Consider the following 113,600-nt stretch of genomic DNA (forward strand, 5'->3'; position numbering starts at 1 on the left):
ATCATCTGCGCCGGCGGCATGTGCGATGCCCGCTCCGGCGCGGCCGCCGTGGTGCTGGGCGCCGAGGGGCTGCAGATGGGCACCCGGATGCTGGCCAGCGTCGAGGCCGCCGTGCACGCCAACTTCAAGGACGCGATCGTCGCGGCCGACGACGCCGGGACGGTGCTGCTCGACGTCCCCGGCAATCCGACGATGCGGGTGCTGCGCACCGGGCTGGCGTCGCGGATCGACGAGCACCCCGCCGACGCGCAGCTGCTGGGCCGGATCACCGACCTGTACTTCGGCGGCGACCTGGAGGCAAGCGTGGCCAACACCGGCCAGGTGTCCTCGCGGATCACCGACCTGCAGCCTGTCGCCGACATCGTGCGGCACACCTGGGGCGACATCGAAGGGGTGCTCGACGGCGCCCGCGCCCGGCTCGGTTGAGCGCCCCGCCGACGGGGCACTCTCCCCGGTATGGATGGCGACTACGACGACCCGGGTCCTGACGACACGCTGAGCCCCAGTGAATCCCTGGACTCCGACGAGGTCCGCAACGACGACGGCGACATCGTCGTCGACCCGCCCGAGGAGTGGATCGACGCCGAGGTCGACGAAACCCTCGACGAGAAACTCGCCGCCGAAGTTCCCGATGTGACGCCCGCAGGCAGCCCGTCCGACGAACGGCCCACCCGCCACACAGGCGGCCAAATCGACGGAACCCCCGAAGACGGGGACTCGTTCTTCACCGTCGTCGACGACGACGAGAAGGAAGCGGTTCCCGGAGATGACGAGGCCGACCGCATCATCGAGGACTAACGTGGCCGAATGGCCCCGAAACGGATTCTGTGCTTTGGTGATTCGCTGACCTGGGGGTGGGTTCCCGTCGCCGACGGGATGCCCACCGAACGCTACCCGCGGGACAAGCGGTGGACCGGTGTGCTGGCCGACGGGCTGGGCCAGGACTATGAGGTGATCGAAGAGGGCCTTTCGGCACGCACCACCACCGCCGACGACCCGACCGATCCCCGGCTCAACGGCTCGAAGTACCTGCCTGCGTGTCTGGCGAGCCATCTCCCGCTGGACGTGGTGATCCTGATGCTGGGCACCAACGACACCAAGGCCTATCTGCACCGGACACCGCTCGACGTGGCGCTGGGCATGTCGGTGCTGGTGACTCAGGTGCTCACCAGCGCGGGCGGGGTCGGCACCGGCTATCCGGCACCCAAGGTGCTGGTGGTGGCCCCGCCGCCGCTGGCACCCATGCCGCACCCGTGGTTCCAGCAGATCTTCGAAGGCGCGCACGACAAGACCGCCCGACTGGCCGAGGTGTACGCCGCGATGGCGTCGTTCGTGAAAGTGCCGTTCTTCGACGCCGGTTCGGTGATCTCCACCGACGGCGAGGACGGCATCCACTTCACCGAGCAGAACAACCGGGCGCTCGGCGAGGCGCTGCGCGAACAGGTGCTCAGGCTCGGATGACCACTGGGCCGAGGGCTTCGTAGCGTCGCGCCTCCTCGGCGCCGAGCTCCTGGCCGGTCACGATCGCCTCGAAGTCACCGATGCGGGCGAACCGGCAGAAGCTGCTCTCGCCGAACTTCGAGTGCGCCGCCACCAGCACGGGCCTGCGGGCCACCCGCACCGCGGTGCTTTTCACCGCGGCGACCGCGGGATCCGGAGTGGTCAGTCCGTGCTCGAGGGAAATCCCGTTGGTGCCAAGGTAAGCCACGTCGATCACCAGGCTGTTCAGCATGTCGACCGCCCAGTGATCCACGGTGGCCAGCGTCCTGCCCCGCATCCGGCCGCCGAGCAGCAGCACCGTGACGGTGCGACTGTGTGCGAGGGCCTCGGCCGCCAGCAGCGAGGACGTCACCACCGTGAGCTCCTGCTCGGCCAACCGCTCGGCGATCAGCCGCGGCGTGAAACCTTCGTCCAGATAGACGGTTTCGGCGCCGTGCAGAAGCTCGGTGGCGGCCGCCGCGATGCGGTGCTTCTGGGCCAGGTCGACCTGGCTGCGGTATTCGACGCCGGACTCGAACGCGGCGGTCTCCAGCGGGACCGCGCCGCCGTGCACCCGCTTGAGCAGGCGACGACCCGCCAGTACCTTCAGGTCGCGACGGATCGTCTCGCTGGCGACGTCCAGTTCGGTCGCGAGGGAGACGACGTCCACCCGCCCACGGGTGCGGGCGAATTCGACGATCCGGCTCTGGCGGGTCTCGGAATCCACCTGCGTCAGGCTACTTGTCGGCGGTCATCAAGATCGCCTTGACCTCCTCCGCGGTCGTCGCCTGCCGCAGCCGGGCGACCTCGTCGGGCTTGAGGAACACCTGCGCGATCCTGGTCAGCAGCGCCATGTGGTCCTTGCCCGCCCCGGCGATGCCGACGACGAACTCGGCGGGCTTGCCGTTCCAGTCGATCGGTTCGGAGTAGCGCACGAAGGACAGTCCGGTGTGCCTGATCGTGTCCTTGGCCTCGTTGGTGCCGTGCGGGATCGCCAGCCCGTTGCCCATGAACGTGGAGACCGAGGACTCCCGCTCGTGCATCGCGTCGACGTAGGCCGGCTCCACCGCACCCGAGGTGACCAGCAGGTGCCCGGCCTCGTCGATCGCACCGGCGGACGACTTCGCCTTGCCAGACAACACGATCGACTCCAGTGGCAGCACATCCTCGTTCGGGGCCTCGGCGGTGTCCTCGACCTCGGCCGGCGCCGCACCGCCCTCGCCGTTGGTCTTCTTGAGCTGCTCGACGATCTCGTCGTAGCGCGGGCTGTTCATGAAGTCCTCGACCGAGACGTGCGCGGCCGAGCCGGTCCGCTGGCGGGCGCGCGGAGTCAGGTCACGGTGTGAGACGACCAGATCGTAGTTGTCGGTCAGATTCGAGATCGCCGAGTTGGTGACCTTGACGTCGTTGAAACCGGCCTGCTGAATCTTCCTGCGCAGCACCGACGCTCCCATCGCCGACGAGCCCATGCCGGCGTCGCAGGCGAACACGATGTTGCGGATCGGTCCGGTCCGGCCCGCGCCCGCTCCGGCCAGAGCACCTGCGACGCTGGACTTCTTGCCCTTGAGCGACTCCATCTCGGCGGTGGCCGCGGCCAGGTCCGGCTCGTCGGTGGCACGGTCGGTCTTGAGCAGCAACGCGGCCACCACGAACGACACCGCCGCCGCTCCGAACACCGACAGCGTGACGCCCAGGAAACTGCCGCTGGCGGTCTGGGCGTACACCGCGATGATCGACCCCGGCGCGGCCGGGGCACGCAGGCCCGAGCCGAACAGCACGTTGATGAACACCCCGGTCATGCCGCCGAGGATGGTGGCGATGATGAGCTTGGGCTTCATCAGCACGTACGGGAAGTAGATCTCGTGGATGCCGCCGAAGAACTGGATGATCGCCGCGCCCGGGGCCGACGCGCGGGCGGCGCCCTTGCCGAAGAACATGAACGCCAACAGAAGTCCGAGCCCGGGACCGGGGTTGGCCTCCAGCAGGAACAGGATCGACTTGCCGGTCTCCAGCGCCTGCGTGGTGCCCAGCGGGGTCAGTACGCCGTGGTTGATCGCGTTGTTGAGGAACAGCACCTTGGCCGGCTCGATCAGGATCGAGGTCAGCGGCAACAGGTCGTTCTCGACGAGGAAGTCCACAGCGCTGCCGGCTGCGCGGGTGAACGAGGACACGATCGGCCCGATGCCGAAGAAACCGAAGATGGCCAGGACCATCCCGAGGATGCCGGCAGAGAAGTTGTCGACCAGCATCTCGAAGCCGGGCCGGATCTTGCCCTCCCACAACGCATCGAGCTTCTTCATGCACCAGCCGCCGAGCGGGCCCATGATCATTGCGCCGAGGAACATCGGCACGTCCGCGCCGGTGACCACGCCGACCGTCGCGATCGCCCCGACCACCGCGCCGCGGTTGCCGTGGATCATCCGCCCGCCGGTGTAACCGATCAGGATCGGTAGCAGGTAGGTGATCATCGGGCCGACGATGCCTGCGCCGTCGTAGGCGCCCCAGCCGCCGATCTTGGCGACCCAGCCGTCGGGATCCCGCAGGTTTGCGAAGATTCCCTGTAGCCAGCCCTGCTCGATGAACAGAGCGGTGATCAGGCCCCACGCGATGAAAGCCGCGATGTTGGGCATGACCATGTTCGACAGCGCAGTGCCCAGCTTTTGCACCCGCACCCGCACCCCGGTCCGCGCGGGTGCGTCCTCGACAGTTGCTTGCGACATCCCAGGTCCTCCGATTCGGTTGGGCGCGGCCGGTGCGGTGATGCCGGTCACAATGGCTCTGAGCCCAGTACACCGCATAAACGGGCACTAGTGCAAGCACTCGGTCACAATCGGTCATAAATTCCGGTGGTTTTATGCCCGACTGCCGGATACAGTGTTGAAAAGCACACCCGTCGAGAGGACTGTCCCCATGAAGGCTCTGCGCTTCTACGCCCCCGAAGACGTCCGGCTCGAAGACGTCCCGGAACCGACCTGCGCGCCCGACGAGGTGAAGCTGCGCGTCCGCAACTGCTCGACCTGCGGCACCGACGTCAAGATCTTCTACAACGGCCATCAGAACCTGACCCCGCCGCGCACCATCGGCCACGAGATCGCCGGCGAGATCGTCGAGGTCGGCGCCGACGTCAACTCCACCTACGGCAGCAACTGGCAGCCGGGTGACCGCGTCCAGGTGATCGCCGCGGTGCCCTGCGGCGAGTGTCACGAGTGCCGCAAGGGCTGGATGGCGGTGTGCCAGAACCAGACCTCGATGGGCTACCAGTACGACGGCGGCTTCGCCGAGTTCATGATCGTGCCGCGGCAGGTGCTCAAAGTCGACGGACTGAACCGGATTCCGGACAACGTCGGCTACGACGAGGCCTCGGCCGCCGAGCCGTTCGCCTGCGCGATCAACGCGCAGGAACTGCTCGGCATCGAAGAGGGTGACACGGTGGTGGTGTTCGGCGCCGGCCCGATCGGCTGCATGCACATCCGCATCGCCCGCGGCGTGCACAAGTGCGGACCGGTGTACCTGGTGGACGTCAACGCCGCCCGGCTGCAGATGTCGGCCGACGCGGTGTCCCCCGACGAAACCATCAACGGCGCCGAGGTCGACGTGGTGGAACGGGTCATGGAACTGACCGCGGGCCGGGGCGCCGACGTGGTGATCACCGCGACGGCGGCCAACGTCGCCCAGGAGCAGGCGATCGCGATGGCCGCGCGCAACGGGCGGATCTCGTTCTTCGGCGGCCTGCCCAAGAACAACCCGACGATCACCTGCGACTCCAACGTCGTGCACTACCGCCAGTTGCACATCCACGGCGCCAACGGCTCGGCCCCCGAACACAACAAGCGGGCGCTCGAATACATCTCCACCGGGCAGGTGCCGGTCAAGGACCTGATCACGCGGCACATCCCGCTCGACGACGTGCTCGACGCGTTCCAGGTCGTCAAGAACGGCGAGGCGATCAAGGTGACGGTGGAACCGGCCCCGGCCGAACTGCCCGCCGGGGTCTGACGTCTGCTGCACAGTCGGCGCCCAGGGTTTGCGAGGTCGTTCACACCGTGGCGGTGTTTTGAAATCGGGGCGCGAAGGTACCCACCCTGCATGGCCCAAATCTGGGCCGTGATGCACGGCGGAAGGAACGCACATGGGTGCCGACGACAAGGCAAGCAACAAGATCGACGACCTCGGCGGTAAGGCCAAGGAAGGCATGGGCAAGCTCACCGGTGACAAGAGCACCGAGAACGAGGGCAAGCTCGACCAGGCCAAGTCCAGCCTCAAAGACGCCGGCGAGAAGGTCAAGGACGCGTTCAAGAAGTAATCCGCGACAGCAGCGGCCTGTCACCCACCCGGGTGGCAGGCCGCTGCTGTGGGCGACGGCTTGATCACGCGTGCTTCAAAGCGCGACCCTAATCCGACCGCGAGGGTTCTAATGGTCGGACGGCCGGGGCCTGCGCCCGGCACCGAAGGAAGAAGCCCGATGGTCGATACGCCCGACGAGTTGCCCTCGGCAGACGAGTTCCGCACGAAGATGGGCCACCTGGACCGAGAGTTCGCCGATGCCCGCCGGTACCTGTCGAGATTGCACGCCGGAGACAACGACGCGCTCAGTGCGCTGATGAGGGACATCCACCGCGACGGCCGGGCGATGAACGTCCTGGCAGCGATGGCGGTACAGGCCCTCGACTTCGCCGAACTGTCGGCGGACCGACTCGGCGGCGATGTACAGAAGTGGCTCGACGAATCGGCCATGACACAGGACACCGCCAAGAACGAGCGGGATCAGAGCGAACTCGGCGGCGAAGGCTGAGGTGGACCAACCTCGCCCGGATTCAAGGTGCACAACTCGCCGGGGCAGTGGAGCATGATCGGCCTCCGGAAAAGCGTGGCGAGCTGAGCATCCTGCGTATTTGGCATCCTGACGATGACGTCATCATTACCTGGCATCAGAGACAAGATCGGGCTGACCTGTCCGCACGTCTATCGAAACGATTCCGTCGCGAATTCGACATCCGCCAGCGGCGCCGTCGAAAACTCATTCCATCTGGATATGCGAAGTCACTTCCTATGAAGCTCAAATATGTAAAAAAATCGCGGATTTCTTTACATATAGCTGAGGATCTGGCATCTTGAACGCGTGAGCGCCTGGAAGCCCAACAAGCCGTACAACGACCTTCCTCCCCCTCCTGGCATCGACACCCTCGAAACCAGACTGGTTCTCAAGGCGGCCATCGGTGCCAATACCGCTCTCGCCCACCTAGACCAGGCTGTCGTATCGATTCCGAACCCAACCGTCTTAATTAACTCGATACCGATCTTGGAAGCGCAGGCCAGCTCGGAGATCGAGAACATTGTCACGACGACCGATGACCTGTTTCGGCATCTAGACGACGAGTCACATGCCGACCCGGCTACCCGCGAAACACTCAGATACCGCACAGCCCTTCGAGTCGGCTTCGAGCACACGGTCGAACGGGGCCTCACCACGACCACCGCGTCCGCCGTCTGCAGCATCATCAAGGGCCGGGAGATGAAGGTCCGCGCCCTGCCTGGCACACGGATCGCAAAGCCCGGAAGCGGCGAGGTGATCTACAGCCCACCAGAGGGACGCGACGTCATCGAGGCAAAATTGAACGACTGGGAACGCTTCGTCCACGCGGAAGATGGGCTGGACCCGCTCATCAAAATGGCTGTGGCGCACTACCAATTTGAGGCGATCCATCCGTTCACGGACGGCAATGGGCGCACCGGGCGCATCGTCAATGTGCTCATGCTCGTGGAGGCCGGACTTCTTCGTCTACCCGTCCTCTACCTGTCCCGGTACATCATCGACACGAAGAATGACTACTACCGCCTGCTGCTCGCCGTGACGGCTGACCACGCCTGGGAAGAGTGGGCGACGTACATACTCACCGGAATAGAGGTGACCTCGAGATACACGTTGCGCAAGATCGCGGCTATTCGCGACCTGCAGAACGACTTCTTCCAGCGTGCCCGTGCAGTCTCCAAAGGTGGCGCCGACGCCGAGTTTCAGTCAGTGCTTTTCGAGCAGCCGTACTGCCGCATCAACACAGTGGTGGATCGATGCGGAGTCTCGCGCCCCACAGCAACGGCGTGGCTCAACTCGCTCGCGGAACACGGGCTCCTCCAGTCGACCAAGATCGGACGGGACCGGCTATACGTCAATCGAGAGTTTCTGCAGCTTCTAGTTCGGCAGGAACCACTGATTTAGCGGGGATCCGGATGCAAAGAAATTTGATACGGCCGCAAAATGTGCGAAGAACACCCGCCGAAGTTGACACCAATATGTGATACGCATCACAAGGGGCAGTCGGGTGAAGGTCGCGGGCCCCGTTCACACGGAATCCAGAGCCCAATGTCCCCTGCGGAGGCAGTTCTGCGATTGCGGCCGCGCGCTGCGACTCCCCCTGTCGAATTCCGCAGCGCGGTTGGCGCCAGCCCGTTCCTCTATGGTTTCGGCGAGTGATTCAGCCAGGCTGGCTATAGGAACCAATCATGTGTTGATCAGACAATGGGCGCAACCCCCAATCTCGTCGGGGAACTCGTCGCGAGCGGCATCATTGTCCTCGGCATTTGCGAGGACGAGCCTGTGCCCCCGCACCTTTCCGTACGTCAACACTGCATCTGCTGGATAGTCCCAAGCGCACCCCGTGTGTTGCCATGCGCTCATTGCAGCACAGCCTCCCATGTAAGGGCGATCGGTCCCGGCGCAGGTGTCGCTCGGGCGAAAAGGGCTGCCGCCGTGGCGATCTTTGCCCGGCCGAGCTCGGCCCTAGTTCACGATAAGGACTTCGTCGACTGATCTCTCATAGTCGCACCGCCAGCAGGCGAAAGTGGCTTCGCCCTCGTCGATGTTCTGGGGCGCGGTGCAGCGCGGGCACCAAAGGGCGAGCATGCCGGCTGGCGCGTCGGGTAGCCCTCTCGACATCATGGCGACGATGGCCAGGCCAAACCCTCCCAGAAGGAAGCCGAGCAGAAATCCTTCGCCGCGCGGTCGTTCCTTATGCTCGGCGATTAATGCGCCAGCCGCCCCGAAAGTGCACCACACTGCCGCCGCAACGATCCATACCCATAGATCCCCCATAGGGGGTGAATGTACTCGCCAGGTGCCCCGGGAGCTCGAATTTCCGGTGCCGTCACCCGCATCACCACAGCCCTAAAAGAGGGCTACTCCGACCACCGGGTGTGGTCCCGCTCGCTGCATATGTCGCCTATCCCCGCAATTTTTTATTCGGCGTCCGCACATACGCCTATGCCATGTGAGGTGTGCTGAAGGTCGGGAGGATCCAGAAGCTCACTCCGCACGATCTGCGACACACGGCAGCGAGCCTCGCTGCGTCAGCGGGCGCCAAGGTTCTGGCGCTGCAACGGATGCTCGGACATAAGCCCGCGAAGGTCACTCTCGACACCTACGCACACCTCTTCGACACCGACCGATTTGGATGCAGCCGCGGTCACTCTTCATTCGCCTATTCAGTCGCGATGTGGCCAATGTGTGGCCACCACAGGACCTGACACAACCCCAGCAAACATAGAAATAACCCCTCACCTGCCTAAGCAGGATCGGGGCATTGGCGGTGGCGGAGGGATTTGAACCCTCGGACGGGGGTTACCCGTCACACGCTTTCGAGGCGTGCTCCTTAGGCCGCTCGGACACGCCACCGTGTGGCAGCTTACCGACGGAAAGCCTGCGGACCCAAATCGCCTCGAGAGTGCGGTGAGTGCGCAGATCCGCGGGAAATAGCGCGCTGTGCGCACTGTCGGCGTCCAGGCTCAGCGCTGGCGGGCGAAGAACTGCTCCAGCGGCGCCGCGCACTCGGTCTCCAGCACGCCGCCGCGCACCTGGGGCCGGTGCGTCAGCCGCCGGTCACGCACCACATCCCACAGCGAGCCGACGGCGCCGGTCTTGGGTTCCCACGCCCCGAACACCACCCGCGCGACCCGGGCCATCACCAGAGCGCCCGCGCACATCGTGCACGGCTCGACCGTCACCGCCAGCGTGGCGCCTTCCAGCCGCCAGCCGTCGCCCAGCGCACGCGCCGCATCCCGCAGCGCCAGGATCTCGGCGTGCGCGGTCGGATCACCGAGTGTTTCGCGCGCGTTGGCCGCGCGCGCCAGTTCGGTGCCGTCCGCGGCCATGACGACCGCGCCGATCGGTACGTCCCGCGGGCCCGCCAGCCGGGCGGCGTCGAGCGCAGCGCGGATCAGTTCCTCGTCGGTCACCTGTCCAGACGGTCCAGCAACGCCGACAGTTCGTCGGCGAACCCCATCTCCCGGGCGATCCGGCCCACCTGCTCGTCGGCGTACAGGTCGTCGCTCTCGTCGAGGATCACGCCCAGCACCGCCTCGGGCAGCCCGATGTCCGACAGCACCCCGAGGTCACCCTCCTCGAACGGGTCACAGCGTTCGAGTTCGTCGTCGTCGATCTCGGCGTCGAGCTTCTCCAGCACCTCGGCCGCGATGTCGTAGTCCAGCGCCGCCGTGGCGTCCGAGAGCAGCAGGCGGGTGCCCGACGGAGCGGGCCGCACGATCACGAAGAACTCGTCGTCGATGTCGAGGATCCCGAAAACAGCTCCGGCGCTGCGTAGTTCACGCAGCTCGGTCTCGGCGGCGGTCAGGCTGGTCAGCGCGGTGGGCCGCAGCGGCGTGCACCGCCACTTGCCGTCCTCCCGGACGACGGCCACAGCGAAGCCGTCCGGGACGTCGGTCGCCCGCTCCTGCTTCTGTGCACTCTGCGCTCCCATGAGGCCTGAGGGTAGTCCTCGGACAGGGCGTTGACCAGCGGCTCCGCACCGTCTGACGGTCCATGCCAGAACCATGCCGGGACCGTGCGATCAGCGGGATGTGCCAACCTAGGAACGTGACGAAGACACCGGTGTGCGTGATCGGTCTGGGGCTGATCGGCGGCTCGCTGATGCGGGCCGCGAAAGCGGCCGGACGCGAGGTGTTCGGCTACAACCGGTCCGTCGAAGGCGTCGAGGCGGCCAGGTCGGACGGATTCGACGTGAGCACCGATCTCCCCGCCACCCTGAACCGCGCCGCCGAACTCGGCGCGCTGGTCGTGCTCGCCGTGCCGATGCCCGCGCTGCCGCTGATGCTGCGCTACGTCCGGGAGAACGCCCCGCAATGTCCGCTGACCGACGTCACCAGCGTCAAGGGCGCCGTGCACGCCGAGGTGGAGAAGGCCGGACTCCTGACGCGGTTCGTCGGCGGGCACCCGATGACCGGCACCGCGCAGTCCGGCTGGGCTGCGGGCGACGCCGGCCTGTTCGTGGACGCGCCCTGGGTGCTCAGCGTCGACGACCACGTCGACCCGCAGGTGTGGGCGACGGTGATGCACCTGGCGCTGGACTGCGGCTCGTTCGTCGTGCCCGCCCGCTCCGAGGAACACGACGCCGCCGCGGCGACCATCTCGCACCTGCCCCACCTGTTGGCCGAGGCACTGGCCTCGACCGCCGGTGAGGTGCCGCTGGCGTTCGCGCTGGCCGCGGGGTCGTTCCGGGACGGCACCCGGGTTGCCGCGACCGCGCCCGACCTGGTCCGGGCGATGTGTGAGGCGAACTCCGCCCAGCTGTTACCGGTGCTCGACCGGGCGCTGCGCCAGCTCGTCGACGCCCGCAATCAGCTGGCCCAGCACCAGCCGGTCAGCGAGCTCGTCGAAACCGGCCACGCCGCCCGGATCCGCTACGAGAACTTCGACCGGCCCGAGATCGTCGCAACCGTCGTCGGCGGGGAGAACTGGCGCGACGAACTCGCCGCGGCAGGCCGAGCGGGCTGGGTGATCAGATCCGCTCTGCCAACCCGGGATAGTCGAGGATGAAGCCGTCCGAGTCGACGGTGACGGTGGTCTTCGCCACCGGTGACTGCAGCTTGATCCCGCCGTCGCCTGCGGTGTAGCTGATCGTCGCGACGTCCACCGACAGGTCGGGCACCCGCACGTAGGCCACCGGCACGGTGACCGACCCGCCGTCCCGGTACACCCCGGTGCGCCGGATCGGCAGCGTGTTGAAGAACGGGCTGAAGATCACGTCGACGTCCAGTGCCCCGTCGTAATGCGACCTGCGGGTCTGACCGGAGCGCTCCTGGACCAGCCACATGTTCTCCTCGTCGCGCGCGATCGAGAGCTGCCGCTCCCGTTCGGCCAGCGTGACGGTCAGCGACAGCCTCTTGGTGGCCCCGTTCTCGTCGGTGACGAGATCGTAGGACGCGCTGAAAGCGGGATGGTCGGAGGTGGCGGCCGCCACGATCCGGCCGTAGGCCTTGATGCGGTCACCCGAGAGTTGCACGCGCACCGATTCCATCCGCGGCACGTCGTGCGCACGCCAGGTCAGGATCGCAGGCCAGGAACCACCCTGCTCCTCACCTGCACGGGACTTCGCCTCCGAGCGATCGGCTTCACTCATGCCTCTACCGTAGGCGACGGGCCCGCCGCTCCGTGGCGGGCTCGGGAATCGTGCCTCGAACCGCCTTGCGGCCGTGATTCCAGCGCGACCTCGTCACCGAGGAACGGCTGCGGGATCGAGGACCGCCCGCGCAACCGGCCGGTGCCCGGCACCGACGCCCACACCGCGAACGCCAGTAGCGCGTCCAGGATCAGTGCCAGCGCGGTGACCATCAGCGCGCCGACCAGGGCGAGGTAGAACTCCCGGACCTTGATGCCGTCGATCAGGTAGCGGCCCAACCCGCCCAGGCTCGCGTACGCCGCGACGGTGGCGGTCGCCACGACCTGCAGGGTCGCCGTCCGCAGCCCGCCGAGGATCAGTGGCAATGCGTTCGGGGTCTCCACCCGCAGCAGGATCCGCGACTCGGTCATCCCCATCGACCGGGCGGCGTCGACGACGTCGCGGTCGACGTTCGCGATGCCCGAGTAGGTGCCGGCCAGCAGCGGCGGGATGCCCAGCAGCATCAGCGCGATCGTCGGCGGGACCAGCCCGAGCCCCCACAGCAGCACCCCGAGCAGCAGCACCCCGAGCGTGGGCAGCGCCCGCAGCGCGTTCACCCCGGTGACGACCAGGAACGTGCCGCGGCCCGTGTGCCCGATCAGCATCCCGAGCGGCACCGCGATCAGCGCCGAGAACACCACCGCGATCACGGTGTACTGCAGGTGCTCCAGAATGCGCGCGGTCAGCCCGGCGGGCCCGCCCCAGTTGGCCGCGGTGAAGATGAACGTCAGCGCTTCCTGCAGGAAGTTCATGCCGCCGCCCCCGCCTGGGCGCAGGCCGGCCTCTGCACCCGCGTCCACGGGGTGAGCGCCTTGCCGGCGAGCATGATCAGCGTGTCGATCACGATGGCCAGTACGAAGATCGCGATGATCCCCGCGATGATCTGGTCGCTCTTGTTGGCCTGGTAGCCCTCGGTGAACCAGGTGCCCAGCCCGCCGATCCCGATGACCGAGCCGACGGCGACCATCGAGATGTTGGTGACGGCCACCACCCGCAGACTGGCGATCAGCACCGGAAGCGCCAGGGGCAGCTCGATTTTCAGCATTCTGGTGAGCGGCCGGTAACCGACGGCGGTCGCCGCGTCGAGCACCGCGGGCGACACCGCGTCGAGCGCCTCCGGCACCGCCCGCACCAGCAACGCCACCGTGTACAGCGTCAGCGCGACGATCACGTTGGCCTCGTCGAGGATCCGGGTCGGGATGACCAGAGGCAGCACCACGAACAGCGCCAGCGACGGGACCGTGAAAATGATGCTGGCGGTCACCGTGGTCAGCCGGCGGAACACGGTGGTGCGCTGCACCAGTGCGCCCAGCGGCACCGCGATCAACAGTCCCAGCACGATCGGGATCAGCGACAGCCGCAGATGGATCAGCGTCAGCGTCCACAGATCGTCGAGGTGGGTGAACAGGTAGCGCATCGGCCTACCCCTGCCTGGCGGCGCGCTGCTCGTCCAGCGCGGCCAGCACGTCGTCGGCCTTCACGCCGCCGATCACCTGACCGTTGGCGTCGACGGCCACCCCGAGCCCGGACGGGGAGGACAGCGCCGCGTCCAGTGCCAGCCGCAGCGTGCCGTCGGGCCGGAACAGCGAACCGCCCGCGGTCGTGCTGTCGTACAGCGAGCTGCCCTTGCGGTGCAGTTCGACACCTTCGGCGTCGATCCACGCATACGGGGTGCCGTCGGGGCGGGTCACCAGCACCCACTCCCCCGGTCTCAGTGCCAGAGCGTCGATCTCGGGTTCGCCGACATGGTGGACGTCGTGCAGCGGAAGCCCGGTGGCGTGGAAGAACTGCAAAGCGCGGTAGCCACGGTCGGCGCCGACGAACCCGGCGACGTCGTCGTTGGCCGGATTGGACAACAGCCGAGCGGGCGCGTCGTACTGCTGCAGCACTCCGCCGCGGCCGAACACCGCGACCTTCTCGCCCAGCTTGATCGCCTCGTCGATGTCATGGGTGACGAACACGATCGTCTTGCGCAATTCGCTTTGCAGCCGCAGGATCTCGGCCTGCAGATCCTCCCGGACCACCGGATCCACCGCGCTGAACGGCTCGTCCATCAACAGGATCGGGGGATCCGCGGCCAGGGCCCGGGCCACCCCGACCCGCTGCTGCTGTCCGCCGGAGAGCTGCGCCGGGTAGCGGTCGGCCAGCTTCGGGTCCAGGCCGACCCGCTCCATCACCTCGATCGCCGATTTTCGTGCACTGCGCCGGGATTCACCGCGCAGCACCGGCACCGTGGCGACGTTGTCGACCACGCGCAGATGGGGCATCAGTCCCGCGCTCTGGATCACGTACCCGATGCCGAGTCGCAGCTTCACCGGGTCGGCCTCGGTGACATCTCTGCCGTCGACGGTCAGTGTGCCCGAGGCCGGTTCGATCATCCGGTTGATCATCCGCATCGAGGTGGTCTTGCCGCAGCCCGACGGACCCACGAACACCGCCAGTGTGCCCTCGGGGACGTCCAGGGTCAGGTCGTCGACCGCGACGGTGCCATCCGGGTACTCCTTGGTGACGTGCTCGAAGGTGATCACCGCAGTTCCTACTTCCCGAGGGGTTCGTCGAAGCCGTTGTCGGAGATCCAGCCGGCCGCCGCCTCATCCGGGTCGATCCCCCGGTTTCCCTCCACCGAGGTGTTCAACGCGATGAGCGCCTCGGTGGTCAACTTCGCGCTGACGGCGTCGAGCACGGTCTTGAGTTCGTCGGACATCTTCTGCGACGCGACCAGCGGCACCACGTTCGCGGCCAGGAACGCGTTTTCCGGGTCCTCCAGCACCACCAGATTGTTCTGCTCGATGGCCGGGGAGGTGCTGAAGATGTTGGCGGCGGTGACGGTTCCGTCGGTCAGCGCCTTGACCGTCGCGGGCCCTCCCCCGTCGCTGATGGCGACGAAGTTCACCGGCGCGATGTCCAGCCCGTACTTCTGCTTGAGGCCCACCAGCCCGGTCTGCCGGGTCTGAAACTCCGACGGCCCACCGACTTTCACCTCCGCCGAGTGCGCAGCGAGATCAGCGATCGACTTGAGGTTCCACCGTTGCGCCGTCGCCTCGGACACCGCGAGGGTGTCCTTGTCCTCCGCCGGCGACGGATAGAGGATCGACAGCGCACCCGGAAGCACCCGCAAGAGTTCCAGCAGCACCGAGTCCGGCGTCGTCGCGCCACTGTCCGGGTCGAAGTACTGCAGCAGGTTTCCCGTGTATTCGGGGATCAGGTCGATCGAATGGTCCTGCACCGCCGGAATGTAGGTCTCCCGGCTGCCGATCCCGAATTGGCGCGAGATCGTGAAACCATTGGCCTCCAGTGCCTGCGCATAGATCTCGGCGAGGATCTTCGACTCGGTGAAATCCGCGGACCCCACCTTGATCGATTTCAGGTCACCGGAGATCTCACCGCCCCCGAGGGGATTGGAGCTGCCACACGCCGCCACCACCACGGCGATCACGGTGAGGACGACCGCGATCGCGGCGCACCTGGGTCGTCGGGACCGGGCCATCCAAACGTCCTTTCACTCCCGCCGTGCCTGCGAGAAGGGCTGGGGCGACCTTACGCCAACTGGCGAAGTGGTTTCATTCAACGCGCTTCAGGGCAAAGATGAGGGAATGACCAGCGATCCTTTCGCGTCGTCCGACCAGCCCGCGGTCGGCGCACCGGGGCCCCCGCCGCCGGGGACCTCACCACCACCGCGCCAGTCCGCGGTGCACCGCACCCGAGCCGCAGCGCTCTGGGCAGCGCTGACCTTGGGATTCATCATCCTGATCATCCTGCTCATCTTCATCGCGCAGAACACCGACTCGGCGGAGTTCGCGTTCCTCGGCTGGCACTGGAGCCTGCCGTTGGGCGTCGCGATCCTGTTCGCCGCGGTGGCCGGCGGCCTGGTGACCGTCGCCGTGGGCGCGGTTCGGATGTTCCAGCTGCGCCGCGCGGCCAAGAGGAACCTCAAGGGCGGCGTGTAGCGGTCACCGGATCGAGACCAGCTGCTCGATCGAGTCGCGCGGCAGGTCCCCGTCGACGGTGGCGAAGATCGCCATGTTGTTGACGTTGATCGATCCCTTGTGGTTGTCCAGCCAGGCGGTGTCGGCCGCGTCGCGCCCGGTCGCGATGCGCACGAGCGACTGACGGGGCGCCAGGAGGGTGGCGTCCACGACGCGCCAGTGACCGTCGACGAACGCCTCGGCGACGGCGTGGAAATCCATCGGGTTGCAGCCCGGCGCGTACACCGACACGAGCCTCGCGGGCACGTTCACCGCCCGCAGCAGCGCGATGACCAGGTGCGCGTAGTCGCGGCACACCCCGGACCCGGCCAACAGCGTGTCGGCGGCACCGTCGATCGGATCGCTGGACCCCGGGACGTACCGCAGTCGCGCGCCGACCCAGGACGGCACCTCGGCCAGCAGCTTCACCGACTCGGCGATACTGCCGAATTCCGTGGCCGCGAACCCGAAGAACTTGTCGGCCTCGGCGTAGCGGCTGGGCCGCAGATAGGTGGACAGGTCGAGTTCGCGCACCGGCGCCGGATCCGCCTGACCGACCACGGTGGCGCGGTAGGAGACCTTGAGATTGCCGACCGGGGCGTCGAACTTGTGGATCCGGTTGCCGTGGTCGCCGGAGATCTCCCGGATCTCGGCGAGCGGAATCTCGTTGCCGTCCAACACGAACGACAACGATTCGGTGATCTGGGCACCGGGCTGGGGAGCGACCGCGATCTGGAATTCCAGTGTGGACGGCTCGGTGATCTGGACGTCCAGATCGGTACCGACGTCGCGTTTCATCGGCGTACGGGGCAGAGTTTGGGCACGCGACTCTCTACCACCTCCGACCTGCGGCGAAACCTCCGGGGGTCAGGAAAGCTCCGCCAGCCCCGCGGCGATCAGCGGGGCCACCGCCTCGGCCACCTTGTCGGTGTCGTCGACGACACCGGCCTCACGGGCGCGGTAGGCGATGCCCGCGCCGATGATCGCCAGCTTGAAATAGGCCAGCGCCATGTAGAAATCCCAGTGATCCAGCGGCCGGCCCGACGCCCGGGAGTACTTCTCGGCCAGCGCAGCCGCGTCCGGGATCAGGTCGTTGGCCCACGCGGCGTCGGCATGCACCAGGTGGAACGTCGGGTGCCGGTACACGCACATCAGCGCGGCGTCGCTCAGCGGGTCGCCGAGCGTGGACATCTCCCAGTCCAACACCGCGATCACCTTGGTGGGGTCCTCGTTGTCGAGGATCGTGTTGTCGATGCGGTAGTCGCCGTGCACGATCGAGGGCCGGCTCTGTGGCGGGATGGCCTCGGCGAGGCGCTGGTGCAGCTTCTTGACGTCGGCGTCGCACGGATCGTCGGCCTGTTTGACCAGATCCCACTGCGAACCCCACCGGCGAACCTGGCGTTCCAGATAGCCGCTGGGCTTGCCGAAGTCCGACAGGCCGACCGCGTCCGGGTCCACCGAGTGCAGGTCGGCGAGCACTTTGATCAGCGCGTCGACGCACTTCTCGATCGTCGCTCGGTCGCCGAGCGCCTGCAGTTGGTCGGTGTACCGCACCACCCGGCCGTCGACGTACTCGACCATCTGGAACGGTGCACCCAGCACCGAGTCGTCGTTGCGCATCGTCACGGCGCGCGCGACAGGCACCGCGGTGTCGGCCAGCGCGGCCACCACCCGGTACTCGCGGGCCATATCGTGGGCCGACGGGGTCAGACCGTGCAGGGGTGGACGGCGCAGCACCCACTGCGACGCGTCGTCGGCCACCAGGAACGTCAGGTTCGACCGACCGCCGGAGATCAACTCGGCGCGCAGGTCGCCGCTGCGCGGCACCCCGACCTCGCGCAGGTATCGGTCCAGGGCGGCGAGGTCGAGGCCTTCGAGGTCGGTCACGCAGACTTTCCTACCATCGCTGGTTCCTGGGCAGTAAGTCCCATACGTGTTCGGTGGCATTCACCCCGGCGACGCCGAACCGGCCGGTGCGCGAGGACAGCAGCCGGGTGACCGAGGCGTAGTCGACGTGGAAGGACAGCAGCCGCTCGGTGCGCAGCGCCCGGTGCAGCAGCACGTTGATGACCCCGCCGTGGCTGAACACCGCGACGGTCTCGTCGTGCCCGGCGGCGGCGACCAGGTCGTCCACCGCGCCGAAGACGCGTCCGAGGAACTCGTCCTCGTCCACGGCGCTGGGCAGGTGACCGTCGATGAGCCGCTGCAGCTCCTGCGGGTTCTCGGCGGCGATCTGCTCGATCGGGATGTAGTGCCCGAGGTCGCGGTCGTACTCGGCCAGCCGTTCGTCGACCTCGATGGGCAGGCCCAGTGCGTCGGCGACCGGTTGCCCGGTCTCGACGGCCCGGATCTGCGGGCTGCTCACCAGCCGGGTGATCGGGAACCGGGCCAGCGCGTCGGGCAGCCGCTTGGCCTGCTCGATGCCCTCCTCGGACAGGTGCGGATCTGAGCCCTCCCCGGGTTCGCTTCGCAGGGGCAGCGCATGTCGGACCAGAAGCAGTTGCACCGTGACACCATATGGCCCGTGACCGATACGGGTGGATTCGCCGACCGGCTGTTCGATCTGACCGACCGGGTGGTCCTGATCACCGGCGGCAGCCGCGGTCTGGGGCGGGAGATGGCCTTCGCGGCCGCCCGGTGCGGCGCGGACGTCATCATCGCCAGCCGCAAGTACGACGCGTGCGTGGCCACCGCCGACGCGATCGCCGCCGAGACAGGCCGGGCCACATTCCCCTATCAGGTGCACGTCGGGCGGTGGGACGAGCTCGACGGGTTGGTCGACGCGGCCTACGACCGGTTCGGCAAGGTCGACGTGCTGGTCAACAACGCCGGCATGTCACCGCTCTACGAATCGCTGTCGTCGGTCACCGAGAAGCTGTTCGACACGGTGGTGAACCTGAACCTCAAAGGTCCGTTCCGGCTGTCGGCGTTGATCGGTGAGCGCATGGTGGCCGACGGCGGCGGTTCGATCATCAATGTCAGTTCCAGTGGGTCGATCCGGCCGGCGCCCGACATGTTGCCCTACGCCGCGGCCAAGGCGGGGCTGAACACGCTCAGCGAGGGACTCGCCAAGGCGTACGGGCCGACGGTCCGGGTGAACACGCTGATGGCCGGTCCGTACCTGACCGACATCAGCAAGGCGTGGGACATGGAAGGGACCGACAATCCGTTCCGTGGGCTGCCGCTGCAGCGGGCCGGGGATCCGTCCGAGATCGTCGGCGCCGCCCTGTTTCTCATGTCGGATGCGTCGAGCTTCACGACGGGCTCGATCCTGCGCGCCGACGGCGGCGTGTAACCACGCACTTGCTGCCGCAGGTCAGGGGGTGACGATGTTGAAGTTCGGATCGGGTTTGTCCAGCACCGACACCAGCGAGGCGAGAACGTCTGCGTCCCCGACGATCTCGCAGCCCGGCGAGGTGTTGTCGCCGGCGGCCAGGGTGAGCAGGCGCAGCTCGCTCGCCAACCGGACGGTCGCCTGCGCGGTGGTCTCGTCGGCGGGCACCTGCCGGTGGACCAGCACGCCGTTGCGCAGCGTCAGCCGGTAGTTCGTCTGCACATCGAGGAAAGTCACGTCGACGGTGAGGTCGAAATCCCATGCGCGGGGCCCGTTCACGCTGATGGCCAGTACGTCGAACATCTGCTCAGGTGACAGCTGGCCCATCATCGCCGCCGAATTGGCCTGCACCGGCGTGCCGAAGTTCCCGTCGCGCAGTTCGGTGGCCCCGGCGAGGAAGAAGTTCCGCCACGTCGCGGTCTCGGCGCCGTAGGCGAGTTGTCCAGAGTGTCCGAATACAGTGCGCGAGCGCCGGCGTGGTTCTCGTCGGTGAAGATCGCGTGATCCAGCAGTGTCGCCGCCCAACGGAAATCTCCCTCCTCGAAAGCGCGCTGCGCAAGCTCGACGACACGGTCGATGCCGCCCATCGCCGCGACGTAGCGCGGACCGGCGGCCTCGGGCGGGTGCGGCCACAGCCGGGCCGGGTTGCCGTCGAACCAGCCCATGTAGCGCTGATAGACGGCTTTGACGTTGTGGCTGACCGATCCGTAGTAGCCGCGGGTATGCCAGGCGTTCTCCAGCGCCGGCGGCATCGGGAAGTTCTCCGCGATCTCGACGCCGGTGTAGCCCTGGTTGAGCAGACGCAGCGTCTGGTCGTGCAGATAGGCGTACAGATCCCGTTGCAGCGAAAGGAATTCGACGATCCGTTCCTTGCCCCAGGTGGGCCAGTGGTGTGAGGCGAACACCACGTCGGCGCGGTCGGCGAACGTGTCGATCGCCTCGGTCAGATAGCCGGCCCAGCCGTGCGGATCGCGCACCAGTGCACCGCGCAGCGTCAACAGGTTGTGCAGGTTGTGCGTCGCGTTCTCGGCCATGCACAGCGCGCGGAATCGCGGGAAATAGAAATGCATCTCGGCCGGGGCCTCGGTGCCCGGCGCCATCTGGAACTCGATCTCGACGCCGTCGAGGGTGTGCGTCTCGCCGGTCTCCCGGATGTCGACGGTCGGGACGATGATCGCCACCTCCCCCGTCGACGGGGTCTGGCCGAGCCCACAGCCGACCTGACCCTGCGGGCCGCGCTCCAGCACGGTGCCGTACATGTAGGCCGCCCGGCGGGTCATCGCCGTGCCTGCATAGACGTTCTCCTGGACCGCGTGCGCGGTGAAGCCCTCGGGCGCCAGCACCGCGACCTTGCCCGCATCGACGTCGGCCTGGGAGGTCACGCCGAGCACTCCGCCGAAATGGTCCACGTGGCTGTGGGTGTAAATGACAGCCCTGACCTCCCGGTCGCCGCGGTGTGCGCGGTACAGCGCCAGCGCCGCGGCCGCCACCTCGGTGGACACCAGCGGGTCGATCACGATGACGCCGGTGTCGCCCTCGACGAAGGTGATGTTGGACAGGTCGAAGCCGCGCACCTGGTAGATGCCCGCGACATCTTCCCCCGTCGCTCCGCTCGCCCTGACCACCTCGTAGAGCCCCTGCTTGGCCGCCAGGGTCGACTGTCGCCACAGGCTGGGGTGCACCGACGGCGGCGCGTCGCCGGTGAGGAACGCGTACACGTCGTTGTCCCACACCACCCGACCGTCGGCGGCGGCGATGACGCACGGCTGCTGCGCGGCGATGAAGCCGCGGTCGGCGTCGACGAAATCCCGGGTGTCGCCGAACGGGAGGGTCTGCAGCTGCTCCCGGTGGGCGGCCTCGATCGCCGCACTGGGCGCCTTACTGTCCATATCGTGAGACTGCCACCTCGGGTGGCACCCCGGTGCTTGACTGACGGAATGGACATCCGTCGAGTCGTCACCGGACATGATCCGTCCGGCAAGTCAGTGTTCGTCAGCGATGAGAAGGTCGCGCCCCGCGAGCCGGTGCTGCTCCCCGGCTCGGAGTTCACGCTGCTGTGGGGAGGTGACGAAGCACCCCGATTCCCCGACGACGGCGCAATGCCGAACTGGCACACGTACTTTCCGCCCGTCGGCGGCTTCCGGTTCTCGATGTTCACGTTGCCGCCGCATTCGACCGCGACCGGTGAGCCCGAGCAGCTCGACGCCGAGGAGGCCCTGGCCGACGCCGAGCAGAAGCTGCCCGGCCTGCTCGCCTACATGGATCCGACCGATCCGGGCATGCACACCACCGACACCATCGATTTCGAGGTGGTGCTCGAGGGCACGGTGATTCTCGAACTCGACGACGGCGCCGAGGTGACCCTGCACCCCGGTGACACCGTGGTACAGAACGGCACCCGGCACCGCTGGCGCAACCCCGGCGATACGCCGGCGCGGCTGGCGCTGTTCGTCGCCGGCGCCCACCACGCGAACGTCACACACGCATCGCCTCACCAAGGCGGCTGACCTCGGCGTCGCCATGGCCGGCCGCGACGCAGGCGTCGGCGTAACGCTTCATCGCCTTGAGCGTGCCTGCGTCCACCCCGCTGCCCTCCGACGTCGCGATCAGGTGCGCCAGCGACGCGGCAGCCGAGGAGACCGTCGCGTCTGCGTCGTCGTACCGGGCGGCAGCCACCCGCTCGGCGATCTCGCTGAACACCGGCGGCAGGATCGCCGCGATGCCTACGGCATGTGGCAACAGCTCTGCGGGGCTGATGCCATGCGCCCGAGCCGTTTCCAGCGCGTGCAGGAATCCGCCCGTCGCGGTCCAGAACACGTCGAGCAGCGCCATGTCGTACGCCGCGGCGCGCCCCGGGTCATCTCCCAGCCAGGTCGCCTGCCCGAGGGTCTCGAAGAGCCTGCGGTGCCGGTCGAACAGGTCGCGCGGTCCGGCGTAGAGCACGCTGGCCGCAGTGGTGCCCATGACGTCGGTCGGCGTCATGATCGCGCCGTCGAGGTAGCGCCCGCCGGCGTCGGCGACGAGTTTGGCGGTGCTTCGGGCACGGTCGGGTGTGTCGGAACTCAGACCCACCAGCACCCGGCCGGCGACGGCGTCCGCAGCGGCTTCGACCACCGCGTCGACGGCGTCGTGGTCGACGACGTTGACCAACGTGAGATCGCTTGCGCTGACAGCCTTCCCCGGTGTGGACGCCCAGCACGCCCCGCGCGAGAGTAGTTGCGCGGCCTTCGTTTCTGTGCGATTCCACACCGTGACGCGGTAGCCGGCGTCGATCAGCGCGGTGGTCAGGGCTCGGCCCATCGGCCCCAGCCCGAGTACGGCGACGGTGGTCACGCGGCGTTCTCCTTGATGCTCTCGAAGACCCGAGCGAACCCGTGCTCGGCGAATCCGGCCTCGATCTGGCGGCGGATGAGCTGTTGGAGCGCGTCGACGAGCGCGGTGCTGACGCCCACGCAACGGGCGGCGGTGACGATGTCGTTCAGGTCGCTGAACGACAGGCTCTGTTGTCCTGGCATTCCGTAGTTCCCGCTGTCGATCACCGCGGCATATTCGGTCACCGCCGGCGCCATCGCCTGCAGCCAGGGCATTGCCCGCGCGGCGAACTCGGTGGCCGTGACTCCGGCTCCGGCGACCATCGCGGCTCCCTGGAAGAACCCACCGAACATCAGGTACATCGCGGCCAGCAGGGCGAGGTCGTACAGCGAGGCCATTCCGGCGTCTGTCCCGAAGTACTCTGTCCCGCGCCAGGTTTCGAGTAGCGCACGATGGGCGTCGTACAACTCGCGAGAACCACTGTAGAACACCGTGGATGAGGAAGTGCCGATCATTTCCGGGGTCGCCATGATGGCACCGTCGAGGTATCCGGCGCCGGCACCCGCCGCCCACCGGGCGAGTTCCCGTGCGCCGTCGGGAGTCGTGGTGGTCAGGTTGATCACGTGCCGGCCGCGCAACAGGTGCGTCACGGGGTCGAGGACGTCGTGCACCGACGCGTGATCGAACAGACACACGACGAGGAGATCGGCGCCGACGACCGCGTCGCCGACCGACGTGGCGACGCGCGCCCCTGCCTCCCGAAGAGCGCAGGTCCGTGCGGTCGCGCGGTTCCACACGATGGTCCGGAAGCCGGCGGCCAGGGCTGCCCGCGCCAACGCCGAACCCATTTCACCGGTTCCGAGAAGAGTCACTGAGGTCATGACACCATCGTCGGTAGCACGCAAACCATGCGGCAAGTACCCACTAAAAAGTGCGGTACTTACCGAAACGAAACTGTTGGCTCCGAGCTGCAGGAAGTGACGCCGATGTCATCGCTGGGGAAGTACACGTGTGGGCTGGACGCGGCCATGGCCGTCGTCGACGGCAAATGGAAACCGCTGATCCTCTGGGAACTGCAGGGCGGCCCGAAACGCTTCAACGCACTGCACCGCAGCCTTGCCGGGATCTCGCAGAAGATGCTGACCCAGCACCTCAAAGAGCTCCGGGCGCACGGGGTGGTGCACCGCGAGAGCTACCACGAGGTTCCGCCACGGGTGGAGTACTCGATGACCCCGGCCGGCCGTGAGCTCCTCGAAGCCCTTGAACCGCTCAGCAACTGGGCCGAAAAGCACATCGCGCTGATCTGCGCTGCCGACGCGGGCTGAGTCAGCCTTCGTGCCCGGTGATCGTCCTGGTATCCGTGGTCGAACCGATCGTGCCCACGGTGCGGCGACCGAGCGCGTCGTCGAGCAGCGACGGCAGCCACCTGCTCGCGGGTGGCTGCACGGTCACGGAGTAGTCGGCCGTGTCACCGTCGGGTCCACTCCAAGGAGCGCTCCGGACACGACTCCACTGCTGCCAGCCCCGACGGGCGCCGGGATCGACAGGGCGCCATTGGTAGCCGGATTCAGGCTCACCGTCACGGTCACCGTTTTCGGGCGGGAAAGGCCGAACCAGCCGGCGAGTCCGTGGATGTGCCAGGGGTTGCCTACCGTGTCCTCGACGCCCACCGTGAACTTGTCGAATCCACCCGCGTGCGCGAACGCCGCCGTGGGTGTGTACCGGTAGGTCCCGTCGGCGAGGAACTCCACCTGTCCGTTGGCCGGCAGATCGACGAGCGTGTAGGTGATCTTGTCCCCGTCGCCGTCGGTCCCGTTCACCGATCCGATCACCACACCGGTGACGATGTCCTGCGAGAGCTGTTGGGGACGAGCCTGCGGCCGATGATTGAACAAGTGATACTCGATGCGCCGCAACCCCATCCAGAGCTGGTTCAGCGGCCACGGCACGACCACGGCCGGGATCCACGACGATTCCGAGAGCACCGGCAGACCGACCCACCGCAGAACGTCGCTGACCATCGACCGCCATGTCACCGGAGCGGTCACCGCGTCGGGGTACTGCGGCGAACCGGTCACCGGCGGCTCATCCACCGGCACCTCGACCACCGGAGTGTCATCCACCGGCACCTCGACCACCGGAGTGTCATCCACCGGTTCCTTGACGACCGGCGGCTCATCCACCGGCACCTCAACCACCGGAGTGTCATCCACCGGCACCTCGACCACCGGAGTGTCATCCACCGGCACCTCGACCACCGGAGTGTTATCCACCGGTTCCTTGACGACCGGCGGCTCATCCACCGGCACCTCAATCACCGGAGTCTCATCCACCGGCACCTCGACCACCGGACTGTCATCCACCGGCTCCTTGACGACCGGCGGCTCATCCACCGGCACCTCAACCACCGGAGTCTCATCCACTGGCACCTCGATCACCGGCACCTCGATCACCGGAGTGTCAGGCATTTCGGGGGCGACGATGACCACGTCCTTGTCCCCGGGATCCGTGATCACCACCTCCTTATCCCCGGGATCCGTGATCACGACCGACTCATCCGGGAGGATGTCGATCACGGTCACGGGATCCGGCTTGGCGTCGACCACACCGCTACCGAGGTCCCAATCCACATCGTCGACCACCGCGGCCGCGTCGTCGTCTGCTATTTCGATCCGCTCATGTCGACTTTCGTCCGCGTCCTTCACCGATGCGGTCTCGTCGGCGTCCTCGGATGCTTCGACGCGCGTACGCGTCGCCACGACAGCTTTGCCGTCGCCCAGGCTGGAGCTACCGCTCGACGCCGAGCGTGAACCGTTGTCGGCAGAGGAGGCGTCGCTGGTCGAACTGGCCGACGACGTCGCACCGGTGTCGGTGTCTGCCGACGCCTCACCGGCACCCATCGCCATCGCAGCGCCCATGCCGGCGGCGACAGCTCCTGCCCCGAGCCAGTGCGCCATCGATTCGGGCGCCCGGTGCGTCCTGCGGCCTCGCCGAGAGCGACGAGATTTCCGGTGACGCCCGTTCTCCGACATTTGCTTTGCTCCCTTGTCCGCCCCAATTCGACGCAAAGCATTGCACATCTTCTTGACGCGTACGCAAATTTCAATCGAACGCTGAAGTGTTCGCTCCGCACTCACACTGCAAAACCGCCACCTGGGCTGGCTATTCATATGCCCAGTACAAACGGACAGAGAGGGACCGCCAGAATGCCGATCCCGCAGCTAACGCGTTGCCAATCTGTTGCCGCAGCTTCTCCTATTGCTGTCGCTGCCGTCATGCGAATGTTTGCAAAGGCGAGCTATAACTAGCCGGATTGCGAAAGGTCGCAGTTTGCTGGGATGGCTGTCGCAAAAACCGGGAGCCGGTCAACCCTGCTCGGCGAGCCACCTCTCGGCGCGGCGCTTCGAGGCCCGCGACAGCCACGCGTCCTGGATCAACTCCCGCAGTTCGGTCACGCTGATCTCGCCGAGCCGGCAGGCGCGCACCAGCACCGACAGGTGTCCGTCGAAATGGTCCGTGGTGAAGAACGGCGAATCGGGGTCCTGGGTCAGGGCCAGCTTGTCGTCCTCGGACTCCACCCAGATCATGATCACGTCCGGGTAGCGCTGCCCGGTGTCGGGGTCGAACGCGTCGGGGCGCGGAGTCCGGAAGTACACGAACGACTTTCCGCCGACCTGATACACCGGATTGCCCGCCTTGGGGCCTTCGACGCGGGTGACGTGCGGCATCGACGACGCGATCTCGTGGACGTCGTCGACGGTCGCGGGGCGCTCACGCACGGCGCCGTCTGCTCTTCGCGCGAGCGCTCATCGCCGTTCCAGCCGGTGCAGCTCGACGTCCCGCAACTGCCCGTCCTGCACGGTCGCGGTCATGTACGTGCAGTACGGCTGGCGGCGCCGGTCGGTCGGCGATCCCGGGTTGAGCAGCCGCAGCCCGGTGTCGGCGGTGGCGTCCCACGGGATGTGGCTGTGCCCGAAGACCAGCACATCGGTGTCCGGGTACAACTTGGCCATCCGGGCGTCACGACCGGAGGACGCGCCCGTCTCATGGGTGACGGTGAACCTGACACCCTCCAGGACCACGTCGGCACGTTCGGGCAGCCGACGACGCAGCTCGGGCCCGTCGTTGTTGCCCCAGCAGGCCACTACGCGCTTGGCGCGCGTTTCGAGCTGGTCGAGAAGATCGGGCTCCACCCAGTCACCCGCGTGGATCACCACGTCGGCGGCGTCGACGGCGTCCCAGACTTCGCCGGGGAGGTCCTTTGCACGCTTGGGCAGGTGCGTGTCGGCGATCAACAGGAGGCGCACGGTCTCGACCTTAGAGCGCGAGTGTGGGCCTTATGTACCCGAAACCGGGGACATCCGTACACAAGCCCCACATTCGGCGAAAAGAGAGTGCGCCCGAAGGGATTCGAACCCCTAACCTTCTGATCCGTAGTCAGATGCTCTATCCGTTGAGCTACGGGCGCGTGGTCGTACATCTTCAGTTGTGTGTCGGCAAGCCGACGGTCCTGCACGCCGGCGAGCCGGCCATCCTGCGCGGAGGCGAGAGGATTTGAACCTCCGGTCCGCTTTAAGGCGGACAACTCATTAGCAGTGAGTCCCATTCGGCCGCTCTGGCACGCCTCCCGACGTTTACCGCCGCTGCGACAGAGTACACAGGCCTCGCGGCGGGAAGCAAAGCAGCTCTGGAGGGGCACTAAACTGTGGCAGTGTCCGTCCGTCTTCGCCCCGAACTCGCCGACCTTCCCGCCTATGCGCCGGGCAGGACGGTGCCCGGCGCCATCAAGATCGCCAGCAACGAAACCGTCCACGGCCCGCTGCCCAGCGTGCGGGCCGCGATCGAGCACGCGATCGACGGCATCAACCGCTACCCGGACAACGGGTACGTCGAGCTCAGGGAGCGTCTGGCCAAGTTCGTCGGCTTCGCGCCGGAGAACATCTCCGTCGGTTGCGGCTCGGTCAGCCTGTGCCAGCAGTTGATCCAGATCACCTCCACGGTCGGCGACGAGGTGCTGTACGGCTGGCGCAGCTTCGAGATCTACCCGCTGCAGGTCCGCACCGCCGGCGCGACGCCGGTCCAGGTCCCGCTGACCGACCACACCTTCGACCTCGACGCGATGCTGGCCGCAATCACCGATCGCACCCGGCTCATCTTCGTGTGCAACCCGAACAACCCGACCAGCACAGTCGTCGACCCCGAGGCGCTGGCCCGGTTCGTCGCGGCGGTGCCGCCGCACATCATGGTCGTGCTGGACGAGGCCTACATCGAGTACGTCCGCGACGACATGGTCCCCGACAGTTTCGAGCTGGTCCGCGCGCACAGCAATGTCGTTGTGCTGCGCACCTTTTCGAAGGCCTATGGCCTGGCCGGGCTGCGGGTCGGCTACGCCGTCGCCGACCCGGACATCGTCTCCGCGCTGTCTAAGGTGTACGTGCCGTTCACCGCCACCACGGTGTCGCAAGCCGCCGCGATCGCATGCCTGGACGCCGCCGACGAGCTGCTGGCACGCACCGACGCCGTCGTCGCCGAGCGCCGCCGCGTCAGCGCCGCACTGCGGGAAGCCGGCTATCAGCTGCCACCCTCGCAGGCGAACTTCGTGTGGCTGCCCCTGGTCGGCCGCGCCCAGCTGTTCGCCGCAGACGCCGCCAACAGCCGCGTGATCGTGCGCCCCTACGGGGAGGACGGCGTCCGGGTGACCGTCGCCGCACCCCACGAGAACGACGCCTTCCTCGACTTCGCCCGCAACTGGGACGGCCCGCGATGAGCGCAGACGCCCGCGCGACGTTCGACGAGCTCAAGAACCGCGTCGGCCGCCTCGACGACGCAGAACTCGACGAGTTCTGGGCCACCCTCACCCCGGCCACCGTCGACTTCATGATCGGCGAATGGCAGGGCGGCGAGTTCGACACCGGGCACAGGGCCAACGGCTTCATGCAGAAGCTGAACTGGTTCGGCAAGACCTTTCACTCGGCCACCGACGCGAAACCGCTGGTCTGCCTCGATGCGGCAGGCAACAAGTTCTCGAACACCGAGGCGATGAACGGCGAGGCCAGCCTGTGGATGGAAGAGTTCCGCGGCGAGCTCGTCGCGTCCATGGTCTACGACGGACGCCCCGTGCACGACCATTTCAAGGCCGTCGACGACAACGCCGTGATCGGCATCATGAACGGCAAAGGCGCCCTGGACACCCGCTCCGGCACGCCCCGCCACCTGTACTTCTACCTCGAACGCAACTAGCCGCATATCGTGGCCAGGATGAATACGCACGTGCGGTTCACGGCCGCGGCGATCGTCGGACTGGGCGTCGTCCTCGGCCTGACCACGGGGTGTCAGCGCACGACCGAGGGTGTCGTCGCGCAGACCACCCAGCCGGGGCCGCCGCTGTCGTCACCGACGACCACCAGCCGCTCGCCGGGCATCCCTGACATCCAGATCCCGAACCTGCCGCTGCCCACCCGCAGCACCAACGTGCCCGAGGTCCGGCCCCGGCCAATGCGCTGACGATGACGTGCGAGGAGTTCAGCGACCTCGACGAGCCCACCCGGGTGGCCGTGGTGCGCGAAATCCTGTCCCAGGAGGGCAATCCGCTCGGCCCCGACGGAGAGTTCGTCGGCCAGATCCTGGCCGACGCGGCCTGCCAGTTCCTGCCCCGCGCGGTCGTCGCCGACGTGCTACTGGGCGGCGGCTAACCTGTTACCCATGGGTAACTCCTTCGAATCGGTGACCGTCGACATCGCCGATCACATCGCGCAGGTGACGCTGATCGGTCCCGGCAAGGGCAACGCGATGGGACCGGCGTTCTGGGCCGAGCTGCCGGTGGTGTTCACCGAGCTCGACGCCGACCCGGACGTCCGGGCCATCGTGCTCACCGGTTCGGGCCGCAACTTCAGCTACGGCCTGGATCTGGCGGCGATGGGTGAGACCCTCGGCTCGATGATGGCCGGCGGTTCGTCGTCCAAGCCGCGCGCCGACTTCCACGCCCGCCTCAAGGCCATGCAGCACGCGATCACCGCGGTCGCCGACTGCCGCACCCCGACGATCGCGTCCGTGCACGGCTGGTGCATCGGCGGCGGCGTCGACCTGATCTCCGCCGTCGACATCCGGTACGCCAGCAGCGACGCGAAGTTCTCGGTGCGCGAGGTCAAGCTCGCGATCGTCGCCGACGTCGGATCCCTGGCCCGGCTGCCCTACATCCTGACCGACGGCCACCTGCGCGAACTGGCCTTGACGGGCAAGGACATCGATGCTGCGCGCGCCGAGAAGATCGGCCTCGTCAACGACGTCTACCCGGACGCCGACGCGTCGTTGGCCGCCGCCCGCGCCACCGCGGCCGAGATCGCCGCCAACCCGCCGCACACCGTGCACGGCGTCAAGGACGTGCTCGACGAGCAGCGCACCGCCCAGGTGTCAGCGAGCCTGCGCTACGTCGCGGCGTGGAACTCCGCGTTCCTGCCGTCGAAGGATCTCTCCGAGGGCATCACGGCGATGTTCGAGAAGCGGCCGCCGAACTTCACCGGCGAGTAGGCGCGGTTTCGGGCAGCGCGAGTACGCAGCAGAAGCTGACCAGCGCGAGCCCGCCCATCATCAGCGCGATGGCGCCACCACCGTGGGACGCCATCAGCATCGGTGAGATCACCGGCGGCAGCGCCCCGCCGAGCACGCCGCCGAGGGTGTGGGACAGCGCGGCCCCGGTGTAGCGGTACCGGGCGGCGAAGATCTCCGGCAGGAACGCCGCCAGCGGCCCCATGCAGACGCCGATCAGTGCATAGGTGACCACGATGGCCACGCCGAACACCACGTGGTTCATCGACTCGATGAGTGGGAAGACCGCGAACGCCCATGGCACCGCCAGCGCGTAGCCGCAGGCAGTCACCCGGCGCCGACCGTGCACGTCGGACAGCATCGCCGACGCGGCAGCGCAGCCGACCGCGCACAGCCCGCCGATCACGTTGACCAGCAGCACCAGGTTGGTCGAATAGTCCATGTGCTCGGCGGCGAAATGGGTGAAGAACGTCCGGCCTGGAACACCAGCATCGGCGCGCAGATCGCCGCACCTCCGGCCAGCAGCACCTGACGGCCCTGCTTGCGGATCAGCTCGGCCAGCGGTGCGCCGTCGTGCGTCTCCGGCGCGGCCAGTGCCGGCGAGTCCTTGACCCGTAGCCGGATGAACAGCGCCGTGCCGATCAGCACTGCGCTGAGGAGGAACGGGATCCGCCAGCCCCACTGCAGGAACGCCTCGTTGGCCTCGCCGAACCCCAGGTGCACGACCAGGAACACCAGATTGGACAGCACCAGCGCCGTCCCGAGCCCCAGCTGGGTGAACATGCCGTAGAAGCCGCGGCGCCCCTCGGGGGCGTGTTCGGCGGTCATCAGCACCGCGCCGGCCCACTCGCCGCCCACCGCGAAGCCCTGCACCAGGCGCAACGTGATCAGCAGCAGCGGCGCGGCGATACCGATGCTGGCCGTGCTCGGGATCAGCCCGACCCCGACCGTGGCGGCGCCCATCAGCAGCAGCGTGACGACCAGGGTCTGCTTGCGGCTGATGCGGTCACCGAAGTGCCCGAACACCGCCGCACCGACGGGCCGGGCCAGGAACGCGGCCGCGAATGCGCCCAGCGACGCCGTCGTGGCCATCACATGGCCCAGATCGGGGAAGAACACCGTCGGGAACACCAGCGCGGCAGCGGTGCCGTAGATGAAGAAGTCGTAGAACTCGATCGCCGAACCGACGTAACTCGCCGTCGCGACCTGCCGAAGCTCCCGCGCCGAGGCAGCCCCGGCACCCACTGTTGCCATGGCAAAGATATTCGCGGGTCGCCGGGGGTGTGTCTCGCCAATCAGCGAACCCGGCCCGCCCCAGAGCGGTGGCGGAGGGATTTGAACCCCCGGTCGGTGTTAGCCGACTCTCGCTTTCAAGGCGAGTGCATTAGGCCGCTCTGCCACGCCACCGCGGGACAGTCTAGACGCGGCCGATCTTGGCGGACGGTCCGCCGGTCTTGAGCCCCGCGCTGATCCGCCGGCAATTCTCCCCCATCGCCGTGACCTGCGGTCGGCTCAGCCGATCCAGGAAGTGCATACGCACCGCGGCGCCGTAGGTCTTCATCGCACCCGACAACGACTCCCGGCCTTCGGGTGTGATGCTCGCGAGCACCCCGCGCCCGTCGTCCGGACTGGCTCCGCGGCTGACGAGCCCCTGGACTTCCAGCCGGTGGATCTGCCGCGTCACCCGACTGGGCAACGACATCAGCGCCTCGGCGACGTCACCCATCCGCGCCGCCCCCGTCGGCGACTTCGCCAACATGTCGAGCAAACGGACATCGTTCAGCGTCAGCCCGTGTTGATCGTTCAGCGAGCGGTTCATCGTTGCGTACATTCGCAGCGCAGCATCCAGAAAGTTCTGCCACGCTCTTTGCTCAGCTATGTCGAGCCCCGGCGTGTCGCTTGCCGTGCGTCCCCCAATAATCCCCTCCATACGCACATACTATGTCGCCCAGCGCGTTGCCGGTGAAGAAATTTACCGGGGTTTTCCCAGCGTAGTAGGCTTATTTGAATGCAAGCCATCGTGGCGGATGCCTCCTCGCACAAGCTGACCTGGCAGTCCGTGCCAGACGTCCACCCTGGTCCCGGTGAAGTTCTCATCGAAGTAGTTGCCGCCGGCGTCAATCGCGCCGACCTCCTACAGGCGGCCGGTAAGTACCCGCCGCCTCCCGGAGCGAGCGAGATCATCGGGCTCGAGGTGTCCGGCACCATCGCCGCAGTGGGCGACGGGGTTGCGCAATGGTCGCCTGGGGAAACGGTTTGCGCTTTGCTGGCCGGCGGCGGCTACGCCGAGTACGTCGCCGTCCCCGCAGCACAGGTGATGCCGATACCCCACGGGGTTCCGCTACCTCACGCGGCCGCTCTGCCCGAGGTCGCCTGCACCGTCTGGTCGAACGTGGTGATGACCGGCCTGGCCGCGCCCGAACTCCTGCTGATCCACGGCGGCGCGAGCGGCATCGGCACCCACGCGATCCAAGTGGCCAAAGCGTTGAACTGCCGGGTGGCGGTGACCGCCGGGTCGGCGAACAAACTCGACCTGTGCGCAGAGCTCGGCGCGGACATCACGATCGACTACCACAACGACGACTTCGTCGAGATCGTCCGCCAGGCCGGGGGCGCCGACGTGATCCTCGACATCATCGGCGCGAAGTACCTCGACCGGAACATCGACGCGCTGGCCCCCGACGGACGCGTGGTGATCATCGGCATGCAGGGCGGCGCCAAAGGCGAGCTCAATATCGGCAAGCTGCTGGCCAAGCGCGGAAGCGTGACAGCGACCGCACTGCGGGCCCGGCCGGTCGAGGGCCGCGGCTCCAAAGCCGACATCGTCGCCGAGGTCACCGCCCAGGTGTGGCCGATGGTCGCCGAGGGTGTGGTCCGGCCGGTCATCGGCGCCGAATTCCCCATCGCCGAGGCGCAGGCCGCCCACGAGCTCCTGGAATCCGGCGATATCTCCGGCAAGGTGCTGCTACGGGCGGACGTGTAGCCGGGTCAGCCCAGCGAAGCCAGCGCTCGCACCAGCTGATCGATCTCCGCGGCGGTGTTGTAGTGCGCCAGCCCGATGGTGACCGCACCGCCGATGTCGTCGACGCCGATCAGGTCGAGGACCCGCGAGCTCGCGTTCGCGATCGCGAGGATGCCGTTGTCGGCCAGCCTCTGCACCACCCGCTCGGCGGGCACGCTGTCGAGGACGAAGCTGAGCACCGGGATCCGCTCCTCGGGACTGCCCAGCACGGTGACCGTCGGCAGCGACCTCAGCGATGTGAGCAGATAGTCGAACAGCGCGCTCATGTGCGCCGCAACCGACCGCATCGACACCGACAGCCGCTCACGCCGCGAGCCCTGCGCCGAATCCTCCAGCGAGGCCAGATATTCGATGCTGGCCACTACTCCGGCGAGCATCCCGAACTGGTGGGACCCGAGCTCCAGGCGGGCCGCACCCGACGCGTGAGGGTCCAATGACACCGATCCGAACGCGTCGATGACCGACGGGTCGCGGAACACCAGCGCCCCGATCGGCGGACCTCCCCAGGCCAGCGCGTTGACCGCCACCACGTCGGCGTCGGTCTCGTCGAAGTCGAACAAGCGGTAGGGGGCGGCCGCGGAGTGGTCCACGATCAACAGACCGCCGACCTCGTGCACCAGCTTGGCGACCTCGCGCAGTTCGGTGACCGTGCCCAGCGTCGAGGACGCCGAGGTGATCGCCACCAGCCGGGTCGGCCGGGTCACCAGGGCCTCCCACTGCCAGGTGGGCAGCTCGCCGGTTTCGATGTCGACCTCGGCCCACTTCACCTTGGCGCCGAACCGGTTGGCCGCACGAAGCCACGGCGCGACGTTGGCCTCGTCGTCGAGGCGGCTGACCACCAGCTCGTAGCCCAGCCCGACGCGGGCCGACGCGGCATCGGCCAGTGAGGTCAGCAGGACCGCGCGGTCGGCGCCGAGTACGACGCCGGCCGGATCCGCGTTGACGAGGTCTGCCACAGCCTGGCGGGCGGCGGCCAGCACGGCCGCGCTGCGCCGCGCGGCGGGATGCGCGCTGGACGTGGTGGGCATGGAACCGCGGAACGCCGTCGAGACCGCTCGGCCCACCGAGTCGGGCTGCAGCATGCCGTTCTGGGCGTCCATATGCACCCATCCATCGCCCAGAGAGGGGTGCAGTCCGCGCACCCGGGCGACGTCGTATGCCATGCCAGACCACCTTAGTGCGCCTTGGAACTTCGCCGTTCCGCCGAAATTTTGGCGTCCCCGCGTCTGCCCGACCTCGCTGTTACCGCCCACGTCCACACTGTCGCAAGCCATCTGCGGAGCCATACTAGTCGAGCCCACGACAAGCAAGGAGCGCTACCAGCTGTGCTGTTGCTGGCGACCGACGGCCACATCTGTGAACGTTTACTACCTTGGATGTGAGCATTTGCCAGGGGTGATGCGGCGACGAACCCGCCTTCGCGCGGTCGCGTTCGGCCGCCGGGCCGGGGGCAGACCCCCGCTGGACAATTCCGGCGCGTGGGAGAAGATCTACAACGACACTGGGGCCCGCGCCCACCGACGACGCGGAACCCGACCGCGTCAACCGAGAAAAGCTGGGGCACTCTTAGGGACATGGCTATCAATAGCGACGACGACAACATCGAGATCGTCGGCGAAAGCGACGGGGGCGCGGAGCGCTCCGACGGCAAGTCGTTGAGCGACCTCGTCGAGCAGCCCGCCAAGGTGATGCGGATCGGCACGATGATCAAGCAGCTGCTGGAGGAGGTGCGCGCGGCCCCGCTGGATGACGCCAGCCGGGAACGGCTGCGCGACGTCCACCGCACCAGCATCCATGAGCTCGAGCAGGGGTTGGCCCCCGAGCTCCGCGACGAACTGGAGCGGCTGACCCTGCCCTTCACCGAGGACGCCGTGCCGTCCGATGCCGAACTGCGCATCGCCCAGGCCCAGCTGGTCGGCTGGCTGGAAGGGCTGTTCCACGGGATCCAGACCGCGCTGTTCGCCCAGCAGATGGCCGCTCGTCAGCAGCTGGAGCAGATGCGCCAGGGCGCTCTGCCGCCGGGCGTGGTCGTCCCCGGCCACCGCGGCGGGGCGGGACAGGGCACCGGTCAGTACCTGTGAGATTCGCGTGACGATTCCATCCTCGGTGGAGCCCTGCATCGAGACCCGCAACGCGTGGGTCGAGTTCCCCATCTTCGACGCCAAGACCCGCTCCCTGAAGAAGGCGTTCCTCGGCAAGGCCGGCGGCGCGATCGGACGCAACGATTCCAACGTCGTCGTCATCGAGGCACTGCGCGACATCACGATGACGCTGAAGATGGGCGACCGGGTCGGCCTGGTCGGTCACAACGGCGCCGGCAAGTCCACGCTGCTGCGCCTGCTGTCGGGCATCTACGAACCCACCCGGGGTGTGGCCACGGTGCGGGGCCGGGTGGCCCCGGTGTTCGACCTGGGCGTCGGGATGGACCCGGAGATCTCCGGGTTCGAGAACATCATCATCCGTGGGCTGTTCCTCGGCCAGACCCGTAAACAGATGATGAGCAAGGTCGACGAGATCGCCGAGTTCACCGAATTGGGCGACTACCTGAACATGCCGCTGCGCACGTACTCGACGGGCATGCGGGTGCGGCTGGCCATGGGTGTGGTGACCAGCATCGACCCCGAGATCCTATTGCTCGACGAGGGCATCGGCGCGGTCGACGCCGAGTTCCTCAAGAAGGCGCAGTCGCGGCTGGCCGACCTTGTCGAACGCTCCGGGATCCTGGTGTTCGCCAGCCACTCCAACGAATTCCTGGCCCGGCTGTGCAACACCGCGATGTGGATCGACCACGGCACCATCAGGATGGAGGGCGGCATCGAGGACGTCGTCCGCGCCTACGAGGGTGAGGACGCCGCGCGGCACGTGCGCGAGGTACTCGAGGAGACGGCACACACGCATGAGCGTTGAGCGCGCGCGCGACGGCCGGACCGGCGGCGACGCGCTCGTCGTCGCGGTCGTCGTCACCCACCGCCGCCCCGACGAGTTGGCCAAGTCGCTGGACGCGGTCTGCGCGCAGAGCAGGCGGCCCGACCATCTGATCGTCGTCGACAACGACGACGACGACCATGTCCGTGATCTCGTTGTCGGACAACCTGTTCCGACCACCTACCTGGGCTCGCGGCGCAACCTCGGCGGAGCGGGCGGTTTCGCGCTGGGCATGCTGCACGCGCTGAGCCTCGGCGCGGACTGGCTCTGGCTGGCCGACGACGACGGCCGCCCGCAGGACACCGAGGTGCTGGCCACCCTGCTGGCGTGCGCCGAGCAGCACGGGCTGGCGGAGGTTTCGCCGATGGTGTGCAACCTCGACGACCCCGGTCGGCTGGCGTTCCCGCTGCGGCGCGGCCTGAAGTGGCGCCGACTGGTCAGCGAGCTGCGGGTCGACGGTGACGACGGTCTGCTGCCCGGTATCGCGTCGCTGTTCAACGGCGCGCTGTTCCGCGCCTCGACGGTGGAGGCCGTCGGCGTGCCCGATCTGCGGCTGTTCATCCGCGGCGACGAGGTGGAACTGCACCGCAGGCTGGTGCGCTCCGGACTGCCCTTCGGCACCTGCCTACAGGCCAGCTATTTACACCCCTGCGGCACAGAGGAATTCAAGCCGATCCTCGGGGGCCGCATGCATACCCAGTACCCCGACAACGAGACCAAGCGGTACTACACCTACCGCAACCGCGGGTACGTACTGTCCCAACCCGGGTTGCGCAAGCTGCTGCCCCAGGAACTGGTCCGCTTCGGCTGGTACTTCCTGGTGTCCCGGCGCGACCCGGCCGGGTTCCGCGACTGGATCCGCCTGCAGCAGTTGGGACGCCGCGAGAAGTTCTTCCGTGGCGAGGGAAGTGACGGGATGGAAAGACGACGATGACGATCATGGATGCCGCCGCGCGGTCCCGGACGTTCGGCCGGGCGTGGGGCGACCTGGTCGCCGGCTTCAGCAAGCGCGAACTGTGGCTACACCTGGGCTGGCAGGACATCAAGCAGCGCTACCGGCGTTCGGTGCTCGGCCCGTTCTGGATCACCATCGCCACCGGCACCACCGCGGTGGCCATGGGCGGGCTGTACTCGATGCTGTTCAAACTCGAACTGTCCGAACATCTCCCGTACGTCACGCTCGGCCTGATCGTGTGGAACCTGATCAACGCTTCCATCTTGGAGGGCGCGGACGTCTTCGTGGCCAACGAGGGCCTGATCAAACAACTGCCGACCCCGTTGTCGGTGCACGTCTACCGGCTGGTGTGGCGGCAGATGCTGCTGTTCGCGCACAACATCATCATCTTCGTCATCATCGCGATCATCTATCCGAAGCCGTGGTCGTGGGCGGACCTGTCCGTGATCCCGGCGCTACTGCTGCTCGCGCTCAACTGTGTCTGGGTGGCACTGTGTTTCGGCATTCTGGCCACCCGCTACCGCGACATCAGCCCGCTGCTGGGCAGCCTGGTGCAGCTGCTGTTCTTCATGACGCCGATCATCTGGAACGAGTCCACGCTGCAGGCCCAAGGCGCGGGCGGCTGGGCCAAGATCGTCGAACTCAATCCGCTGCTGCACTATCTCGACATCGTGCGTGCACCGCTGCTGGGCGCCGAGCAGGAACTGCGGCACTGGGTGGTGGTGCTGGTGCTCACCGTCGTCGGCTGGGGCTTCGCGGCGCTGGCGATGCGCCAGTACCGCGCCCGCGTGCCGTATTGGGTGTGACGGTCAGCTGGACAATCCGGTGACCTCGGGTTCGGGCCCGAACACGAAGCGCCGGCCCGTCACCGATTGCGGTGTGATGCGCACGAATCGCTCTTTCTGAGTAGCGATCCACGGGTAGAGCCCGGCGCGCCGCGCCTCGGCAATCTCGTTGGAGGTCGCCAGCAGACGCGCCTTGCCGCGGACGATCACGCTCCAGCCCTCGGCGACGTTGTGCTCGTCGGCCTCGAACACCACGTACTCGTTGAGTGCCGCGGTCAGCAATTTCGTCCCCTCCGCGGTGCGGAACAGCACCGTGTTGTTCTGCACGACGAAGTTGACGGGGAAGATCTCGGTCCAGCCGTTCACCGTCGTCACCAGCCGGCCCAGGGACACGCTGCCGAGCCGCTCCCAGCTCTCGGTGTCGGTGAGCTCGGTGACCGGTGCGTCCGATGTGGTTGTCGCGTCCATGATTTTGATCGTGGTCGCGGCGGGCCGAGTCTCCTAGGGTCCAAAGACACTTCCGCCCCGCATCGCCGAGATTGCATCTGGTCCGCGAAAGTGCGTGTGCGGACCGCGTGGAATGCGATTTCGGCGAGCGGGGCGGCAGGGGTTACTTGACGTCGACGTAGTAGATGCTCGCGCCGGTCTTGCTGTTCTGGTAGGTCCGGTCGTAACGGAAGTCCCGGACCGTGCCGCGGATGTCGCCGCCCTTGTTGATCCCGACCACGCTGGCCTGGCTCAGCGCCGCGTCCGACAGCCGGTTCACGACCACCCGGTGGCCCTGGGCCTCCAGCTGGCTGATGACCGCGTCGGCGTTGCCTCCGGTCGGGGCGGCAGCGGTGGGAGCGGCCAGCCCGAGGACTGCGGCGCCCAGGCCGGCGGCGAAAGCGGTGGCGATGGTGAGGTTCTTCATGGTGATGCCCTTCCCGGTCGGGTCGGAGCCGTGGAGCGTGTCACGCGGTCTCGACTGGTGGTGGTGATCTTGATGATCTGAACTGTTGAACCGGCTGGTCAGAGGATTAATTCCACTGGCAGAATTTGTTCGCCGGTTGGCCGGAACCAGACCATCGGGGCGGGTGGTTCAGCGGCGGCGCGGGACGGGCGTGCGCACGGCGACGTTGATGCGGTTCCACGCGTTGATCGTCACGGCCATCGCGATGACCTGTCCGAGTTCACGTTCGGAGAACACCCGCGCCGCCTCGTCGTACACCGCGTCGGGGACGCCGTGCCCGCCGAGTTCGGTGACGGCCTCGGTCAGGGCCAGAGCGGCCCGCTCTCGTTCGTCGAACAGCTCGCCGGCCTCGGCCCACGCGGCGAGCACGTCGACCTTCTGCTCGCTGACGCCGTGCTTGCGGGCGTCGCGGGTGTGCATGTCGAGGCAGAACGCGCACCGGTTGAGCTGCGAGGCGCGGATCTTGATCAACTCGCCGAGCGCAGGGTCGACGTCTTTGGCCGCAGCCGAGGACAGCGTCATCATCGCGTCGTAGAGCTCCGGCGAGCTCTTGTGCAGGAGGAGGCGGTTCCGGGTGGTCAGTGTCTGTGTCATGGGCTCGACGCTAGACCCGAATGGACCGCGAAGATGGTTCAATTCAGTGGTGACATCATGGGCCAATCCGGGTGCGCGGGATCTGCATCTGGATCTGCGTGCGGCGCTTGTGCCGGGCGCGCGCGGCACCAAAGACGCGCTGATCGCTGCGTTGCGCGACGCGGCGCGCTCGGGCCGACTGGCCGCCGGCACCAAGCTGCCGCCGTCGCGGACCCTGGCCACCGACCTGGGGCTGGCCCGCAACACCGTCGCCGACGCGTACGCCGAACTGGTCGGCGAGGGCTGGCTGGCCTCGCGCCAGGGCGCGGGGACCTGGGTCGTCGACCACACCGCCGACGTCATCGCGCCGCCCCTCCCCCGCGGCATGAGCGTCACCGCCACCCACAACCTGATGCCGGGTTCACCCGACGTCGCGGAGTTCCCCCGCAGTCAGTGGCTGGCCAGCACACGCCGGGCGCTGACCGGCGCCCCCACCGAGGCGCTGCGCATGGGAGACCCACGCGGTCGGCCCGAATTGCGTTCAGCGCTGGCTGATTACCTGGCTCGGGTGCGCGGGGTGCGGACCTCCCCGGAGTCCGTCGTGATCTGCGCCGGAGTCCGCCACGGCGTCGAATTGCTGGCACGGGTGCTGGGCGGACCGATCGCGGTGGAGGGCTACGGGCTGCACCTGTTCCGCGACGCGCTCGAGGCCGCCGGCGTGCCGACGGTGCCCGTGAGCGTCGACGAGAAGGGCGCCGTCGTCGGCGATCTCGACGCCCTCGACGTGTCCTCGGTGCTGCTGACGCCGGCCCACCACAATCCGCTCGGCATGTCGCTGCACCCCTCGCGGCGCACCGCCGTCGTCGAGTGGGCCACGCGCACAGGTGGATTCGTCCTCGACGACGACTACGACGGTGAGTTCCGTTACGACCGGCAGCCGGTCGGCGCGCTGCAGGCCCTGCGGCCGGACCGCGTCGTCTATCTGGGCTCGACGAGCAAGAGCCTGTCCCAGGCTCTTCGGCTGGGCTGGATGGTGTTGCCGGACAACCTCGTCGACGCGGTGGTGGCGGCCGCCGGTGGTCAGCAGTACTACGTCGACGCGATCAGCCAACTCACCCTGGCGGACTTCATCGACAGCGGCTCCTACGACCGGCACATCCGTCGCATGCGGATGAGATACCGGCGGCGGCGTGACGTGCTGGTCTCGGCACTGGCGCCGTTCGACGTCGGCATCGCCGGCCTCGCCGCCGGGGTGAACCTGCTCGTCACACTGCCCGACGGCGCCGAACCGGAAGTCCTACGCCGGGTCGGCGAGGCCGGAATCGCGCTGACCGGGCTGTCGCTGATGCGCCATCCGCTGGCCGGCCCCGACACCGGCGCGCGCGACGGGCTGGTGGTCGGCTTCGCGGCACCGGCCGAACACGCCTTTCCGGCCGCGATCGCGGCGCTGTGCGACGTACTGCGGGCGAGCGGTCTCTAGCGGTACCTGGCGCCGAGATTGCGTCCAGTGCGGGAAACCGCGCGTGCGGACCGCGTGGAATGCGATTTCGGCGGGCAGGGACCGTAAGCTGCCCGGGTGGCCGAGCCCCCCATGTCACCGCAGCTGAGCCTCAAGACACAGATCTGGCGGTTCCTGGTGACCGGCGGGCTGGCCGCGGTGGTGGACTTCGGCCTGTACGTCGCGCTGCTGGCGGCCGGGCTGCACGTCAACCTCGCCAAGACTCTCAGCTTCGTCGCCGGCACCACCACCGCGTACCTGATCAACCGGCGATGGACGTTCCAGGCCCCGCCCAGCAGGGCCAGGTTCGTCGCGGTCTGCGCGCTGTACGCGTTGACCTACGCCGTGCAGGTGGGCATCAATTACGCGTTCTACATGGAGTTCGAGGACCAGCCCTGGCGGGTGCCGGTGGCATTCGTGATCGCGCAGGGCACCGCGACGATCATCAACTTCATCGTCCAGCGAGTGGTGATCTTCCGGGTCGCGTGAACGCGGCGACCGGAAAAGCACTCACGCCGCACCGACGACCGCGGCCGTCGCGGTACCCTCTGTGGCGATGCTGAGCACGGATTTCTCGACCACTCTCAAGCCGTTGACCGGCTGGGGCCGCACCGCACCGTCGGTGGCCCGGGTGTTGTCGACGCCCGACCCCGAGGTGATCGCCGAGGCGGTGCGGCAGACCGCCGAGCACCCCGGACGGGGAGTGCTCGCCCGCGGGCTGGGCCGCTCCTACGGCGACAACGCCCAGAACGGCGGCGGGCTCGTCATCGACATGCACGCCCTCAACCGCATCCACTCGATCCAGGCCGACGACGCGCTCGTCGACGTCGACGCCGGGGTCAACCTCGACCAGCTGATGCGCGCGGCGCTGCCACTCGGTCTGTGGGTCCCGGTGCTGCCCGGCACCCGGCAGGTCACCATCGGCGGCGCCATCGCCTGCGACATCCACGGCAAGAACCACCACAGCGCCGGCAGCTTCGGCAACCACGTGCGCTCGATGGACCTGCTCACCGCCGACGGCCAGGTGCGCACCATCACCCCCGACGGGCCGGATGCCGACCTGTTCTGGGCCACGGTGGGCGGCAACGGGCTGACCGGCATCATCCTGCGTGCCACCATCGAGATGACACCGACCGAGACGGCGTACTTCATCGCCGACGGTGACGTCACCTCCAGTCTCGACGAGACCATCGCGTTCCACACCGACGGCACCGAGGCCAACTACACGTACTCCAGCGCGTGGTTCGACGCGATCAGCCCGCCCCCCAAGCTGGGCCGCGCCGCGATCTCCCGCGGTTCGCTGGCCACGCTCGACCAGCTGCCGAAGAAGCTGCGCAAGAACCCGCTGAAATTCGATGCGCCGCAACTGCTCACGCTGCCCGACGTGTTCCCGAACGGCCTGGCCAACAAGTACACGTTCATGCCGATCGGCGAGCTGTGGTACCGCAAGTCCGGGACCTACCGCGGCAAGGTGCAGAACCTGACGCAGTTCTACCACCCGCTCGACATGTTCGGAGAGTGGAACCGGGCCTACGGGGTGGCGGGTTTCGCCCAGTACCAGTTCGTGGTGCCCACCTCCGCCGTCGAGGAGTTCAAGGCGATCCTGGTCGACATCCAGCGCTCCGGGTTCTACTCGTTCCTCAATGTGTTCAAGCTCTTCGGCCCGGGAAACCAAGCGCCGCTGAGCTTTCCGATTCCCGGCTGGAACGTGTGCGTCGACTTCCCGATCACCACCGGCCTTAACGAGTTCCTCAACGGGCTCGACAAGCGGGTGCTCGAGTTCGGCGGACGGCTCTACACCGCCAAGGACTCCCGCACCACCGCTGAGACCTTCCATGCCATGTATCCCCGAATCGACGAGTGGATCGCCGTGCGCCGCAGGGTCGATCCCGACGGGGTGTTCGCTTCCGACATGGCCCGACGACTGGAGTTGCTCTAGATGGTGTTCGATGCGACCGGCAATCCGCAGGGGATCCTGCTTCTCGGCGGTACCTCCGAGATCGCGCTGGCGATCGCCGAGCGCTTCCTGCGCAACGCCAACGCCCGGGTCGTGCTCGCCGATCTGCCCAACCATCCGCGCAAGGACGCTGCCATCGAGCAGATGCGCGCCGCAGGCGCCAAGTCCGTCGAGTGGATCGACTTCGACGCCCTCGACACCGACAGCCACCCGAAGGTGATAGACGCCGCGTGGCACGAAGGCGACGCCGAGAAGGACATCGACGTGGCGGTCGTCGCGTTCGGGCTGCTCGGTGACGCCGAGGAGCTGTGGCAGAACCAGCGCAAAGCCGTGCAGATCGCCGAGATCAACTACACCGCAGCGGTTTCGGTCGGTGTGCTGCTGGGCGAGAAGATGCGAGCACAGGGCTCGGGACGCATCATCGCGATGAGCTCGGCGGCCGGCGAACGGGTCCGCCGGTCCAACTTCGTCTACGGCTCCACCAAGGCCGGGCTCGACGGCTTCTACCTCGGCCTCGGAGAGGCGTTGCGCGAGTACGGGGTTCACGTGCTGGTCATCCGGCCCGGCCAGGTCCGCACCACCACGACGATGGAGCACTGGAAGGCCACCGGCGCCAAGGAAGCCCCGTTCACCGTCGACAAGGAAGACGTCGCCGAGCTGGCGGTCACCGCGTCGGCCAAGGGCAAGGACCTGATCTGGGCGCCCGGGGTCTTCCGCTACGTGATGATGGTGTTGCGCCACATCCCCCGCGCAATCTTCCGCAAGCTCCCCATCTGATCCGGTGGGCAGGAGCGAAACGACCCGGGACACCACCGCAGCGGCCCGGTTGGCCGTGCCGCTGCGAACTCTCGGCCAGATGCTCCTCGCGACGGTCATCGCCGTCGCGGTCGGCGTCGTCAGCCTGTACGCGATCGCCCGCGTCGAGTGGCCCGCCTACAACTCGTCGAACCAACTGCACGCGCTGACCACCGTCGGGCAGGTCGGCTGCCTGGTCGGGCTGTTCGCCGCCGGAATGCTGTGGCGCCGGGGACGGCAGACCCTGGCCCGCCTCGCGGCGCTGGTGTTCCTGGCCGCGTTCTCGGTGGTCACGCTGGCGATGCCGCTGGGCGCCACCCGCCTCTACCTGTTCGGCATCAGCGTCGACCAACAGTTCCGCACCGAATACCTGACCCGGTTCGCCGACACCGCCGCACTGCACGACATGACCTACATCGGGCTGCCGCCGTTCTATCCCCCCGGCTGGTTCTGGATCGGGGGCCGGCTGGCGGCGCTGACCGACACCCCGGCCTGGGAGATGTTCAAACCGTGGTCGATCATCTCGATCACCATCGCGATCGTGCTGGCGCTGGTGCTGTGGGGGGCGATGCTGCGCTTCGAATACGCGCTGATCGTGTCCACCGCGACCGCCGCTGCGGCGCTGGCCTACTCGCCTGCCGAGCCCTACGCGGCCATCGTCGCGGTGCTGCTGCCACCGGTGTTCGTGCTGGCCTGGTCGGGACTGACTGCGCGGGAACGCGCCGGCGGACCGGGAACCCGGCCGAGCGGCGGCTGGGCGGCGATCGTCGGCACCGGCGTGTTCCTCGGCATCACCGGGCTGTTCTACACACTGCTGCTGGCCTACGCCGCGTTCACGTTGACCGTGATGGCCGTGCTGCTGGCCGTGACGCGCAGGCACTGGGACCCGCTGCTGCGGCTGCTCACCATCGCGGTGATCTCCGGGCTGATCGCGCTGATCGGCTGGGGCCCGTACCTGCTGGCCGCGGCGCGCGGCACCCCCGCCGAGTCCGGCACCGCGCAGCACTACCTGCCCAAGGACGGCGCCGAGCTGTCCTTCCCGATGCTGCAGTTCACCTTGCTGGGCGCGCTGTGCCTGCTCGGCACCGTCTGGCTGGTGATCCACGCGCGCAGTTCCACCCGAGCTGGCGATGAGCGCTCGCGCGAAGAGCAGATAGCTGGCGATGAGCGCTCGCGCGAAGAGCAGATTGCAGGTGCGCTGGCGCTGGCCGTGCTGACGGTCTACGCGTGGTCGCTGCTGTCCATGCTGACCACCCTGCTGGGCACCACGCTGCTGTCCTTCCGGCTGCAGCCAACCCTGACGATCCTGCTGGCCGCGGCGGGCGCGTTCGGGTTCATCGACGTGACGCGCGCCGCCGCGCGCCGGGTGCGGGCGGTCAACGCGCCCAAGCTGGTGGCGGTCGCCACCGCCGTCGGCGCGCTCGGCGCGGTGACCTTCAGCCAGGACATCCCCGACGTGCTGCGCCCGGACATCGTGGTCGCCTACACCGACACCGACGGGTACGGCGAGCGCGCCGACCGCAGGCCGCCCGGCGCCGAGCAGTACTACCGCGAGGTCGACACCCGGATCCTGGAAGTGACGGGCCGGCCGCGCAACGAGACCGTCGTGCTGACCGCCGACTACAGCTTCCTGTCGTACTACCCCTACTACGGTTTCCAGGGGCTGACCTCGCACTACGCGAACCCGCTCGCGCAGTTCGACCAGCGCGCCGGGGCCATCGAGGGCTGGTCGATGCTCACCGACGCCGACCAGTTCATCGAGGAGCTCGACAGCATGCCGTGGGAGCCGCCGCAGGTGTTCCTGATGCGCCGCGGCGCCAACGACACCTACACGCTGCGCCTGGCCGAGGACGTCTATCCCAACCAGCCGAACGTGCGGCGCTACCACGTCGCCCTCGACGACGCGCTGTTCGACGACCCGCGTTTCGACGTGTCCACCGTCGGGCCGTTCGTGCTGGCCATCCGCAAGCCATCTACCATCTAGCCCCGTGGTCCAGCAGCCGGCACCGGCCGAGTCGACAGACGTGTCGTCGACGAAGCTGACAGATGTGTCGGGCCGTAATCACCGCACGGCGCGGCTCATCGCGATCGTGGCGGGACTGCTGGGCACCCTGCTGGCCATCGCCACCCCGCTGCTGCCGGTCAACCAGACCACCGCGCAGCTGAACTGGCCGCAGAACGGTGTGCTGCAGAGCGTCGACGCCGCACTGATCGGCTACGTCGCCACCGACCTGGAGATCACCGTCCCGTGCAGCGCCGCGGCGGGGCTGGACCGGCCCGGCCGCACCGTGCTGCTGTCCACGGTGCCCAAGCAGGCGCCCAACGCCGTCGACCGCGGCCTGCTCATCGAGCGGGTCAACAACGACGTGCTCGTCATCGTCCGCAACACGCCGGTGGTCAGTGCCCCGCTGAACCAGGTGCTCAGCCCGGCCTGCGAGGAGCTGCGGTTCACCGCGCACGCCGACAAGGTGACGGGCGAGTTCGTCGGCCTGCAGACCCAGCCCGACCCCGCCGACCCGGACCGGTCCGAGGAACCGCTGCGCGGCGAACGCGGCGGCTACGACTTCCGCCCGCAGATCGTCGGCGTGTTCACCGACCTGTCCGGGCCTGCCCCGCCGGGCCTGGAGTTCTCCGCGACCGTCGACACCCGCTACTCCACCTCGCCGACGCTGTTGAAGCTGCTCGCGATGATCATCGGCGTCGCGATGACCGTGGTGTCCCTGGGTGCGCTGCACGTGCTGGACCGCGCCGACGGGCGCAGGCACAAGCGTTTCCTGCCGCCGCGCTGGTGGTCGATGACGCCGCTGGACGGGCTGGTCACCGCCGTGCTGGTGTGGTGGCACTTCGTCGGCGCGAACACCGCCGACGACGGCTACATCCTCACCATGGCCCGCGTCTCGGAGAACGCCGGCTACATGGCCAACTACTACCGCTGGTTCGGCACGCCCGAGGCGCCGTTCGGCTGGTACTACGACCTGCTCGCCCTGTGGTCGCATGTGAGCACCGCCAGCGTGTGGATGCGACTGCCGACCCTGCTGATGGGCCTGGCCTGCTGGTGGGTGATCAGCCGGGAGGTACTGCCGCGCCTGGGCACGGCGGTCAAGCACAGCCGGGCCGCGGCCTGGACCGCCGCCGGGCTGTTCCTGGCGTTCTGGCTGCCGCTGAACAACGGCCTGCGCCCCGAGCCGATCATCGCGCTGGGCATCCTGCTGACCTGGTGCTCGGTCGAGCGCGGCGTGGCCACCAGCCGGCTGCTGCCGGTGGCCGTGGCGATCATCATCGGTGCGCTGACCCTGTTCTCCGGACCCACCGGCATCGCCGCGGTGGGCGCGCTGCTGGTTGCCATCGGCCCACTGAAAACCATTGTCGCCGCGCATGTCTCGCGGTTCGGCTACTGGGCGCTGCTGGCCCCGATCGCCGCGGCGGGCACCGTCGCGATCTTCCTGATCTTCCGGGACCAGACCCTGGCCTCCGAGCTGCAGGCCAGCAGCTTCAAATCCGCCGTCGGCCCCAGCCTGGCCTGGTTCGACGAGCACATCCGCTACTCCCGGTTGTTCACCACCAGCCCCGACGGCTCGGTCGCACGCCGGTTCGCGGTCCTGACACTGCTGCTCGCGCTGGTGGTGGCGGTCGCGATGACGTTGCGCAAGGGCCGGATCCCTGGCACCGCCGCCGGTCCCAGCCTGCGCATCATCGGCATCACCGTGATCTCGTTCCTGGCGATGATGTTCACCCCCACCAAGTGGACCCACCACTTCGGGGTGTTCGCCGGGCTGGCCGGTTCGCTCGGCGCGCTTGCCGCGGTCGCGATCTCCGCGGCCGCGATGCGCTCCCCCCGCAACCGCGCGATCTTCACCGCCGCAGTGTTGTTCCTGACCGCGTTGTCGTTCGCGACGGTCAACGGCTGGTGGTACGTCTCCAATTTCGGGGTGCCGTGGTCGAACGCGTTCCCGGAGTACAAGTTCGGGTTCACCACGATGCTGCTCGGGCTGTCGCTGGTGGCCCTGCTGGTGGCGGCCTGGCTGCACTTCTCCGGGCGCGACGTGCCCCCACCGGAGGGCGCCCTGCCGCGCTGGAAGCGAATCACCCAGGCGCCGTTGGCGATCGCCACCTGGGCGCTGGTCACCTTCGAGGTGGTGTCACTGACCGTCGCGATGGTGGGCCAGTACCCGGCGTGGACGGTGGGCCGGTCCAACCTGCAGGCGCTCACCGGCAAGACCTGCGGCATGGCCGAAGACGTGATGGTCGAACAGGACACCAACGCCGGCATGCTCACCCCGATCGGGGTCCCGGTCGGCGACGCGCTCGGCGAGGTCACCGCGGAAGGGTTCAGTCCCAACGGTGTGCCGTCGGACCTGTCGGCCGACCCGGTGATGGAGCAGCCCGGATCCGACAACTTCGCCGACACCGACAACACCAGCGACACCGGCAGCGAGCCCGGCACCGAGGGCGGCACCACCGTCGCCGCCGGCGTCAACGGCTCGCGGGCCCGGCTGCCTTTCGGCCTGGATCCGGCCACCACCCCGGTGCTGGGCAGCTGGCGCAGCGGGACCCAGCAGCCGGCGTCGCTGCGCTCGGCGTGGTACCGGCTGCCGGACGGCTGGAGCGAACGCGACCGGTCGGACTCGCTGCTGGTCGTGGCCGCCGCCGGCCGGTTCGATTCGGGCGAGGTCGCGGTGCAGTGGGCCGGCGCGGACGGCCAGCCCGGGGGAAGCATCGGGTTCGGCGACGTCGGCGCCGCACCGGCCTGGCGCAATCTGCGCGCCCCGCTGTCGGCCATCCCCTCCGAGGCCACCCAGATCCGGCTGGTCGCCGGCGACGACGACCTGAGCCCCGAGCACTGGATCGCCCTGACCCCGCCGCGCATCCCCGAGCTGCGCACCCTGCAGGAGGTGGTCGGCTCCAGCGACCCGGTGCTGCTCGACTGGCTGGTGGGCCTGGCGTTCCCGTGCCAGCGCCCGTTCGGGCACCGCAACGGCGTCATCGAGGTGCCGCAGTGGCGGATCCTGCCCGACCGGTTCGGCGCAGAGGCCAACTCGCCGGTCATGGACTACCTCGGCGGCGGCCCGCTGGGCATCACCGAGCTGCTGACGCGCCCGGTGACGGTGCCGACGTATCTGGAGAACGACTGGTTCCGCGACTGGGGCGCGCTGCAGCGGTTGGTGCCGTTCTACCCGGACGCCGAACCGGCCCGGCTGGATCTGGGCAGCACCGAGCGCAGCGGGCTGTGGAGCCCGGCGCCGCTGCGGCTGAGCTGACCCGTCGGCGTCCCGGCGGCACGCCGAAGTCTCTGCCATAGGAACGTCGCCTACCATCGACCCTCGTGCCTGCCCCGTCCGCCCGCCTCGTCGCCGTCCTCGCGGGGCTGCTCGGAATGGTCCTGTGCGGGCTGACTCCGCTCCTGCCCGTTCAGCAGTCCACCGCGACGATCCTGTGGCCGCAGACCGTCGACGACCGGGGCTTCGTCAGTGACGTCACCGCCCCGCTCGTCTCGGGCGCCCCGCGCGAGCTGGACGTCACCATCCCGTGCGCGGCCGTGGCCTCCCTGCCCGAGGACGACGGTGTGGTGTTCTCCACCATCCCGGCCGGCGGTATCGACGCCGGCCGCAACGGGCTGTTCGTGCGGGCCAACGCCGACGTCGTCTACGTCGCGTTCCGCGACACCGTCGCCGCGGTGGCCCCGCGCGGCGACGTGGCCTCCGGAGCGTGCAGCGAGCTGCGCATCTGGGCCGACGTCGGCGCGGTCGGCGCCGACTTCGTCGGCATCCCCGGTGCTGCGGGCACGCTCGAGCCGGACAAGCGGCCGCAGGTCGCCGGAATCTTCACCGACCTCGAGGTCGGCCCCGACGCCGGGCTGACCGCCCGCGTCGACGTCGACACCCGGTTCATCACCACCCCGACGCTTCTCAAGCTCGCCGTCATGGTGCTCGGCGGGCTGTGCGTGATCGCGGCGTTCGTCGCGCTCGTCATGCTGGACCGCACCGCGGGCCGACGCGTGCCGCGCGCACGCGGCCGCCGCAGGCCGCCGGCCGGGCTGTGGACCTGGCTCACCGACGCCGCGGTGATCGGCGGTCTGCTGATCTGGCACGTGGTCGGGGCGTTGACCTCCGACGACGGCTACAACACCACGATCGCCCGGGTCGCGGGCGAAGCCGGCTACATCACCAACTACTACCGCTACTTCGGCGCCTCCGAGGCACCGTTCGACTGGTACCAGAGCGTGCTGGCCCAGATGGCGACGATCAGCACCGCCAGCGTGTGGCTGCGGCTGCCCGCCACCGCCGCCGCGATCGGCACCTGGCTGATCGTCAGCCGCTGTGTGCTGCCGCGGCTGGGCCGCCGGGTGGCGGCCAACCGGGTCGCGGTGCTGACCGCCGGTGCGGTTTTCCTGGCCGCGTGGCTGCCGTTCAACAACGGCCTGCGGCCCGAGCCGCTGATCGCGTTCGGCGTGGTCGCGGTGTGGATGCTCACCGAGACCACGCTGGCCACCCGCCGCCTGTCCCCCTACGCGCTGGCGATCGTGGTCGCGGTCTTCTCGGTCACGCTCGCCCCGCAGGGCCTGGTCGCGCTCGCGCCGCTGCTGGTCGGTGCCCGCGGCGTCACCCGCATCGTCTCCGCCCGCCGTCCCGTCGACGGCCTGGCCGCCCAGCTGTCGCCGCTGGCGGCGGCCGCGTCGCTGGCGTTCGTCGTCGTGTTCCGGGACCAGACCCTGGCCACCGTCGCCGAGTCGGTGCGCATCAAGTACGTCGTCGGCCCCACGATCTCCTGGTACCAGGAGTTCCTGCGCTACTACTTCCTGACCGTCGAGGAGAGCGTCGACGGCTCGCTGACCCGACGCTTCGCGGTGCTGATCCTGCTGCTGTGCGTGGTCGGCCTGATCGTCGTGCTGCTGCGCCGCGGAAGCCTGCCCGGCGCCGTCAACGGACCCGTGTGGCGGCTGGTCGGCTCGACCGCGATCGGTCTGCTGCTGCTGACGCTGACCCCCACCAAGTGGGTGGTGCAGTTCGGGGCGTTCGCCGGTCTGGCCGGCGCGCTCGGCGCGCTGAGCGCGTTCGCGTTCGCCCGCGTCGGCCTGCACAGCCGCCGCAACCTTGCGCTGTATGTGACCGCGCTGCTGTTCGTGCTGGCCTGGGCCACCTCCGGGATCAACGGCTGGTTCTACGTCGGCAATTACGGCGTCCCGTGGTTCGACAAGCAGCCGGTGATCGTCGGCTTCCCGGTCACCACGATCTTCCTGGTCCTGGCGATCGCGTGTGGTCTGCTCGCGGGCTGGCTGCACTTCCGGATGGACTACGCCGGGCACACCCAGGTCGCCGACACCGGGCGCAACCGGGCGCTGGCGTCCTCGCCGCTGCTGGTGGTCGCGATCATCATGGTGGTGCTGGAACTCGGCTCGATGGTCAAGGCCACGGTCGGCCGCTACCCCGTCTACACCACCGGAGCCGCCAACCTCGCGGCGCTGCGGTCCGGGCTCGGCGACGCGTCCTGCGCGATGGCCGACGACGTCCTGGTCGAGGCCGACACCAACGCGGGCATGCTCGAACCGGTGCCGGGCCAAAGCTGGGGCGAGTACGGCCCGCTGGGCGGCGAGGACCCCGTCGGGTTCACCCCCAACGGCGTCAGCGACACCCTGGAGCCCGCCAAACCGGTGGCCGCCAACCCCGGCACCCCGAACTCCGACGGCCCGGTCGACAAGCCGAACATCGGCGTCGGCTACGCGGCGGGCACCGGCGGCGGCTACGGCCCCGAGGGCGTCAACGGATCCCGGGTGTTCCTGCCGTTCGGCCTGGACCCCGACACCACCCCGGTGATGGGCAGCTTCGACGAGAACACCGTCGCGGCCAAGGCCACCTCGGCCTGGTACCAGCTGCCGCCCCGCACCCCGGACCGGCCGCTGGTCACCGTCGCCGCGGCGGGTGCGATCTGGTACTACAACGAGGACGGCTCGTTCAACTACGGGCAGTCGCTCAAGCTGCAGTGGGGCGTGCACCGGCCCGACGGCTCCTACCAGGCGCTCGGCGAGGTGCAGCCGATCGACATCTTCCAGCAGAAGGCCTGGCGCAATCTGCGGTTCCCGCTGGAGTGGGCGCCGCCGGAGGCCAACGTGGCCCGCATCGTCGCCGACGACCCGAACCTGTCCGAGGACCAGTGGTTCGCGTTCACCCCGCCCCGGGTCCCGGTGCTGCAGACCGCGCAGGGCTTCCTGGGCCGGGAGACGCCGGTGCTGATGGACATCGCCACCGCGTCCCACTTCCCATGCCAGCGGCCGTTCGCCGAGCGTCTCGGGATCGCCGAGCTGCCCCAGTACCGGATCATGCCGAACTTCAAGCAGATCGTGGTGTCGTCCAATCAGTGGCAGGCCGCCCAGGACGGCGGACCCTTCCTGTTCATCCAGGCGCTGCTGCGCACCGAGTCCATCCCGACCTACCTGCGTGGCGACTGGTACCGCGACTGGGGGTCCCTGGAGCGCTACCTGCGGGTGGTGCCATCCGACGAGGCGCCTGACGCCGAGATCGAGGAGGGGTCGACGCGAGTGTTCGGCTGGAGCAGGGGCGGACCGATCAGGGCACTGCCGTGAGAGACGATGTGAAGATCGCCCGCTGGGTGGCGATGATCGCGGGTCTGCTCGGCTTCGTGCTGGCCGTGTCGGTGCCGCTGCTGCCGGTCACCCAGACCACCGCGACGCTCAACTGGCCGCAGAACGGTCAGCTCGCCAACGTCACCGCCCCGTTGATCTCGCAGGCGCCGGTGAGCATGACCGCGACCGTGCCGTGCGAGATGATCCGGGACATGCCCGCCGACGGCGGTCTGTTGTTCGGCACCGCGCCCGCCGAAGGTCGTGACGCCGCGCTGAACGCGATGCTGGTCAACGTCACCGAGGACCGGGTCGACGTGATCGTGCGAAACGTCGTGGTCGCCAGCGTGGACCGGGACCGGGCCGCCGGCACCGGCGGGGCGCCCGGCTGTTCCCGCATCGAGATCACCTCCAACCTGGACGGCACGTACGCCGACTTCGTCGGCCTGACCCAGGTGTCCGGCGAGGACGCCGGTCAGCCGCAGCGCACCGGCTACCCGGACCCCAACCTGCGGCCCGCGATCGTCGGCGTGTTCACCGACCTGACCGGACCGGCCCCGCCGGGCCTGTCGGTCTCGGCAGTCATCGACACCCGGTTCACCACGCATCCGACCGCGCTGAAGCTGACCGCGATCCTGCTCGCCGTCGCCTGCACGGTGATCGCGCTGCTGGCGCTGTGGCGGCTGGACCGGCTCGACGGCCGGCGCATGCACCGGTTGATCCCGACCCGCTGGCGCACGGTCACCGCGGTCGACGCCGTCATCGTCGGCTTGTTCGCGATCTGGTACGTGATCGGTGCGAACTCCTCCGATGACGGCTACATCCTGCAGATGGCGCGGGTGGCCGACCATGCCGGCTACATGTCGAACTACTTCCGCTGGTTCGGCAGCCCGGAGGATCCGTTCGGCTGGTACTACAACCTGTTGGCGCTGATGACTCAGGTCAGCACCGCCAGCATCTGGATGCGGCTGCCGGACCTGATCTGCTCGCTGATCTGCTGGCTGCTGCTCTCCCGGGAGGTGCTGCCCCGCCTCGGGCCCGCCGTGTCCGCGCCGGCCCGCGCTGTGGGCCGCCGGTCTGGTGCTGCTGGCCGCATGGATGCCGTTCAACAACGGTCTGCGCCCCGAGGGCCAGATCGCCACCGGCGCGCTGATCACCTACGTGCTGATCGAACGGGCCATCACGTCGGGCCGGCTCACCCCGGCCGCGCTGGCCATCACCACCGCCGCGTTCACCCTCGGCATCCAGCCCACCGGCCTGATCGCGGTCGCCGCGCTGGTCGCCGGCGGTCGCCCGATCCTGCGGATCCTGATGCGCAGGCGCCAGACGGTCGGCTTGTGGCCGCTGCTGGCACCGCTGCTGGCCGCGGGCACCGTGGTGCTGGCAGTGGTGTTCGCCGATCAGACCCTGGCCACGGTGATGGAGGCCACCAAGGTCCGCACCGCGATCGGCCCCAGCCAGGAGTGGTACACCGAGAACCTGCGGTACTACTACCTGGTCCTGCCGACCGTCGACGCGGCGATCGCGCGCCGGGTGGCGTTCCTGTTCACCGCGCTGTGCCTGTTCTCGTCGCTGTTCATCATGTTGCGGCGCAAGCGGGTTCCCGGGGTGGCGCGCGGTCCGGCCTGGCGGCTGATGGGCGTCATCTTCGCCACGATCTTCTTCCTGATGTTCACCCCCACCAAGTGGATCCACCACTTCGGCCTGTTCGCCGCGGTGGGTGGCGCGATGGCGGCGCTGGCCACGGTGCTGGTGTCGCCTGTGGTGCTGCGCTCGGCCCGCAACCGGATGGCGTTCCTGGCCGGTGTGCTGTTCATCCTGGCGCTGTGCTTCGCGTCCACCAACGGGTGGTGGTACGTCTCGAATTTCGGTGTGCCGTACAACACCTCGGTACCGCAGCTGGGCGGCGTGAGCCTCAGCACGGTGTTCTTCGTGCTGTTCGGCATCGCCGCGCTGTGGGCCTTCCGGCTGCACCTGAACGACAAACGGGATTCGAAGGTGGTCAACGTGCTGACCGCCGCGCCGATCCCGGTCGCCGCCGGCCTGATGGTCGTGTTCATGGTGGCCTCCCTGACGGTCGGCGTGGTGCGCCAGTACCCGACGTACTCCAACGGCTGGGCCAACATCCGCGCCCTCGCCGGGGGCTGCGGGCTGGCCGACGACGTGCTCGTCGAACCGGATTCGAACGACGGTTTCCTGCAACCACTTCCGACTGCGCCCGGCCAGCCGTCGTACGGCGCGCTGGGCCCGCTGGGCGGCACCGATCCGACCGGCTTCTCCCCCGACGGTGTGCCGGACCGGATCATCGCCGAGGCGATCAGGCTGAACAATCCGCAGCCCGGCACCGACTACGACTGGAACCGGCCGATCCAGCTGTCCCGGCCGGGTGTCAACGGCTCCCGGGTGCCGCTGCCCTACGGCCTGGACCCGGCCCGGGTGCCGGTCGCCGGCTCGTATTCGACCGGGCCGCAACAGGAGAGCCGCCTCAATTCGGCGTGGTACGCACTGCCTGCCCCCGACGACGCGCACCCGCTGGTGGTGGTCACCGCCGCAGGCACGATCGAGGGCACCAGCGTCGCGAACGCGTTCACCCCCGGTCAGACCGTCGAACTGGAGTACGCCACCCGCGGACCCGACGGCGCGCCGGTGCCCGCCGGACGCGTCAGCCCCTACGACATCGGGCCGACCCCGTCGTGGCGCAACCTGCGCTACCCGCGCGCCCAGATCCCCGATGACGCCGTCGCCGTGCGGGTGGTCGCCGAGGATCTGTCCCTGGGGCAGGGCGATTGGGTCGCGGTGACCCCGCCGCGGGTTCCCGAGGTGCGTTCGGTCCAGGAGTACATCGGCTCCCAGCAGCCCGTGCTGATGGACTGGGCGGTCGGGCTGGCGTTCCCGTGCCAGCAGCCCATGCTGCACGCCAACGGCGTCACCGAGATCCCCAAGTTCCGCATCTCACCGGACTACTTCGCGAAGCTGCAGAGCACCGACACCTGGCAGGACGGCCTCAACGGCGGCCTGCTCGGCATCACCGACCTGCTGCTGCGGGCCTCGGTGATGTCGACCTACCTGTCCAAGGACTGGGGCCAGGACTGGGGCTCACTGCGCCGCTTCGACACCATCGTCGACGCCGAGCCCGCCACCCTCGATCTGGGCGAGACGACCCACTCCGGGCTGTGGTCACCGGGATCGATGCGCTTCCAGCCCTGACCCGGATCACGGGATGACGGGCTAGCTCTGGCCGTCGTTGGCGGCGGGGTCGGCGTTCTCCTGGAGGATGTCGTTGTGGCAGTCGACCTGGCTCTGCCCGGTCTGCTGCATGCACACCAGCACCGGGGTGCCGGCGTCCTGCGTGGGCGCTCCGGGCGCGGAAGTGGCGCTGGGATGCGGGATCTCACCCGGGTACAGCGACCACAGCGCGGCGCCCGAGGACGCCAGACGCGCGCAGTAGGCCGGATCGCCGGTCTCGGTGACGCCCGCGGCGCCCAGCGTCGCGCAGTCCGCGCCGACCACGATCACCGGCAGCGCGACGGCACCGGCGCCGGTCTGCGGCACCGCGGCCGACGTCGTCGCACCCGCCTGGCGGCGTCCTTCGTCGCGTTCGTGCTGGGCCAGCACCACCGCCGCGGCGGCGGCGAGACCGACCAGCACCACGCCCACCCCCGCCATCGCCAGGCGCCGCCGTGACGTCGGTGCGGCAACGGATCTGGCGTGCCGCGGCCCGGCCTGCGCGGCGGCATACATCGTCGCGTCCGGGTCGAGCGCCACGCCGGGCTGGACCGCCGCGTGGCGCGCGGCCAGCGCACGGGCGAAGTCGACGCACCGGTCGAACCGGTCGGCCGGCGACTTGGCCAGCGCCTTCTCGAAAGCGCCTCCGAGCGAGGACAGTTCGGGACGTTGCACCGAGATCGACGGCGGCTGCGCAGTCAGATGCCTGCTGATCACGATTGCGGGATTGGTGTGCCGGAACGGCGGTTGGCCGGTCAGCAGCTGAAAGGCCGTGGCCGCCAGCGCGTACTGATCGGCCCGGCCGTCGATGCGTTCGTCGGCGGTCAACTGTTCGGGCGCCGAGTAGGCCACCGTCCCGACGGTCATGTTGGTCCCGGTCAGCGTGCTGACCTCACCGACCCTGCGCGCGATCCCGAAGTCGGCGAGCAGGATGCGCTCGTTGTCGGTCTCCGGATCGGCGATCAGGATGTTGGCGGGCTTCACGTCGCGGTGCAGCAGGCCGCGCTGGTGGGCGTAGTCGAGGGCCTCGCCGACCGCGGTGACGATCCGGATCACCAGATCCGGCGGCATGCCGTGGGGATACCGTTCGGCCTGCAGCGCGGCGGCGTCGGTGCCCTCGACGTGGTCCATCGAGATCCACAGCCGGCCTTCGAACTCGCCGCGGTCGTGCACCTGCACGATGTGCGGATGCCACAGCGTCGCGGCGATGTCGGCCTCGCGGTGGAAGCGCTCCCGGTACTCGCTGTCGGCACATACCGACGCCGACAACACCTTCAGCGCGTCGTAGCGCGGCAGCCGGGGGTGCGCAGCCAGATACACCTCGCCCATACCGCCGGCACCCAACAGCCGCGCGACCGTGTACCCCGAGATCACCTCGCCGGCGCTTAGCGGCATGCGCGGAATCCTATGCTGAATCGACCTGCGGCGTCAGGAACGATCACGGAAACGCTGCCGGCGGCCGCGCATCCGGTCCACGAGCCCGGCCACTGCTTCCGGGTCCACCGTCGGGATGGCGGTCGATTCCCGGATGATCGCGCGCAAGTCCACGCCGTCGATCACCTTGTTGGTCAGCGCGATCAGATCGATCCGGCCGATGATCGCATCGACCGCCTCGGCCGTGACCCGCTCCCGGACCAGTTCGTCGAGGTCGAGTTCCTCGACCACCGCGGCGACCACCACCGACAGCACCGCCTGCGCCTCCCGCTTGCCCCGGGTGAACAACCCGCCCACCAGAGGCAACGTCTCGCACGTGCGGTAGGCGGAGATCAGCAGGGACGACGGGGCGCCGACGCCCTCGTCCTTCGGGTCAGCGGGGGGCACCGAGGTATGGGAAGTCGGGAAGCAGGTCGGTCGGGGCGGTCATTCCGGTGAAGCCCTTCTGCCCCTTGGTGAGGAACTTCGACCGGTAGTCGGCGACGTCGTCGGTCAGCCTGCGCCCGTTCGGATATCGGGCCGGGCCGGTCGGCTTGTAGGTCAGCACGTCGGGCAGCGTCCCCTCGGCCTCGATCGCGTCGACGGCCTCCTCCCGGCTGTATCCGCCGGTGTCGGCCATCAATTCGATCAGTTGGCCCATCCAGCGGGCTCGGTCGCCGTTGGGCTCGCCTGCGCTGTACTCGGCGAGATCCTCGTCCGTGGAGAAGAATCCGCTCACCCACGGGTGCCCGACGCGGTCGGCGTGCACCCAGCCGTCCTCACCGAGCACGCTGCAGCGCGCCCAGACCCGCACGTCGGGGTCCGCGCCCAGATAGGCGGTGGGCAGCTCCACGGCCATCGCGATCACGTTCGAGTCGGCGAAGAACGCGTCACCTCGGGCGCCGGCGAAGAACACGAACCCGCCGCCACGCGAACGCCAGATGTGCGGCTCGTCGAACGACACATCGACGTTGCCGAAGATCTCCGACCCGCATGCGGCCTCCACCCGCGCATCGGCCTGCAGCGCCAGTCGGACGTCGACGAGCTGTCGCGGGCGGTCGCCGTCGAAGCGCGGTTCGGAGAAGACGAAGTTGAACGCGATGTCGGTGCGCAGATCTCCGTCGTTGTCGATCCCGATGCGGTACACCGCATCGGGATGCAGTGGGCCCGCTTCCGGGTTCGCGGTCAGGATCAGCACGGTGCGCTCGGGATCCCTCGGCGACGGGAACACATACAGGTCGCACAGGTCCAGCCGGGGATCGCCCAGTGGCGCGCCCCTCCTCAGCCCGGTGAAGTCAGTCGACACAGCCTCCATCCAACCGCACCCGCCGGTCTAGATCGGAGTCAGGCCATGTTTGCGCTGCACGCGGTTGATCTGCTTGTCGCGCAGCAGATGCATGCACTTGCGCAGCAACAGCCTGGTTTCGTGGGGTTCGATCACCCCGTCGATGAAGCCGCGCTCGGCCGCGATCCACGGTGTGGCCAGGCTGGTGTTGTAGCCCTCGATGAAGTCGGCACGGATCTTCTGCACCTCGGGTGCGGTCGGATCGGGGAACCGCTTGACCAGCAGCTGAGCAGCACCTTCGGCGCCGATCACCGCGATGCGGGCGGTCGGCCAGGCGAAGTTGAAGTCCGACGTCAGCTGCTTGGATCCCATCACCGCGTACGCGCCGCCGTAGGACTTGCGAATGGTGATGGTGACCTTCGGGATATCGGCCTCGACGACCGCGTTGAGGAAGCGGCCACCACGCTTGATGATGCCGCCCTTCTCCTGCTCCACACCGGGCATGAACCCGGGCGTGTCGACCACGAACACCAGCGGCGTGTTGAACGAGTCGCAGAAGCGGACGAACCTTGCCGCCTTGTCGGAGGCCTCGTTGTCGATCGCGCCGGACATGTACATGGGCTGGTTGGCGATCACGCCCACCGGGCGGCCGTCGATCCGCGCGAACGCGGTGATGATCGCCGGACCGGACTGCTCACCCACCTGGAACACGTCGCCGTCGTCGAAGATCCGCAGCAGGATCTCCATCATGTCGTAGGCCTGGTTGTCGAGATCCGGCACGAGGGTGTCCAGCTCGAGGTCGTGCGGCGTCACCTCCGGCTCCAGCCCCGGGTTGACGATGGGTGCGTCGTCGAAGGTGTTGGCGGGCAGGAAACTCAGGTAGTCGCGGACGTACTGGAACGCCGCGGCCTCGGACTCCACGACCTGGTGGATGTTGCCGTACCGGGCCTGGGCGTCGGCGCCGCCGAGCTCGTCGAGGCTGACGTCCTCGCCGGTGACGTCCTTGATGACGTCGGGACCGGTGACGAACATGTAGCCCTGGTCGCGCACCGCGACGATGAGGTCGGTCTGGATCGGCGAGTACACCGCGCCGCCTGCGCACTTGCCGAAGATCAGCGAGATCTCGGGCACCAGCCCGCGCAGAAGTTCGTGGCGGCGGCCGAGTTCGGCGTACCAGGCCAGCGACGTCGCGGTGTCCTGGATGCGGGCGCCGGCCGAGTCGTTGATGCCGATGATCGGGCAGCCGACCATCGCCACCCACTCCATCAGCCGGGCGACCTTGCGGCCGAACATCTCTCCGACCGAACCCTGGAACACCGTCTGGTCATGGCTGAACACGCCGACCGGGCGGCCGTTGATGGTGCCGTGGCCGGTGACGACGCCGTCGCCGTACAGCGCGTCGGGGTCGCCGGGCGTCTTGGCCAGCGCACCGATCTCCAGGAAGCTGCCCGGATCGAGCAACGAGTGGATGCGGGCCCGCGCGCTCGGGATGCCCTTCCTCTCCCGTTTCGCGACGGCCTTCTCACCACCGGGTTCCTTGGCCAGCTCCAGCTTCTCGCGGAGTTCGGCCAGCAGTTCCGCGGTCGTTCGTGCCGGGTGGTGGGTAGGAGATGCCGCCGGGTGGGGGGTGGGAGAAACCTCAGTCACTTGCTCTCGCTCTCGGCCTGAATAGCGTTGATCGCCTGGCTCATATGGGCGCCTACCTTTGCAATGTAGGGCTCGTCGATCGCCTGGATGTGCTCGCCCCCGATCGGCACGACCTCGAGGTCGTCGACGAACTCGCCCCAGCCGCCGTCGGGTTGGCGGGTCGCATAGCGCGGCTCGAACATGATCGCGTCGTCGTGGTACCGGTCGGCCATGTAGAGCGTGACGTGTCCGTCGTACTTCTCGATCACCGCGGTGTCGAGTGCGCGGTTGTCCAGGTAGGACGTGCGCTGGTGCTCGATGATGCCGCCGGGGATGTCGACGCCGCTGTCCTTGACCGCGTCGAGGATGAACTTCACCTGACCTTCGTCGTCGAGTTCCTCGAGCTGCTCGTACGGGATCTCCGGGATCTCGACGTTGAAGGTGCGCTGAGCGAACAGTGCGTAGCGGTCCCAGCGGGCGCGGATCTCCTCCTTGGTCTGCGGCACCTCCTCGCCGGCGCGCACGGTGTCGATCAGGCCGACGAACCGCACGTCCGCACCCTGGCTCTTGAGCCCGACCGCGCACGCGTAGGCCAGCGCACCGCCCAGTGACCAGCCGGCCAGGATGTAGGGGCCCTTGCCCTGGATCTCCATCAGCTTCGGCACGTACTCGCGGGCACGCTCCTCGATCGAGCCCTCCACCCGTTCGATGCCGTACACCGGGGTGTCGGCAGGCAGCCGCTTCATCAGTGGCTCGTAGACGACCGTGCTGCCGCCGGCCGGGTGGAACACGAACACCGGGACGCGGGTGGACCCTTCGGGCCTGGCACGCAGGGTGCGGACGAACCCGTCGAGCTCACCGGAGTCCATCTCCTCGCGCACGGCCGAGGACAGGTCCTGGATCGTGCGGGCGGCCTTGACCTGCTCGGCGGTGATGGTGCCTTCGGCGCGTTCGGACAGCCGCTGGGCGATCTTCTCGGCCACGTCGTCGGCGATGGACGGCAGCTCGTTGAAGATGCCGCCCGGCGACTTGCCGGTGACGATCGCCCACGTGGCGAACGTGACCCGCTCGGCCGCGTCGCGGGGTGGCACGTCGGCGCCCAGCGCCTCGGTGACGGCCTCTTGGGTGAGGACCTTGGCGGCCGCGCCGGCCGCTGACGAGCGCTCGCGCGAGGAACCATCAGACACTGACGAGCGCTCGCGCGAGGAACCATCAGACACTGACGAGCGCTCTGCGGCGGCCCCGCCGGATTACTCGGCGGTGCCGGGATCGCCGGCCCTGACGGGTCGGTCGGCGGTGCCGGGATGTCCGTGCCGGGAGCCTGCTGGGCCTCGACGGCGTCGGTGGCGATCGCGCCGGCGTCGGCCGCGATCGGGTGGCCCGCCTCAGCCAGCTTGGCCTCCAGCTCGGCGACCGTGCTGGCCCCGCCCATCAGTTCGGCCTGAGCCGCGGCGATCTCCTCGGCCGTCTTGCCCTTCTGGTCCTCGGCGATCTGGCCGACCTCGTCGCGGTGTTCGACCGCGTAGGCGATCAGCTTCTCGACCGCGTACAGGTTCGCGTCCCGAACCGCGGTCAGCTGGATCGGCGGCAGATCGAAGTCGTACTCGACGCGGTTCTTGATGCGCACCGCCATCAACGAGTCCAGGCCGAGTTCGATCAGCGGCACCTCCCACGGCAGGTCCTCAGGCTCGTAGCCCATGGCCGCACCGACGATGGCGCCGAGGCGCTCGCCGATGGTCTCCCCGGAGTCCGGCGACCACTTCGCGAAGCCGGCCGCCAGGCCCGCGCCCGCGGTGAGGTTGTCCTGCAGGATGGCCGCGTCTTCTTCGGGCTCGGGTTCTGATGCGGCCACGGACGTCTCGGCGACAGTGCCCGCACCGACCGCGGTCGGCAGCGCCGACTGCGCACCGGCGCGGGTCACGATCGCGTCGTAGACGAGCGTGAACGACTCGTCTATACGCGCGTGCACCTGCACACCGGCCCCGCCCGGGTGCCGGGTCAGGGTGGTCACCAGTCGTGCACCCTCGGCCGGCACCGCGCGCTGCTCCGACGCCGTCAGCTTGGCATCCGGAATCACCACTGCCGCAGCGGCTTTCACCAGCGCGGACAGCATGGAGGCGTCCACCGCGCCGCGTGCGCGGTACTCCCAGACGTGCCTGCCGTCCGGGGTGGCGACGTGGTTGCCCGGCATGACCGTCGAGCTGTCGCCGGTGAAGTTGACCTCCAGCCAGTGCGGCTTGCGCTTGAACCGGGTCGGTGGGATCTCGGCGAAATCGGTGGCCGGATCCACCGGCCGGTCCGACGGCAGCGGGAACAGCGTCCGGAAGTCCAGGTCGTGACCGTGCACGTACAGGTGCGCCATGGCCGTGGTCATCGAGTCGACCTCGTCCTGCTTACGCGCCAGTGTCGGGATCAGTTGTGCGTCATGCAGACCCGCCGTGGCAGTGGTCAGACCGACCTGCATCAGCGCCACCGGGTTGGGCGCCAGTTCCAGGAACGTGGTGTGCCCGTTGTCGACGGCGTTGCGGATGCCGTGCGTGAAGTACACGCTGTGGCGCAGGCCCTTCTTCCAGTAGTCCACATCGTGGATCGGGTCGGACCCTGCGCGGATCAGCTTGCCCTCGTGCACCGTCGAGTAATACGGCACCTGGATCGGATTCGCTTCGATGCCTTGCAGTTCGGCGGCGAGCTCACCGAGCAACGGATCCATCTGCGAGGTGTGACTGGCGCCCTTGGTCTGGAACTTGCGGGCGAACCTACCCTCGGATTCGGCGCGCTCGATGATCGCGTCGACCTGGTCGGGCGGACCGCCGATGACTGTCTGGGTCGGCGCGGCGTACACGCACACCTCGAGGTCCTTGAAGTCCGAGAACACCGTCTCGATCTCCTCGGCCGAGTACTCAACCAGCGCCATCAGCCGGATGTACTCGCCGAACAGCATCGCCTCGCCCTCACCCATCAGGTGCGAGCGCGAGCAGATGGCGCGGGTGGCGTCCTCCAGCGACAGACCGCCCGAGAAGTAGGCGGCCGCCGCCTCGCCGAGCGACTGGCCGATCAGCGCACCGGGTTTCGCGCCGTGCGCCTTGAGCAGTTCACCGAGGGCGACCTGGATCGCGAAGATGACGAGCTGCACCTTCTCGATCGGAAGCTCGGTGGTCTCGTCGGTGTAGTCGATCGCGTCGTCGAGGATGAGCTCCAGGATCGAATGCCCGCGCTCGTCCTGGATGAGTGCGTCGACCTTGTCGATCCACTCGGCGAACGTGGCATCGCGCAGGTACAGGCTCTTGCCCATCTTGCGGTGCTGGGCGCCGAAACCGGCCAGCACCCAGACCGGGCCGTTCGTGACCGGACCGTCGGCGCTGATCACGATCGGGTTCGGTTTGCCCTCGGCGATCGAGCGCAGCCCCTTGACCGCCTCGTCGTGGTTGTGGGCCAGCACCACCGCGCGCGAGCGGCCGTGGTTGCGGCGCGACAGCGAACGACCGATCGACTCCAGCGAAGCGGCACGGCCCTCGGGGCTGTCGATCCAGTCCGCCAGCTCGGCGGCCGTCGCCCGCTTGCGGGAGGTCAGGAAGCCCGAAACTGCAACCGGCACAACGGGTTTGTTCGACTCCGCCGCTGGATCATTTTCGGAGGCGGCCAGCTCCTCGCGGGCGATCTCCAGCAGGCGCAGCGCCTCGTCGGTGAGACCGGGGAGCTCGGGCTCGTCGTCGTAGGCCGCGGCGGGGCGGTCCAGCCCGTCGTCGTCCGCGTCGTCGTCCACGTCGTCGGCCATGAACTCGCCGTACTCGTCCATCCGCACACCGCCGACGTACACGGCCTGGGCGTCGTCGGTGGCCGGGGTGACCACCGCGACCTCGGGTTCCGGTGCGGGCTCGACGAGATCGGTGGGCAGCACCTCGCGCACCACCAGATGCGCGTTCGCACCGCCGAATCCGAAGCCCGACACCCCGGCCACGGCGTGCCCGCTGTAGCGCGGCCACTCGGTGGCGGTGTCGGTGACCTTGAGGTGTTCCTTGTCGAAGTCGATGTAGGGGTTGGGACCTGCGTAGTTGATCGACGGCGGGATCGTGCCGTGGTACAGCGACAACGCGACCTTGGCCAGGCTGGCCGCACCCGCGGCCGACTCCAGGTGGCCGATGTTGGATTTCACCGCGCCCAGCAGCGCGGGCTTGTCGGCGGCGCGGCCGCGGCCGATGACCCGGCCCAGCGCGTCGGCCTCGATCGGGTCGCCGAGGATGGTGCCGGTGCCGTGCGCCTCGACGTAGTCGACGCTGCGCGGGTCGATGCCGGCGTCCTTGTAGGCCTTGCGCAGCACCGCTTCCTGCGCGTCCGGGTTCGGCGCGAGCATGCCGTTGGACCGGCCGTCGTGGTTGACCGCGCCGCCGGCGATGACCGCCAGGATCTGGTCGCCGTCGCGGCGGGCGTCCTCGAGTCGCTTGAGCACCACCATGCCGCCACCCTCGGAACGGGCGTAGCCGTCGGCGTCCTTGGAGAAGGACTTGATCCGGCCGTCCGGGGCCAGTACCCCGCCGACCTCGTCGAAACCGATGGTCACCAGCGGCGTGATCAGCGCGTTGACGCCACCGGCCAGCACCACGTCGGCGTCACCGGCGCGCAGCGCCTTGACGCCCTCGTGCACGGCCACCAGCGACGACGAGCACGCCGTGTCGATGGCCATGGACGGGCCGCGGAAGTCGTAGAAGTAGGACACCCGGTTGGCGATGACCGCGCTGGAGTTGCCGGTGATCGCGTAGGGGTGCGCCACCGCGGGATCGGCGACCGACATGAACATGTAGTCGTTGGTGGAGCTGCCGATGAACACACCGACGTTCTCCCCGCGCAGGCTCGATGCGGGAATTCGCGCGTGCTCCAACGCTTCCCACGTCAGCTCCAGGGCCATCCGCTGCTGCGGATCGATGTTGTCGGCCTCCATCTTCGACAGCGCGAAGAACTCGGAGTCGAAGCCTTTGATGTCGCTCAGGTAGCCGCCGCGGGTGCGCGCCTTGGCAACCCGCTCGGCGACGCGGGGCTCGCTGAGGAACTCCGACCACCGGCCGTCCGGGAGGTCGGTGATCGCGTCGCGGCCCTCCATCAGGGCCTGCCACATCTCGCCGGGGGTGTTCATGTCGCCCGGGAACCGGGTCCCTACCCCGACGATGGCGATGTTGGCCCGGCCTTCGTCGACGTCGCGGGACCAGCTCTCGGCGTCCAGCGCCGCGGTGTCCTGTTCGGGCTCGCCCTCGATGATCACCGTCGCCAGTGACTCGATCGTCGGGTGCCGGAACGCCACGGTGGCGGTCAGCGTGACACCGGTCAGGTCCTCGATGTCGCTGGCCATCGCGACCGCGTCGCGGGACGACAGCCCGAGCTCGACCAGCGGCGCCGACTCGTTGATCGAGTCGGGCGACTGACCGGTGGCGTTGCCGACCCAGTTGCGCAGCCATTCGCGCATCTCGGTCACTGTCATGTCCGGACCGGACTTACCCGGATCCTGTTGCTCTTGCGCCATGTCTACTCAACCTCACGATCGCGGTGCGACCGGCACGGCCGCCGAAAAATGTATGTGGGCGTCAGTCCGACTCGTCCGGGAACGCGTTGGCCACCCGGCCGCTGCGCAGACTGCCGTCAAGATAGGCCGACCGGCAGGCGCGGCGGCCGATCTTGCCGCTCGAGGTCCGCGGGATCGCACCGGCTGCGGTCAGCAGCACGTCGCGCACCGTCACCCCGTGGCGGACCGCGATGGCCGCGCGGATGTCGTCGATGATCGGGCCCACGTCGAGCTTGTGCGCCCCGGGCGCCCGCTCCCCGACGATCACCAGCTGCTCGGAGGTGTCGTCGGGATCGCGCTTCAGGCCGGCGTGGGTGTTGTCGAACACCTCGTCGGGCAGCTGATTGGCCGGACCGAGAACGCCGCGACGAAGCCGGTCCGCAGCGCCTTGGTGGCCTCCTGCGCGGAATACTCCAGGTCCTGCGGGTAATGATTGCGGCCGTCGATGATCACCAGATCCTTGACTCGTCCGGTGATGTACAGCTCGCCGTCGTGGTAGGCGCCGTAGTCGCCGGTGCGCACCCAGGTCGCGTCGTCGGTCGCGCCCTGGGCGTGCGACGGCGTGGTGCGCGACTTCAGCGTGTTGTGGAAGGTGGCGACGGTTTCTTCGGGCTTGTTCCAGTACCCGGTGCCCATGTTCTGGCCGCTGATCCAGATCTCGCCGATCTGACCGTCGGGCAGTTCCGATGCGGTCTCGGCGTCGACGATGACCGCCCACTCCGCGACACCGACCTTGCCTGCGCCCGCCTGGGCGACCGCCTTCGGCGAATCGTCGGGCACCTCGACGAAGCGGTGCGCGTTGAGCTCGTCGCGGTCGACGGAGATGATCTTCGGCGATTCGTTGGACGGTGTCGTCGACACGAACAGCGTCGCCTCGGCCAGGCCGTAGGACGGCTTGATGGCCTGCGGATGGAAGCCGTACGGGCCGAACGCCTCGTTGAACCGGCGCACGGTCGCCGCCGAGATCGGCTCGCTGCCGTTGAGGATCGCCTTGACGTTGGACAGGTCCAGCGGCTCCTCGCCGTCCTTGGGCAGGCCACGGGCCGCGGCGTGATCGAACGCGAAGTTCGGCGCGACCGAGATGGTGCCGCCGGTGTCGCCTTCCTTGCGGGCCATCGCCCGGATCCAGCGGCTCGGCCGGCGGACGAACGCCGCAGGCGTCATGAACTCCACGTAGTGCCCGATCACCGTGGGCAGGAGCACGGTGATCAGCCCCATGTCGTGGAAGAACGGCAGCCAGGACACGCCCCGGTCGCCCTCCTCGCCCTGCAGCGCCTCGATCACCTGCACCACGTTGGTGGCCAGGTTCAGGTGGGTGATCTGCACGCCGGTCGGGATGCGGGTCGACCCGGAGGTGTACTGCAGGTACGCGATCGTCTCGTAGCTGACGTCGACCGGTTCCCACGTGGCGCCGACCTCGGTGGGCACCGCGTCCACGGCGATGACCCGCGGACGCTGGTTGGCGGGCCGGGTGCGGAAGAACTTGCGCACCCCTTCGGCCGCCTCGGTGGTGGTCAGGATCGCCGACGGGGTGCAGTTGTCCAGCACCGCGTGCAGGCGGCCGACGTGGCCGGGCTCGTTCGGGTCGAACAGCGGCACCGCGATGCGGCCCGAGTACAAAGTGCCGAAGAACGCGACGAGGTACTCCAGGTTCTGCGGGCACAGGATCGCGACCCGGTCCCCGGGCTGGGTCACCTGCTGCAGCCGCGCGCCGACGGCCCGGTTGCGGGCGCCGAAGTCGGCCCAGGTCAGGTCGCGGGCCACCCCGTCACGCTCGGTGGAGAAGTCGAGGAACCGGTAGGCCACCTTGTCCCCACGCACCCGGGCCCATCGTTCGACGTGTTTGACCAAGCTCCCGTTGTCGGGGAATTTGATCAATCCGTCCTTGATGAACGGGTTGTGGAAGGCCATTCGTTACTCCAATCAAGCGGGATCATTGTCCCGAAAAACCCCGGGCATTCTACCGGGAAAGAGGCTGCCCACCCATCAGCCACCAGCATTCGCTCTTAGATTTTCCTTAAACTCCCATAATGCTAGGCGACCTAGCCGGTCCGGCCAAATTCGGCCCGGGTCGTTCGGGTCACAGGTCAGCCATGTTTCGGCTGCGGAGCGTTACTCACCAGATCCCGGGCCCAGCTCAGCGTCCAGCCGGTCGCCGGAAGGCCGTCGAGACTCCAGAACTGCGGCGTGGCATACATCGCGTGCACCGGTTGCCCCGCCCCGCCGGCGAGCACCTCCAGCGTCTTGGGCAACTGGGTGATGTTGAACGCCGACTCCGGCGCCGCGCAGATCAGATCACCGCGGGCGCAGATCTCGTTGGTCCGGTCGTTGAGCGCGCCGAATCCGCCGGGCCGCGGCCCCGTCATCGACAGGCCCAGCGCCGACAGCGTCGGCACCTCGTGCAGCGTGATCTCCGCGCCCTGCCCCGGCGCATTCGGGCCGACGTCCAGACCCACCCCGGCCTGCCTGCGGCCGTCGGCGATCAGCGTCACCCCGAGCACCAGATCCTGGTCCACCGGCCCGCGGCCGTTGCCGATGTCGGACGCGATGTCCCCGGCGATCACCGCGCCCTGCGAGAACCCGACCAGCACGTAGCTGGTCAGCGGGCACCGCTCGTTCATGGCGGTCATCGCCTGCACGGTGGCACGCATGCCCTCGGCGCGGCTGTCGTTGTACGACATCTGGCGATCGGCCGACAACGGATTGTGGAACTGCGCGGTGTAGGGAACCGTGAACACCTCCAACCGGTCCGCGCCGAACTCGGCCCGGATCGGGTTGGTGACGTTGAGCAGCAGCGCGGCCGGGAACTGCACCGGGTTGAACGGGTCCATCTGCACCGAGGACTCCCAGGTGCCCGGGATCGAGACCAGCTGCACGTCGGGGCAGCTCGCATCCTGGAATTCGGGGCGCGGCTTCGAGGTCGGGGGCACCGCCCCGGGCGGCACGGCGGACGGGGGTACCGCCGACGGCGGGGCGTCCGGCCTGCGCAGCACCACGACCACGATCGCCACGATCAGCACCACGACGAGGCCCACCGCCCCTGCGGCGAACAGCGCCAGAAGGCGGTGGCGTTTCCGCCGGTCGGTCGGCCGATTGGTCCGCCGATTGGTTTTGGCCATGCTTCAGGTACTCCTGTGCTCCATGCGTGCGCGGGTGGTGCTCGTGCTCAGCAGAGTCGCTCGGTCGCGATCCGAATGTAGTCGGCGGTAGCGGTGTCGACGTCATCTGCCGACGGCTTCTGCGGCGCGGAGGTGTCGTTGCCGTCGGAATCATCGACGTCGTCGCGCACCAGCGGGACGATGAAGTCCCAGACCGCGTGGTCGTCCTGCCCCGCCGCCCTGGCCTGGCACACGTAGGAGCCGATGCTCAGCGCCGACAGGTCGCTCGACGGGGTGACCCCCGCGCCGTGCAGCGCCTCCAGATACTCCCGCTGGCGCGGCGTGACGACGAGCGCGTTGGAACCGGTGGCCGCGTGGGGTCCGGGCTCGGCGGCGGTGGACCGGCCGTGCGGCGGCGCGGTCTCGACCTCCGAACCCATCCCGGCGATCATGTCGGTATTCAGCGAGCAGCCGGTCAGCCAGGCCGCCGGGAGAGCCAGCAGCGCAGAAAGCCCTGCCATTCCCGTCCTCGCCGAGCGTGAGCCGTGTTGCACGTTCTCCAAGGTACCGGGCTCGCGGCCCGCTCCCCGTTAGCGAACCGTCGCGACGAGTTCGCCGGTCATCGCGGCGAGCTGGCCGCTCCACGAACCCCAGTCATGGTTTCCCGAGGTCGGGAAGTCGAAGTGACCGTTGCCGCCGCCGGTGGCGCGGTAGTGCTGATAGAACACGCGGTTGCTGCCTTGAGCCTGGTCGCAGTAGCCGATCATCGCGGGCACATCGGTGCACGTCGTCGTTGCCGGGCTGTAGACCCACAGCCGGGTGTTGTTGTTCGTCAGCAGCTGCACGTGGACGTCGGGGTCGTGCCACTTCCAGCGTCCGAGCTGTGGCAAGCCCCACATGTTCCGGGTGTCCACGCCGCCGAACCGGGCCAGGCCGGCGGTGATGGCGCCGTTCATCGCGGTCGAGGACGGGGTCAGGAACCCGGACAGGGAGCCGGCGAAGCGGTAGCGGTCGGGATGGAACGCGGCCAGCGTCAGCGCCGCGGTGCCACCCTGGGCGGCGCCGACGACGGCGTGCCCGTTCGGTGCGATCCCCTTGTTCGCGGCCAGCCAGTTGGGCAGCTCGTCGGCCAGGAAGGTCTCCCACTGCTTGCTGCCGTCCTGCTCCCAGTTGGTGTACATGCTCCACGCCCCGCCCGCCGGCGCGGCCACCGACAAGCCGAGCCCGGACAGCGTGTTCATCGCGTTACCCGCGGTGACCCAGTTGCTGACGTCGGGCGCGGCGTTGAATGCATCGAGCAGCACCACCGCGTGCGGTCCGCCGCCCTGGAATGCGACCGGGATCGCGCGGCCCATCGCCGCCGAAGGCACCATGAGCATCTCGACGCCCTGGGCATTGGCCGCCGGTGCGGTCACCCCGCCGAAGATCGCCACCGCAGCCAGCACCGCCGCTGCGAGCGCCCGAAACATCCCCTGCATCTGCCACCTCATCTTTTCGCGCGCCTCGCGGGTCCGGTCCCGCTTCCGCAGTAGTGAATCACATCACCCACCGCGGTCGACGGCCAAAACGAGCGACGGCGGTGACCCTCGTCAGAGGATCACCGCCGTCGTCCGATGAGTTGCTAGCCGCCCGAGACCGGGGCCACGACCGGTTCAGCCGGAGCCGACGGCTGCGGCACGGCGCCGAGCACCCGCTGGATGTCGGGCTTCATCTGCTGCAGCTGCTGTCCCCAGTAGGGCCAGTCGTGCGTGCCGCCGGAAGGAAAGTTGAACACGCCGTTCTTGCCGCCTGCGGCGATGTACTCCTCCTGGAAGGTCTTGTTGGTGCGCAGCGTGAGGCTCTCCAGGAACTTCGCGGGCAGGTTGTCGCCCGCCACGCTGCCGTTGACCTCGGCGGGCTTGCCGTTGCCGCAGAACACCCAGATGCGGGTGTTGTTGGCGACCAGCTTGCCCATGTTGACCATCGGGTCGTTGCGCTTCCAGGCGCTGTTCGGGTCTTCGGTGCGACCCCACATGTCGTTGGCCTTGTAGCCGCCCGCGTCACCCATCGAGATGTTGATGAGCATCGGCCACCACCCTTCGGACGGGTTCAGGTAGCCCGACAGCGACCCGGCGTACTGGAACTGCTGCGGGTGGTAGATCGCCAGCGTCAGCGCCGCCGAACCGGCCATGGACAGACCGACGGCCGCGTTGCGGTTCGGGTCGACGCCATGGTTGGCCGCCAGGTACGCGGGCAGCTCCTGGGTCAGGAACGTCTCCCACTTGTAGGTCTGGCAGCCGGCCTTACCGCAGGCCGGGCTGTACCAGTCGCTGTAGAAGCTGGACTGCCCGCCGACGGGCATGACCACCGCGAGACCCGAGTCGACGTACCACTCGAAGGCGGCGGTGTTGATGTCCCAGCCGTTGAAGTCGTCCTGGGCACGCAGGCCGTCGAGCAGGTACACGCCGGGGGCGTTCGGGCCACCGCTCTGGAACTGGACCTTGATGTCGCGGCCCATCCCTGCGGACGGCACCATCAGGTACTCCACCGGCAGGCCCGGACGTGAGAAAGCGCCTGCGGTGGCGGAGCCGCCCACGGCGCTGATCAGGCCGGGCAGCAGGACCGCCGCCAGCGCGGCCACCGTGAGCCTGCGGCTCAGGCTACGGATAACTCTGGGGAACGCCCCAACGAGTTTCATGCTTGTGAATTTCCCATCTGTCGTAAGCAGCAGCAGGCCCCCGCCCTGACGGACGGTTCCCGTGAACGGCCGCTTTGCCCGTGTAGTCAACCACACCTTTGTGGCGATCTCTCTTCCGCGAGCGCGGGCGCTGCGGACGTGTGAGGCCCGCACGGGACCTCCTCACATGCCTTATCTGACCGACATGGCTGCAGTGTTACGTAAGCAGAAAACCCGCTCCACCAACAAATCGGCTGCAGTCACGGCCCGGTGGGAGGCAATCCGGCGTACGGCGGGTTCACCGGCTCGGGCAGCGGCAGTCCGCACCGCCGCAACTCGTACAACGGCACCCGGTCGATGCGGTAGCGGGTGAACTCCGCGGCGTGCACCAGGTTGGACAGAAAACGTCTGGGCCCCATCGGGGCCCGGATCGCGTCCAGCAGTGACACGGTCTCGGGGCACTGCAGCGCGGCCTCGGCCTGGCGGATCCAGTCCTCGTCGAGATATGCGGGGATGTAGGGCTCTTCCTTGAAGAACGGCCCCTCGGCCACCGCCCAGTCCGGGAACAGGTTCTTGTCGTGCCCGATCCGGCCGTCCTCGAGCCGGGCGGTATGTGCCGCAAGGGGATTGGCCAGACCGATCTGGTCGATCACCCGGACGTCGAGACCGACGTTCATGCTGACCATCCCGAGGTTGGTGAAGAACACCGTCTGCGGACCGCGGTAGTCGGGCGGTGCGTCCGGCGGCGGCGGGTAGGCCGGCACGACGTCCCAGGCGTCGTAGTTTCCCGACGGCAGCCACAGGGCACCGTCGGGGGTGTTCTGGATCGCGACCAGCACCGCGCGCATCCGCGGATAGTCGAGATAGTCCGCAGCGGTGAGCGGATGGGCGTGGCCGGTCGCCTGCGCGTAGAAGCGGCGTTCGTCGACGATGCCGGTGTAAGTGACGCGGGTGGCGTCGGCGCCCATGCCGTTGCTGTTGGCCGCCCACAGCGACCAGCCCACCACCCCGAGCCACAGCAGGCTGGTGGCACCGGCATACAGATAGCTTGCGCCCCGCGCCATCCGGCGACGGTCGGGAAGCATCAGCGGAATCACCGCCACCGGGGCCAGCAGACAGAACAGCGGCGTCAGCAGCACCCGGCCGTGCATGAAGTCGCCGCCCTGCCGGATCCAGTACACCGCCTGCAGGAACCCGCTCACCAGCATGAAAATCACGACCGCAGAAGGGCTTTGCACCATCCGGGCCAGCCATCCGGCGTCGGCGGTGCGCGGCCGCTCGATCCGAACGGGCCTGCCGCACAACAACCGCACCATGACCGCCAGGCCGATCAGCAGCACCGCGGGCGCCCACAGCAGATACGGCTGGTTGAAGTTGGCGAGGTACACGAAGCCCTGCTCCCACTTCGCGCCCGAGGCCTCCTTGGCCAGCGCCGTGCTCGGGAACAGCAGGCCGTAATAGCCCATCCGGAAGATCTGGTAGGCGACCGGCAGCAGGCCGCCCGCGGCGACGATCAGCGCGCGCGCGGGCCAGCCCTTGGCGACGATCAGCATCATCACCAGCGCCAGGCCGCCGATCAGCGCGAGTTCGGGGCGCACCAGCACCGACAGGCCGGCGACGAAGGCCAGCGTCAGGTCGAAGGCACGCGAGGTGGGCGTGCCCCGGCGGGACTGGGCCCAGACCACCATCATCCACCACAGCAGGCCGAGATAGGCCAGCACCAAACCGTTTTCGAGGCCCGAGGTGGCGAAGTCGCGGGCCGGCGGCACCGCGATGTAGACCAGCACGCCGGCGGGCAGCAGCACGGCCTGGCGGCCCTTGAGCGTCGGCGCGTACAGCCGGGCGGTGCCCAGCATCACCAGCACGACGCCGAGCACGCTGAGCACCAGGGCCAGCGTCAGCGCCACGTATTCCAGGCGCGCCGCACCGGAGACGAGGCCGCCGAGGTACATCAGGTACGACCACGCCGTCGAGGTGTTGGCCTCCACCCGCTCCCCGGCGTTGAACACGGGACCGTTGCCTGCCAACAGGTTGCGCACCGTGCGCAGCACGATCAGGCCGTCGTCGGCGATCCAGCGACGCTGCCACGCGCCCCACCCGAACAGCGCCGCCACCAGCGTGACCGACAGCCACAGGCTCACCCGCATCCACACGTCGGATGCGATCGGGGCCCGGCGCGCAGGCGCCGGGGCGGTCAGCGTGTCAGCTGAGGATGACTGCGGCACCGACGGTCCCAATCCACGCCAGCGCCATGAGCTGGAGCACCCGGTCCTTCAACGCGATCTCCTCGGGCTCACCTGCCAGGCCGCCGTCGACATCGACGGCGTACCGCAGGATGGCGATCGTGAACGGGATCATCGAGACCACGAACCACGAGGTGCCGCCGGTGGCGTCGCGCTCGAAGGCCCACAGCCCGTAACACAGCACCAGCGCGGTGGCCGACAGCGTCCACACGAACCGCAGATACGAGCTGGTGTAGCTCTCCAGCGACTTGCGGATCTTGGCGCCGGTGCGTTCTGCCAATTGGAGCTCGGCATAACGCTTTCCGGCCGCCATGAACAGCGACCCGAAGGCCATGGTGAGCAGGAACCACTGGGACAGCGGCACCCCGGCGGCGACGCCGCCGGCGATGGCCCGGATCAGGAAACCCGACGAGACGATGCAGATGTCGATGACGGCCTGGTGTTTGAGGCCGAAGCAGTACGCCAGCTGGACGGCGATGTAGACCGCCATGACCAGGGCCAGGTTCGGGGTGACGACCACCCAGGAGATCGCCAGGGACAGCACGCCGAGCACGACGGCCAGCACGTAGGCCAGCGGCTGGGACACCACGCCCGCGGCGATCGGGCGGAACCGCTTGGTCGGATGGGCGCGGTCGGCCTCGACGTCGCGCGCGTCGTTGACCAGGTACACGCTGGAGGCGGCCAGGCTGAAGACCACGAACGCGACGGCGACGTTCAGCAGCAGCGCCGGCCAGTCGTCGCGCATCCGGTCGACGAAGCTGGCGTCGGCCAGCGCGGCGATCGGCGCCGCGAACACCAGCACGTTCTTGACCCACTGCCGCGGACGGAGGGCCTTGACGATGCCGGCGGCCAGGTTCTTCGGCGGCCCCGCCGTCGGACCCGTCTGCTGATCCACCTCGGACGTGCTCATCGCGGTGTCCTCCTACGATCCCGGGCGGCAACCTTGTCGCCCAGCCTGCCGACTGCTTTTCCGACGACCGCTCCGACCGCCACTCCGGTGAGCACGTCGCTGGGGTAGTGCACGCCGACGACCAGACGGGACAGCGCCATCGGCGGCACCAGGAGCGCGGCCAGCGGCAGCCCGGTCGGGCGCGACAGCAGCACGGCGGCCGCGGTCGTCGAGGTCGCGTGCGCGGACGGGAAACTCAGCCGGCTCGGGGTGGCGACGTTGACCGCGATGGCCGGGTGGTGCGGCCGCTGCCTGCGGACCACCCGTTTGATGACGACGGCCGCGGCGTGGGCGAGGAAGGCCCCGGCCCCGGCGGCGAGGTACTCGCGGCGGCGCCGCGGCGCCAGCAGCGCCCCGAGTCCGGCGAGGGCGAGCCAGCCGAGGCTGTGCTCGCCGAAGTGCGACATGCCGCGGGCGGCCGGCAGCACGCCGGGTCGTTCGGCCAGCGCGCGCTGCACGGCCACCAGCACGGCGTCTTCGCCGTGCGGAGCGTCAGGCATCACCGGATCCGTTGCTGACCCCCCGGTCGCTGCGCTGCCCGGCCGGAATCAGCACGTCCTCCCACCTCTGCGTGCTGGTCAGCGTGGGCAGGGCGGCGCGGTAGGCCTTGCGCAGCCGGTTGAACCTGCGGGCCAGCAGCGCCTGCCGCTTCAGCGATTCGCGCAGCAGCTCGAACATCTTGTCCCGGTCCCGCTGCCGGTAGACCACGCCGCGGCCGTCGGCGGTCGTCACGGTGACACCGTCGACACGGCACAGCGAGAACCAGCGGGCGTCCTGCGTGGCGACGTTGACCTGCGGCCTGCGATGGTGCTCGGGGTCGTGCGGCTTGAGCTGGTGGGCGATGCCCCGGCCCAGCCGCAGCGAGATCGCCACCGCGTTGGTCGGGATCTCGACCTTCCTGCGCCACCTCTTGTCCGACGGCGCAGGCAGCGTGGTCGCGCTCGGCAGCACGACCGCGTCGGGGTACTCCTGGCGCATGCTGCGCACCTCGGGCAGCGCGGACTCCAGAATCGAGAAGATGTGTTCGGGGCCGGCGAGGAAGTCGTCCATCGCCTTGTTCTGGATCGCCACCGTCGAATACTCAAGACAGAGAAGGTGCTTCAAGGTCGCCTTGAGGTGGCTGGCGAGCAGTCCGCGCACGTTGCCGTCCCAGTGCAGGGCCGCGACCACCAGGCGGTTGCGCAGGTGGAAGTACGCCTGCCAGTCGATCGCGTCGTCCTTGTCGCTCCACGCCATGTGCCAGATCGCGGCACCGGGAAGCGTCACGGTCGGGTAGCCGTGTTCACCGGCGCGCAGGCCGTAGTCGGCGTCGTCCCACTTGATGAACAGCGGCAGCGGCTGGCCCAGCTCCTCAGCCACCTGCCGCGGGATCATGCACATCCACCAGCCGTTGTAGTCGACGTCGACGCGCCGGTGCAGCATCCGGCTGCGCTCCTGGTCCTCGTCGGCCAGGGGGTACTTGGCGAAGTTGTGGTCGTATTCGGTGTTGACCGCGTTGGTCCACATGAAGTTCTCGGGGTCGACCATCTCGCCCATGACGTGCAGGTGGCTCGGCTCCTGCAGGTTGAGCATCTGCCCGCCCACCAGGGTCGGGACCTTCGCGAACCGGTTCATCGCCAGCGCCCGCAGGATCGAGTCCGGTTCGATGCGGATGTCGTCGTCCATGAACAGGATCTGCTCACAGTCGGTGTTCTTCAGCGCCTCGTACATCACCCGGCTGTAGCCGCCGGAGCCACCGAGGTTGGGCTGGTTGTGCAGCGACAGCCGGTTGCCGAGCGCGGCGGCCGCGGCCTCGAAGCCCGGATGGTCCTTGGCCTTGCTGGTGCCCTGGTCGGTCACGATGACCGCGCCGATCACCTCGTCGACCTTCGGGTCGGACGTCAGCGCGGCCAGCGCGTTGACGCAGTCCGAGGGCCGGTTGAAGGTCGGGATCCCGACCGCGACGTTGGCCCGGCCCGGCGCCGGGATGGGCGCGTACCAGCCCGCGTGGTGCAGCGTGGACTTGGCGTTGGTGGTGATGTCGAACCAGATCCAGCCACCGTCCTCGAACGGGGCCAGCTCGATCTCGAACTCGACCACGGCGGGCGGTCCGTCCTCGGGGCCGGCCACCGGGGCGCCACCGACGGTGATCCGGGCACCGGTCGCCTTGGACCGGTAGACGTCGACGCGGGCGCTGCCGGTCAGCTCCACCCGCAGCACCACCGACTCCAGGACCGACCAGCGCCGCCAATAGCTGGCCGGGAACGCGTTGAAGTACGTGGCGAAGGACACCTCGGACTCCGCGCCGATCTCCAGCGTGGTGCGGGTGGGCGCGTGCGCGCGCTTGGCGTTGGTCTCGGATTCCTCTATATAGAGTTTGCGGACGTCGAGCGGTTCGCCCGGCCGGGGCAGGATCACCCGGGCCAGCGGGCTGACCGCTCGTGACTGTTCGGCCTCGAGCGCGCCGGACGGGGTGTCAGTCATGCTCCACTGCTTTCTGTCTCGGGATCGCCCAGCGGCACACCGTCGCGCAGGTGGGGCGCGAGGGTGTTGTCGTAGATGTTCAGCGCGCTGGCGATCGCCATGTGCATGTCCAGGTATTGGTAGGTGCCGAGGCGGCCGCCGAACAGGACCTTCGACGACGCCGTCTCCGCTTTGGCCCGCGCCCGGTAGGCGGCGAGCACCGCGCGGTCGGCCTCGGTGTTGATCGGATAGTAGGGCTCGTCGTCGTTTTCGGCGAACCGCGAGTACTCACGCATGATCACGGTCTTGTCCGTCGGGTAGGACCGCTCCGGGTGGAAGTGCCGGAACTCGTGGATGCGGGTGAACGGCACGTCGGGGTCGTTGTAGTTCATCACCGGTGTGCCCTGGTAGTCACCGCAGTCGGTGAGCACTTCGAGTTCGAAGTCCAGGGTGCGCCAGCCGAGCTTGCCCTCGGAGTAGTCGAAGTACCGGTCCAGCGGGCCGGTGTAGACCACCGGGGCGTCCGGATTCTGCGCGCGCAACTCGTCGCGGACGTCGAACCAGTCGGTGTTCAGCCGCACCTCGATGCGGTCGTCGGCGGCCATGTTCTCCAGCCACCTGGTGTAACCGTCGACGGGCAGGCCCTCGTAGGTGTCGTTGAAGTAGCGGTTGTCGAAGGTGTAGCGGACCGGCAGCCGGGTGATGTTGCTCGCGGGCAGCTGCCGGGGATCGGTCTGCCACTGTTTGGCGGTGTAGTGCTTGACGAACGCCTCGTACAGCGGCCGGCCGATCAGCGAGATGGCCTTCTCTTCGAGGTTCTGCGCGTCGGCGGTGTCGATCTCGCTGGCCTGTTCGGCGATCAGCGCCCTGGCCTCGTCCGGGGAGAAATACCGCCCGAAGAACTGGCTGACCAGGCCCAGCCCCATCGGGAACTGGTAGGCCTGCCCGTTGTGCAGCGCGTAGACGCGGTGTTGGTAGCCGGTGAACTCGGTGAACTGCCCTACGTAGTCCCACACCCGCTTGTTACTGGTGTGGAACAGGTGCGCGCCGTACTTGTGCACCTCGATGCCGGTTTCGGGCTCGGCTTCGGAGTAGGCGTTGCCGCCCAGGTGTGGGCGGCGTTCGATCACGAGCACCCGCTTGCCCAGCTGGGTGGCTGCTCGTTCGGCAACGGTGAGACCGAAGAAGCCGGAACCGACGACGAACAGGTCGAAACCGTCGGTCTGAGGGCGCACTGCGGCCCGGGGATCAGGAGAGATCATCGGCAGCAAGGGTATCCGACAGGCGCTGTCGGACCCGAAACGACTGAGCTGCGCAGGTCGCAATTAGCTCACGATTCAATCTCGTCACTCTAGACACACCAGTCACGTCAGTAACATCGAGCGCGTACGCCAGTACGTATTCGAGCTTTATCCGTATTTGAGGAGACTTTCCGTGCCGAACCGACGTCGCCGCCGGCTCTCGACAGCCTTGAGCACAGTCGCCGCTCTGGCCGTCGCGAGTCCAGTTGCAGTAGTAGCCGTTTCCGAATTGTCCACCCCAGCCGGGCGCGACGGTGCGCCCGAACACCGCGAGTTCGTCCAGGCCGCGTCCATCGCCGACCTTCCGGGTGAATTGATCTCCGCCCTGTCCCAGGGCCTGTCCCAGTTCGGCATCAATCTCCCGCCGATGCCGACGAGCCTGCTCACCGGAACCGGGGCCGCGCCGGCGGCCACGCTGTCCCCCGGCCTGGGCGTGCCCGGCCTGGCCTCCCCGGGTCTGACGGGGCCGTCGCTGACCGACCCGAGCCTGGCCAATCCGGCCCTGACCGATCCGGCGCTGACCAGCCCCGCAGGGCTGACCACGCCCGGTCTGACCACGCCTGGCCTGACCACGCCCGGTCTGACCGATCCCGCGCTGGCCTCCCCCGGTTTGACCACGCCGTCCTTGACCGACCCCGGCCTGGGACTGACCACTCCGGGCCTGTCGACGCCGCCGGCGCTGACCGACCCGGCGCTGGGCGCGCTGCCCATCTCCACCTCGGGACTGCCCGCCACCGGTGAGGTGCCGATCTCGGCGCCGATCGGCCTGGATCCGGCCCTCGGCACCTATCCGATCCTGGGTGACCCGTCGCTGGCCGTGACCCAACCGGTCGCCTCGACCAGCGGCGGCCTGCTCGGCGATCTGACCAGCGCGGCCAACTCACTGGGCGCCGGCGAGGCGATCGACCTGCTCAAGGGCGTGTTGATGCCGGCCATCATGTCGGCGGTCAAACCGCCGGTCGCCCCGCCCGCCGCACCGGTCGCCCAGGCCGGCGCGGAGGCCGCCGAAGCCGCCGAGGCACCTCTCGGGGCCGCGGAGGCCGCGATCGAACCGGGCGCGTAGCACCGCCCGCCGCACAGTCCTGCCACGGAACGGCACCGCAGAAGCGCGACACGCTCTGCGGTGCCGTTGCGTGCGCGTGTCGTAACACGTGCAACATGCGGCACATAAGTAACATCAGTCCGTGCTGTATCGGCGCCCCGCACCCTCGATACTGATCTCCGCGCTCGCGGCGACAGTGGTGCTGTTGCCGTGGGCGATTTCCGGGATCCCCGATGGTGACGACACCTCGGCGATGGCCGCGCCGCAGATGGCCCAGCAGCCGCTGACCGATCTCGGGGGTGGCGAGACGATCCGCGAGCTGCGCCAGGACACCCCGTTCTCGATGGTCGCGCTGACCTCGCAGGACCTCACCGGGACGTCGGCCCGGGTTCGCGCCAAGAAGGACGACGGCTCGTGGGGCCCGTGGTACGAGGCCGAACCTCTCGAAGGTGTCGGCGCCGACGAGCCCGGCCCCGTGCACGGAACCGACCCGGTCTTCGTCGGACGCACCACCGCCGTACAGATCGCGGTGCGCCGTCCCGCGGACGCGCCGACGACCGGCACAGCCGTGCCCGCGCCGAAGCCCGACGGCCCCGAGCTCGGCTACATCCCCGCCAACGTCGAGCAACCGCTGCCGCAGAACATCACCGCGGTGCTGATCAGCCCGCCCGAGGCGCCGTCGGACCTGTTGCCGATGCCGAATGCAGCCACGCCCGCCGGTCAGCCGCCACGCATCATCAACCGCGCCGAGTGGGGCGCCGACGAGGGCATGCGGTGCGGTGAACCCCGCTACGACACCAGGATCCGCGCCGGCGTCGTGCACCACACGGCCGGCAGCAACGAGTACACCCCGCACGACTCGCCCGGCATCGTCAGATCGATCTACGAGTACCACACCCGGACCCTGGGCTGGTGCGACATCGCCTACAACGCGATGGTCGACAAGTACGGCCAGGTCTTCGAGGGCCGTGCGGGCGGAATGACCCGGCCCGTCGAAGGCGCGCACACCGGTGGCTTCAACCACAACACCTGGGGTGTGGCCATGCTCGGCAACTTCGACGCGGTCCCCCCGACACCGATCCAGTTGCGCCACACCGCAAGACTTCTGGGCTGGGTACTGGGGCAGTCCGGCGTCGACCCGCTCGGCACCGTGGTGCTTCCCTCCGAGGGCGGCTCGTTCACCAAGTTCCCGTTCGGCGCGTCACCGACACTGCCGACGATCTTCACCCACCGCGACGTGGGCAACACCGAGTGCCCCGGAAACGCGGCCTACGCCCTGATGGGCCAGATCCGCGACATCGCCGCCCGGTTCAACGACCCGCCCGGACCCGAACAGCTCGCCGAGACCCTGCGCGGTGGAGCGATCTTCGCGAAATGGGAGTCGATGGGCGGTGTGGACAGCTTCCTCGGCCGGCCGACCTCCCCCGAAGCCTCCGGCGAGGGCGCGACCCGCTATGTGACGTTCGAGCGGGGCGCGATGTACTGGTCCCCGGAAAGCGGCGCCGAGCCCGTCACCGGTGAGCTCTACAAAGCCTGGGGCGCACTCGGATTCGAGCGGGGCGCACTCGGCCTGCCGACGAGCGCCGAGATCCCCGAACCGCTGTGGATCGTGCAGAACTTCCAGCACGGCACGCTGAACTTCGACCGGGAGAAGGGCACCGTCACCCGGGTGATCGACGGTGTCCCCGTCGAATTGCCGCCCGACACCGCCGATTCGGAGCCCGTCCAGCTGGAACGGTTCACCCCGCCGAGCAACCCGGTTTAACCCTCGAGCGGACCCGGTTCAGCCCTCGGGCGGCGCGCCGAGCCGCGCGCCCAGCTGGGACCTGGAGCGGATACCCAGTTTCCGGTACACCCGGGTCAGGTTGGTCTCCACGGTCTTGACGCTGACGTACAGAGTCTCGGCGACCTCTTTGTTGGTCATCCCGGACGCGACGAGCTCGGCGATCCGCTGCTCGGAATCGGTCAGCGCGGCACCGCCGGACCGGTCGGCGACGTTGATGCGCGCCAACTCCTTCCGCGCCCGATCGGCCCACACGGGCACCCCGAGCTCCTCGAACTGTGCCAGTGCCGCGCGCACCGACCGCGCGGCGGCGTCGCGGCGGCGCAGCCTGCGCTGCACGTCGCCCATCACCAGCCGGCTGCGCGCCTGCTCGAACGGCATGGCCAGCCGGCCGTGCTGGGCCATCGCCCGCTCGACGGCCGCAAGCGCCCCTTCGAGGTCGCCTCCCGCGGCTGAATGCAGTGCCCGGCAACGGTTTCCGACGGCCAGCTGCCACGGCCGGTCCAGCCGCGCCCCGTTGCGCTCGAATGCCTCGATCATCGGTTCGGCCTCGCCGTGGCGACCCAGCGCGATCAGCGCCTCCACCGCGTCGGGAAGGAACCAGCACCACATCAGCTCCGTCCCGGCGAACGGCCGGTGCACCGGCAACAGCGGCGCGAGAACGTCGGCCGCTCGGGCGTGCTCCCCGCAGGCCACGTCCAGGAACGCCAGCGCCGAGCGTGCCCACGCGGTGGGCGGCACCTGGCCGGCGCCGAGTTCGAGTGCGCGGTGGGCCAGTTCCCGCGCGTGCGTGTCCCGGCCCCGGTACGCGGCCACCGCGGCGGACACGCCTGTCGCGACGACCAACGAACCGCCCACCTGCCCGGCCCGCTCCAGCAGGTCGGCGGCGTGGCGGTCGGCCTCCTCGTAACGGCCGCGCCAGATCGCCACCTGGGCGCGCAACCCCGCCATCGCCATCACGTCGTGCTCGGCGCCCCGTTGCAGACAGCGCTCGGCGATCTCGGTCAACTGCCCGTCGGCCTCCGGCAGGCGGCCCGCCACGGCGAGCGTGACCCCGTTGATCGTGCCCCCGCGGAACGGGATCGGCACGTCTTCGTGGACCGCCTCCAACTCGATCGCCCGGCCGAGGGCGTCCCCGTCGACGCCGCGGCCCGCCCGACAGTTCACGTACACCGACATCGCCAGCGCCTGGCTGATCAACGACGGCACGCCGGTGCCCTCGGCGACCTCGACCGCCCGGGCCACCACGGTGAGCTGATCGGCGAAGGCGCCCATCATCCCCTGGGCGAACGCCAGCATCAACAGCGACGAGACGTGTACGGCGCCGTGGCCGACGACGTCCGCGCAGGCCTGCTCCAGCAGGGTGACCGCGCCGGCGTAGTCGTCGTCGAAGATCAGCACCCCTGCGCGCAGGTCGAGGGCGAGGGCCCGCAGCACGCCGGGCGGCAGGTCGTCGAGCACGCTGTCGAGCAGCACGGCGGCCCGCGTCGTTTCGCCTGCGGCGTGGTGATGTTCGGCCGCGCGGATCCGCCGCGACACCTTGTCGCCGCCGAGCCGGATGGCCAGCTCCATGAATTCGGCGGCTGCCGCGGGCGCCCCGCGGCTGCGGGCCGAATCTGCGGCCGCGTCCAGCGCCGCCAGCGTGGCGTCATCGGCGACGGTGGCCGACATGGCCAGGTGCCGGGCGCGCAGTTCGGGTTGCGTGTTGCGTTCGGCCAGCCGGCGGTGGAACTCGCGCCTGCGGGCCGGCGGCGCGCTGTCGTAGATCCCGCCGGCCAACAGCGGATGGGTGAACCGGACCCGGTTGCCCTCGATGACCACGACACCCTCGACTTCGGCGGCCTCGAGGTGGCGGGTCACCTGCTCGGCGCTCAGCCCGACGGTGGCCGCGACCACATCGACCGTCGGCAGGGTCTCCGACGCGGCGGCCAGCAGCACGTCGCGCACGTCGTCGTCGAGTCCGCCGACCCGCAGCCGGACCAGCTCCGCCAGCGTGGACGGGAGCCGCAGTCCCGGCCGGGACGGGTCGCCGTCGGTCACCCGCGCCAGTTCCAGCGCGTAAAGCGGATTGCCGCCGGACAACTCGGCGATGCGCACGATCGCCGGCCTGGAGAATCTCCGGCCGGTCCGCGCCGCGAGCATGCTGTGCAACGCGCCGAGGCTCATCGGGTCCACCTGTACCCGAGTCAGCCCGCCGGTGCCGACCTGCAGCCAGGACGCGGCCCGCTCACCGGTCGACGGACCGGTCCGTTCGGTGACGACGACGCCGACCGGCCCCTTGAGCCGACGCGCCACGAAGCCGAGAACCATGCGGCTGGACGGGTCGAGCCACTGCACGTCGTCGACGGCGATCAGCACCGGCGTCTGCGCACAGACAGCCTGGACAGCGGCCAATACCGCTGCGGCGGTGACTCTTTCATCGGTGGGTCGGCCGGCGCCGGGTGCCCGCTGCAGGACGCGGTCGGCGGCCAGCCGCTGCATGTCGGGCAACGCCGAGACGATGTCCGGGTCGACCGCACCGAGCAGGTCCGCGGTCGCCGAGTGCGCCAGTCCGGCCTCGCCCGCGGTGGTGTGTGCGGTCAGCACCGCGAAGCCGGCCCCGGCGGCGCGCTCGACCAGCCCGGCCAGCAGCGTCGTCTTACCGATGCCGGCCTCGCCCTCGATCAGCAGCCCGACCGGCTGCCGGCGGGCCGCTGCGAGAAACTCGTCGACCGCGCCCGTTCTCGCCGCCGCCACGGGCGCATCCCCACCCCCCACACGCGACATCATGCCAGGAGCAAACGACGCAGCAGGCCGCCGAGTCAGTCTTTACTGCGCAAAATCGATGGCTGCGCTGCTACAGCCACCAGCGCTCGAGGACCCGCGCGACTCCGTCCTCGGTGTTGGTGGTGGTCACCTCGTCGGCGGCAGCGACCGCGTCGGGGTGCGCATTGCCCATCGCGACGCCGAGCCCGGCCCAGCCGAGCATCGGCACATCGTTGGGCATGTCGCCGAAGGTGACGACGTCGGCGGCCTCGACGCCGAGCGGACGCGCCAACTCCTCGATGCCGGTGGCCTTGCTGATGCCCAGCGGCACGATCTCGATGAGGCCGTTGTTGGTGGAGTAGGTGATGTCCCCCTGGGCTCCGATGTGGGGAGCCAGCGCCGCCGCCATGTCGGCGCTGCGCGCCCCGGCCTTGCGGATCAACAGCTTGACCGCCGGGGCGCTCAGCAGATCCTCCACCGACACCTCGGTGTTGTCCGGGTTCAGCCAGGCGTGTTCGTACCCGGGCGAGCTGACGAACTGTGGGGTGGCGGCGTCGTGGGCGCTGTGGCCGACCCGTTCCACCGCCAGCCCGGAACCCGGGATGACCCGGGTCGCGATCTCGGCGAGCTGCCGCAGCGCGTCGGTGGACAGCGTGCGCGCCGAGACGATGCGGTCGGTGGACGGGTCGTAGATCACCGCACCGTTGGCGCACACCGCCATCGGCGCGAAGCCCAGCTGGTCCACGATCGGTTGCACCCACCGCGGCGGCCGCCCCGTGGCGAGCACGAACTGCGCACCGGCATCCACCGCGGCGCGCACCACGGAGCGGGTCCGCGGGCTGAGGTTCTCGTCGTCGTCGATCAGCGTGCCGTCCACGTCGGTGGCGATCAGCAAGGGCTTCACCGGTTCTCGCTCCGTCTACGCGCACGCTCGGCCAATTCGGTCTCCTCCACACGTCGGGCTTCTTCTGGCGTCGGCGCCCCGCCACCCAGGCGGTGGGGCACCCAGAACGCACCGCGCGGGCGCGGATAGCCGTCCTGCGCGTCGTGCAGCAGCGCCGTCATCCGCGTCCGCAGCTCTTGATTGAGTCCGGCGGCCTCACCGTCGGGTCCGATCGCCGAACCGACAGCGACGGTGACCGGGATCTTGTTGCGGCCCAACGCTCTCGGGTGATCCTTGGTCCACAGTCGGTGGGCGCCCCAGACGATCAGCGGCACGATCGGCACCTTCGCCTCCTGCGCCATGCGCACCGCGCCGGACTTGAACTCCTTGAGCTCGAAACTGCGGCTGATGGTGGCCTCCGGGTATACCCCGACGATCTCGCCGCTGCGCAGCGCGTCCACGGCGGCGGCGTAGGCGCCCGCACCCGCGCGGCGGTCCACCGGGATGGCCTTCGTGTGGCGGATCAGGTACGCGATGAACCTGACGTCCTGCATCTCGGCCTTGATCATGAACCGCATCCGCCGCCTGCGCCTTTTGGCCGCCAGCGCGGCCGGAAGCCAGTCCAGGTACCCGGTGTGGTTGATGGCCACCACGGAGCCGCCGGTGGCCGGCAGATGCTCCACCCCGCGGAAGGTGATCTGCGTCCCGGTAGCAGTGACCGCCACCTGAGCCGTCAGCTCCAGCGCGCGGAAGACCGGTTCCATGTGGGCTTACCCCGGCGCCTCGGCGGGGCCGGCGTCCAGTCCCGGCGTGCCGCGCCCGGCGGCCTTGGCGGCCGCCTCCTCGGCGTCCATCCGGTTGGCCTCGGCCAGGGTCGGGGCTCCGCCGCCCAGGCGGTGCGGCACCCAGAACTCGCCGGCCGGGTGCGGGCCGTAGTCGTCCTGCACCTGCTCGAGCAGGTGCTGCATCCGCGAATGCAGCACCGTGGTCAGCTCCGCGGCCGGCAGGGTGGGCTCGATGGGCTTGCCGACCGCGATGGAGATCGGCACCTTGGGGCGCTTCAGGTTCTTGGGATGGCCCTTCGTCCAGATGCGCTGGGCGCCCCAGACGATGTGGGGCACGATCGGCACGTTCGCCGCGATCGCCATCCGCGCGGCACCGGACTTGAAGTCCTTGATCTCGAAGCTGCGGCTGATGGTCGCCTCGGGGTAGACGCCGACGAACTCGCCGGCGGCGAGCCTGCGGCAGGCCTCTTCGAAGGAGGCCGCGCCGCTGCTGCGGTCCACCGGGATGTGGCGCATCCCGCGCATCAGCGGTCCGCCGATCTTGTTGTCGAAGACTTCCTTCTTCGCCATGAACCGGACCTTGCGGCCGAGGTGCTGCTTGTAGGCGGGAAGGCCGGCGAACGTGAAATCGATGTAGCTCGTGTGGTTGATCGCGATGACCGCGCCGCCGGTCCGGGGCAGATTCTCGACCCCGGTGATGGTGAACTTCAGCCCCTGCGCCCGCCAGGCGAGGCGCGCGAGCTGGATGACAGTGCCATATACCGGTTCCACAGCCGACAGCGTAGTGCGCTGTGGGGCCCGCGACACAGACAGCTGGTCCCGGGTATCCCCCGCTAAGCTTCATGGTGGACGACACGCGCCCGAACCGGGCGCAGAAGGGGTATCTGTGCAGGTCACGAGCGTCGGGCACGCCGGCTTCCGTATCGACACCAAGGCCGGGAGCATCTTGTGCGATCCGTGGGTGAACCCCGCGTACTTCGCATCGTGGTTCCCGTTCCCCGACAACAGCGAGCTGGACTGGGCCGCACTCGGCGACGTCGACTACCTCTACGTGTCGCACCTGCACAAAGACCACTTCGACCCGAAGAACCTGCGCGAGCACGTGAACAAGGACGCCGTCGTGCTGCTGCCGGACTTCCCCGTGCCGGATCTGCGCCGCGAGCTGGAAAACCTGGGCTTCCACCGGTTCTTCGAGACCACCGACTCGGTCAAGCACCGGGTCAGCGGCCCCAAGGGCGACCTCGACGTGATGATCATCGCGCTGCGCGCCCCCGCCGACGGCCCGATCGGTGATTCCGGTCTCGTCGTCGACGACGGCGACACCGTCGCGTTCAACATGAACGACGCCCGCCCCGTCGATCTCGAAGTCCTCGACGCCGACTTCGGCCAGATCGACGTCCACATGCTGCAGTATTCGGGGGCCATCTGGTACCCGATGGTCTACGACATGCCCGCCCGCGCCAAGGAGGCGTTCGGCACCCAGAAACGTCAGCGCCAGATGGACCGGTGCCGCCAGTACATCGCCCAGGTCGGCGCGACGTGGGTGATCCCGTCGGCCGGCCCGCGTTTCCTGGATCCCGACCTGCGCGACCTCAACGACGACCACGGGGATCCGGCCAACATCTTCCCCGACCAGGTGGTCTTCCTGGATCAGATGCGCAGCCACGGACACGACGGCGGCCTGCTGATGATCCCCGGGTCGACCGCCGATTTCACTGGATCGCAACTGAATTCGCTGACCCACCCGGTTCCCGAGGACGACGTGTTGTCGATCTTCACCACCGGCAAGGCCGAATACATCGCCGACTACGCCGAGCGGATGGCGCCGGTGCTTGCCGCCGAGAAGGCCGCCTGGGCGCCGGCGGAGGGTGAACCGCTGCTCGAGCCGCTGCGCGCGCTGTTCGAACCCATCATGCTGCAGTCCGACCAGATCTGCGACGGCATCGGCTACCCGGTCGAACTGCGCCTGGGCCCAGAAGTCGTCGTCATCGACTTCCCGAAACGTGCTGTGCGGGAAGCCATCCCCGACGAGAAGTTCCGCTACGGCTTCGGCATCGCCCCCGAGTTGGTGCGCACGGTGCTGCGCGACAACGAGCCCGACTGGGTCAACACCATCTTCTTGTCCACCCGCTTCTCGGCATGGCGCGTCGGCGGCTACAACGAGTACCTCTACACGTTCTTCAAGTGCCTGACCGACGAGCGGATCGCCTACGCCGACGGCTGGTTCGCCGAGGCGCACGACGACAGCTCCTCGATCACGATGGAGGGCTGGGAGATACAGCGACGCTGCCCGCACCTGAAGGCGGATCTGTCGAAGTTCGGCGTCGTCGAGGGCGAGACCCTGACGTGCAACCTGCACGGGTGGCAATGGAATCTGGCCAACGGCCGGTGCCTGACCACCAAGGGCCACGAGCTGCGGTCGGCGAAGTTGTGACCGCCACCGACCGCTTCTACGACGACGGCCGGATCCAGCTGGATCGGGAGGCGATCACGTTGCGCCGGTACCACTTTCCGTCGGGCACGTCGAAGATCATCCCGCTGCGCGACATCCGCGGGTACCGCGCCGAGCCGCTCGGGGGGTTCATCCACCGTTTCCGGCTGTGGGGCACCTCGGATTTCCGGCGCTGGCTGCCGCTGGACCTGGACCGGTTGCGGCGCTCCACGCTGGTGACCTTCGACGTCGACAACACGCGGCTGGATCCGGCGTGCACTCCGGCACGCCCCGACGAGTTCATCGAGGTGCTCGACGAACTCCTGGAGAGCCGTTAGCTTTTCGGCCTCAGCACGTCGGTGCCGAGGTAGGGCACCAGTGCTTCGGGAATGCGCACGCTGCCGTCGGGCTGCTGGTGGTTCTCCAGGATGGCGACGAGCCAGCGGGTGGTGGCCAGCGTGCCGTTGAGCGTCGCGGCGGTCTGCGGCCTGCCGTTCTCGTCGCGGTAGCGCACCGACAGCCGGCGCGCCTGGAACGTCGTGCAGTTCGACGTCGAGGTGAGTTCGCGGTAGGTCTGCTGGGTGGGCACCCAGGCCTCGCAGTCGTACTTGCGCGCCGCCGAGGACCCCAGATCGCCCGCGGCGATGTCGATCACCCGGTAGGGCACCTCGATCAGGCCCAGCATGTGCCGCTGCCAGCCGAGCAGCCGCTGGTGTTCGGCCTCGGCGTCCTCGGGGCGGCAGTAGACGAAGCCTTCGACCTTGTCGAACTGGTGCACTCGGATGATGCCCCGGGTGTCCTTGCCGTAACTGCCCGCCTCCCGGCGGAAACACGACGACCAGCCGGCGTAGCGCAGCGGCCCGCCCGACAGGTCGAGGATCTCGCCGGAGTGGTAGCCGGCCAGCGGCACCTCGGATGTCCCGACCAGGTACAGGTCGTCGCCCTCCACCCGGTAGACCTCGTCGGCGTGGGCGCCGAGGAAGCCGGTCCCGGCCATGATCTCGGGTCGCACCAGCACCGGCGGCACCATCAGGGTGAAACCGTTCTCGGTGGCGGTGCGCACCGCGAGCTGGAACAGCCCCAGCTGCAGCAGCGCCCCGAACCCGGTGAGGAAGTAGAACCGCGAGCCCGACACCTTGGCCCCGCGCTCCATGTCGATCAGCCCGAGCGATTCGCCGAGCTCGAGGTGGTCCTTCGGATCCGCAAGGGCCGGCGGTTCGCCGACGGTGTCCAGCACGACGAAGTCGTCCTCGCCGCCGGACGGCACGCCGTCGATGATGACGTTCGAGATCGCCATGTGGGCGGCGGTGTAGGCCTGCTCGGCCTCGGACTGCGCCACCTCGGCGGCCTTGACCTTCTCGGCGAGTTCCTTGGCCGCGGCCAGCAGTGCGGGACGTTCCTCCGGGGAGGCCTTCCCGACGAGTTTGCTGGCCGCCTTCTGCTCGGCCCGCAGATTGTCGGCCGCCGAGATCGCGGACCGCCTCGCGACGTCGGCCTCGGCGAGCGCGTCGACGAGACCGGGGTCCTCGCCCCTGGCCAGCTGTGAAGCGCGTACGGCGTCCGGGTTCTCTCGCAGCACCTTCAGGTCGATCACAGGCGCAACCCTACGGGGTCCGCCGACCTACCGGCACAACCACATAACGTTACAACTGCATCACTTGTCACAGCACCTGACACGCCTGTCACAATGGAGCGGATGTCAGACACACCCGGACCCTGGTGGAGGAGCCTGCAGGCCGCGTCGACCCGGCGTGCGCTGCTGCTGACCGCCCTCGGCGGCCTCCTGATCGCCGGTGTGATCACCGCCCTGCCCCAGACCGATCCGTCCGGCGGGCTGACCGCGAACTCGATCTCGCTGGGCCCCCGCGGAAACGACACCTTCGACCACGCCAAGAGCGGCGACTGCCTGAACTGGCCCGACCGCACCCCGGACGCCGCGGAGATCGTCGACTGCGCCGCCGAGCACCGCTTCGAGGTGGCCGAGTCAGTCGACATGCGGACGTTCCCGGGCAGCGAGTACGGCCCCGACGCCGCACCCCCGTCGGCCGCGCGCATCCAGCAGATCAGCCAGGAGCAGTGCTCGGCGGCCGTGAAGCGCTATCTCGGCCCGCGCTTCGACCCGAACTCCCGGTTCACGGTCAGCATGCTGTGGTCGGGCGACAAGGCGTGGCGGCAGTCCGGCGAACGCCGGATGCTGTGCGGCCTGCAACTGCCCGGCCCGAACAACCAGCAGCTGCCGTTCCAGGGCCGGGTCGCCGAGATCGACCAGTCCAAGGTCTGGCCTGCGGGCACCTGCCTGGGCATCGACCCGGCGACCAACCAGCCCACCGACATCCCGGTCGACTGCGCGGCGCCGCACGCGATGGAGGTCACCGGCGCGGTCAACCTCGCCGCGAAGTTCCCGCAGGCGCTTCCGCCGGAACCCGAGCAGGACACGTTCATCAAGGACGAGTGCACCAAGCTGACCGATGCCTACCTGGCGCCGATCAAGCTGCGCGACACCACGCTGACCCTGGTCTACAGCACGGTGTCGCTGCCCAGCTGGGCCGCGGGCAGCCGTCAGGTGTCCTGCAGCATCGGCGCCACCCTCGGCAACGGGGGCTGGTCGACGCTGTTGAACAGCGCCAAAGGCCCGTTGATGATCAACGGCCAGCCGCCGGTCCCGCCGCCGGACATCCCCGAGGAGCGCCTGAGCCTGCCGCCGATCCCGCTGCCCGAGTCGTCCTCCAGCGGGTCGTCGAGCTCGTCCGGATCGTCGGGTTCGTCGTCCGGATCGTCTTCCTCCGGGTCGTCGGGTTCGTCGGACTCGTCGTCGTCGGAGTCGTCGGAGTCGGAGTCGTCGTCGGACGACAGCCAGCACGGACCGCCGGCCCCGGCGCCTCCGGAGCAGGGCAACACGTTCCTCAACACCCCGCCGCCCGCGCCGCCGGCCGACCAGCTCCCGCCGCCGGCGCCCCCGGCCGACCAGCTGCCGCCGCCCGCTCCGCCGGTCGACCCGCTGCTGCCGCCCGCGGCGGTCCCGCCGGTCCCGGGCCCGCCGGCCGTGCCGCCTCCGCCGGGGGTGTAGCCCGGTGGCCGTGCGGATGAGCCCGCAACGGTTCGAGGAGCTCGTCGGCGACGCACTGGACCTGATCCCGCCGCGGTTGGCCGCGGCGATCGACAACGTGGTCGTCCTCGTGGCCGACCGCAACGAGGACGAACCCGACCTGCTCGGCCTCTACGAGGGCGTCGCGCTGACCGAACGCGACTCCTGGTACGCCGCGGGATCGCTGCCCGACGCCATCACGATCTACCGTGAGGCGCTGCTCGACATCTGCGACACCGAGGCACAGGTCGTCGACGAGGTGGCCATCACGGTGATCCACGAGATCGCGCACCACTTCGGCATCGACGACGAGCGCCTGCACGAACTCGGCTGGGCCTGACGCGTCGGCGAAAGGCCGCGCGGCAACCGGGATACGTCACCGCCGGGTGCTATGAACGGGACATGACCATTCAGTGCCGCGCCTGCCGTCTGGGGCTGGAGCACTGCCACGGGGCGCTCATCCATCACGCCTTCCGCCGTGCCGAATGCACCGAGGACGACTGCTTCGTCGCCGACAGCCTCCACGACATCCATCTGGACTGCACCACCGTCGGGTGCGTGTGCGACGTGCCGGTCTCAGCCCATCGGGTCGGTTGAGCCGGTCGGGTCGACGCCGCTCGTGACCGTGGCGCCGGGACCGAACGGCGGGGTCAACTTGCCCCACTGCACGCAGGTCCAGCGGCCGTCGGTGACCGGGGCCAGCACCACCGATTCGGTGTTGGCCAGGTGGTGGTCGACCGCGAAGCTGCTGTCCACGCCGGCCAGTACCGCCGAGACCAGCCGGATCGCCGCGCCGTGGCTGACGACGACGATGTCGCCGTGCCAGGCTGCGTCGTCGAGGTAGCGCATGCGCAGCTGCTCGAGCACCGGCACGTAGCGGTCGAGCACCTGTCGCGCGGTCTCCCCGCCGGGCAGCGCGAGATCGAACTCGCCCTGGTGCCAGCGCCGGTAGACGGCGTTGAACTCGTCGTGGGCGGCCTCGTCGGTGCGGTCCTCCAACTCGCCCACCTGGACCTCGTGCAGACCCTCGAACTCGTGCCTGTTCCGGGCCGTGGCGGCCTCGGCGGCGATGTGGTCGGCCGTCTGGACCGCCCGGACGGCGATCGAGTGCGCGACCATCGCCGGCGGGCGGGTCAGCCCCCGGGCGAACGACCGCGCCTGCTCGCGGCCCAGGTCGGTCAGTTCGGCTCCCGGTGGCCTGGTGTCCAGTCGGCGCGCTACGTTGCTGTGCGACTGGCCGTGCCGCACCAGCACCAGACGCCCGCTCACGGGCGGCCCTCCCGGAGTCGGTTCAACCACGCCGTCGCCTCGTCCATCGGCGGCGGCGGCGCACCGACCGCGTCCCCGGTGGGCCACGACCCGAGATATCGCACGTCGTCGCAGCGGCGGTGCAACGCCCGCAGCGCCTCGGCGACCGGGACGTCGTCGATGTGCCCGACGAAGTCCAGGTAGAACTTGTAGGTGCCGAGCTCGGTGCGGGTCGGCCTGGACTCGATGTTGGTCAGATCGATGTCGCGCATCGCGAGTTCCGTCATCGCCGAGACCAGCGCGCCGGGGACGTTGGCCAACTGCAGCACCACCGAGGTCCGGTCGGCGCCGGTGCGTTTCGGGGGCGGGCCCGGTCGCCCGGCCAGCACGAACCGGGTGCGGGCGTTCGGCTCGTCGACGACGTCGGCGGCCAGCGGCGCCAGCCCGTACCGCTCGGTGGCCAGCGCGGTACTCACCGCGGCGTCCGCCCGCCCGGCGGCCACGTCCTGCGCCGCCGCGGCGTTCGAATTGGCAGGCACCAGTTCGGCTTTCGGCAGATGCTCGGCGAGCCAGTGCTTGACCTGCGCAGCGGCCACCGGGTAGGCCGCGACGGTGCGCACGTCGGCGGCGACCGAGCCCGGACGTACCGCGATGGTGAACGACACGTCCAGGGTCAGTTCCGCGTAGATCTGCAGCGGGGACCCGACGGCCAGACTGTCCAGGCTGGGGATCACCGACCCGTCGATCGAGTTCTCGATCGGCACGCACGCATAGTCCGCGTCGCCGGACCGCACCGCGGCCAGCGCGGCCGAGGTGCTCTCGGCGGGGATCCGGGTGACGGGCTCGGGCCCGGCGTCCGGCAGTGTCGAAGGAATCAGCCCGTTGGCCTCGATGGCGCGCAACGCCGCGTCGGTGAACGTCCCCTCCGGGCCGAGATAAGCGATGCCGGGCACTTCACCACCCTATCCGCTGGTCCGGTAATCCCGTTCCGCTGCGCGAAGGCCTTGCGCCCCGGACTCGGCCGTAGTTAAGTTAGGCTCACCTTACCAACTTCTGAGGAGGCGGCGATGACAGCACCGGCAGCGACTTCGGCCCCCACCACCGCGGAGCGCATCCGCAGCGCCTGCGCGCGGGGCGGCGGGGCGATGCTCGCGGTCGAAGGCATCGACCCGGCCGCCACTCCCGTGCACCACCTGCTCGACGACGGCTCGTTCGCGATCACCCTGCCCGCCGACGGACTGCTGGCCGCCGCGGTGGTCTCGGCGGGCAACGCGGGCATCCAGGCCGTGCTGGAGATGACCGACTACGCGCCACTGCCGTTGCGCGAACCGGTGCGCTCCCTGGTCTGGATCCAGGGCAGGCTGCGCGACGTCCCGCTCGGCGAGGTGTCCGCACTGCTGGACCTGATCGCCGAAGCTGACCCCAACCCCGCTCTGCTGCAGGTCAATTCGGGACAGCATGAGCACGCAGGCAGCGCTCCGGAGGCCACCCGCTACGCGCTGATGCGCTTGGAGATCGAATCGGTCGTGGTCGCCGACTCGACCGGCGCCGAGTCCGTCGCGGTCGGCGCCCTGCTCGGCGCCCGGCCGGACCCGTTCTGCGCGATGGAGTCCAGCTGGTTGCAGCACATGGAGTCCGCGCACCGCGACGTGGTCACCCGGCTCGCGTCGCGGCTGCCCGCCTCCCTGCGCCGGGGCCGGGTGCGGCCGCTGGGCCTGGACCGCTACGGCGTGCAACTGCGGGTGGAGAACTCCGAGGGCGACCACGACGTGCGGCTGCCGTTCGCCCGGCCCGTCGACGACGTGACCGGCCTCAGCCAGGCCATCCGGGTGCTGATGGGCTGCCCGTTCCTCAACGGCCTGCGCGCCCGCGGCGCCTGACCCCCTCGGCGGCCGGGGCCGCTACCGTGTCTGCGGTGACCGCGACCGCCGATGAACCCACCGATGCGCAGCGCCGCGCGCTGCGCATCGAGATCGGCGTCGTGCTGGCGGTCACCTTCGCGCTGAGCGGCTACACCGCGCTGCTCAGCCTCATCGAGAGCGTCCTGCTCGGGTTGGCCGGCCAGACCGTCGAGCTCAATCCGATCCGCTCGCCGTTCGACCTGATCGACCTCGGCCTGAACCTGGCCAGGCTCTTCCAGCTGTTGGCCTGGGGCGCGCTGGCGGTGTACCTGCTCTGGCGCGGCGGGGACGGGCCGGCCCGCATCGGTCTGGCCCGGATCCGCTGGCGCAAAGACGTTCTCGGCGGGGTCGGGCTGGCCGCGCTGATCGGGATACCCGGGCTGGCGCTCTACCAGATCGCCCGGCTGCTCGGCCTCAATGCCGCCGTCGAACCCGCCGAGCTCAACGACACCTGGTGGCGCATCCCGCTGCTGCTGCTGGTGTCCTTCGGCAACGGCTGGGCCGAGGAGGTCATCGTCGTCGGGTATTTACTGACCCGGCTGCGTCAGCTGAGGGTCAATCCGTGGTGGGCCCTGGCGATCTCCAGCCTGCTGCGCGGCATCTACCACCTCTACCAGGGGTTCGGCGCCGGGCTGGGCAACCTCGCGATGGGTCTGGTGTTCGGCTACTTCTACCAGCGCACCGGCCGGCTGTGGCCGCTCATCGTCGCCCACACATTGATCGACGCCGTCGCCTTCGTCGGCTACTCGCTGCTGTACGAACGTCTCGAGTGGCTGCTCTGACGGTGCGGGCTCACCGGCCACGCCGCCGCCTCCGCGTACATTCTTGACCGTGACCGACAAGCGGCCGCCGCTTCCGGGGCCGGTGCCACCGCCGCCTCCGCGCGGAACCCCCGGCCGTCGGGAACCGTCGCAGGTGATGCGGCGCGACCCGAATCACCGGCCCGTGTGGCCGCCCAATCCGCCGACGCCGCCGCGGCACAACCCACCCCCGGCTCCCCCGCGCCACAACTCGCCGCCGCGGGTCCAACCACCGGCGCGTCCAGCGCCGCCCGCGCGTCCCCACCCGCCGGCGCGTCACGCGCCGCCGCCGCGGCCACCGGTTCCTCCTCCGCCACCACCGCGACAGAGCCGGACCGCCCCGCCCCCGCCGCCACCGCCGGTAAAGAAGAAGAAGCCCCGCCGGCTGCGCCGCGTCCTCCGCATCGCGATGGCGCTGCTCGTGCTGCTCGCGGTGGGCACGGTCGCGGCGGGTGTGTGGGTCGACTCGTCGCTGACCCGGGTCGCGGCACTGGTCGATTACCCCGAGCGGCCGCCGCAGGGCGAAGGCACGACGTGGCTGCTCGTCGGCTCGGACGGGCGCGAGGGGCTGACCCCCGAGCAGCAGGCCGAGCTCGCCACCGGCGGAGTGCTCGGCGGCAGCCGCACCGACACGATCCTGGTGGTGCATCTGCCCGGACTGGGCGCCCCGACCCGGGCGACGATGGTGTCGATTCCGCGCGACTCGTACGTCTCGATCCCCGGCTACGGCAGCGACAAGATCAACGCCGCGTTCTCCGTCGGCGGTCCGCAGCTGCTGGCCCAGACGGTCGAGCTGGCCACCGGCCTGCGTATCGACCACTACGCCGAGATCGGCTTCGGCGGCTTCGCGAGCCTGGTCGACGCCGTCGGCGGGGTGACGCTGTGTCCGCCCGAACCCATCGACGACCCCCTGGCGGGCATCAACCTGCCCGCCGGCTGCCAACGGCTGGACGGCCGCTCGGCGCTGGGCTTCGTGCGTTCGCGGGCGACCCCGCGGGCCGATCTGGACCGGATGGCCAATCAGCGCCAGTTCATGAGCGCGCTGGTCGAGCGCGCGGCCAGCCCGGCCGTGCTGCTCAACCCGTTGCGGTGGTATCCGCTGCTGCACGCCGCCGCGGGCACCGTGTCGGTCGGCACCGGCGACCACGTGTGGGACCTCGCCCGGCTCGCGTGGGGCCTGCGGGGCGACATCACCACGGTGACGGTGCCGATCGGCGAGTTCACCGCGAACGGGTCCGGGTCGATCGTGGTGTGGGACACCGAGGCCGCCCAGCGGCTGTTCTCCGCGCTCGCGTCCGACACACCGGTGCCCCAGGACCTCCTCGACGGCGCCGGTCCATAACCGCTGAGCAAACTGTGTAGTGCGGGTCACAATGGTCACCCTAACTAAAGCAAACCTAACCTCGGTAAGGTTCACCTTCGATGAAAAGGCCCCGTGACCTGCTCTATTGTGGTGCCATGACTTCCGTTGCCGCCTCCGATGCACTCGACACCAAATTCCACGGCCTGCTCAACGACCAGGTGCGTAGCGAACTCGGAGCATCTCAGCAGTACCTCGCGATCGCGGTGCACTTCGACAGCGACGACCTCCCGCAGCTGGCCGAGTTCTTCTATCGCCAGTCGGTCGAGGAACGCAATCACGCGATGATGCTGGTGCGCTACCTGGTCGATCGCGGTGTCCGCGCCGAGATCCCGGCCGTGGACCCGGTGCGCAACTCCTTCGAGACCCCGCGTGAGGCCATCGCGTTCGCGCTCGATCTGGAGCGTGAGGTCACCGACCAGATCAGCCGGCTGGCCGCCACCGCCCGCGACGAGGGCGACTACCTCGGCGAGCAGTTCATGCAGTGGTTCCTCAAGGAACAGGTCGAAGAGGTCGCGCAGATGACCACCCTCGTGCGGATCGCCGACCGGGCGGGCGCGAACCTGTTCCACCTCGAGGACTTCGTGGCACGCGAACTCGCCGCTCCGTCGGCGGACCCGTCCGCCCCCAAGGCCGCGGGCGGCGCGCTCTAAGCGCGTCCGCTCAGTCGCGCTCGGCGCCGGTCAGACCGGTCTGCAGCCAGGACTTGGTGCGGCCGGGGTGGTTCGTCGCGACCCAGGCCACCCCGAGGTCGCGGCAGTACTGCACATCCTCGTAGTGGTCGACGGTCCAGCAGTACAGCGCGCGGCCCTGCGCGGCGGCCCGGTCGACCAGCTCGGGATGTTCCCGCAGGGTGGCGATGGACGGACCCACCGCGGTCGCGCCCACGGTGGTGGCCGCACTGCCCCCGAGATACCGCGACGTCTCGCCCAGCAGCACGGTCGGCAGCAGCGGCGCCGCGCGACGGATCCGCCACACCGCGGCCGCCGAGAAGGACATCACCACCGCGCGGGACAGATCGGCCGAGGCGGGCGACGCGATGCCGTAGCGGTGCAGCAGCGCGAGCACCTTGCTCTCCACCAGCGCGCCGTACCGCACCGGATGCTTGGTCTCGATGAACATCTTCACCGGCCGGTTCCAGTCCATGACCAGCGAGACCAGGCTGTCGAGGGTCAGCAGACCGGTGTCGCCGATGCTGCCGTCGTCCTTCCAGCTGGGATGCCAGGAACCGAAGTCCAGGTCGCGCAGTTGCGCCAGGGTCATGTCGCTGACCAGTCCGGAACCGGTGGACGTGCGGTCGAGCCTGCGGTCGTGCACGCAGACCAGATGCCCGTCGCGGGTCAGCCGCACATCGCACTCGACGGCGTCCGCGCCCTCTTCGAGGGCGAGTTCGTAGGCCGCCAGGGTGTGTTCGGGACGCCCGGCCGAGGCACCTCGGTGCGCGACCACGAATGGATGACCGCAGAACGTCCCGCCCGAGTTCATATCGCTATGCTGCCGAATTCTCCCCGGCGCTCTCAACCGCACGCGCGGGTTCGGGGCGCTCGGGTGCCTCGGATTCCTCGGCGCCGGCCGCCACCATGACCCACCGCTGGGCGGGTCTCTCCACCGGTTGCTGCTCGAAACCGAGGAACACCTTGAGCGCGGCGAGCAGCGCCGCGGCCGCGAACAGGTACGCCACGATCGTGATCACGGTGTTGTCGGCGATGCCCTGCGGGTCCGCCCTGAAGCTGGTCGCGAACGCGAACACCGACACCACGGTGCTGGCCACCCACAGCAGCCACCACACCAGGACCGGTCGCTGCAACCAGCGCTGTCTGCCCTCGATCCCGGCGAGCTCGATCACGAACACCGGCGCCCACAGCAGGTTGGCGAACGGGATCAGGCAACCCAGCCGCAGCGCCCACCCGGGTCTCGGCTCGGTCTGACCGGCGTGCGCGAACGCCGCCGCCCGGCGCGCGATCAGCCAGTTCATCAGCACGACGACGCTGGCCACCGTCATGAACGCTGCCGCGACGCTCACCGCGACACCGCCCCAGGTGGCCGCCCCCGCGACCCACGGGTTCAGCAGCACCGAACGGTTGATGATCAGCAGCACGTAACGCACCAGGTGGACGAACGCCGCGGCCCCCAGCGTGGCGACGGTCACCACCAGCGTCATCTGCACCGCGGTCGGGGACGGTCCCTTGCGCTGGGGAGCGTGTTCGACGGGGCTTTCGAAGTGTTCGACCAGACCCCATCGCGGGATGCTCTGATACCGCGGGGTCGGACCGAGCTCACGGCGTGCGCGGCGGGGATGGGGAGGCGCGCCCGGCCGTACCGCCACCCAGCGGTAGCCGGACGGCAGCGGCTGGCCCTGACGCTTCGGGTCCGGGTGCGGGCCGTGGCCAGGACCCCAACCCTGCCCGGAAGCATGGCCCGACGGTGCGAGCAGCGTGCCGCGACAGCGCGGGCACCACACCCGCTGCCGGTCGCGCACGTTCCACCGCGTTCCGCACTGGGAACACACTTGGATCATCGGACCAGAGTAAGTCAGACCGTGCCTGCGTCTCCGCTGTCGGTGACGACTCGGCGTCCGGCTCCCGCCCAGGCCAGCATCCCGCCGGCGACGTTGATCGGGTCGTAGCCGTTGCGCGCCAGGTACTGGGCGACGCGCTGCGAGCGGCCGCCGGCATGGCAGACCACGAACAACTTCGCCTGGGTGTCGATCTCCGCCAGTCGCGCGGGGACGTCACCCATCGGGATGTGTTGAGCGCCCGGCGCGTGACCGCGCTGCCACTCGTCGTCCTCGCGCACGTCCAGCAGGACCACGGCCTCGTCGAATTCGACCGGAACGTCGCCGATCGCCGCCTGCGGCACCTCGGTGTCACCCATGACCTCATGCTGGCATGTGCCTGCCCCGGCTGGCCAGAACGGGTCGTCAGCAATACCTCCGCGGGCCACCGCCATCCACAGTTTCCACACCTTCATCCACAGGCCGGCGCAGCCCCGACCGGGCAATGAGCCGCCGGTGGGGGCCGCGCCTGGGGATAACTTTTCCGCGGGCGCTCAGATAGTCAACAGCTTCCGTTTCGGCTGAGCGAATATTTTGTCGCGCTAAGCGATCCGGCGGGTGCGGCCCGGCTACGCTCTCGATTTCTCAGGGGAGACACCACGCGTTATGATCGCCGTCACACGCGCGGATGTGTGATCGATCTCACTGAAGCGGTGGCCGGGGAGGTACAGAGCGTGCGGGTGAGGAGCTTCTGATGGCGTCGTCTTCGATGGGCTCGGGGTCGGCATTCCAGCCTTCTGAATGGCAGACCTCCGCGCGCGCCTACACCCGCAGCCAGCTCATGGCGTGCCTGCGCGCCGGGCTCATCGCGCTGGTGCTGCTCGGCATCCTCGCGTTGATCGTGCTGTACTGACCGGCCCCTGCGCTCAGCCCGCGCAACGTGCCGGCAGCCGCCAGAACACGCGATAGCTCCCGGCTGCGGACACCGGGCCGAAGTCGTGCGAATCGCTGGCCCCGGCCGCCCGCGGATTGTCCGATCGGGCCTCGAACACCGTGCCGTAGACCTCGCCCACGCGTTTGACGAGCCAGCGCGTCGACTTGTTCGGGTGGGGGAACACCCGGATCTGGCCGGCACGGGGCCTACCGTCGCGCCAGGCCAACAGCATGTCGCCGGGTTCCAGCGTCGGCAGCATCGAGTCCTCGACCACCACGAAACGGCGTACCGGCCAGCCGAACCCGGACGCTCGTGGCCCATGGCTTCCCCGCATCGGCTAAGGGTAAGTTAGGGCCATGCTGCATCGACTGTTTGCCAACGCCACCCCCGCCCACGCCCACTGCGACCTTTTCTGCGGCGTCTACGACCCCGCGCAGGCCAAGATCGAGGCGCTGTCCTGCCTCAAGACGATCCAGAAGTACCACGACTCCGATGACGAGCACTTCAAGACGCGCGCCATCATCATCAAGGAGCGCCAGGCCGAAGAGGTCAAGCATCACCTGATGGTGCTGTGGGCCGATTTCTTCACCAAGGACCACTTCGAGCAGTTCCCGAACCTGCATCAGCTGTTCTGGGAAGGCGTCAAGGGCGCCGGTGACGTCAAGAAGTCGCTCGACGCCGCCGTGGCCGAGAAGCTGCTCAAGACCATCGACGAGATCTCCGACATCTTCTGGCAGACCGACAAGGGCAAGCAGATGGGCGTCTACCCTCCCGCCTGATCCCGTTCCCTTACCAAAGCCGGCTCGGTCTTCGACCGAGCCGGCTTTGTTTTGCCCGCTGGCAGTCGGGTCCACTTGTCTGCCAGTGCGTTTCTCCAGCATTCTGTCCGGATCGACCCAGAGGCGTGTCGGGCATTGGTACGGATGCCAGGAGGCGGAATGGAATTCGGGGCCGGACGGGCGATCGAGATCGCCCCTTTTCACTCTCGTGGGTCTCTCAAGGGATTCGTCGTGTCCGGGCGCTGGCCGGACTCCACCAAGGAGTGGGCACAACTACTCATGGTGGCCGTGCGCGTCGCGTCGATGCCGGGGCTGCTGTCCACCACGACGATCTTCGGCGTCCGCGAGGAGCTGCCGGAAGAGCCGGAGCCGGGCACGGTAGGTCTGGTGCTGGCCGAGGGCACCGTGGTCGGGGACGCGGCGGTGCCGCCGGGCCATTTCGCCGACCGCCAGCCGCCGGCGCTGATGATGCTGCATCCGCCGTCGGAGACCACGCCGTCGCTACCGGAGTGCGCCGGGGCCGCGTCCGGGTGTGTGCTCTTGCCCGGGCTGCCGCATCTCGGGCTGGAACACCGGGCGGCGTGGGTCGAGGCGGAATCCGACGGCACGGTGACCTCGATGGTCAGCCGGGTCGGGGTGGATCCGATCAGCCACCCCGACACCGCCATTCTCGCGATGCTGCTGGCGGCGTAGCGCCACGCCGCGCCTATTTTTTGCCAGGACATTGACAGGTTCTGGGCGGGACGCCGGGCCCCTGACTGCCATTGGCTACTGACACATTCTCGGGTGCCTGCCGTGGCCGTTATCACCGGCGTTTGCCGCGTCACATGCCGCGAAGCCGGTTCCCATGCCTGGTGGCGAGCAGGGCGCACATACCCTCCAGCAAACCTGCGCGATTGAGGCTTCGCGGGGGGAGATAGTTGCCGGTGACACATAGGGCAACTTATGTGACGGCAGGGGCCCAGAAGACGCGCGTATGCTTGCTACGTAGCCGTTATTATTTGCTTAACCGCACCGTACTATGGCAGTGCGAGGTGCGAATACTGACGCCGTTCACGACAGCAGCGGCGCTCCGGGCTGCGGACCGAGTTGACTATGACGAGGTTTGCACTTGGTTGTGGCCAGATGTATGTCTACGATAATCAGCAAATACGCCGCCCGATGAACCCGCTCGCCTGTATGTGGAGGTCCTTCCGATGAGCAATACGTTTGCCGCTCGCCTCAACCGCTTGTTCGACACGGTCTACCCGCCCGGACGAGGCCCGCACACCTCGGCGGAGGTGATCGCAGCACTCAAGGCCGAGGGCGTCACCATGTCCGCGCCGTACCTCTCGCAGCTGCGTTCTGGCAACCGCACCAACCCGTCGGTCGCCACGATGGCCGCGCTTGCCAACTTCTTCCGTATCAAGCCCGCGTACTTCACCGACGACGAGTACTACGAGAAGCTCGACAAGGAGCTCACCCTGCTCGCCGGAATGCGTGACGAAGGGGTTCGCCGCATCGCGGCCAGGACCGTCGGCCTGTCGGCAGAAGCCAAGCAGGACATCGTGCAGAAAGTCGACGAACTGCGTCGGCGCGAGAATCTCGACTGATTAGCCTCGCGGCGGTTGTCCGCGCTCAGTCGGCAACCGCGCCGCCGCCGGCGTGTTCCGGGACGGCATCGAAGGCACCAGCGGTCAGGCAGCGGTACTGACGCGCGATCTCCAGAATCCACTCGCGATCCGAGTACGTAGCGGGCTGACGCAACCACGCCAGCCCAGGGAATTTCTCGCGTCCGTCGCCCGCGGCGCCGTGCTGTCCCTCGTGGATCCACGCCGCAACGGCAGTCGCCTGCTCGGCCGGGGACACGTCAGGGGCCTCCAGCTCAGCCCGTTCGACGAGTTCGTCCAGATCGGTGACCTCGGCGCCGCTGCTGTCGACCGGACGTAGGGCGCCGTCGGCGGCGGTGGCCTCCAGGAACAGCGCATCCGAGATCAACGACATCCGCTCGGCCACCCGGAAGACCAGCGGGCCGCGCGGCCGGACACCGATCCCCACGTCGGGGTGGCGCCGGCCCAGTTCGTCGAGCAGCGGCTCGATCAGGCGCAGCTCCCGGCGGGCGCCGACCCAGTCCTCCAGACTGGGCAGCAGGGATCCCGCCGCGACGATCAGCATCGCGCAGCCCAGCAGCGTAGCCGCGGCGCCGATGCCCACCAGCTCGGTCGTGCCCACCGCGCGGAGCACGAAGAACGCCAGGGCCAGCACGATCAGCACGATCCCGACGGTGAAGACGAACAGCGCCCGGCCCCTCCTGGTCCGGTTGGAAAGCCGCAGTCCTGCCCATGCCACCAGGCTCAGGGCCAGCAGCACGTACAGCAACGGAAGCAGCCACGGCAGCGCGTTTCCGCCGGATCCGAGGTTGCGGCGCAGGTATTCCTCGGGTGCCATCTCCGGCTGTTTGTCCGCCGACAGGAACATCGCGAAGCTGACGGCGGCGATCACGGCGGCAACTCCGTACTGCGCGATGGCGATTCGCTTTGCGGTGGCGGGCGCGCGGCTGGAGGAGACGGTGGTGATCATCACGCAGCTACCGGCCGCGCAGGCCACCAACGCGACCTGGCTGAGCCCCATCGAGATGTTGGGCCAGCGCAGCACGGTGTCGACGAGCAGCGTCAGCGGCGGCCAGTTGAGCGCTGCGACCACGCCGAGGCTGCCGAGCGCCAGGATCATCGCAGTGCTCACCAACGACTGCTTGTTGACCAGCGCCCAGCCGATACGGAGGCCTGTGGCCAGCCCGAGGAGGCCGGCGATCACCCAGACGATCAACCAAACGCCTCTCCGAGCCGGACCTGGACGATCGAGGCGCGGTCCGAAGGCAGGCGCCCCAGCCGATAGATCAGCAGCGCCGCGAAGTCCTCGGCCTCCTGTTCGGCCTCCTCGCCGCTGGGCCCCATGCAGCCGGTGCGCTGGTTGAGCATGTATCCGATCAGGTCGGAGCTGGCGAGCTCGGTGTTGTCGAGCGCGGCCTGGACGACCGGGATGCCTTCGTGCCCCAGCACCAGATGACCCAGTTCATGGGCGAGCGTGCGATCCCAGGCCGGAAGGCCCTGCTGGATCAGGAAGACGTCACGGTCGGCGTACTGTCGCCACTGCCCGCACACCCCGGGCGGCAGTTCGGCCGTCGCGAGTTCGATGGGCCGGCCGCGGCTCTCGCTGACCGCCTCGACCAACCGAGGCAGTGAGACCTCCCCCTGCCGCGGGGCCAGGTCGAGCACTTCACCGACCGCGCGCGTGACGCTGCGGCTCGCGGGCATGAATCCCCCTCCCTCTCGCTGGATCAACTATGCGCTGCCCGTCCCGGCGGGATGGGCAGAACCGTCAGTTCACGAAGCGCGCGGTCCGTCCTGGCCGCACCCCCTGGCCGGCTTTTGCCTGGCGATATCCGACCAGGCCGCCCGCCCCGGTCAGGGCGAGCAACCCGGCCAGCCCGGGTAGGGCAAGCGCCGCGATCTGGGATAACCCGGCGCCGCGCAGATACTCGCCGTAACCTGCGCGCGCCGCCGTCGCGGGAAGCGCCGCTTCGCCGGTGGCGGGGGCCGGCGCGGCGGCGGACCGGCGCGGCGGCGGGGGCTCGGCGACCCGTCCCGCTCCCCCGGATGCACCGGTTCCCGAACCGACGCCGACCGGGACAGACGGCGGCGCGGGACCGATGCCGGGCACGGTCACGACGATCGGCACGCTGATCGGGGCCTCCGGGACGTCGCCGGCGGCGCCGACACCCGGAACGGCGTCGAGTACGTCCGGTGGTTCCCCGGTCGGGAGTCCGGCGCCGGGTCCGACCACGCCACCCGGGACCGGCCGGATAGACGGCATCCCTTCCGGTGGCCGGTCTCCGTAGACGCCGTCGGATCGGGGGAGATCCCCGGGTTGACCGGGCCACGGCCAGCCCGGGGCGCAGTCCGGGTCGTCGTCCTCGGGCGCGTCGCCGGGTTGGACGCCCGGCGGATCGGTGTCGGCGTCCTCAGCGGGGTCCTCGACGGGATCGGCGGGGTCGTCCACTGGGTGTTCGGGGTCGTCCAGGGGGTGTTCGGGGTCGTCCACGGGGTCGCTGTCCACGGGGTCCCGGCCGTCGTCCGGGAGGTCGGGGCGTTCGGCATCCCCGTCAGCGCCACTGACCACGCCGTCGGTGGCGGTCGATCCCGTCTCGGCCGAAGCGGTCGGGACACCGCCCATGAGCAGGCCGGACAGCACCAGAGCGGTTGCTGCAACGACCCGCGCACCCACGCCGCCACCCCCTTCGGCGGACCGGCCGCCGTCTGACCACGATGTGGGTCGATTCTCGCACAATCGGCGTGTTTCGTTTGCTGCGACGATCACACCGGCCGGCGGGGCGGGGCGCGAGGACATCCTGTCCGGCGGTGAACGCTAATGTTGATCACCGTCACCGCCGGTTGTCCGGCGGAATGTGCTCATGAGTTGACCGGGAGGCCGCAGGGATGAGTCTGTTCAAACGACGTAAATCCCGCGCTACCCGAAGGGCCGAGGCCCGCGCCATCAAGGCCAAGGCGAAGCTCGAAGCGAGGCTGTCGGCCAAGAACGAGGTGCGCCGATTCAAATCCGAGCAGAAGGCGCAGGCCCGCGCACTCCGCTCACAGCTGAAGGCGCAGCGCGAGAGCGACCGGGCCGCGCTGAAGGTAGCTGAAACGCAGCTGAAGGCGGCGCAGGAGGGCAAGTTGTTCTCTCCCAGCCGAATCCGGAGGGCGCTCACCGTCTCGCGTTTGCTGGCTCCGGTGGTGGTGCCGCTGGTGTACCGCGCGTCGATCTCCGCGCGCGGTTTGATCGACGAGCGCCGCGCGGACCGGCTGGGGGTGCCGCTGAGCCAGCTCGGCCAGTTCTCCGGGCACGGCGCGCAGCTGTCGGCCCGCATCAGCGGCGCCGAGCACTCGCTGCGGCTGATCGCCGAGAAGAAGCCGAAGGACGCCGAGACCAAGCAGTTCGTCACCGCCATCACCGAGCGGCTGACCGATCTGAACGCCGCCGTCGCGGCGGCCGAGAACATGCCGTCGGCCCGCAGGCGCGCCGCGCACGCGGCGATCGCCGAGCAACTCGACGGCATCGACGCCGACCTGATGGCCCGGCTGGGCGTGGTCTGACCCGTTGTCCGGAGCCCCGGCGCGACTGCGCGGCGCGGCTGCAGGTCTGCTGACGGCAGCCCTGACGCTGGCCGCGCACAGTGTCGGCGGCGGGGTCGTCCCAGCGGGCGCGTCGACGGTGCTGCTGGCACTGATCGCGGTGATGGTCGCGGCCCTGGCCTCGACGATCCCCCGAGCCGACGGTGTGCCGGTGCTGGTGAGCCTGCTCGGCGCCGGTCAGCTGGCCGGCCATGCGACGCTCGCGGCCCAGCACCACACGCACGCCGCACCGCCCGCGTGGGCGATGGCGTCGGCCCACACGCTGGCGGTCCTGATCGGGGCGGCGTTGATCGTCGCCGGGGCGCGGTTGTGCCGTGCGCTGTCGGCGGCCGTGCGCCTGGTCAGAGCCCGCAGTCTGCCGTCGCCGGCCGCGCGGGGGAACGTCGCCGCCAGGTTCGCCGAGCATCCGATGCGGTCGGCTCTGCTGCTGGCCTGCTCGATGTCGCATCGGGGACCACCGGTCGCGCTGCCCCGCTGACCGAGACCTTCCGATCGACCGAGAAAGCCAATCGAATGACTGCAGTACCGCGTGCGATGCACGCATTCCTGGTGGTGGCCGTGGTGTTCGGCCTCGCCGCCGCCGCGCTGGGCTCCGCCACATCGGCATGGGCGCACGCCGCCCGCATCGCCAGCGACCCCGCGGAGAACGCCGAGTTGGCGCTCCCCCCCGCCACGGTGAGCGCGACGTTCAACGAATCCATGCAATCCAGGTTCGCCGCGATGACCGTTATCGGCCCGGACGGTGACCAGTGGTCGGAGGCCGATGTCACCGTCGACGGCGCGGTGATCAGCGTGCCGGTCCGGCCCGGCGGCCCCGCAGGCGATTACACGGTGAACTACCGCGCCACCTCCGCCGACGGCCACGTGGTGACGGGATCGTGGTCCTACCGCGTCCTGGCCGCCGGCACGCCGGACGCCGCCGGCACCCCGGCACCGGCAAGCCCCGCCGCGCCGCCGGCGGCCGCACCCGCCGAAACAGACGGCTCCGACGGCGGGGTGCCGGTCTGGCCGTTCGTGGCGGCGGTCGCGGCACTGGTCGCGGCGGCAGCGGTCTGGGCGGTCCGGCGCCGCTCGTGATCTCCGTGCGGGCGGTGGCGGGCGGTGCGCTTGTCACCCTCGCCGGATGTGTCGCGGCCTGGGCATTGGCGTTCCCCTCCGGTCCGCTGGGCCCGGCGCTGGTGCGGACGCTCGCCGACGCCGCGGCCGTGGTCACCGTCGGTGCGGCCGTCGTTCCGGCACTGGACGGTGCGCGGTACCGCGAGAACCTGGCCCGCCGCGCCACCGCACCGCTGGTGGTGGCCTCGGCGGTGTGGGTGGTCGCCGAGCTCGTACGGCTCGTCCTGGCGGCGTCCGAAGCCTCGGGCGTCCCGGTCGGCCGGCTGGGGTGGGCGCCGACCTGGGACTTCGCCGTGCACACCGCGGCGGGCCGCGCGACGGTGCTCACCCTGGTCGCCGCGGCGGCGGTGTGTGGGCTGGCCGTGACGGCCCTCCGGTCCGGCCCGGCGGGCATCCTGACTGCGGGACTGGCCGGCGTCGGCATCGTGGGACACCCGCTGACCGGTCACCTGTCGGACAGCGCGCTCGGCGGTCTCGCGGTCGCCGTGCACGCCCTCGCGGCGGCGGTCTGGTGCGGGACGCTGGCCGCGCTGGTGCTCACCGTCGACCACCGCGGCCAGTGGGCGCGGGTGCTTCCGCGCTTCTCCCGGCTGTCGCTGGTGTGTGTGGTCGCTCTGCTGGTCGGGGGTGTCGCGGCGGGTCTGACGGTGCTGCAATCGCCCGCCGGCCTGCTCACCACCGGTTACGGCAGGCTGCTGTCGGCCAAGATCCTGCTCACTGTGCTGCTCGTGGTGCTGGCGTGGCGCAACCGTGAGCTGTGGCTGCCCGCCGCCCGGACCCACCGCAGCACCGCCGCGGTGTCGCGCACCCGGGCCTACACCGAACTGGCGGTGATGGCGGTGACCGTGGCGGCCGCTGCGACGCTGTCGGTGACCGGCTGACACCGGGAAGGAGCCGGGTTACCGCCTGGCATGATGGGAACACTGCCGGTTGCAGACACTCTCGAAGGAGCACAGATGGCAGACCAGTCGGATCGGCCAGACGAAAGTCCCGATGCCGCAACCCCTGCGGTGCCCCCTCCGGCACCGCCGGTGAAGAAGGCTGCTGCCAAGAAGGCCGCGCCCGCGAAGAAGGCCCCGGCCAAGAAGGCTGCGGCGAAGAAGGCAGCGCCCGCCAGGAAAGCCCCGGCCAAGAAGGCCGCTCCCGCCAAGAAAGCCGCACCGCCGGCGAAGGCGGTGCCCGTCCAGCCCGACCTGGCCGCAGCAGCCGAAGAGACTGCCGCCCAAGCGAAATCGACGGTGGCGACCGCGAGTACGGCGATCTCTGCTCCGGTGCCAGTACCGCCGGACACGGCGGATTCGTCACGTCTACCGCTGGTGGCGGCGGTGGTCACCGGGATTCTGGCGGTCGTGGTGGTGTTCCTGGCCGCGCGCCACAGCAGCGGGGACTGAGGCGGCCGGCACCGTGGCCGGGATCACCGCAGCGCGGTGCGGCCTGCTGCACCACCGAGAGGCCCGCTGAGCCGTTCGGCACCAACGGTTTTCATGAGACGACCGGGGCAGGGCGCAGGCCTGGCCGCCGTCGCGGCTGCGGGGTGGGGGCTCGTCGTGGCCAAGGCGCTGTCGGGGCTGAGATAATCGCCGGGTGACTGTGACACCGCGCCCCACCGCTGACCTGGTCGACGACATCGGCCCCGACGTCCGCAGCTGCGACCTGCAGCTTCGCCAGTACGGCGGCCGCGAGCAGTTCGCCGGACCGATCACCACGGTGCGGTGTTTCGAGGACAACGCGCTGCTCAAGTCCGTGCTGTCCGAACCCGGTGACGGCGGGGTGCTGGTGATCGACGGTGGCGGCTCGCTGCACACCGCGCTGGTCGGCGACGTGATCGCCGAACTCGGCCGCACCAACGGGTGGTCCGGCCTGATCGTCAACGGCGCGGTGCGTGACGCCGCCACCCTGCGCACCCTCGACATCGGCATCAAGGCGCTCGGCACGAATCCGCGCAAGAGCACCAAGACCGGCCGGGGCGAGCGCGACGTGGCGGTCGAGTTCGGCGGCGTGGTGTTCGTCCCCGGTCACGTCGCCCACAGCGATGACGACGGGATCGTCGTCATCGCCGAGGACTGATCACGCAGTGGCCGAGACCGCCGCGTCGTGCCGGGTGAACGCCAGCGCGTCGTCGTCGACCTTGCCGCGCCGGATCAGCTGCAGGTCGAGTAGGTAGTTCTGCTTGAGTCGCCACGGCGCCCGTAGCCGGCCTTCGGCAGGTAGTCCAGTGCGCGCAGCACGTATCCCGGTGTGAAGTCCATCAGCGGACGTTCGTCGACGCTGTTGCCGGGATGGCGCGGTTCGACCCGGTCGTATGAGTGCTCATCCATGTAATTGATGATGCGGCAGAAGAATTCGGACACCAGGTCGGCCTTCAGGGTCCACGAGGCGTTCGTGTAGCCGATGGTGAACGCCATGTTGGGCATGTCGGTCAGCAGCATGCCCTTGTAGGCCATCGTGTCGTTGAGCTCGATCGGCTCACCGTTGCGCGAGATGACGGCGCCGCCGAACAACTGCAGGTTCAGACCCGTTGCGGTGACGACGATGTCGGCGTCGATGTGCTGACCGGAGGTCAGCTGGATTCCGGTCTTGGTGAACCGCTCGATGGTGTCGGTGACGACGTCGGCGTTACCGGCCCGGATCGTCTTGAACAGGTCGCCGTTGGGCGCCAGGCACAGCCGCTCGTCCCACGGGTTGTAGGTGGGCCCGAAATGCTTGGCGACGTCGTAACCCTCGGGTAGGCGCCGCTGGGCCATCGTCATCAGTGTCTTGCGCATGAAATTCGGGAAACGCCGGGCGATCTGGTACTGCGCCGACTGGAATATGATGCTTTTCCAACGGTTCACGACGTAGGCGGTCTTGGTGGGCAGCGTCTTGTTCATCCGCACCGTGAACGGGTCGACGTCGGGCAGCGAACCGATGTAGGTCGGTGAGCGCTGCAGCATCGTGACGTGACCCGCGCCCGTCTTGGCAAGGGCGGGAATCAAAGTCACCGCGGTGGCACCACTGCCGATGACGACGATCTTCTTACCCGCGTAGTCCAGATCCTCAGGCCAGTGCTGCGGATGGATGATGGTGCCCTCGAAGTCGTCCGTGCCGGCGAACTCGGGCGCGTAGCCCTGGTCGTAGTTGTAGTAGCCGCTGCAGGCCATCAGGTAGCGCGCGGAGATCTCGACTTCCTCGCCGGCGCGGTCGATACGCACCGTCCACCGGTTGTCGGCGTCGCTCCAGTCGGCGGACTTGACGTTCTGCCCGTAGCGGATGTGCTTGTCGATGCCGTACTCGGCGACCGTCTCCTTGAGGTAGGCCATGATCGACGGTCCGTCGGCGATGGCCTTGTCGGAGGTCCACGGCTTGAACCGGAAGCCGAGGGTGAACATGTCGGAGTCCGAGCGGATGCCGGGGTACTTGAACAGGTCCCAGGTGCCGCCCAGATTCTCGCGGCGTTCGAGGATCACGTAGCTCTTACCGGGACAGCGGTCCTGCAGGTGCCAGGCGGCGCTGATGCCGGAGATCCCGGCCCCCACGATCACAACGTCGACAAATTCGGTCATGGCGTAAAGCTATCAACGCCGTGTCGAACCAGTCAACACCCTGTCGAGTATTTCGACACCATGTAAAGTCGGGTCCGTGAGCACCACCAGCCAGGCCCGCCCCGCCCGGGGCCGGCGCGCCGCCCGCCCGTCCGGTGACGATCGCGAACTGGCGATCCTGGAGACCGCCGAGCGTCTGCTGGCGGACCGCCCACTGGCCGAGATCTCCGTCGACGACCTGGCCAAGGGCGCGGGGATCTCGCGGCCGACGTTCTACTTCTACTTTCCCTCCAAGGACGCGGTCCTGCTGACGCTGTTGGAGCGGGTGATCGCCGAGGCCGACGCGGCCCTGACCCGGCTGATCGCCGACCGGCCTGCCGACCGCCGCGCCGTCTGGCGTCGCGGCATCAACGTGTTCTTCGAGACGTTCGGCGCCCATCGTGCGGTGTGCGCCGCGGCGACCGCCGGGGTGCAGAACAGCAACTCCGAGGCGCGCGCGCTGTGGGCGACGTCGATGCAGCGCTGGATCACCCACATCGCCGCGGTGATCGAAGCAGAACGCGCCGACGGCGCGGCGCCGGTCACGGTGCCCGCGATGGAGCTGTCGACCGCGCTGAACCTGCTGAACGAGTCGGTGATGACGGCAGCGTTCGCCGGGCATGAGCCGTCGATCCCCGACCACCGGGTGCTGGACAACCTGGTCCACATCTGGACGACCAGCATTTACGGCCAGGGTCTTTGATCTGTCGGACCGCGATGCGAACATATGTTCGTGTCCGGTGCTCAGGCGGCGTCTCCCCCATCGTCGGCATCGCCGGCACCGTCGGCACCGCCGGCCATCCTGCACGCTGATCTCGACTCGTTCTACGCCTCGGTCGAGCAGCGTGACGATCCGTCCCTGCGCGGGCGGCCGGTCCTCGTCGGCGGCGGCGTGGTGCTGGCCGCCAGCTACGAGGCGAAGGCCTACGGGGTGCGCACCGCGATGGGTGGCAGGCAGGCGCTGGCGCTGTGCCCGCACGCGATCGTGGTGCCGCCCCGGATGACGGCGTACTCCCAGGCCAGCGACGCCGTGTTCAGCGTCTTCCGCGACACCTCGCCGGTGGTCGAGCCGCTCTCCGTCGACGAGGCGTTCCTCGACGCGTCCGGGCTGGGCCGGGTGTCGGGCACCCCGCTGCAGATCGGGGCGCGGCTGCGCGAGCGGGTCCGCGACGAGGTCGGACTGCCGATCACCGTGGGGATCGCACGCACCAAGTTCCTTGCCAAGGTGGCCAGCCAGGAGGCCAAGCCCGACGGCCTGCTGTTGGTGCCGCCCGATCGCGAGCTGGCGTTCCTGCATCCGCTACCGGTGCACCGGCTGTGGGGGGTCGGCGCCAAGACCGCCGACAAGCTGCGCGCGCACGGCATCGAGTCGGTCGCCGATGTCGCCGAACTGAGCGAGACGACCCTGGGGTCGCTGGTGGGCGGCGCGATGGGGCGCCAGTTGTTCGCGTTGTCGCACAACATCGACCGCCGACGCGTGGTGACCGGGCAGCGGAGACGGTCGGTCGGCGCGCAGCGTGCGCTGGGCCGTGCGGGCAGCGCGATGTCGGCGGCCGAGGTGGACGCGGTGGTGGTGAACCTGGTCGACCGCATCACCCGCCGGATGCGCAGGGCGGGGCGCTCCGGCCGCACGGTGGTGCTGCGGTTGCGGTTCGACGACTTCGGGCGGGCCACCCGGTCGCACACCATGCCGACGGCCACGGCGTCGACGGACGCGATCCTCGGCGCGGCACGCCAGCTGGTGGACGGCGCACGCCCGTTGATCGCCGAGCGCGGGCTCACCCTGGTCGGGTTCGCGGTGTGCAACATCGACCGCGACGGGGCACAGCAGCTGGAATTGCCGTTCGCCGCGGCCGCCGATCCGGCTGATTCGCTGACCATCGACCTCGCGATCGACAAGGTGCGCGGACGCTACGGCAACGCCGCGTTGACCCGCGGCGTGCTCGTCGGCCGTGACCCGGGAGTGGAGATGCCGATGCTGCCCGACTGACGCGCCCCGCACACGGTCCCGTCGCCGCGGCATCCGCACCGCAGCGTCGAAGCTGTTGTCCGCGTTGGGGCTAGCCGGTGCGGGTCCAGGCCAGCAGATCGTCGGCAGGCCAGGTGTTGACGATGCGTTCGGGTTCCAGCCCCACCTCGAGTGCGCGCTGCGCGCCGTAGCCGAGGAACTCCAGCTGTCCGGGCGCGTGCGAGTCGGTGTCGATGGAGAACACGCATCCGATGTCCATCGCCAGCGTGAGCAGCCGGGTCGGCGGATCCCGCCGCTCCGGCCGCGAGTTGATCTCGACGGCGGTGCCCGCCTCCCGGCACGCGGTGAACACCGCTTCGGCGTCGAACTTCGACTCGGGCCGCACCCCGCGACCTCCGGTGACCAGTCGCCCGGTGCAGTGCCCGAGTACGTCGGCGTGGGGGTTGGTGACGGCCTTGATCATGCGCCGGGTCATCGCGGCCGCGTCCATCGCGAGCTTGGAGTGCACGCTGGCGACGACGACGTCGAGCCGCTCCAGCAGTTCGGGTTCCTGGTCCAGGGACCCGTCTTCGAGGATGTCGACCTCGATACCGGTGAGAATCCGCATGGGGGCGACCTTTTCGCGGATCTCGTCGATCACCTCGAGCTGTTCGCGCAGGCGCTCCGGGGACAACCCGTTGGCCACCCGCAGCCGTGGCGAGTGGTCGGTGAGCGCACAGTACTCGTGACCGAGGTCGCGGGCGGCCAGCATCATCTCCTCGATCGGCGCGGACCCGTCCGACCAGTTCGAGTGCACGTGCAGATCCCCGCGCAGCGCGGCGCGGATGTCGCCGCCGCCGAGGTCCTGTGCGGCCTCCCGCAGTTCCACCAGCACGTCGGGTTCGCGGCCGGCCCACGCCTGGGCGATGACCTTCGCGGTCTTGGGGCCCACCTTGGGCAGCGCCTGCCAGCTGTTGGCCGCGCCGTGCTTCTCGCGTTGGGCGTCGGTGAGCGCTTCGACGACGTCAGCGGCGTTGCGGTAGGCCATCACCCGGCGCGGGTCCTCCCGCGCACGGTCCTTGTAATACGCGATCTGGCGTAGCGCGGCGACCGGGTCCATCCGTCCAGTGTGCCCTGACCGGGCGCAGAAAATTCGTGCGCGGACCCCCTCTTCGGCGGTGATAGCGTCGCTGAGCGGGAGGTTCGGGTCGTGGGGCTGTTCGATGATCTCATCGCCATCGGCGACGGGGTCAGAAGCGGCGTCCGAGATGTCCCGAGCTTGATCGCCAACGTCGTGACCGGCGACGTCCACGGGGCTGTGACCGACGGGCGGAACATCATCGGGGATCTCGTCGGCGTCGCGTCCGGTTTGGAGAATCTCGGGGTCAGTCTCGGCGACGTCCCTCGCCGATACGTCGGCGAAGCGGCCAAACTGGCCGACTCCAAAATTCTGAGCGCCGCCCAGTTGGCGATCGAAGCAGAGAAGGCCCTCACCGGCTCGGGCGACCCCGATGCGGGAAACGGGTACCGCGAATCTGCCGGCCGTCTGCACGAAACGGTGGAGACGCTTGTCGATGCGACGCCGGCTCAGGACACATGGGATGGTGCCGGCGCCGACGCGTATACGAC

Annotated in this window: 101 protein-coding genes, 4 tRNA genes and 9 pseudogenes (2 of these 114 cut by a window edge); 54 read left to right on the forward strand and 60 right to left on the reverse strand. The window is 69.0% G+C overall.

The window, feature by feature from the left end:
• The 3 genes in view from C6A87_RS26550 to C6A87_RS26560 are tightly spaced (at most 30 nt apart) and all read left to right on the forward strand, a layout consistent with a single transcriptional unit that may run on beyond the window.
• On the forward strand, positions 1 to 426 hold the 3' portion of the coding sequence (locus tag C6A87_RS26550; RefSeq protein WP_311114964.1) for a nitronate monooxygenase. 492 nt of this gene lie to the left of the window's left edge; 426 of the gene's 918 nt are visible here — the last part of the coding sequence; its start codon lies off the left edge, out of view; its stop codon occupies positions 424 to 426.
• A gap of 30 nt (positions 427 to 456) precedes the next feature.
• Positions 457 to 798 carry a hypothetical protein gene (locus C6A87_RS26555; protein ID WP_311114965.1) on the forward strand — a complete coding sequence of 114 codons (342 nt, stop codon included), beginning with the start codon at positions 457 to 459 and terminating at the stop codon, positions 796 to 798.
• A 9-nt stretch (positions 799 to 807) separates the two neighbouring features.
• On the forward strand, positions 808 to 1,461 hold the full coding sequence (locus C6A87_RS26560; protein WP_311114966.1) for an SGNH/GDSL hydrolase family protein: 654 nt from the start codon (positions 808 to 810) through the stop codon (positions 1,459 to 1,461).
• Here C6A87_RS26560 and C6A87_RS26565 read toward each other — a convergent pair.
• Both C6A87_RS26565 and C6A87_RS26570 read right to left on the reverse strand, forming a co-directional pair.
• The gene (locus C6A87_RS26565; protein ID WP_311114967.1) at positions 1,448 to 2,206 is read right to left on the reverse strand and encodes a DeoR/GlpR family DNA-binding transcription regulator; all 759 of its coding nucleotides are present in this window, start codon (positions 2,204 to 2,206) and stop codon (positions 1,448 to 1,450) included. The genes C6A87_RS26560 and C6A87_RS26565 overlap by 14 nt on opposite strands.
• A gap of 10 nt (positions 2,207 to 2,216) precedes the next feature.
• Positions 2,217 to 4,199, reverse strand: a complete 1,983-nt coding sequence (locus tag C6A87_RS26570; protein WP_311114968.1) for a PTS mannitol transporter subunit IICBA — start codon at positions 4,197 to 4,199, stop codon at positions 2,217 to 2,219.
• A 190-nt stretch (positions 4,200 to 4,389) separates the two neighbouring features.
• Between C6A87_RS26570 and C6A87_RS26575 the strand changes: the two genes are divergently transcribed.
• The 5 genes from C6A87_RS26575 to C6A87_RS26595 all read left to right on the forward strand — a co-directional run bounded on the left by C6A87_RS26575 (position 4,390) and on the right by C6A87_RS26595 (position 8,997).
• Positions 4,390 to 5,475 carry a zinc-dependent dehydrogenase gene (locus tag C6A87_RS26575; RefSeq protein ID WP_311114969.1) on the forward strand — a complete coding sequence of 362 codons (1,086 nt, stop codon included), beginning with the start codon at positions 4,390 to 4,392 and terminating at the stop codon, positions 5,473 to 5,475.
• 133 nt (positions 5,476 to 5,608) lie between these two features.
• Positions 5,609 to 5,782, forward strand: a complete 174-nt coding sequence (locus tag C6A87_RS26580; protein ID WP_311114970.1) for a CsbD family protein — start codon at positions 5,609 to 5,611, stop codon at positions 5,780 to 5,782.
• Positions 5,783 to 5,941: 159 nt separating this feature from the next.
• Positions 5,942 to 6,271, forward strand: coding sequence for a hypothetical protein (locus C6A87_RS26585; RefSeq protein WP_311114971.1), 330 nt, complete (start codon positions 5,942 to 5,944; stop codon positions 6,269 to 6,271).
• Positions 6,272 to 6,598: 327 nt separating this feature from the next.
• Positions 6,599 to 7,693, forward strand: coding sequence for a Fic family protein (locus C6A87_RS26590; protein ID WP_311114972.1), 1,095 nt, complete (start codon positions 6,599 to 6,601; stop codon positions 7,691 to 7,693).
• A 1,058-nt stretch (positions 7,694 to 8,751) separates the two neighbouring features.
• Positions 8,752 to 8,997, forward strand: coding sequence for a tyrosine-type recombinase/integrase (locus tag C6A87_RS26595; RefSeq protein ID WP_396837128.1), 246 nt, complete (start codon positions 8,752 to 8,754; stop codon positions 8,995 to 8,997).
• A gap of 57 nt (positions 8,998 to 9,054) precedes the next feature.
• On the opposite strand, the gene C6A87_RS26600 is transcribed toward C6A87_RS26595, so the two are convergent.
• The 3 genes from C6A87_RS26600 to C6A87_RS26610 all read right to left on the reverse strand — a co-directional run bounded on the left by C6A87_RS26600 (position 9,055) and on the right by C6A87_RS26610 (position 10,226).
• Positions 9,055 to 9,145, reverse strand: a tRNA-Ser gene (locus tag C6A87_RS26600).
• 110 nt (positions 9,146 to 9,255) lie between these two features.
• Positions 9,256 to 9,705, reverse strand: coding sequence for a nucleoside deaminase (locus C6A87_RS26605; protein WP_311114973.1), 450 nt, complete (start codon positions 9,703 to 9,705; stop codon positions 9,256 to 9,258).
• Complete coding sequence (locus C6A87_RS26610) at positions 9,702 to 10,226, reverse strand: tRNA adenosine deaminase-associated protein (RefSeq protein WP_311114974.1); 525 nt, start codon at positions 10,224 to 10,226, stop codon at positions 9,702 to 9,704. The genes C6A87_RS26605 and C6A87_RS26610 overlap by 4 nt, the downstream gene beginning before the upstream one ends.
• Positions 10,227 to 10,324: 98 nt before the next feature.
• Here C6A87_RS26610 and C6A87_RS26615 point away from each other — a divergent pair, with 98 nt between their 5' ends.
• On the forward strand, positions 10,325 to 11,302 hold the full coding sequence (locus C6A87_RS26615; protein ID WP_311114975.1) for a prephenate dehydrogenase: 978 nt from the start codon (positions 10,325 to 10,327) through the stop codon (positions 11,300 to 11,302).
• Here the strand turns inward: C6A87_RS26615 and C6A87_RS26620 are convergent.
• The 5 genes from C6A87_RS26620 to C6A87_RS26640 are packed head-to-tail and all read right to left on the reverse strand — an operon-like array spanning position 11,265 to position 15,411.
• Complete coding sequence (locus C6A87_RS26620; RefSeq protein WP_311114976.1) at positions 11,265 to 11,885, reverse strand: putative glycolipid-binding domain-containing protein; 621 nt, start codon at positions 11,883 to 11,885, stop codon at positions 11,265 to 11,267. The two genes, C6A87_RS26615 and C6A87_RS26620, sit on opposite strands and share 38 nt — an antisense overlap.
• Positions 11,882 to 12,676, reverse strand: a complete 795-nt coding sequence (locus C6A87_RS26625; RefSeq protein ID WP_311118091.1) for an ABC transporter permease — start codon at positions 12,674 to 12,676, stop codon at positions 11,882 to 11,884. Before C6A87_RS26625 ends, C6A87_RS26620 begins: the two co-directional genes overlap by 4 nt.
• Positions 12,673 to 13,341, reverse strand: a complete 669-nt coding sequence (locus tag C6A87_RS26630) for an ABC transporter permease (protein ID WP_311114977.1) — start codon at positions 13,339 to 13,341, stop codon at positions 12,673 to 12,675. Before C6A87_RS26630 ends, C6A87_RS26625 begins: the two co-directional genes overlap by 4 nt.
• A gap of 4 nt (positions 13,342 to 13,345) precedes the next feature.
• Positions 13,346 to 14,452, reverse strand: a complete 1,107-nt coding sequence (locus tag C6A87_RS26635; protein WP_311114978.1) for an ATP-binding cassette domain-containing protein — start codon at positions 14,450 to 14,452, stop codon at positions 13,346 to 13,348.
• A gap of 8 nt (positions 14,453 to 14,460) precedes the next feature.
• Positions 14,461 to 15,411, reverse strand: coding sequence for an ABC transporter substrate-binding protein (locus C6A87_RS26640; protein ID WP_311114979.1), 951 nt, complete (start codon positions 15,409 to 15,411; stop codon positions 14,461 to 14,463).
• Between the two features lie 106 nt (positions 15,412 to 15,517).
• Here C6A87_RS26640 and C6A87_RS26645 point away from each other — a divergent pair, with 106 nt between their 5' ends.
• Positions 15,518 to 15,871: a lipopolysaccharide assembly protein LapA domain-containing protein gene (locus tag C6A87_RS26645; RefSeq protein ID WP_311114980.1), complete on the forward strand. Its 354-nt coding sequence runs from the start codon at positions 15,518 to 15,520 to the stop codon at positions 15,869 to 15,871.
• A 3-nt stretch (positions 15,872 to 15,874) separates the two neighbouring features.
• On the opposite strand, the gene C6A87_RS26650 is transcribed toward C6A87_RS26645, so the two are convergent.
• From C6A87_RS26650 to C6A87_RS26660, 3 genes are all read right to left on the reverse strand, one after another.
• Positions 15,875 to 16,687 carry a transglutaminase family protein gene (locus C6A87_RS26650; RefSeq protein ID WP_311114981.1) on the reverse strand — a complete coding sequence of 271 codons (813 nt, stop codon included), beginning with the start codon at positions 16,685 to 16,687 and terminating at the stop codon, positions 15,875 to 15,877.
• 69 nt (positions 16,688 to 16,756) lie between these two features.
• The gene (locus C6A87_RS26655) at positions 16,757 to 17,776 is read right to left on the reverse strand and encodes a phosphotransferase (RefSeq protein ID WP_311114982.1); all 1,020 of its coding nucleotides are present in this window, start codon (positions 17,774 to 17,776) and stop codon (positions 16,757 to 16,759) included.
• A 10-nt stretch (positions 17,777 to 17,786) separates the two neighbouring features.
• The gene (locus C6A87_RS26660; protein WP_311114983.1) at positions 17,787 to 18,395 is read right to left on the reverse strand and encodes a histidine phosphatase family protein; all 609 of its coding nucleotides are present in this window, start codon (positions 18,393 to 18,395) and stop codon (positions 17,787 to 17,789) included.
• Here C6A87_RS26660 and C6A87_RS26665 point away from each other — a divergent pair.
• A complete protein-coding gene (locus C6A87_RS26665) occupies positions 18,372 to 19,184 on the forward strand; it encodes an SDR family oxidoreductase (RefSeq protein ID WP_311114984.1) in 813 nt (270 codons plus the stop codon). The two genes, C6A87_RS26660 and C6A87_RS26665, sit on opposite strands and share 24 nt — an antisense overlap.
• 21 nt (positions 19,185 to 19,205) lie before the next feature.
• Here C6A87_RS26665 and C6A87_RS26670 read toward each other — a convergent pair.
• Positions 19,206 to 21,112, reverse strand: a pseudogene (locus tag C6A87_RS26670) (alkyl/aryl-sulfatase).
• A 48-nt stretch (positions 21,113 to 21,160) separates the two neighbouring features.
• On the opposite strand from C6A87_RS26670, the gene C6A87_RS26675 reads away from it, so the two are divergent.
• Positions 21,161 to 21,730 (forward strand): cupin domain-containing protein, encoded by a 570-nt coding sequence (locus tag C6A87_RS26675; RefSeq protein ID WP_311114985.1) that lies wholly within the window; start codon positions 21,161 to 21,163, stop codon positions 21,728 to 21,730.
• On the opposite strand, the gene C6A87_RS26680 is transcribed toward C6A87_RS26675, so the two are convergent.
• The gene (locus tag C6A87_RS26680) at positions 21,699 to 22,523 is read right to left on the reverse strand and encodes an NAD(P)-dependent oxidoreductase (protein ID WP_396837129.1); all 825 of its coding nucleotides are present in this window, start codon (positions 22,521 to 22,523) and stop codon (positions 21,699 to 21,701) included. The two genes, C6A87_RS26675 and C6A87_RS26680, sit on opposite strands and share 32 nt — an antisense overlap.
• A gap of 29 nt (positions 22,524 to 22,552) precedes the next feature.
• A complete protein-coding gene (locus C6A87_RS26685) occupies positions 22,553 to 23,416 on the reverse strand; it encodes an NAD(P)-binding domain-containing protein (RefSeq protein ID WP_311114987.1) in 864 nt (287 codons plus the stop codon).
• A 105-nt stretch (positions 23,417 to 23,521) separates the two neighbouring features.
• On the opposite strand from C6A87_RS26685, the gene C6A87_RS26690 reads away from it, so the two are divergent.
• Positions 23,522 to 23,860 (forward strand): helix-turn-helix domain-containing protein, encoded by a 339-nt coding sequence (locus C6A87_RS26690; protein WP_311114988.1) that lies wholly within the window; start codon positions 23,522 to 23,524, stop codon positions 23,858 to 23,860.
• 123 nt (positions 23,861 to 23,983) lie between these two features.
• On the opposite strand, the gene C6A87_RS26695 is transcribed toward C6A87_RS26690, so the two are convergent.
• The 5 genes from C6A87_RS26695 to C6A87_RS26715 all read right to left on the reverse strand — a co-directional run bounded on the left by C6A87_RS26695 (position 23,984) and on the right by C6A87_RS26715 (position 27,163).
• The gene (locus C6A87_RS26695; RefSeq protein WP_311114989.1) at positions 23,984 to 25,672 is read right to left on the reverse strand and encodes an Ig-like domain-containing protein; all 1,689 of its coding nucleotides are present in this window, start codon (positions 25,670 to 25,672) and stop codon (positions 23,984 to 23,986) included.
• A 228-nt stretch (positions 25,673 to 25,900) separates the two neighbouring features.
• Positions 25,901 to 26,314, reverse strand: coding sequence for an MmcQ/YjbR family DNA-binding protein (locus tag C6A87_RS26700; protein ID WP_311114990.1), 414 nt, complete (start codon positions 26,312 to 26,314; stop codon positions 25,901 to 25,903).
• Between the two features lie 27 nt (positions 26,315 to 26,341).
• On the reverse strand, positions 26,342 to 26,842 hold the full coding sequence (locus C6A87_RS26705) for a metallophosphoesterase (RefSeq protein WP_311114991.1): 501 nt from the start codon (positions 26,840 to 26,842) through the stop codon (positions 26,342 to 26,344).
• A gap of 88 nt (positions 26,843 to 26,930) precedes the next feature.
• A tRNA-Arg gene (locus tag C6A87_RS26710) sits at positions 26,931 to 27,003 on the reverse strand.
• Positions 27,004 to 27,074: 71 nt separating this feature from the next.
• Positions 27,075 to 27,163: transfer RNA gene (locus tag C6A87_RS26715), tRNA-Ser, on the reverse strand.
• A gap of 83 nt (positions 27,164 to 27,246) precedes the next feature.
• Here C6A87_RS26715 and hisC point away from each other — a divergent pair.
• The 4 genes and pseudogenes from hisC to C6A87_RS26735 all read left to right on the forward strand — a co-directional run bounded on the left by hisC (position 27,247) and on the right by C6A87_RS26735 (position 30,062).
• A complete protein-coding gene (gene hisC / locus C6A87_RS26720) occupies positions 27,247 to 28,302 on the forward strand; it encodes a histidinol-phosphate transaminase (RefSeq protein WP_311114992.1) in 1,056 nt (351 codons plus the stop codon).
• Positions 28,299 to 28,775: a DUF4334 domain-containing protein gene (locus C6A87_RS26725; RefSeq protein WP_311114993.1), complete on the forward strand. Its 477-nt coding sequence runs from the start codon at positions 28,299 to 28,301 to the stop codon at positions 28,773 to 28,775. The genes hisC and C6A87_RS26725 overlap by 4 nt, the downstream gene beginning before the upstream one ends.
• An 18-nt stretch (positions 28,776 to 28,793) precedes the next feature.
• A pseudogene (locus tag C6A87_RS26730) lies at positions 28,794 to 29,227 on the forward strand (hypothetical protein).
• Between the two features lie 10 nt (positions 29,228 to 29,237).
• Entirely contained in the window at positions 29,238 to 30,062 is an 825-nt protein-coding gene (locus C6A87_RS26735; RefSeq protein WP_311114994.1) for a crotonase/enoyl-CoA hydratase family protein, read from the forward strand.
• Here C6A87_RS26735 and C6A87_RS26745 read toward each other — a convergent pair.
• From C6A87_RS26745 to C6A87_RS26755, 3 genes and pseudogenes are all read right to left on the reverse strand, one after another.
• Positions 30,049 to 31,334 (reverse strand): annotated as a pseudogene (locus C6A87_RS26745) (MFS transporter). The gene C6A87_RS26735 and the pseudogene C6A87_RS26745 sit on opposite strands and share 14 nt — an antisense overlap.
• A 66-nt stretch (positions 31,335 to 31,400) precedes the next feature.
• Positions 31,401 to 31,487 (reverse strand) — tRNA-Ser (locus tag C6A87_RS26750).
• A gap of 10 nt (positions 31,488 to 31,497) precedes the next feature.
• Positions 31,498 to 32,010 (reverse strand): MarR family transcriptional regulator, encoded by a 513-nt coding sequence (locus C6A87_RS26755; protein ID WP_311118092.1) that lies wholly within the window; start codon positions 32,008 to 32,010, stop codon positions 31,498 to 31,500.
• Between the two features lie 78 nt (positions 32,011 to 32,088).
• On the opposite strand from C6A87_RS26755, the gene C6A87_RS26760 reads away from it, so the two are divergent.
• On the forward strand, positions 32,089 to 33,063 hold the full coding sequence (locus C6A87_RS26760; RefSeq protein ID WP_311114997.1) for an NAD(P)H-quinone oxidoreductase: 975 nt from the start codon (positions 32,089 to 32,091) through the stop codon (positions 33,061 to 33,063).
• A gap of 5 nt (positions 33,064 to 33,068) precedes the next feature.
• Here the strand turns inward: C6A87_RS26760 and C6A87_RS26765 are convergent, their stop codons facing one another.
• Positions 33,069 to 34,265, reverse strand: a complete 1,197-nt coding sequence (locus C6A87_RS26765; protein WP_311114998.1) for a cysteine desulfurase-like protein — start codon at positions 34,263 to 34,265, stop codon at positions 33,069 to 33,071.
• A 411-nt stretch (positions 34,266 to 34,676) separates the two neighbouring features.
• Between C6A87_RS26765 and C6A87_RS26770 the strand changes: the two genes are divergently transcribed.
• The 4 genes from C6A87_RS26770 to C6A87_RS26785 are packed head-to-tail and all read left to right on the forward strand — an operon-like array spanning position 34,677 to position 37,788.
• Entirely contained in the window at positions 34,677 to 35,183 is a 507-nt protein-coding gene (locus C6A87_RS26770; protein WP_311114999.1) for a bacterial proteasome activator family protein, read from the forward strand.
• 13 nt (positions 35,184 to 35,196) lie between these two features.
• Positions 35,197 to 36,009, forward strand: coding sequence for an ABC transporter ATP-binding protein (locus C6A87_RS26775; protein WP_311118093.1), 813 nt, complete (start codon positions 35,197 to 35,199; stop codon positions 36,007 to 36,009).
• Positions 35,999 to 36,961, forward strand: a complete 963-nt coding sequence (locus C6A87_RS26780) for a glycosyltransferase family 2 protein (RefSeq protein ID WP_311115000.1) — start codon at positions 35,999 to 36,001, stop codon at positions 36,959 to 36,961. The genes C6A87_RS26775 and C6A87_RS26780 overlap by 11 nt, the downstream gene beginning before the upstream one ends.
• Entirely contained in the window at positions 36,958 to 37,788 is an 831-nt protein-coding gene (locus tag C6A87_RS26785; RefSeq protein ID WP_311115001.1) for an ABC transporter permease, read from the forward strand. Before C6A87_RS26780 ends, C6A87_RS26785 begins: the two co-directional genes overlap by 4 nt.
• Before the next feature lie 3 nt (positions 37,789 to 37,791).
• Here the strand turns inward: C6A87_RS26785 and C6A87_RS26790 are convergent, their stop codons facing one another.
• From C6A87_RS26790 to C6A87_RS26800, 3 genes are all read right to left on the reverse strand, one after another.
• The gene (locus C6A87_RS26790; protein WP_311115002.1) at positions 37,792 to 38,235 is read right to left on the reverse strand and encodes a pyridoxamine 5'-phosphate oxidase family protein; all 444 of its coding nucleotides are present in this window, start codon (positions 38,233 to 38,235) and stop codon (positions 37,792 to 37,794) included.
• 142 nt (positions 38,236 to 38,377) lie between these two features.
• The gene (locus C6A87_RS26795) at positions 38,378 to 38,680 is read right to left on the reverse strand and encodes a hypothetical protein (protein ID WP_311115003.1); all 303 of its coding nucleotides are present in this window, start codon (positions 38,678 to 38,680) and stop codon (positions 38,378 to 38,380) included.
• A 168-nt stretch (positions 38,681 to 38,848) separates the two neighbouring features.
• Positions 38,849 to 39,313, reverse strand: a complete 465-nt coding sequence (locus C6A87_RS26800; RefSeq protein ID WP_311115004.1) for a carboxymuconolactone decarboxylase family protein — start codon at positions 39,311 to 39,313, stop codon at positions 38,849 to 38,851.
• A 49-nt stretch (positions 39,314 to 39,362) separates the two neighbouring features.
• Here C6A87_RS26800 and C6A87_RS26805 point away from each other — a divergent pair, with 49 nt between their 5' ends.
• From C6A87_RS26805 to C6A87_RS26840, 8 genes and pseudogenes are all read left to right on the forward strand, one after another.
• A complete protein-coding gene (locus C6A87_RS26805; protein WP_311115005.1) occupies positions 39,363 to 40,772 on the forward strand; it encodes a PLP-dependent aminotransferase family protein in 1,410 nt (469 codons plus the stop codon).
• Positions 40,773 to 40,883: 111 nt separating this feature from the next.
• Positions 40,884 to 41,279, forward strand: a complete 396-nt coding sequence (locus tag C6A87_RS26810; protein WP_311118094.1) for a GtrA family protein — start codon at positions 40,884 to 40,886, stop codon at positions 41,277 to 41,279.
• Between the two features lie 67 nt (positions 41,280 to 41,346).
• Positions 41,347 to 42,729: an FAD-binding oxidoreductase gene (locus C6A87_RS26815; RefSeq protein WP_311115006.1), complete on the forward strand. Its 1,383-nt coding sequence runs from the start codon at positions 41,347 to 41,349 to the stop codon at positions 42,727 to 42,729.
• Positions 42,730 to 43,524, forward strand: a complete 795-nt coding sequence (locus tag C6A87_RS26820; RefSeq protein WP_311115007.1) for a decaprenylphospho-beta-D-erythro-pentofuranosid-2-ulose 2-reductase — start codon at positions 42,730 to 42,732, stop codon at positions 43,522 to 43,524. It abuts the gene before it with no gap.
• Between the two features lie 79 nt (positions 43,525 to 43,603).
• Positions 43,604 to 45,526: a galactan 5-O-arabinofuranosyltransferase gene (locus C6A87_RS26825; RefSeq protein ID WP_311118095.1), complete on the forward strand. Its 1,923-nt coding sequence runs from the start codon at positions 43,604 to 43,606 to the stop codon at positions 45,524 to 45,526.
• Between the two features lie 40 nt (positions 45,527 to 45,566).
• Positions 45,567 to 48,800 (forward strand): arabinosyltransferase domain-containing protein, encoded by a 3,234-nt coding sequence (locus C6A87_RS26830; RefSeq protein ID WP_311118096.1) that lies wholly within the window; start codon positions 45,567 to 45,569, stop codon positions 48,798 to 48,800.
• 116 nt (positions 48,801 to 48,916) lie between these two features.
• A complete protein-coding gene (locus tag C6A87_RS26835) occupies positions 48,917 to 52,120 on the forward strand; it encodes an arabinosyltransferase domain-containing protein (RefSeq protein ID WP_311118097.1) in 3,204 nt (1,067 codons plus the stop codon).
• A 32-nt stretch (positions 52,121 to 52,152) separates the two neighbouring features.
• Positions 52,153 to 55,324 (forward strand): annotated as a pseudogene (locus C6A87_RS26840) (arabinosyltransferase domain-containing protein).
• Between the two features lie 21 nt (positions 55,325 to 55,345).
• On the opposite strand, the gene C6A87_RS26845 reads toward C6A87_RS26840, so the two are convergent.
• From C6A87_RS26845 to glf, 16 genes and pseudogenes are all read right to left on the reverse strand, one after another.
• Entirely contained in the window at positions 55,346 to 56,737 is a 1,392-nt protein-coding gene (locus C6A87_RS26845; protein ID WP_311115008.1) for a serine/threonine-protein kinase, read from the reverse strand.
• A 33-nt stretch (positions 56,738 to 56,770) separates the two neighbouring features.
• Positions 56,771 to 57,163, reverse strand: a complete 393-nt coding sequence (locus tag C6A87_RS26850) for a hypothetical protein (RefSeq protein ID WP_311115009.1) — start codon at positions 57,161 to 57,163, stop codon at positions 56,771 to 56,773.
• Positions 57,150 to 58,061 (reverse strand): DUF4331 family protein, encoded by a 912-nt coding sequence (locus tag C6A87_RS26855; protein WP_311115010.1) that lies wholly within the window; start codon positions 58,059 to 58,061, stop codon positions 57,150 to 57,152. Before C6A87_RS26855 ends, C6A87_RS26850 begins: the two co-directional genes overlap by 14 nt.
• 27 nt (positions 58,062 to 58,088) lie before the next feature.
• Positions 58,089 to 59,687, reverse strand: coding sequence for an acyl-CoA carboxylase subunit beta (locus tag C6A87_RS26860; RefSeq protein WP_311115011.1), 1,599 nt, complete (start codon positions 59,685 to 59,687; stop codon positions 58,089 to 58,091).
• Positions 59,684 to 60,780: pseudogene (locus C6A87_RS29240) on the reverse strand (thioesterase domain-containing protein); the annotation flags it as partial. The gene C6A87_RS26860 and the pseudogene C6A87_RS29240, both read right to left, overlap by 4 nt.
• 135 nt (positions 60,781 to 60,915) lie before the next feature.
• Positions 60,916 to 65,178: pseudogene (gene pks13 / locus C6A87_RS26865) on the reverse strand (polyketide synthase Pks13); the annotation flags it as partial.
• 61 nt (positions 65,179 to 65,239) lie between these two features.
• A pseudogene (gene fadD32 / locus C6A87_RS26870) lies at positions 65,240 to 67,128 on the reverse strand (long-chain-fatty-acid--AMP ligase FadD32).
• 176 nt (positions 67,129 to 67,304) lie between these two features.
• Positions 67,305 to 68,336 carry a cutinase family protein gene (locus C6A87_RS26875; protein WP_311115012.1) on the reverse strand — a complete coding sequence of 344 codons (1,032 nt, stop codon included), beginning with the start codon at positions 68,334 to 68,336 and terminating at the stop codon, positions 67,305 to 67,307.
• A 47-nt stretch (positions 68,337 to 68,383) separates the two neighbouring features.
• A complete protein-coding gene (locus C6A87_RS26880) occupies positions 68,384 to 68,836 on the reverse strand; it encodes a DUF732 domain-containing protein (RefSeq protein ID WP_311115013.1) in 453 nt (150 codons plus the stop codon).
• A gap of 69 nt (positions 68,837 to 68,905) precedes the next feature.
• Positions 68,906 to 69,793: an alpha/beta hydrolase family protein gene (locus C6A87_RS26885; RefSeq protein ID WP_311115014.1), complete on the reverse strand. Its 888-nt coding sequence runs from the start codon at positions 69,791 to 69,793 to the stop codon at positions 68,906 to 68,908.
• A gap of 143 nt (positions 69,794 to 69,936) precedes the next feature.
• Positions 69,937 to 70,992 carry an alpha/beta hydrolase family protein gene (locus C6A87_RS26890; protein WP_311115015.1) on the reverse strand — a complete coding sequence of 352 codons (1,056 nt, stop codon included), beginning with the start codon at positions 70,990 to 70,992 and terminating at the stop codon, positions 69,937 to 69,939.
• A gap of 239 nt (positions 70,993 to 71,231) precedes the next feature.
• Positions 71,232 to 73,196, reverse strand: coding sequence for a flagellar motor control protein ZomB (zomB, locus tag C6A87_RS26895; protein ID WP_396836944.1), 1,965 nt, complete (start codon positions 73,194 to 73,196; stop codon positions 71,232 to 71,234).
• Entirely contained in the window at positions 73,174 to 74,124 is a 951-nt protein-coding gene (locus C6A87_RS26900; protein WP_311115016.1) for a decaprenyl-phosphate phosphoribosyltransferase, read from the reverse strand. Before C6A87_RS26900 ends, zomB begins: the two co-directional genes overlap by 23 nt.
• Positions 74,121 to 74,663, reverse strand: coding sequence for a phosphatase PAP2 family protein (locus tag C6A87_RS26905; protein ID WP_311115017.1), 543 nt, complete (start codon positions 74,661 to 74,663; stop codon positions 74,121 to 74,123). The genes C6A87_RS26900 and C6A87_RS26905 overlap by 4 nt, the downstream gene beginning before the upstream one ends.
• Positions 74,656 to 76,626 carry a glycosyltransferase gene (locus tag C6A87_RS26910; protein WP_311115018.1) on the reverse strand — a complete coding sequence of 657 codons (1,971 nt, stop codon included), beginning with the start codon at positions 76,624 to 76,626 and terminating at the stop codon, positions 74,656 to 74,658. Before C6A87_RS26910 ends, C6A87_RS26905 begins: the two co-directional genes overlap by 8 nt.
• Positions 76,623 to 77,867 (reverse strand): UDP-galactopyranose mutase, encoded by a 1,245-nt coding sequence (gene glf, locus C6A87_RS26915; protein ID WP_396836945.1) that lies wholly within the window; start codon positions 77,865 to 77,867, stop codon positions 76,623 to 76,625. Before glf ends, C6A87_RS26910 begins: the two co-directional genes overlap by 4 nt.
• Positions 77,868 to 78,039: 172 nt before the next feature.
• Here glf and C6A87_RS26920 point away from each other — a divergent pair, with 172 nt between their 5' ends.
• Both C6A87_RS26920 and C6A87_RS26925 read left to right on the forward strand, forming a co-directional pair.
• Positions 78,040 to 78,969 carry a hypothetical protein gene (locus C6A87_RS26920; RefSeq protein WP_311115019.1) on the forward strand — a complete coding sequence of 310 codons (930 nt, stop codon included), beginning with the start codon at positions 78,040 to 78,042 and terminating at the stop codon, positions 78,967 to 78,969.
• 121 nt (positions 78,970 to 79,090) lie between these two features.
• Positions 79,091 to 80,713, forward strand: a complete 1,623-nt coding sequence (locus C6A87_RS26925) for an N-acetylmuramoyl-L-alanine amidase (RefSeq protein ID WP_311115020.1) — start codon at positions 79,091 to 79,093, stop codon at positions 80,711 to 80,713.
• An 18-nt stretch (positions 80,714 to 80,731) separates the two neighbouring features.
• Here C6A87_RS26925 and C6A87_RS26930 read toward each other — a convergent pair whose 3' ends face one another.
• The 4 genes from C6A87_RS26930 to C6A87_RS26945 all read right to left on the reverse strand — a co-directional run bounded on the left by C6A87_RS26930 (position 80,732) and on the right by C6A87_RS26945 (position 85,915).
• Positions 80,732 to 83,467: an AAA family ATPase gene (locus tag C6A87_RS26930; protein WP_311115021.1), complete on the reverse strand. Its 2,736-nt coding sequence runs from the start codon at positions 83,465 to 83,467 to the stop codon at positions 80,732 to 80,734.
• A 100-nt stretch (positions 83,468 to 83,567) separates the two neighbouring features.
• Positions 83,568 to 84,380 carry an HAD family hydrolase gene (locus tag C6A87_RS26935; RefSeq protein ID WP_311115022.1) on the reverse strand — a complete coding sequence of 271 codons (813 nt, stop codon included), beginning with the start codon at positions 84,378 to 84,380 and terminating at the stop codon, positions 83,568 to 83,570.
• Positions 84,377 to 85,123 (reverse strand): lysophospholipid acyltransferase family protein, encoded by a 747-nt coding sequence (locus C6A87_RS26940; RefSeq protein WP_311115023.1) that lies wholly within the window; start codon positions 85,121 to 85,123, stop codon positions 84,377 to 84,379. The genes C6A87_RS26935 and C6A87_RS26940 overlap by 4 nt, the downstream gene beginning before the upstream one ends.
• Positions 85,124 to 85,129: 6 nt before the next feature.
• Complete coding sequence (locus C6A87_RS26945) at positions 85,130 to 85,915, reverse strand: 1-acyl-sn-glycerol-3-phosphate acyltransferase (RefSeq protein WP_311115024.1); 786 nt, start codon at positions 85,913 to 85,915, stop codon at positions 85,130 to 85,132.
• A gap of 115 nt (positions 85,916 to 86,030) precedes the next feature.
• Here C6A87_RS26945 and C6A87_RS26950 point away from each other — a divergent pair, with 115 nt between their 5' ends.
• The gene (locus C6A87_RS26950; RefSeq protein WP_311115025.1) at positions 86,031 to 87,578 is read left to right on the forward strand and encodes an MBL fold metallo-hydrolase; all 1,548 of its coding nucleotides are present in this window, start codon (positions 86,031 to 86,033) and stop codon (positions 87,576 to 87,578) included.
• Positions 87,575 to 87,913, forward strand: coding sequence for a hypothetical protein (locus C6A87_RS26955; protein ID WP_311115026.1), 339 nt, complete (start codon positions 87,575 to 87,577; stop codon positions 87,911 to 87,913). Before C6A87_RS26950 ends, C6A87_RS26955 begins: the two co-directional genes overlap by 4 nt.
• Here the strand turns inward: C6A87_RS26955 and serS are convergent.
• Entirely contained in the window at positions 87,910 to 89,169 is a 1,260-nt protein-coding gene (gene serS, locus C6A87_RS26960) for a serine--tRNA ligase (RefSeq protein WP_311115027.1), read from the reverse strand. The two genes, C6A87_RS26955 and serS, sit on opposite strands and share 4 nt — an antisense overlap.
• 93 nt (positions 89,170 to 89,262) lie before the next feature.
• On the opposite strand from serS, the gene C6A87_RS26965 reads away from it, so the two are divergent.
• From C6A87_RS26965 to C6A87_RS26975, 3 genes and pseudogenes are all read left to right on the forward strand, one after another.
• Complete coding sequence (locus C6A87_RS26965; RefSeq protein ID WP_311115028.1) at positions 89,263 to 90,642, forward strand: septum formation family protein; 1,380 nt, start codon at positions 89,263 to 89,265, stop codon at positions 90,640 to 90,642.
• 4 nt (positions 90,643 to 90,646) lie between these two features.
• Positions 90,647 to 91,066 (forward strand): annotated as a pseudogene (locus C6A87_RS26970) (metallopeptidase family protein).
• The gene (locus tag C6A87_RS26975) at positions 91,063 to 91,257 is read left to right on the forward strand and encodes a hypothetical protein (protein WP_311115030.1); all 195 of its coding nucleotides are present in this window, start codon (positions 91,063 to 91,065) and stop codon (positions 91,255 to 91,257) included. The pseudogene C6A87_RS26970 and the gene C6A87_RS26975 overlap by 4 nt, the downstream one beginning before the upstream one ends.
• On the opposite strand, the gene C6A87_RS26980 is transcribed toward C6A87_RS26975, so the two are convergent.
• The gene (locus tag C6A87_RS26980) at positions 91,237 to 91,929 is read right to left on the reverse strand and encodes a histidine phosphatase family protein (protein WP_311115031.1); all 693 of its coding nucleotides are present in this window, start codon (positions 91,927 to 91,929) and stop codon (positions 91,237 to 91,239) included. The two genes, C6A87_RS26975 and C6A87_RS26980, sit on opposite strands and share 21 nt — an antisense overlap.
• Positions 91,926 to 92,801 carry a prephenate dehydratase gene (gene pheA, locus C6A87_RS26985; protein WP_396837130.1) on the reverse strand — a complete coding sequence of 292 codons (876 nt, stop codon included), beginning with the start codon at positions 92,799 to 92,801 and terminating at the stop codon, positions 91,926 to 91,928. Before pheA ends, C6A87_RS26980 begins: the two co-directional genes overlap by 4 nt.
• A 174-nt stretch (positions 92,802 to 92,975) precedes the next feature.
• Between pheA and C6A87_RS26990 the strand changes: the two genes are divergently transcribed.
• The 4 genes from C6A87_RS26990 to C6A87_RS27005 all read left to right on the forward strand — a co-directional run bounded on the left by C6A87_RS26990 (position 92,976) and on the right by C6A87_RS27005 (position 96,622).
• A complete protein-coding gene (locus C6A87_RS26990; protein WP_311115033.1) occupies positions 92,976 to 93,788 on the forward strand; it encodes a DUF2470 domain-containing protein in 813 nt (270 codons plus the stop codon).
• A gap of 35 nt (positions 93,789 to 93,823) precedes the next feature.
• Positions 93,824 to 94,591, forward strand: a complete 768-nt coding sequence (locus C6A87_RS26995) for a type II CAAX endopeptidase family protein (protein WP_311115034.1) — start codon at positions 93,824 to 93,826, stop codon at positions 94,589 to 94,591.
• A gap of 427 nt (positions 94,592 to 95,018) precedes the next feature.
• Complete coding sequence (locus C6A87_RS27000; RefSeq protein WP_396836946.1) at positions 95,019 to 95,951, forward strand: LCP family protein; 933 nt, start codon at positions 95,019 to 95,021, stop codon at positions 95,949 to 95,951.
• Positions 95,952 to 96,067: 116 nt separating this feature from the next.
• Positions 96,068 to 96,622, forward strand: a complete 555-nt coding sequence (locus C6A87_RS27005) for a ferritin (protein WP_311115035.1) — start codon at positions 96,068 to 96,070, stop codon at positions 96,620 to 96,622.
• Between the two features lie 10 nt (positions 96,623 to 96,632).
• Here the strand turns inward: C6A87_RS27005 and C6A87_RS27010 are convergent, their stop codons facing one another.
• From C6A87_RS27010 to C6A87_RS27020, 3 genes are read right to left on the reverse strand one after another with little or no spacing between them, the layout of a single operon-like run.
• A complete protein-coding gene (locus C6A87_RS27010; protein WP_311115036.1) occupies positions 96,633 to 97,454 on the reverse strand; it encodes a glycerophosphodiester phosphodiesterase in 822 nt (273 codons plus the stop codon).
• 4 nt (positions 97,455 to 97,458) lie between these two features.
• On the reverse strand, positions 97,459 to 98,487 hold the full coding sequence (locus C6A87_RS27015; protein WP_311115037.1) for a DUF4328 domain-containing protein: 1,029 nt from the start codon (positions 98,485 to 98,487) through the stop codon (positions 97,459 to 97,461).
• A 14-nt stretch (positions 98,488 to 98,501) separates the two neighbouring features.
• Complete coding sequence (locus C6A87_RS27020) at positions 98,502 to 98,843, reverse strand: rhodanese-like domain-containing protein (RefSeq protein WP_311115038.1); 342 nt, start codon at positions 98,841 to 98,843, stop codon at positions 98,502 to 98,504.
• Between the two features lie 374 nt (positions 98,844 to 99,217).
• Here C6A87_RS27020 and C6A87_RS27025 point away from each other — a divergent pair, with 374 nt between their 5' ends.
• Positions 99,218 to 99,376: a hypothetical protein gene (locus C6A87_RS27025; RefSeq protein ID WP_311115039.1), complete on the forward strand. Its 159-nt coding sequence runs from the start codon at positions 99,218 to 99,220 to the stop codon at positions 99,374 to 99,376.
• Between the two features lie 13 nt (positions 99,377 to 99,389).
• Here the strand turns inward: C6A87_RS27025 and C6A87_RS27030 are convergent, their stop codons facing one another.
• Positions 99,390 to 99,731 (reverse strand): S26 family signal peptidase, encoded by a 342-nt coding sequence (locus C6A87_RS27030; RefSeq protein ID WP_311115040.1) that lies wholly within the window; start codon positions 99,729 to 99,731, stop codon positions 99,390 to 99,392.
• 22 nt (positions 99,732 to 99,753) lie between these two features.
• On the opposite strand from C6A87_RS27030, the gene sodN reads away from it, so the two are divergent.
• The 3 genes from sodN to C6A87_RS27045 all read left to right on the forward strand — a co-directional run bounded on the left by sodN (position 99,754) and on the right by C6A87_RS27045 (position 101,768).
• Positions 99,754 to 100,176: a superoxide dismutase, Ni gene (gene sodN / locus C6A87_RS27035; RefSeq protein WP_003931318.1), complete on the forward strand. Its 423-nt coding sequence runs from the start codon at positions 99,754 to 99,756 to the stop codon at positions 100,174 to 100,176.
• A 159-nt stretch (positions 100,177 to 100,335) separates the two neighbouring features.
• Positions 100,336 to 100,869: a peptidase gene (locus tag C6A87_RS27040; protein WP_311115041.1), complete on the forward strand. Its 534-nt coding sequence runs from the start codon at positions 100,336 to 100,338 to the stop codon at positions 100,867 to 100,869.
• 503 nt (positions 100,870 to 101,372) lie between these two features.
• Positions 101,373 to 101,768, forward strand: coding sequence for a helix-turn-helix transcriptional regulator (locus tag C6A87_RS27045; RefSeq protein WP_003931320.1), 396 nt, complete (start codon positions 101,373 to 101,375; stop codon positions 101,766 to 101,768).
• Between the two features lie 25 nt (positions 101,769 to 101,793).
• Here the strand turns inward: C6A87_RS27045 and C6A87_RS27050 are convergent, their stop codons facing one another.
• The 3 genes from C6A87_RS27050 to C6A87_RS27060 all read right to left on the reverse strand — a co-directional run bounded on the left by C6A87_RS27050 (position 101,794) and on the right by C6A87_RS27060 (position 104,439).
• A complete protein-coding gene (locus C6A87_RS27050; RefSeq protein WP_311115042.1) occupies positions 101,794 to 102,981 on the reverse strand; it encodes a hypothetical protein in 1,188 nt (395 codons plus the stop codon).
• Positions 102,978 to 103,469 carry a DUF955 domain-containing protein gene (locus tag C6A87_RS27055; RefSeq protein ID WP_311115043.1) on the reverse strand — a complete coding sequence of 164 codons (492 nt, stop codon included), beginning with the start codon at positions 103,467 to 103,469 and terminating at the stop codon, positions 102,978 to 102,980. The genes C6A87_RS27050 and C6A87_RS27055 overlap by 4 nt, the downstream gene beginning before the upstream one ends.
• A gap of 64 nt (positions 103,470 to 103,533) precedes the next feature.
• Entirely contained in the window at positions 103,534 to 104,439 is a 906-nt protein-coding gene (locus C6A87_RS27060) for a hypothetical protein (protein WP_311115044.1), read from the reverse strand.
• A 212-nt stretch (positions 104,440 to 104,651) separates the two neighbouring features.
• On the opposite strand from C6A87_RS27060, the gene C6A87_RS27065 reads away from it, so the two are divergent.
• From C6A87_RS27065 to rraA, 6 genes are all read left to right on the forward strand, one after another.
• On the forward strand, positions 104,652 to 105,308 hold the full coding sequence (locus C6A87_RS27065) for a DUF6474 family protein (RefSeq protein WP_311115045.1): 657 nt from the start codon (positions 104,652 to 104,654) through the stop codon (positions 105,306 to 105,308).
• A 4-nt stretch (positions 105,309 to 105,312) separates the two neighbouring features.
• On the forward strand, positions 105,313 to 105,825 hold the full coding sequence (locus C6A87_RS27070) for a hypothetical protein (RefSeq protein WP_311115046.1): 513 nt from the start codon (positions 105,313 to 105,315) through the stop codon (positions 105,823 to 105,825).
• A 35-nt stretch (positions 105,826 to 105,860) separates the two neighbouring features.
• Positions 105,861 to 106,424 carry a copper resistance protein CopC gene (locus C6A87_RS27075; protein WP_311115047.1) on the forward strand — a complete coding sequence of 188 codons (564 nt, stop codon included), beginning with the start codon at positions 105,861 to 105,863 and terminating at the stop codon, positions 106,422 to 106,424.
• Positions 106,421 to 107,344: a CopD family protein gene (locus C6A87_RS27080; RefSeq protein WP_311115048.1), complete on the forward strand. Its 924-nt coding sequence runs from the start codon at positions 106,421 to 106,423 to the stop codon at positions 107,342 to 107,344. The genes C6A87_RS27075 and C6A87_RS27080 overlap by 4 nt, the downstream gene beginning before the upstream one ends.
• A gap of 75 nt (positions 107,345 to 107,419) precedes the next feature.
• Positions 107,420 to 107,854, forward strand: coding sequence for a hypothetical protein (locus C6A87_RS27085; RefSeq protein ID WP_311115049.1), 435 nt, complete (start codon positions 107,420 to 107,422; stop codon positions 107,852 to 107,854).
• A gap of 193 nt (positions 107,855 to 108,047) precedes the next feature.
• On the forward strand, positions 108,048 to 108,530 hold the full coding sequence (gene rraA, locus C6A87_RS27090) for a ribonuclease E activity regulator RraA (protein ID WP_311115050.1): 483 nt from the start codon (positions 108,048 to 108,050) through the stop codon (positions 108,528 to 108,530).
• Here rraA and C6A87_RS27095 read toward each other — a convergent pair.
• A pseudogene (locus tag C6A87_RS27095) lies at positions 108,479 to 110,005 on the reverse strand (flavin-containing monooxygenase). The gene rraA and the pseudogene C6A87_RS27095 overlap by 52 nt on opposite strands.
• Before the next feature lie 76 nt (positions 110,006 to 110,081).
• Here C6A87_RS27095 and C6A87_RS27100 point away from each other — a divergent pair.
• Both C6A87_RS27100 and dinB read left to right on the forward strand, forming a co-directional pair.
• Complete coding sequence (locus C6A87_RS27100; RefSeq protein ID WP_311115051.1) at positions 110,082 to 110,726, forward strand: TetR/AcrR family transcriptional regulator; 645 nt, start codon at positions 110,082 to 110,084, stop codon at positions 110,724 to 110,726.
• A gap of 24 nt (positions 110,727 to 110,750) precedes the next feature.
• Entirely contained in the window at positions 110,751 to 112,013 is a 1,263-nt protein-coding gene (gene dinB / locus C6A87_RS27105; RefSeq protein WP_311115052.1) for a DNA polymerase IV, read from the forward strand.
• 70 nt (positions 112,014 to 112,083) lie between these two features.
• On the opposite strand, the gene C6A87_RS27110 is transcribed toward dinB, so the two are convergent.
• Complete coding sequence (locus C6A87_RS27110; RefSeq protein ID WP_311115053.1) at positions 112,084 to 113,091, reverse strand: PHP domain-containing protein; 1,008 nt, start codon at positions 113,089 to 113,091, stop codon at positions 112,084 to 112,086.
• Between the two features lie 90 nt (positions 113,092 to 113,181).
• On the opposite strand from C6A87_RS27110, the gene C6A87_RS27115 reads away from it, so the two are divergent.
• Positions 113,182 to 113,600, forward strand: the 5' end (the start) of a protein-coding gene (locus C6A87_RS27115) for an EspA/EspE family type VII secretion system effector (protein WP_311115054.1). Its footprint extends 703 nt past the window's final position; the window shows 419 of its 1,122 coding nt (coding positions 1-419); it begins with the start codon at positions 113,182 to 113,184; its stop codon lies off the right edge, out of view.

Source organism: Mycobacterium sp. ITM-2016-00317 (genome assembly GCF_002968295.1).
GTDB lineage: Bacteria > Actinomycetota > Actinomycetes > Mycobacteriales > Mycobacteriaceae > Mycobacterium.

Excerpts from the sequence above, each read along its gene's own strand:
- C6A87_RS26555 (WP_311114965.1), top strand. The coding sequence starts at position 457 with ATGGATGGCGACTACGACGACCCGGGTCCTGACGACACGCTGAGCCCC.
- C6A87_RS26560 (WP_311114966.1), top strand. The coding sequence starts at position 808 with ATGGCCCCGAAACGGATTCTGTGCTTTGGTGATTCGCTGACCTGGGGG.
- C6A87_RS26570 (WP_311114968.1), bottom strand. The coding sequence starts at position 4,199 with ATGTCGCAAGCAACTGTCGAGGACGCACCCGCGCGGACCGGGGTGCGG.
- C6A87_RS26575 (WP_311114969.1), top strand. The coding sequence starts at position 4,390 with ATGAAGGCTCTGCGCTTCTACGCCCCCGAAGACGTCCGGCTCGAAGAC.
- C6A87_RS26580 (WP_311114970.1), top strand. The coding sequence starts at position 5,609 with ATGGGTGCCGACGACAAGGCAAGCAACAAGATCGACGACCTCGGCGGT.
- C6A87_RS26585 (WP_311114971.1), top strand. The coding sequence starts at position 5,942 with ATGGTCGATACGCCCGACGAGTTGCCCTCGGCAGACGAGTTCCGCACG.
- C6A87_RS26610 (WP_311114974.1), bottom strand. The coding sequence starts at position 10,226 with ATGGGAGCGCAGAGTGCACAGAAGCAGGAGCGGGCGACCGACGTCCCG.
- C6A87_RS26615 (WP_311114975.1), top strand. The coding sequence starts at position 10,325 with ATGTGCCAACCTAGGAACGTGACGAAGACACCGGTGTGCGTGATCGGT.
- C6A87_RS26620 (WP_311114976.1), bottom strand. The coding sequence starts at position 11,885 with ATGAGTGAAGCCGATCGCTCGGAGGCGAAGTCCCGTGCAGGTGAGGAG.
- C6A87_RS26625 (WP_311118091.1), bottom strand. The coding sequence starts at position 12,676 with ATGAACTTCCTGCAGGAAGCGCTGACGTTCATCTTCACCGCGGCCAAC.
- C6A87_RS26630 (WP_311114977.1), bottom strand. The coding sequence starts at position 13,341 with ATGCGCTACCTGTTCACCCACCTCGACGATCTGTGGACGCTGACGCTG.
- C6A87_RS26640 (WP_311114979.1), bottom strand. The coding sequence starts at position 15,411 with ATGGCCCGGTCCCGACGACCCAGGTGCGCCGCGATCGCGGTCGTCCTC.
- C6A87_RS26645 (WP_311114980.1), top strand. The coding sequence starts at position 15,518 with ATGACCAGCGATCCTTTCGCGTCGTCCGACCAGCCCGCGGTCGGCGCA.
- C6A87_RS26650 (WP_311114981.1), bottom strand. The coding sequence starts at position 16,687 with ATGAAACGCGACGTCGGTACCGATCTGGACGTCCAGATCACCGAGCCG.
- C6A87_RS26665 (WP_311114984.1), top strand. The coding sequence starts at position 18,372 with ATGTCGGACCAGAAGCAGTTGCACCGTGACACCATATGGCCCGTGACC.
- C6A87_RS26675 (WP_311114985.1), top strand. The coding sequence starts at position 21,161 with ATGGACATCCGTCGAGTCGTCACCGGACATGATCCGTCCGGCAAGTCA.
- C6A87_RS26680 (WP_396837129.1), bottom strand. The coding sequence starts at position 22,523 with ATGGGCCGAGCCCTGACCACCGCGCTGATCGACGCCGGCTACCGCGTC.
- C6A87_RS26685 (WP_311114987.1), bottom strand. The coding sequence starts at position 23,416 with ATGACCTCAGTGACTCTTCTCGGAACCGGTGAAATGGGTTCGGCGTTG.
- C6A87_RS26690 (WP_311114988.1), top strand. The coding sequence starts at position 23,522 with ATGTCATCGCTGGGGAAGTACACGTGTGGGCTGGACGCGGCCATGGCC.
- C6A87_RS26725 (WP_311114993.1), top strand. The coding sequence starts at position 28,299 with ATGAGCGCAGACGCCCGCGCGACGTTCGACGAGCTCAAGAACCGCGTC.
- C6A87_RS26735 (WP_311114994.1), top strand. The coding sequence starts at position 29,238 with ATGGGTAACTCCTTCGAATCGGTGACCGTCGACATCGCCGATCACATC.
- C6A87_RS26755 (WP_311118092.1), bottom strand. The coding sequence starts at position 32,010 with ATGGAGGGGATTATTGGGGGACGCACGGCAAGCGACACGCCGGGGCTC.
- C6A87_RS26760 (WP_311114997.1), top strand. The coding sequence starts at position 32,089 with ATGCAAGCCATCGTGGCGGATGCCTCCTCGCACAAGCTGACCTGGCAG.
- C6A87_RS26765 (WP_311114998.1), bottom strand. The coding sequence starts at position 34,265 with ATGGCATACGACGTCGCCCGGGTGCGCGGACTGCACCCCTCTCTGGGC.
- C6A87_RS26770 (WP_311114999.1), top strand. The coding sequence starts at position 34,677 with ATGGCTATCAATAGCGACGACGACAACATCGAGATCGTCGGCGAAAGC.
- C6A87_RS26780 (WP_311115000.1), top strand. The coding sequence starts at position 35,999 with ATGAGCGTTGAGCGCGCGCGCGACGGCCGGACCGGCGGCGACGCGCTC.
- C6A87_RS26785 (WP_311115001.1), top strand. The coding sequence starts at position 36,958 with ATGACGATCATGGATGCCGCCGCGCGGTCCCGGACGTTCGGCCGGGCG.
- C6A87_RS26790 (WP_311115002.1), bottom strand. The coding sequence starts at position 38,235 with ATGGACGCGACAACCACATCGGACGCACCGGTCACCGAGCTCACCGAC.
- C6A87_RS26795 (WP_311115003.1), bottom strand. The coding sequence starts at position 38,680 with ATGAAGAACCTCACCATCGCCACCGCTTTCGCCGCCGGCCTGGGCGCC.
- C6A87_RS26800 (WP_311115004.1), bottom strand. The coding sequence starts at position 39,313 with ATGACACAGACACTGACCACCCGGAACCGCCTCCTCCTGCACAAGAGC.
- C6A87_RS26810 (WP_311118094.1), top strand. The coding sequence starts at position 40,884 with ATGTCACCGCAGCTGAGCCTCAAGACACAGATCTGGCGGTTCCTGGTG.
- C6A87_RS26815 (WP_311115006.1), top strand. The coding sequence starts at position 41,347 with ATGCTGAGCACGGATTTCTCGACCACTCTCAAGCCGTTGACCGGCTGG.
- C6A87_RS26820 (WP_311115007.1), top strand. The coding sequence starts at position 42,730 with ATGGTGTTCGATGCGACCGGCAATCCGCAGGGGATCCTGCTTCTCGGC.
- C6A87_RS26825 (WP_311118095.1), top strand. The coding sequence starts at position 43,604 with ATGCTCCTCGCGACGGTCATCGCCGTCGCGGTCGGCGTCGTCAGCCTG.
- C6A87_RS26835 (WP_311118097.1), top strand. The coding sequence starts at position 48,917 with ATGGTCCTGTGCGGGCTGACTCCGCTCCTGCCCGTTCAGCAGTCCACC.
- C6A87_RS26845 (WP_311115008.1), bottom strand. The coding sequence starts at position 56,737 with ATGCCGCTAAGCGCCGGCGAGGTGATCTCGGGGTACACGGTCGCGCGG.
- C6A87_RS26875 (WP_311115012.1), bottom strand. The coding sequence starts at position 68,336 with ATGGCCAAAACCAATCGGCGGACCAATCGGCCGACCGACCGGCGGAAA.
- C6A87_RS26880 (WP_311115013.1), bottom strand. The coding sequence starts at position 68,836 with ATGGCAGGGCTTTCTGCGCTGCTGGCTCTCCCGGCGGCCTGGCTGACC.
- C6A87_RS26885 (WP_311115014.1), bottom strand. The coding sequence starts at position 69,793 with ATGCAGGGGATGTTTCGGGCGCTCGCAGCGGCGGTGCTGGCTGCGGTG.
- C6A87_RS26890 (WP_311115015.1), bottom strand. The coding sequence starts at position 70,992 with ATGAAACTCGTTGGGGCGTTCCCCAGAGTTATCCGTAGCCTGAGCCGC.
- C6A87_RS26900 (WP_311115016.1), bottom strand. The coding sequence starts at position 74,124 with ATGAGCACGTCCGAGGTGGATCAGCAGACGGGTCCGACGGCGGGGCCG.
- C6A87_RS26905 (WP_311115017.1), bottom strand. The coding sequence starts at position 74,663 with ATGCCTGACGCTCCGCACGGCGAAGACGCCGTGCTGGTGGCCGTGCAG.
- C6A87_RS26910 (WP_311115018.1), bottom strand. The coding sequence starts at position 76,626 with ATGACTGACACCCCGTCCGGCGCGCTCGAGGCCGAACAGTCACGAGCG.
- glf (WP_396836945.1), bottom strand. The coding sequence starts at position 77,867 with ATGATCTCTCCTGATCCCCGGGCCGCAGTGCGCCCTCAGACCGACGGT.
- C6A87_RS26940 (WP_311115023.1), bottom strand. The coding sequence starts at position 85,123 with ATGGAACCGGTCTTCCGCGCGCTGGAGCTGACGGCTCAGGTGGCGGTC.
- C6A87_RS26965 (WP_311115028.1), top strand. The coding sequence starts at position 89,263 with ATGGAGCGGATGTCAGACACACCCGGACCCTGGTGGAGGAGCCTGCAG.
- C6A87_RS26975 (WP_311115030.1), top strand. The coding sequence starts at position 91,063 with ATGACCATTCAGTGCCGCGCCTGCCGTCTGGGGCTGGAGCACTGCCAC.
- C6A87_RS26990 (WP_311115033.1), top strand. The coding sequence starts at position 92,976 with ATGACAGCACCGGCAGCGACTTCGGCCCCCACCACCGCGGAGCGCATC.
- C6A87_RS27000 (WP_396836946.1), top strand. The coding sequence starts at position 95,019 with ATGGCGCTGCTCGTGCTGCTCGCGGTGGGCACGGTCGCGGCGGGTGTG.
- C6A87_RS27005 (WP_311115035.1), top strand. The coding sequence starts at position 96,068 with ATGACTTCCGTTGCCGCCTCCGATGCACTCGACACCAAATTCCACGGC.
- C6A87_RS27010 (WP_311115036.1), bottom strand. The coding sequence starts at position 97,454 with ATGAACTCGGGCGGGACGTTCTGCGGTCATCCATTCGTGGTCGCGCAC.
- C6A87_RS27015 (WP_311115037.1), bottom strand. The coding sequence starts at position 98,487 with ATGATCCAAGTGTGTTCCCAGTGCGGAACGCGGTGGAACGTGCGCGAC.
- C6A87_RS27020 (WP_311115038.1), bottom strand. The coding sequence starts at position 98,843 with ATGGGTGACACCGAGGTGCCGCAGGCGGCGATCGGCGACGTTCCGGTC.
- C6A87_RS27025 (WP_311115039.1), top strand. The coding sequence starts at position 99,218 with ATGGCGTCGTCTTCGATGGGCTCGGGGTCGGCATTCCAGCCTTCTGAA.
- C6A87_RS27030 (WP_311115040.1), bottom strand. The coding sequence starts at position 99,731 with ATGCGGGGAAGCCATGGGCCACGAGCGTCCGGGTTCGGCTGGCCGGTA.
- sodN (WP_003931318.1), top strand. The coding sequence starts at position 99,754 with ATGCTGCATCGACTGTTTGCCAACGCCACCCCCGCCCACGCCCACTGC.
- C6A87_RS27040 (WP_311115041.1), top strand. The coding sequence starts at position 100,336 with ATGGAATTCGGGGCCGGACGGGCGATCGAGATCGCCCCTTTTCACTCT.
- C6A87_RS27045 (WP_003931320.1), top strand. The coding sequence starts at position 101,373 with ATGAGCAATACGTTTGCCGCTCGCCTCAACCGCTTGTTCGACACGGTC.
- C6A87_RS27055 (WP_311115043.1), bottom strand. The coding sequence starts at position 103,469 with ATGCCCGCGAGCCGCAGCGTCACGCGCGCGGTCGGTGAAGTGCTCGAC.
- C6A87_RS27065 (WP_311115045.1), top strand. The coding sequence starts at position 104,652 with ATGAGTCTGTTCAAACGACGTAAATCCCGCGCTACCCGAAGGGCCGAG.
- C6A87_RS27075 (WP_311115047.1), top strand. The coding sequence starts at position 105,861 with ATGACTGCAGTACCGCGTGCGATGCACGCATTCCTGGTGGTGGCCGTG.
- C6A87_RS27085 (WP_311115049.1), top strand. The coding sequence starts at position 107,420 with ATGGCAGACCAGTCGGATCGGCCAGACGAAAGTCCCGATGCCGCAACC.
- dinB (WP_311115052.1), top strand. The coding sequence starts at position 110,751 with ATGTTCGTGTCCGGTGCTCAGGCGGCGTCTCCCCCATCGTCGGCATCG.
- C6A87_RS27110 (WP_311115053.1), bottom strand. The coding sequence starts at position 113,091 with ATGGACCCGGTCGCCGCGCTACGCCAGATCGCGTATTACAAGGACCGT.